General features: G+C 71.9%; 103 protein-coding genes and 3 pseudogenes (1 of these 106 only partly in view). 64 read left to right on the top strand and 42 right to left on the bottom strand.

What is annotated here, in order from left to right; all coding sequences use genetic code 11:
* From Pdca_RS33470 to Pdca_RS33440, 7 genes are all read left to right on the top strand, one after another.
* On the top strand, window positions 1-423 hold the 3' end of the coding sequence (locus tag Pdca_RS33470; protein WP_197719876.1) for a sodium:solute symporter family protein. It extends 993 nt beyond the left edge of the window; the window shows 423 of its 1,416 coding nt (coding positions 994-1,416); its start codon lies off the left edge, out of view; it ends in the stop codon at window positions 421-423.
* Window positions 420-2,081: a thiamine pyrophosphate-dependent enzyme gene (locus Pdca_RS33465; protein WP_085915021.1), complete on the top strand. Its 1,662-nt coding sequence runs from the start codon at window positions 420-422 to the stop codon at window positions 2,079-2,081. Before Pdca_RS33470 ends, Pdca_RS33465 begins: the two co-directional genes overlap by 4 nt.
* Window positions 2,078-3,349, top strand: coding sequence for an alpha-hydroxy acid oxidase (locus Pdca_RS33460; protein ID WP_197719875.1), 1,272 nt, complete (start codon window positions 2,078-2,080; stop codon window positions 3,347-3,349). The genes Pdca_RS33465 and Pdca_RS33460 overlap by 4 nt, the downstream gene beginning before the upstream one ends.
* Window positions 3,346-4,794: a UbiD family decarboxylase gene (locus tag Pdca_RS33455; protein WP_085915020.1), complete on the top strand. Its 1,449-nt coding sequence runs from the start codon at window positions 3,346-3,348 to the stop codon at window positions 4,792-4,794. Before Pdca_RS33460 ends, Pdca_RS33455 begins: the two co-directional genes overlap by 4 nt.
* A 6-nt stretch (window positions 4,795-4,800) precedes the next feature.
* Window positions 4,801-5,745: a LysR family transcriptional regulator gene (locus tag Pdca_RS33450; RefSeq protein ID WP_085915019.1), complete on the top strand. Its 945-nt coding sequence runs from the start codon at window positions 4,801-4,803 to the stop codon at window positions 5,743-5,745.
* Window positions 5,735-6,343: a UbiX family flavin prenyltransferase gene (locus Pdca_RS33445; RefSeq protein ID WP_085915018.1), complete on the top strand. Its 609-nt coding sequence runs from the start codon at window positions 5,735-5,737 to the stop codon at window positions 6,341-6,343. Before Pdca_RS33450 ends, Pdca_RS33445 begins: the two co-directional genes overlap by 11 nt.
* 100 nt (window positions 6,344-6,443) lie before the next feature.
* Entirely contained in the window at window positions 6,444-7,016 is a 573-nt protein-coding gene (locus Pdca_RS33440) for a PadR family transcriptional regulator (protein ID WP_085915017.1), read from the top strand.
* Window positions 7,017-7,080: 64 nt separating this feature from the next.
* On the opposite strand, the gene Pdca_RS33435 is transcribed toward Pdca_RS33440, so the two are convergent.
* From Pdca_RS33435 to Pdca_RS33420, 4 genes are all read right to left on the bottom strand, one after another.
* Window positions 7,081-8,235, bottom strand: coding sequence for a nitric oxide synthase oxygenase (locus Pdca_RS33435; RefSeq protein ID WP_085915074.1), 1,155 nt, complete (start codon window positions 8,233-8,235; stop codon window positions 7,081-7,083).
* A gap of 557 nt (window positions 8,236-8,792) precedes the next feature.
* Complete coding sequence (trmB, locus tag Pdca_RS33430) at window positions 8,793-9,566, bottom strand: tRNA (guanosine(46)-N7)-methyltransferase TrmB (RefSeq protein ID WP_085915537.1); 774 nt, start codon at window positions 9,564-9,566, stop codon at window positions 8,793-8,795.
* Window positions 9,559-10,563: a glycosyltransferase family 2 protein gene (locus Pdca_RS33425; protein ID WP_197719874.1), complete on the bottom strand. Its 1,005-nt coding sequence runs from the start codon at window positions 10,561-10,563 to the stop codon at window positions 9,559-9,561. The genes trmB and Pdca_RS33425 overlap by 8 nt, the downstream gene beginning before the upstream one ends.
* 54 nt (window positions 10,564-10,617) lie before the next feature.
* Window positions 10,618-11,364 carry a glycosyltransferase family 2 protein gene (locus Pdca_RS33420; RefSeq protein WP_085915535.1) on the bottom strand — a complete coding sequence of 249 codons (747 nt, stop codon included), beginning with the start codon at window positions 11,362-11,364 and terminating at the stop codon, window positions 10,618-10,620.
* A gap of 477 nt (window positions 11,365-11,841) precedes the next feature.
* Between Pdca_RS33420 and Pdca_RS33415 the strand changes: the two genes are divergently transcribed.
* Window positions 11,842-12,594 (top strand): hypothetical protein, encoded by a 753-nt coding sequence (locus tag Pdca_RS33415; protein WP_125911661.1) that lies wholly within the window; start codon window positions 11,842-11,844, stop codon window positions 12,592-12,594.
* A 244-nt stretch (window positions 12,595-12,838) separates the two neighbouring features.
* Window positions 12,839-13,114 (top strand): DUF6802 family protein, encoded by a 276-nt coding sequence (locus Pdca_RS33410; RefSeq protein WP_085915533.1) that lies wholly within the window; start codon window positions 12,839-12,841, stop codon window positions 13,112-13,114.
* Between the two features lie 6 nt (window positions 13,115-13,120).
* Here the strand turns inward: Pdca_RS33410 and Pdca_RS33405 are convergent, their stop codons facing one another.
* A complete protein-coding gene (locus Pdca_RS33405; RefSeq protein WP_085915532.1) occupies window positions 13,121-13,585 on the bottom strand; it encodes a hypothetical protein in 465 nt (154 codons plus the stop codon).
* An 87-nt stretch (window positions 13,586-13,672) separates the two neighbouring features.
* Window positions 13,673-14,236: a TetR/AcrR family transcriptional regulator gene (locus tag Pdca_RS37690; protein ID WP_085915531.1), complete on the bottom strand. Its 564-nt coding sequence runs from the start codon at window positions 14,234-14,236 to the stop codon at window positions 13,673-13,675.
* 139 nt (window positions 14,237-14,375) lie between these two features.
* On the opposite strand from Pdca_RS37690, the gene Pdca_RS33395 reads away from it, so the two are divergent.
* From Pdca_RS33395 to Pdca_RS33380, 4 genes are all read left to right on the top strand, one after another.
* The gene (locus Pdca_RS33395) at window positions 14,376-15,959 is read left to right on the top strand and encodes an MFS transporter (protein ID WP_085915530.1); all 1,584 of its coding nucleotides are present in this window, start codon (window positions 14,376-14,378) and stop codon (window positions 15,957-15,959) included.
* 263 nt (window positions 15,960-16,222) lie between these two features.
* Window positions 16,223-16,585: a hypothetical protein gene (locus Pdca_RS33390; protein WP_085915529.1), complete on the top strand. Its 363-nt coding sequence runs from the start codon at window positions 16,223-16,225 to the stop codon at window positions 16,583-16,585.
* A gap of 361 nt (window positions 16,586-16,946) precedes the next feature.
* Window positions 16,947-18,767 (top strand): phosphoenolpyruvate carboxykinase (GTP), encoded by a 1,821-nt coding sequence (locus Pdca_RS33385; RefSeq protein WP_085915528.1) that lies wholly within the window; start codon window positions 16,947-16,949, stop codon window positions 18,765-18,767.
* 403 nt (window positions 18,768-19,170) lie between these two features.
* Complete coding sequence (locus Pdca_RS33380) at window positions 19,171-21,210, top strand: hypothetical protein (protein WP_085915527.1); 2,040 nt, start codon at window positions 19,171-19,173, stop codon at window positions 21,208-21,210.
* 4 nt (window positions 21,211-21,214) lie between these two features.
* Here Pdca_RS33380 and Pdca_RS33375 read toward each other — a convergent pair whose 3' ends face one another.
* A complete protein-coding gene (locus Pdca_RS33375) occupies window positions 21,215-21,559 on the bottom strand; it encodes a DUF3024 domain-containing protein (RefSeq protein WP_085915526.1) in 345 nt (114 codons plus the stop codon).
* Window positions 21,560-21,883: 324 nt separating this feature from the next.
* Between Pdca_RS33375 and Pdca_RS33370 the strand changes: the two genes are divergently transcribed.
* The 14 genes from Pdca_RS33370 to Pdca_RS33310 all read left to right on the top strand — a co-directional run bounded on the left by Pdca_RS33370 (window position 21,884) and on the right by Pdca_RS33310 (window position 37,362).
* Window positions 21,884-23,569 (top strand): serine hydrolase domain-containing protein, encoded by a 1,686-nt coding sequence (locus Pdca_RS33370; protein ID WP_158092287.1) that lies wholly within the window; start codon window positions 21,884-21,886, stop codon window positions 23,567-23,569.
* 18 nt (window positions 23,570-23,587) lie between these two features.
* Complete coding sequence (locus Pdca_RS35910; RefSeq protein WP_158092286.1) at window positions 23,588-23,737, top strand: hypothetical protein; 150 nt, start codon at window positions 23,588-23,590, stop codon at window positions 23,735-23,737.
* A 60-nt stretch (window positions 23,738-23,797) separates the two neighbouring features.
* Window positions 23,798-25,093 (top strand): sensor histidine kinase, encoded by a 1,296-nt coding sequence (locus tag Pdca_RS33365; RefSeq protein ID WP_085915524.1) that lies wholly within the window; start codon window positions 23,798-23,800, stop codon window positions 25,091-25,093.
* A gap of 14 nt (window positions 25,094-25,107) precedes the next feature.
* The gene (locus tag Pdca_RS33360; RefSeq protein WP_085915543.1) at window positions 25,108-25,764 is read left to right on the top strand and encodes a response regulator transcription factor; all 657 of its coding nucleotides are present in this window, start codon (window positions 25,108-25,110) and stop codon (window positions 25,762-25,764) included.
* 29 nt (window positions 25,765-25,793) lie between these two features.
* On the top strand, window positions 25,794-26,387 hold the full coding sequence (locus tag Pdca_RS33355) for a peroxidase-related enzyme (RefSeq protein WP_085915523.1): 594 nt from the start codon (window positions 25,794-25,796) through the stop codon (window positions 26,385-26,387).
* A 100-nt stretch (window positions 26,388-26,487) separates the two neighbouring features.
* Window positions 26,488-26,823, top strand: a complete 336-nt coding sequence (locus Pdca_RS33350) for an antitoxin (RefSeq protein WP_085915522.1) — start codon at window positions 26,488-26,490, stop codon at window positions 26,821-26,823.
* Between the two features lie 221 nt (window positions 26,824-27,044).
* Window positions 27,045-28,238: a pyruvate dehydrogenase (acetyl-transferring) E1 component subunit alpha gene (pdhA, locus tag Pdca_RS33345; protein ID WP_085915521.1), complete on the top strand. Its 1,194-nt coding sequence runs from the start codon at window positions 27,045-27,047 to the stop codon at window positions 28,236-28,238.
* On the top strand, window positions 28,235-29,212 hold the full coding sequence (locus Pdca_RS33340; RefSeq protein ID WP_085915520.1) for an alpha-ketoacid dehydrogenase subunit beta: 978 nt from the start codon (window positions 28,235-28,237) through the stop codon (window positions 29,210-29,212). The genes pdhA and Pdca_RS33340 overlap by 4 nt, the downstream gene beginning before the upstream one ends.
* 9 nt (window positions 29,213-29,221) lie before the next feature.
* On the top strand, window positions 29,222-31,024 hold the full coding sequence (locus tag Pdca_RS33335; protein WP_085915519.1) for a dihydrolipoamide acetyltransferase family protein: 1,803 nt from the start codon (window positions 29,222-29,224) through the stop codon (window positions 31,022-31,024).
* Between the two features lie 68 nt (window positions 31,025-31,092).
* Window positions 31,093-31,623: an FxsA family protein gene (locus Pdca_RS33330; RefSeq protein ID WP_085915518.1), complete on the top strand. Its 531-nt coding sequence runs from the start codon at window positions 31,093-31,095 to the stop codon at window positions 31,621-31,623.
* Window positions 31,624-32,324: 701 nt separating this feature from the next.
* A complete protein-coding gene (locus Pdca_RS33325; protein WP_085915517.1) occupies window positions 32,325-33,515 on the top strand; it encodes an ATP-binding protein in 1,191 nt (396 codons plus the stop codon).
* 192 nt (window positions 33,516-33,707) lie between these two features.
* Window positions 33,708-34,028 (top strand): GroES family chaperonin, encoded by a 321-nt coding sequence (locus Pdca_RS33320; RefSeq protein WP_085915516.1) that lies wholly within the window; start codon window positions 33,708-33,710, stop codon window positions 34,026-34,028.
* 73 nt (window positions 34,029-34,101) lie between these two features.
* Window positions 34,102-36,840 carry a VanW family protein gene (locus Pdca_RS33315; protein ID WP_085915515.1) on the top strand — a complete coding sequence of 913 codons (2,739 nt, stop codon included), beginning with the start codon at window positions 34,102-34,104 and terminating at the stop codon, window positions 36,838-36,840.
* Window positions 36,841-36,936: 96 nt separating this feature from the next.
* On the top strand, window positions 36,937-37,362 hold the full coding sequence (locus Pdca_RS33310) for a CBS domain-containing protein (protein ID WP_085915514.1): 426 nt from the start codon (window positions 36,937-36,939) through the stop codon (window positions 37,360-37,362).
* A gap of 70 nt (window positions 37,363-37,432) precedes the next feature.
* Here Pdca_RS33310 and Pdca_RS33305 read toward each other — a convergent pair whose 3' ends face one another.
* The gene (locus tag Pdca_RS33305; protein ID WP_085915513.1) at window positions 37,433-39,271 is read right to left on the bottom strand and encodes an acyl-CoA dehydrogenase; all 1,839 of its coding nucleotides are present in this window, start codon (window positions 39,269-39,271) and stop codon (window positions 37,433-37,435) included.
* Between the two features lie 271 nt (window positions 39,272-39,542).
* Here Pdca_RS33305 and Pdca_RS33300 point away from each other — a divergent pair, with 271 nt between their 5' ends.
* The 3 genes from Pdca_RS33300 (at window position 39,543) to Pdca_RS33290 (ending at window position 42,492) form a co-directional block, all read left to right on the top strand.
* The gene (locus tag Pdca_RS33300) at window positions 39,543-40,745 is read left to right on the top strand and encodes a peptidoglycan recognition protein family protein (protein ID WP_085915512.1); all 1,203 of its coding nucleotides are present in this window, start codon (window positions 39,543-39,545) and stop codon (window positions 40,743-40,745) included.
* A gap of 112 nt (window positions 40,746-40,857) precedes the next feature.
* Window positions 40,858-41,271 carry a hypothetical protein gene (locus Pdca_RS33295; RefSeq protein ID WP_125911660.1) on the top strand — a complete coding sequence of 138 codons (414 nt, stop codon included), beginning with the start codon at window positions 40,858-40,860 and terminating at the stop codon, window positions 41,269-41,271.
* A 33-nt stretch (window positions 41,272-41,304) separates the two neighbouring features.
* Window positions 41,305-42,492: a class I SAM-dependent methyltransferase gene (locus Pdca_RS33290; RefSeq protein WP_085915510.1), complete on the top strand. Its 1,188-nt coding sequence runs from the start codon at window positions 41,305-41,307 to the stop codon at window positions 42,490-42,492.
* Here the strand turns inward: Pdca_RS33290 and Pdca_RS33285 are convergent.
* Window positions 42,423-44,195 carry a phytoene desaturase family protein gene (locus tag Pdca_RS33285; RefSeq protein ID WP_085915509.1) on the bottom strand — a complete coding sequence of 591 codons (1,773 nt, stop codon included), beginning with the start codon at window positions 44,193-44,195 and terminating at the stop codon, window positions 42,423-42,425. The genes Pdca_RS33290 and Pdca_RS33285 overlap by 70 nt on opposite strands.
* A gap of 130 nt (window positions 44,196-44,325) precedes the next feature.
* On the opposite strand from Pdca_RS33285, the gene Pdca_RS33280 reads away from it, so the two are divergent.
* The gene (locus Pdca_RS33280) at window positions 44,326-44,964 is read left to right on the top strand and encodes a TetR/AcrR family transcriptional regulator (protein WP_125911659.1); all 639 of its coding nucleotides are present in this window, start codon (window positions 44,326-44,328) and stop codon (window positions 44,962-44,964) included.
* Window positions 44,965-44,968: 4 nt separating this feature from the next.
* On the opposite strand, the gene Pdca_RS33275 is transcribed toward Pdca_RS33280, so the two are convergent.
* Window positions 44,969-45,598 (bottom strand): IspD/TarI family cytidylyltransferase, encoded by a 630-nt coding sequence (locus Pdca_RS33275; protein WP_197719873.1) that lies wholly within the window; start codon window positions 45,596-45,598, stop codon window positions 44,969-44,971.
* A gap of 102 nt (window positions 45,599-45,700) precedes the next feature.
* On the opposite strand from Pdca_RS33275, the gene Pdca_RS37310 reads away from it, so the two are divergent.
* Window positions 45,701-48,646, top strand: a complete 2,946-nt coding sequence (locus Pdca_RS37310; RefSeq protein WP_232021332.1) for a LuxR C-terminal-related transcriptional regulator — start codon at window positions 45,701-45,703, stop codon at window positions 48,644-48,646.
* A 398-nt stretch (window positions 48,647-49,044) separates the two neighbouring features.
* On the opposite strand, the gene Pdca_RS33265 is transcribed toward Pdca_RS37310, so the two are convergent.
* Entirely contained in the window at window positions 49,045-49,866 is an 822-nt protein-coding gene (locus tag Pdca_RS33265) for a MerR family transcriptional regulator (RefSeq protein WP_232021331.1), read from the bottom strand.
* Between the two features lie 68 nt (window positions 49,867-49,934).
* Between Pdca_RS33265 and Pdca_RS33260 the strand changes: the two genes are divergently transcribed.
* On the top strand, window positions 49,935-50,258 hold the full coding sequence (locus tag Pdca_RS33260) for a nuclear transport factor 2 family protein (protein WP_085915506.1): 324 nt from the start codon (window positions 49,935-49,937) through the stop codon (window positions 50,256-50,258).
* A gap of 93 nt (window positions 50,259-50,351) precedes the next feature.
* Here Pdca_RS33260 and Pdca_RS33255 read toward each other — a convergent pair whose 3' ends face one another.
* The 6 genes from Pdca_RS33255 to Pdca_RS33230 form a co-directional block, all read right to left on the bottom strand.
* Window positions 50,352-52,571 (bottom strand): heavy metal translocating P-type ATPase, encoded by a 2,220-nt coding sequence (locus Pdca_RS33255; RefSeq protein WP_166665883.1) that lies wholly within the window; start codon window positions 52,569-52,571, stop codon window positions 50,352-50,354.
* An 83-nt stretch (window positions 52,572-52,654) separates the two neighbouring features.
* Window positions 52,655-53,104 carry an acetyltransferase gene (locus Pdca_RS33250; RefSeq protein ID WP_232021330.1) on the bottom strand — a complete coding sequence of 150 codons (450 nt, stop codon included), beginning with the start codon at window positions 53,102-53,104 and terminating at the stop codon, window positions 52,655-52,657.
* A gap of 65 nt (window positions 53,105-53,169) precedes the next feature.
* Window positions 53,170-54,642, bottom strand: a complete 1,473-nt coding sequence (locus Pdca_RS33245; protein WP_085915505.1) for a dynamin family protein — start codon at window positions 54,640-54,642, stop codon at window positions 53,170-53,172.
* Window positions 54,639-56,441 (bottom strand): dynamin family protein, encoded by a 1,803-nt coding sequence (locus tag Pdca_RS33240; protein ID WP_085915504.1) that lies wholly within the window; start codon window positions 56,439-56,441, stop codon window positions 54,639-54,641. Before Pdca_RS33240 ends, Pdca_RS33245 begins: the two co-directional genes overlap by 4 nt.
* 168 nt (window positions 56,442-56,609) lie before the next feature.
* Window positions 56,610-57,413: an IniB N-terminal domain-containing protein gene (locus Pdca_RS33235; protein WP_085915503.1), complete on the bottom strand. Its 804-nt coding sequence runs from the start codon at window positions 57,411-57,413 to the stop codon at window positions 56,610-56,612.
* A gap of 125 nt (window positions 57,414-57,538) precedes the next feature.
* Complete coding sequence (locus Pdca_RS33230) at window positions 57,539-58,357, bottom strand: hypothetical protein (protein WP_085915502.1); 819 nt, start codon at window positions 58,355-58,357, stop codon at window positions 57,539-57,541.
* A 280-nt stretch (window positions 58,358-58,637) separates the two neighbouring features.
* Between Pdca_RS33230 and Pdca_RS33225 the strand changes: the two genes are divergently transcribed.
* From Pdca_RS33225 to Pdca_RS33195, 7 genes are all read left to right on the top strand, one after another.
* Window positions 58,638-60,665 carry an Hsp70 family protein gene (locus tag Pdca_RS33225; RefSeq protein WP_085915501.1) on the top strand — a complete coding sequence of 676 codons (2,028 nt, stop codon included), beginning with the start codon at window positions 58,638-58,640 and terminating at the stop codon, window positions 60,663-60,665.
* Between the two features lie 267 nt (window positions 60,666-60,932).
* Window positions 60,933-61,274 carry a hypothetical protein gene (locus tag Pdca_RS33220; RefSeq protein WP_085915500.1) on the top strand — a complete coding sequence of 114 codons (342 nt, stop codon included), beginning with the start codon at window positions 60,933-60,935 and terminating at the stop codon, window positions 61,272-61,274.
* Between the two features lie 73 nt (window positions 61,275-61,347).
* Window positions 61,348-62,160: a hypothetical protein gene (locus Pdca_RS33215; protein ID WP_125911658.1), complete on the top strand. Its 813-nt coding sequence runs from the start codon at window positions 61,348-61,350 to the stop codon at window positions 62,158-62,160.
* Between the two features lie 9 nt (window positions 62,161-62,169).
* Window positions 62,170-62,889, top strand: coding sequence for an alpha/beta fold hydrolase (locus tag Pdca_RS33210; RefSeq protein ID WP_085915498.1), 720 nt, complete (start codon window positions 62,170-62,172; stop codon window positions 62,887-62,889).
* 43 nt (window positions 62,890-62,932) lie between these two features.
* Entirely contained in the window at window positions 62,933-63,271 is a 339-nt protein-coding gene (locus Pdca_RS33205; RefSeq protein WP_085915497.1) for an MmcQ/YjbR family DNA-binding protein, read from the top strand.
* Window positions 63,268-64,239 (top strand): ketopantoate reductase family protein, encoded by a 972-nt coding sequence (locus Pdca_RS33200; RefSeq protein ID WP_085915496.1) that lies wholly within the window; start codon window positions 63,268-63,270, stop codon window positions 64,237-64,239. The genes Pdca_RS33205 and Pdca_RS33200 overlap by 4 nt, the downstream gene beginning before the upstream one ends.
* 52 nt (window positions 64,240-64,291) lie before the next feature.
* Entirely contained in the window at window positions 64,292-64,924 is a 633-nt protein-coding gene (locus tag Pdca_RS33195) for a pyridoxamine 5'-phosphate oxidase family protein (RefSeq protein ID WP_085915495.1), read from the top strand.
* Here the strand turns inward: Pdca_RS33195 and Pdca_RS33190 are convergent.
* Both Pdca_RS33190 and Pdca_RS33185 read right to left on the bottom strand, forming a co-directional pair.
* Window positions 64,918-65,958 carry a TroA family protein gene (locus tag Pdca_RS33190; RefSeq protein ID WP_085915494.1) on the bottom strand — a complete coding sequence of 347 codons (1,041 nt, stop codon included), beginning with the start codon at window positions 65,956-65,958 and terminating at the stop codon, window positions 64,918-64,920. The two genes, Pdca_RS33195 and Pdca_RS33190, sit on opposite strands and share 7 nt — an antisense overlap.
* Before the next feature lie 15 nt (window positions 65,959-65,973).
* Window positions 65,974-66,564: a TetR/AcrR family transcriptional regulator gene (locus Pdca_RS33185; RefSeq protein ID WP_085915538.1), complete on the bottom strand. Its 591-nt coding sequence runs from the start codon at window positions 66,562-66,564 to the stop codon at window positions 65,974-65,976.
* A gap of 155 nt (window positions 66,565-66,719) precedes the next feature.
* On the opposite strand from Pdca_RS33185, the gene Pdca_RS33180 reads away from it, so the two are divergent.
* The 5 genes from Pdca_RS33180 to Pdca_RS33160 all read left to right on the top strand — a co-directional run bounded on the left by Pdca_RS33180 (window position 66,720) and on the right by Pdca_RS33160 (window position 72,101).
* Window positions 66,720-67,172: a (2Fe-2S)-binding protein gene (locus Pdca_RS33180; protein ID WP_085915493.1), complete on the top strand. Its 453-nt coding sequence runs from the start codon at window positions 66,720-66,722 to the stop codon at window positions 67,170-67,172.
* Window positions 67,159-68,121, top strand: coding sequence for an FAD binding domain-containing protein (locus tag Pdca_RS33175; RefSeq protein WP_085915492.1), 963 nt, complete (start codon window positions 67,159-67,161; stop codon window positions 68,119-68,121). The genes Pdca_RS33180 and Pdca_RS33175 overlap by 14 nt, the downstream gene beginning before the upstream one ends.
* The gene (locus tag Pdca_RS33170) at window positions 68,118-70,295 is read left to right on the top strand and encodes a xanthine dehydrogenase family protein molybdopterin-binding subunit (protein ID WP_085915491.1); all 2,178 of its coding nucleotides are present in this window, start codon (window positions 68,118-68,120) and stop codon (window positions 70,293-70,295) included. The genes Pdca_RS33175 and Pdca_RS33170 overlap by 4 nt, the downstream gene beginning before the upstream one ends.
* A 169-nt stretch (window positions 70,296-70,464) precedes the next feature.
* Window positions 70,465-71,598: a lipase family alpha/beta hydrolase gene (locus Pdca_RS33165; protein ID WP_085915490.1), complete on the top strand. Its 1,134-nt coding sequence runs from the start codon at window positions 70,465-70,467 to the stop codon at window positions 71,596-71,598.
* Between the two features lie 161 nt (window positions 71,599-71,759).
* Window positions 71,760-72,101 (top strand): AraC-like ligand-binding domain-containing protein, encoded by a 342-nt coding sequence (locus Pdca_RS33160; protein WP_085915489.1) that lies wholly within the window; start codon window positions 71,760-71,762, stop codon window positions 72,099-72,101.
* A gap of 244 nt (window positions 72,102-72,345) precedes the next feature.
* Here the strand turns inward: Pdca_RS33160 and Pdca_RS33155 are convergent, their stop codons facing one another.
* Window positions 72,346-72,885 carry a pyridoxamine 5'-phosphate oxidase family protein gene (locus Pdca_RS33155; RefSeq protein ID WP_085915488.1) on the bottom strand — a complete coding sequence of 180 codons (540 nt, stop codon included), beginning with the start codon at window positions 72,883-72,885 and terminating at the stop codon, window positions 72,346-72,348.
* Entirely contained in the window at window positions 72,869-73,105 is a 237-nt protein-coding gene (locus tag Pdca_RS36185; RefSeq protein WP_085915487.1) for an AraC family transcriptional regulator, read from the bottom strand. The genes Pdca_RS33155 and Pdca_RS36185 overlap by 17 nt, the downstream gene beginning before the upstream one ends.
* A gap of 144 nt (window positions 73,106-73,249) precedes the next feature.
* Here Pdca_RS36185 and Pdca_RS33145 point away from each other — a divergent pair.
* Window positions 73,250-73,672, top strand: a pseudogene (locus tag Pdca_RS33145) (IS21 family transposase); the annotation flags it as partial.
* 30 nt (window positions 73,673-73,702) lie between these two features.
* On the opposite strand, the gene Pdca_RS33140 reads toward Pdca_RS33145, so the two are convergent.
* Window positions 73,703-74,599 carry an IS3 family transposase gene (locus tag Pdca_RS33140; RefSeq protein WP_125911654.1) on the bottom strand — a complete coding sequence of 299 codons (897 nt, stop codon included), beginning with the start codon at window positions 74,597-74,599 and terminating at the stop codon, window positions 73,703-73,705.
* Window positions 74,596-74,907 (bottom strand): transposase, encoded by a 312-nt coding sequence (locus Pdca_RS33135; RefSeq protein WP_166665882.1) that lies wholly within the window; start codon window positions 74,905-74,907, stop codon window positions 74,596-74,598. The genes Pdca_RS33140 and Pdca_RS33135 overlap by 4 nt, the downstream gene beginning before the upstream one ends.
* A gap of 306 nt (window positions 74,908-75,213) precedes the next feature.
* Here Pdca_RS33135 and Pdca_RS33130 point away from each other — a divergent pair, with 306 nt between their 5' ends.
* Window positions 75,214-76,356, top strand: coding sequence for an ISAs1 family transposase (locus Pdca_RS33130; RefSeq protein ID WP_085916858.1), 1,143 nt, complete (start codon window positions 75,214-75,216; stop codon window positions 76,354-76,356).
* A 336-nt stretch (window positions 76,357-76,692) separates the two neighbouring features.
* On the opposite strand, the gene ribB is transcribed toward Pdca_RS33130, so the two are convergent.
* The 7 genes from ribB to Pdca_RS33095 form a co-directional block, all read right to left on the bottom strand.
* Complete coding sequence (ribB, locus tag Pdca_RS33125) at window positions 76,693-77,871, bottom strand: 3,4-dihydroxy-2-butanone-4-phosphate synthase (RefSeq protein ID WP_232021327.1); 1,179 nt, start codon at window positions 77,869-77,871, stop codon at window positions 76,693-76,695.
* Between the two features lie 19 nt (window positions 77,872-77,890).
* The gene (locus tag Pdca_RS33120; protein ID WP_085916853.1) at window positions 77,891-78,388 is read right to left on the bottom strand and encodes a flavin reductase family protein; all 498 of its coding nucleotides are present in this window, start codon (window positions 78,386-78,388) and stop codon (window positions 77,891-77,893) included.
* 402 nt (window positions 78,389-78,790) lie between these two features.
* Entirely contained in the window at window positions 78,791-79,072 is a 282-nt protein-coding gene (locus Pdca_RS33115) for a YciI family protein (protein WP_085916854.1), read from the bottom strand.
* Window positions 79,072-79,932, bottom strand: coding sequence for an alpha/beta fold hydrolase (locus Pdca_RS33110; protein WP_085916855.1), 861 nt, complete (start codon window positions 79,930-79,932; stop codon window positions 79,072-79,074). The genes Pdca_RS33115 and Pdca_RS33110 overlap by 1 nt, the downstream gene beginning before the upstream one ends.
* Complete coding sequence (locus Pdca_RS33105; RefSeq protein ID WP_085916856.1) at window positions 79,929-80,540, bottom strand: cysteine hydrolase family protein; 612 nt, start codon at window positions 80,538-80,540, stop codon at window positions 79,929-79,931. The genes Pdca_RS33110 and Pdca_RS33105 overlap by 4 nt, the downstream gene beginning before the upstream one ends.
* Before the next feature lie 29 nt (window positions 80,541-80,569).
* Window positions 80,570-81,469 (bottom strand): 3-carboxyethylcatechol 2,3-dioxygenase, encoded by a 900-nt coding sequence (locus Pdca_RS33100; protein WP_232021756.1) that lies wholly within the window; start codon window positions 81,467-81,469, stop codon window positions 80,570-80,572.
* 129 nt (window positions 81,470-81,598) lie between these two features.
* Entirely contained in the window at window positions 81,599-82,987 is a 1,389-nt protein-coding gene (locus Pdca_RS33095) for an IS1380 family transposase (protein ID WP_125911460.1), read from the bottom strand.
* 291 nt (window positions 82,988-83,278) lie between these two features.
* On the opposite strand from Pdca_RS33095, the gene Pdca_RS33090 reads away from it, so the two are divergent.
* Window positions 83,279-84,034, top strand: a complete 756-nt coding sequence (locus tag Pdca_RS33090) for a GntR family transcriptional regulator (RefSeq protein ID WP_085916718.1) — start codon at window positions 83,279-83,281, stop codon at window positions 84,032-84,034.
* A gap of 64 nt (window positions 84,035-84,098) precedes the next feature.
* Here Pdca_RS33090 and Pdca_RS33085 read toward each other — a convergent pair whose 3' ends face one another.
* Together Pdca_RS33085 and Pdca_RS33080 are read right to left on the bottom strand one after the other, a co-directional pair.
* Window positions 84,099-84,962, bottom strand: coding sequence for an LLM class flavin-dependent oxidoreductase (locus Pdca_RS33085; protein ID WP_085916717.1), 864 nt, complete (start codon window positions 84,960-84,962; stop codon window positions 84,099-84,101).
* Window positions 84,963-85,085: 123 nt separating this feature from the next.
* On the bottom strand, window positions 85,086-86,357 hold the full coding sequence (locus tag Pdca_RS33080; protein WP_085916716.1) for an LLM class flavin-dependent oxidoreductase: 1,272 nt from the start codon (window positions 86,355-86,357) through the stop codon (window positions 85,086-85,088).
* Between the two features lie 208 nt (window positions 86,358-86,565).
* Between Pdca_RS33080 and hpaB the strand changes: the two genes are divergently transcribed.
* From hpaB to Pdca_RS33060, 4 genes are all read left to right on the top strand, one after another.
* Entirely contained in the window at window positions 86,566-88,032 is a 1,467-nt protein-coding gene (hpaB, locus tag Pdca_RS33075) for a 4-hydroxyphenylacetate 3-monooxygenase, oxygenase component (protein ID WP_085916715.1), read from the top strand.
* Entirely contained in the window at window positions 88,032-88,586 is a 555-nt protein-coding gene (locus tag Pdca_RS33070; protein WP_085916714.1) for a flavin reductase family protein, read from the top strand. The genes hpaB and Pdca_RS33070 overlap by 1 nt, the downstream gene beginning before the upstream one ends.
* A 79-nt stretch (window positions 88,587-88,665) precedes the next feature.
* Window positions 88,666-89,739 carry an LLM class flavin-dependent oxidoreductase gene (locus Pdca_RS33065; RefSeq protein WP_085916713.1) on the top strand — a complete coding sequence of 358 codons (1,074 nt, stop codon included), beginning with the start codon at window positions 88,666-88,668 and terminating at the stop codon, window positions 89,737-89,739.
* 431 nt (window positions 89,740-90,170) lie between these two features.
* On the top strand, window positions 90,171-91,154 hold the full coding sequence (locus Pdca_RS33060; protein WP_158092377.1) for an AraC family transcriptional regulator: 984 nt from the start codon (window positions 90,171-90,173) through the stop codon (window positions 91,152-91,154).
* A gap of 91 nt (window positions 91,155-91,245) precedes the next feature.
* Here Pdca_RS33060 and Pdca_RS33055 read toward each other — a convergent pair whose 3' ends face one another.
* The 6 genes from Pdca_RS33055 to Pdca_RS33030 form a co-directional block, all read right to left on the bottom strand.
* Window positions 91,246-91,605, bottom strand: coding sequence for a VOC family protein (locus tag Pdca_RS33055; RefSeq protein WP_085916711.1), 360 nt, complete (start codon window positions 91,603-91,605; stop codon window positions 91,246-91,248).
* Window positions 91,606-91,666: 61 nt separating this feature from the next.
* Window positions 91,667-92,515: an enoyl-CoA hydratase gene (locus Pdca_RS33050; protein ID WP_085916710.1), complete on the bottom strand. Its 849-nt coding sequence runs from the start codon at window positions 92,513-92,515 to the stop codon at window positions 91,667-91,669.
* 160 nt (window positions 92,516-92,675) lie between these two features.
* Window positions 92,676-93,227 carry a VOC family protein gene (locus tag Pdca_RS33045; RefSeq protein WP_158092376.1) on the bottom strand — a complete coding sequence of 184 codons (552 nt, stop codon included), beginning with the start codon at window positions 93,225-93,227 and terminating at the stop codon, window positions 92,676-92,678.
* A gap of 13 nt (window positions 93,228-93,240) precedes the next feature.
* Entirely contained in the window at window positions 93,241-94,992 is a 1,752-nt protein-coding gene (locus tag Pdca_RS33040; protein WP_085916708.1) for a thiamine pyrophosphate-requiring protein, read from the bottom strand.
* A gap of 88 nt (window positions 94,993-95,080) precedes the next feature.
* Window positions 95,081-96,727 carry an AMP-binding protein gene (locus Pdca_RS33035; protein WP_085916707.1) on the bottom strand — a complete coding sequence of 549 codons (1,647 nt, stop codon included), beginning with the start codon at window positions 96,725-96,727 and terminating at the stop codon, window positions 95,081-95,083.
* A gap of 102 nt (window positions 96,728-96,829) precedes the next feature.
* Window positions 96,830-97,945 (bottom strand): LLM class flavin-dependent oxidoreductase, encoded by a 1,116-nt coding sequence (locus tag Pdca_RS33030; protein ID WP_125911656.1) that lies wholly within the window; start codon window positions 97,943-97,945, stop codon window positions 96,830-96,832.
* A gap of 394 nt (window positions 97,946-98,339) precedes the next feature.
* Between Pdca_RS33030 and Pdca_RS33025 the strand changes: the two are divergent.
* The 4 genes and pseudogenes from Pdca_RS33025 (at window position 98,340) to Pdca_RS33010 (ending at window position 101,249) form a co-directional block, all read left to right on the top strand.
* Window positions 98,340-99,133: pseudogene (locus tag Pdca_RS33025) on the top strand (transposase family protein).
* A gap of 445 nt (window positions 99,134-99,578) precedes the next feature.
* Window positions 99,579-99,974, top strand: a pseudogene (locus tag Pdca_RS33020) (transposase); the annotation flags it as partial.
* 70 nt (window positions 99,975-100,044) lie between these two features.
* The gene (locus tag Pdca_RS33015) at window positions 100,045-100,356 is read left to right on the top strand and encodes a transposase (protein WP_166665882.1); all 312 of its coding nucleotides are present in this window, start codon (window positions 100,045-100,047) and stop codon (window positions 100,354-100,356) included.
* Window positions 100,353-101,249 carry an IS3 family transposase gene (locus tag Pdca_RS33010; RefSeq protein ID WP_125911654.1) on the top strand — a complete coding sequence of 299 codons (897 nt, stop codon included), beginning with the start codon at window positions 100,353-100,355 and terminating at the stop codon, window positions 101,247-101,249. The genes Pdca_RS33015 and Pdca_RS33010 overlap by 4 nt, the downstream gene beginning before the upstream one ends.
* A gap of 71 nt (window positions 101,250-101,320) precedes the next feature.
* On the opposite strand, the gene Pdca_RS33005 is transcribed toward Pdca_RS33010, so the two are convergent.
* From Pdca_RS33005 to wrbA, 4 genes are read right to left on the bottom strand one after another with little or no spacing between them, the layout of a single operon-like run.
* Window positions 101,321-102,367 carry an LLM class flavin-dependent oxidoreductase gene (locus tag Pdca_RS33005; RefSeq protein ID WP_085916896.1) on the bottom strand — a complete coding sequence of 349 codons (1,047 nt, stop codon included), beginning with the start codon at window positions 102,365-102,367 and terminating at the stop codon, window positions 101,321-101,323.
* 52 nt (window positions 102,368-102,419) lie between these two features.
* Complete coding sequence (locus Pdca_RS33000; RefSeq protein ID WP_085916897.1) at window positions 102,420-103,850, bottom strand: amidase; 1,431 nt, start codon at window positions 103,848-103,850, stop codon at window positions 102,420-102,422.
* A complete protein-coding gene (locus tag Pdca_RS32995; RefSeq protein WP_085916898.1) occupies window positions 103,847-104,071 on the bottom strand; it encodes a hypothetical protein in 225 nt (74 codons plus the stop codon). The genes Pdca_RS33000 and Pdca_RS32995 overlap by 4 nt, the downstream gene beginning before the upstream one ends.
* A 53-nt stretch (window positions 104,072-104,124) precedes the next feature.
* Window positions 104,125-104,748: an NAD(P)H:quinone oxidoreductase gene (gene wrbA / locus Pdca_RS32990; protein ID WP_085916899.1), complete on the bottom strand. Its 624-nt coding sequence runs from the start codon at window positions 104,746-104,748 to the stop codon at window positions 104,125-104,127.
* Window positions 104,749-105,166: 418 nt separating this feature from the next.
* Between wrbA and Pdca_RS36180 the strand changes: the two genes are divergently transcribed.
* From Pdca_RS36180 to Pdca_RS32950, 8 genes are all read left to right on the top strand, one after another.
* Window positions 105,167-105,643 carry a transposase gene (locus Pdca_RS36180; RefSeq protein ID WP_179956585.1) on the top strand — a complete coding sequence of 159 codons (477 nt, stop codon included), beginning with the start codon at window positions 105,167-105,169 and terminating at the stop codon, window positions 105,641-105,643.
* Window positions 105,640-106,650 carry an IS3 family transposase gene (locus Pdca_RS32980; RefSeq protein ID WP_125911267.1) on the top strand — a complete coding sequence of 337 codons (1,011 nt, stop codon included), beginning with the start codon at window positions 105,640-105,642 and terminating at the stop codon, window positions 106,648-106,650. The genes Pdca_RS36180 and Pdca_RS32980 overlap by 4 nt, the downstream gene beginning before the upstream one ends.
* Before the next feature lie 165 nt (window positions 106,651-106,815).
* Window positions 106,816-108,438 carry a GAF domain-containing sensor histidine kinase gene (locus Pdca_RS32975; RefSeq protein WP_158092389.1) on the top strand — a complete coding sequence of 541 codons (1,623 nt, stop codon included), beginning with the start codon at window positions 106,816-106,818 and terminating at the stop codon, window positions 108,436-108,438.
* Complete coding sequence (locus Pdca_RS32970) at window positions 108,408-109,073, top strand: response regulator transcription factor (RefSeq protein WP_269462826.1); 666 nt, start codon at window positions 108,408-108,410, stop codon at window positions 109,071-109,073. Before Pdca_RS32975 ends, Pdca_RS32970 begins: the two co-directional genes overlap by 31 nt.
* A 364-nt stretch (window positions 109,074-109,437) precedes the next feature.
* The gene (locus Pdca_RS32965) at window positions 109,438-110,634 is read left to right on the top strand and encodes a CaiB/BaiF CoA transferase family protein (RefSeq protein WP_085916873.1); all 1,197 of its coding nucleotides are present in this window, start codon (window positions 109,438-109,440) and stop codon (window positions 110,632-110,634) included.
* Window positions 110,635-110,670: 36 nt separating this feature from the next.
* Entirely contained in the window at window positions 110,671-111,843 is a 1,173-nt protein-coding gene (locus Pdca_RS32960) for an acyl-CoA dehydrogenase family protein (RefSeq protein ID WP_085916872.1), read from the top strand.
* Window positions 111,844-111,932: 89 nt separating this feature from the next.
* On the top strand, window positions 111,933-112,721 hold the full coding sequence (locus tag Pdca_RS32955; protein WP_166665881.1) for an electron transfer flavoprotein subunit beta/FixA family protein: 789 nt from the start codon (window positions 111,933-111,935) through the stop codon (window positions 112,719-112,721).
* A gap of 59 nt (window positions 112,722-112,780) precedes the next feature.
* Window positions 112,781-114,049, top strand: a complete 1,269-nt coding sequence (locus Pdca_RS32950) for an IS701 family transposase (protein ID WP_408635061.1) — start codon at window positions 112,781-112,783, stop codon at window positions 114,047-114,049.
* Window positions 114,050-114,140 lie beyond the last annotated feature (91 nt).

Genomic DNA, 114,140 nt, shown 5'->3' with positions numbered 1-114,140 from the left:
GACTTCCTGGATCCGGCGATGAACCGCACCGGCGACGACCGGCGCAGCGTGCTCCTGCTGCGCTCCGCGACACTCGCCGTCGGCCTGCTCCCGGTGCTGCTCGCGGTCACCGCCGAGGACGTCGTCGCGGTGACCTTCCTGGCCAAGGCGCTGCGGGCCGGCCTCGCCGTGCTGGTGCTGCTCATGTTCTTCCGGCCCGGTTTCGGGACCCGCACCGGTGCCCTGACCTCGATCTTCGCCGCGCTCGTCGCGACGATCGGCTGGTTCCTGCTCGGCAACCCGTTCGGCATCGACAACGCCTACGTCGCCGTCGCCGTCCCGATGCTGACAATGACCCTGTTCCACCTGTTCGCCCGGCGCGGCGGTCCCGGCGCGCCCGAGCAGCCGATGCCGGAGCCGACCACGACGGAGCGCACCGCATGACCCCCGACGCCCGGACGGTGTCGACCGTCCTCGCCGACACGCTGTCCGCCTGGGGGGTCCGCCACGTCTTCGGCGTGCCGTCGGAGAGCGCGACGCACTTCCTGGACGCCCTACTCGAACCGGGCCGGCCGGAGTTCGTCGCGACCCGGCACGAGGGCGGGGCCGCGTTCATGGCCGAGGCGCACGCCGCGGCGAGCGGCACCGTCGGTGTGGCACTCGGCGGGCGGGCCGTCGGGGCGGCGAACCTCTCGATCGGTGTGCACACCGCGACCGAGAACTCCACCCCCATGCTGGTGCTCGTCGGCCAGATGAGCCATCGCCACCAGGGCCGGGAGGGCTTCCAGGAGACCGACGTGCCCGCGTTCCTCGGACCGGTCGCCAAGGCGGCGTTCGAGGAGGCCGATCCGGTCCGGGTTCCCGGCGCGGTGCACCGGGCGCTGGTGCTGGCCACCACCGGGCGGCCCGGTCCGGTGGTGCTGTCGCTGCCGGAGGAGGTCTTCGGCGCGCCGAGCACGGCGCCGGTGCGGGCGCCGGTCGCGCCGCCCCGGCCACGCCCCTCGGCCGACGACGTGACCGATGTACTCGCCGAGCTGGCCGCGGCCGAGCGACCGGTGATCGTCGCCGGGGCCGGCGTGCTGCGCGGCGGCGCCGAGGACCGGCTGCGCGAGTTCGCCGAGCGGACCGGGGTTCCGGTGCTGGCGGCCTGGCGCCGGCACGACGTGTTCGACAACGACCACCCGCTCTACGCCGGTCACCTGCAGATGGGCACGAACCCGCAGATCGTGCGGACGTTGTCGGGCGCCGACCTGGTGCTCGCCGTCGGCTCCCGGCTCGGCGAGATCACCGTGCAGAACTACACCGCGATCACCGACGCGCGGGTCGTCGCGATCGACATCGACCCGCGGATGCTGGGGAAGAGCCATCCGCTGGTCCTTGGCGTCGTCGCCGACGCCGGAGCGGCCCTGGACGAGCTCACCACCGCCGCCCCGGCCGGGATCCCGGCCGGCCGCGCGGAGTGGGCGGCCGCGCGCCGCGCGGCCTACGAGGAGGCGACCGCGATCGCCGAGGCCGAGCACACCGACCGCGTCGACTCCCGGCAGGTGATCCGGCTGCTCAGGGCCGGGCTGCCGGACGACGCGGTGATCACCAACGACGCCGGGAACTTCGCCGGCTGGCTGCACACCTTCTTCCGCTTCCGTCGCCCGCACAGCTACGTCGGTGCGGCCTCCGGGGCGATGGGCTATGCGCTGCCGGCTGCGATCGGTGCCCGGCTCGCGCATCCGGACCGGCCGGTCGTCGCGGTGGCCGGCGACGGTGGCGCGATGATGACCGTGCAGGAGCTGGAGACCGCCGTCCGCCTGCGCACCCCGGTGGTGCTGGTCGTGATGAACAACAACATGTACGGCTCGATCCGGATGCACCAGGAGCGGGCGCACCCCGGCCGGGTCGTCGGCTCCGATCTCGGCAACCCGGACTTCGCGGCGCTGGCCCGGGCCTTCGGCGCCGCGGGCGAGACCGTGCGGTGCGACGCCGAGTTCGGACCGGCCCTGGCGACGGCGCTGCTGAGGGACGGCCCGACCGTGATCGAGGTCGTCACCGATCCCGAGCAGATCTCGGTTTCCTCGACGATCACCCAGTTGCGGGAGTGCGCCCGGTGAGTCGCCGCGCGGACCCGCTGCACGCGCTGACCTGGCGGACCACCCGGTCCGGCGCCGGCTGGGGTCCGGCGAGCGGGCGCACGCCGGAGGCGCTGCGGCGCCGCCGGTTCCCGACCATGACCGACCTGGAGCGGGCGGCCCGGCGTCGCTCGCCGCGGTTCGCGTTCGACTTCGTCGACGGCGGCACCGGCGACGACCGCGGCGGCGCACGCAACCGCGCGGCGCTGGACGGGATCGAGATCGTCCCGCGGTACGGGCGGATCGGGACGGTCGACACCGGCGTCGAGCTGTTCGGCCGGCGCTACGAGGTGCCGATCGGGATCGCCCCGACCGGCAACGACGGCGTCGCCTGGCCGGACGCGTCCCGGCGCCTCGCCGGGACCGCCGCGGCGGCCGGGCTGCCGTACGTCACCGGCACGCTGGCGTCGGCGTCGATCGAGGACCTGGCCGCGATCTGCGGTGAGCGATTGTGGTTCCAGCTCTACGGGATGCCCCGCGACGAGCACCGGGTCAGCATCGACCTCGTCCGGCGGGCCGAGGTCGCCGGCGCGCAGGTGCTGGTGCTGGCGCTCGATGCGCCGGTCCGGTCCAAGCGGCCGCGCGACCTGCGCAACGGGCTGTCGGTGCCGTTCCGTCCGTCGCCCCGGCTCGGCGTGCAGCTGGCGCTGCATCCGGCCTGGACCCGGGCGGCGCTGCGCAGCCGGGTTCCGCTGTTCGCCAACATCGCCCGCTACGTCGACGCCCCCGATGGCGAGCCCGATCTCGGCGCGGTTGCCGGGTTCGTCCAGCGCGAGCTGCGCGGTGGCCTGAGCTGGGACGAGGTACGCCGGTTCCGCGCGATCTGGCCGCGGTCACTGGTCGTCAAGGGGATCCTGCACCCCGACGACGCCCGCGCGGCCGTCGACGCCGGCGCCGACGGCGTCCTGGTGTCCAACCACGGTGGCCGCCAGTCCGACGCGGCCCCTGCCGCGATCGACGTGCTGCCGGCGGTCACCGAGGCCGTCGGCGACCGATGCACCGTCCTGTTCGACAGCGGGATCCGCAGCGGTCTCGACGTCGCCCGCGCGCTGGCACTCGGCGCCCGGGCCGTCTTCAGCGGTCGCGGTTTCCTCACCGGACTGGCCGGGGCCGGCGACGTCGGCGCGGCCCACGTCGCCGAGCTGCTGACCGAGGAGCTCCGCACGGCCATGGCACAGCACGGCGCACTCGACCTCGCCGCGCTCCGCCGACTCGCGATCCGCCATCCCACCTCCTGGAGCCCGAGATGAGCACGACCCACGACGCCCGCGCCGCCATCACCGGCCGGCCCGCGGGGCCGCCCCCCGGTGCCGACCTGCGCGGCTGGCTGGAGCACCTGAGGGCCGACGGGCGGCTGTCGGTGACCGTGCCGGACCTGGACCTGACCTTCGGCGTCGCCGGGCTGGCGAACCGGATGGACGGCCGGACCGCGACGGTGTTCCCGCGCCCCGGCGGCCATCCGGTCCCGGTCGTGTCCGGGCTGGTGTCCCGGCGCTCCTGGATGGCCGAGGCCTGCGCGGTGCCGCAGGACGAGCTCGTCGCCCGGTTCGACGACGCCTGCCGCAATCCGGTGCCGTGGCGGGAGACCACCGACGCCCCCTGCCAGGAGGTCGTGCACACCGATGTCGACCTGACCGCGCAGCTCCCGATCCCGACGCACAACGAGCACGACTCGGGTGCCTACATCACCGCCGGGCTGCTGATCGCCCGCCGCCCGGACACCGGCGTGCAGAACGTGTCGATCCACCGGCTGCAGGTCAGCGGCCCGGACCGGCTCGGCGCGCTGCTGCTGCCCCGGCACACGCTGGCGATGTTCGACGACGCCGAGCGCGAGGGCGGGGATCTGGAGCTCGCGGTGGCGATCGGCGTCGACCCGCTCACCCTGATGGCGTCGCAGGCGATCGTGCCGCTCGGCCAGGACGAGCTGGAGATCGCCGGGGCGCTGCACGGGCGTCCGCTCGACGTCGTGCGCTGCCGGACCAACTCGGTCCGGGTCCCGGCGTCGGCGGAGATCGTCCTGGAGGGCCGGCTGCTGGCCGACATCCGCGAGGAGGAGGGGCCGTTCGGCGAGTTCCCGCAGTACTACGGCGAGCGGGCCCGCCGGCACGTCATCGCCCTCGACGCGCTGACCCACCGCCGCGACCCGCTGTTCCACACGATCGTCGGCGGCGGCACCGAGCACCTGCTGCTCGGCGGCATCCCGCGGGAGGCGTCGTTCCTGTCCCACCTGCGCCGCAGCTTCCCCTGCGTGCGCGACGTGCACCTGTCCCGCGGCGGGGTCTGCCGCTACCACCTCTACGTCCAGGTCGACCGGCCCGCGCCCGGCGAGGCCCGCAACGTGGTGCTCGGTGCGCTCGCGACCCACTACGACATCAAGCACGTCACCGTCGTCGACACCGACGTCGACGTGCACGACCCGACCGAGGTCGAGTGGGCGGTCGCCACCAGGTTCCAGGCCGATCGTGACCTGGTGACGGTGCACGGCACCCAGGGATCCAAGCTGGACCCCTCGACCGACGAGGGGATCGGGTCGAAGCTGGGTTTCGACGCCACCGTCCCGCCGGGCGCGACCGGCATGCGCTACACCCGGATCCGGGTGCCCGGTGAGCAGGAGCTCGACGTCGCCGAGCTGGTCCGGCCCGCCCCCGAGGGATGGCACGAGCAGGCGGCGGAGGACCCGCCGCAGGGAGGGTGATGCGCGGTGGAGCTGCGGCAGCTGTCCTACTTCGAGTGCCTGTACCGGGAGCGCAACGTCACCCGCGCCGCCGCCCGGCTCAACATCGTCCAGTCGGCGCTGTCCATGCAGATCGCCAAGCTGGAGAACGAGCTCGGCCAGGCGCTGTTCGAACGCAACCGGCGCGGGGTGACCCCGACGGCGGCGGGTGAGCAGGCCTACCGGCTCTTCGCGCCGCTGCTGGAGCAGCTCACCACGGCCCGGGACGCGATCGCCGGGAACGGGACCCCGGTCACCGGGGCGATCAGGATCGGCCTGGTCGCCTCGGCGACCAACGAGGCGCTGGCCGACACGGTCGCCCGCTTCGCGGTGGCTCACCCGCAGGTGAGCATCCACGCCACCTACGGGTTCAGCGCCGAGCTCGTCGAACAGGTCCGCTCCGGCGCCCTGGACTGCGCGGTGATCAACCAGAACTTCGTGCAGGACGACCTGGACTGCCAGGACATCCTGGACGAGGAGCTGCTGGTCGCCACCGGTGCGCACGTCGAGCTCGACGTCCCGGTGCCGGTCCCGCTCCCGGCGCTGGCCGGGCTGGACCTGGTTCTCCCGTCGCGCCGGCACGGACTGCGGATGGTGCTCGACGACGCACTGCGGGCGCACGCCGTCGCGGTGCACCCGCGCCTCGAGGTCGACGACCTCTCGGTGATGACCTCGTTGGTGGCCCGCAGCGGGCGGGTGACCGTGCTGCCGGCGAGCATCGTCGAGCCCCGGCTGCGCGACGGCACCCTGCGCGCCTACCCGATCGCCCGCCCCGGGCTGTCCCGCCGGATGCTCTGCGTCCGGCTGCCGGATCGGCCCCGCTCCGATGCCGTGGCGCTGTTCGTCGACGGCCTGGCCACCCGGCTGGAAACGCTGGCCCGCTCGTCGGTCCGGCTCACCGACCCCGACCAGGAGAACGACCATGATTCCTGATCTCACCCCACGGCTGATCGTCGGCATGTCCGGCGCGTCGGGTGTCGCCTACGGCATCCGGATCCTCGAGCTGTTGCGGGACACCCCGATCGAGACCCACCTGGTGGTGAGCCGGGCCGCCCGGCTCACACTGAGCCAGGAGACCGACATGTCGCCCGCCGAGCTGGAGTCGCTGGCCGACGTCGTGCACCCGCACCAGAACGTCGGCGCGACCATCTCCAGCGGCTCCTTCCGGACGATGGGCATGGTCGTCGCGCCGTGCTCGGTCAAGACGATGTCGGAGATCGCGAGCGGCAACACCTCGAACCTGCTCTCCCGGGCCGCGGACGTGACCCTGAAGGAGCGTCGCCGGCTCGTCCTGATGGTCCGCGAGACCCCGCTGCACCGGAACCACCTGCGCACGATGACCGAGCTGAGCGAGCTCGGCGCCGTCATCGCCCCACCGGTGCCCGCCTTCTACACCCGGCCGGAGTCGCTGGCCGACATGGTCGACCACACCGTCGGCCGGGTGCTCGACCTGTTCGACGTGGAGAGCGGCACCAGCACCCGGTGGGACGGCCTGCGGGCCGGCCCGCACCGGGTGGACGTTCCGGAGTGACGATCACCGGCGTGACGGCCCTCCCGGGTCCGGGGCCGGGCCGTCGGGGGCCGGATAGAGTCGGCGATGTCATCAACCACGCCGGCCGGAGAGGCAGCGGATGCGACTGTCGACGACGTCGTACCTGGTCCTGGGCATGATCGCGTTGCGCGGACCGTCCACGCCGTACGACCTCAAGCGGTCGGTGAGCCGATCGGTCGGCTACTTCTGGCACTTCCCGCACGCGCAGCTGTACTCGGAGCCGGACCGGCTCGCCGAGGCCGGGCTGCTGGCCCTCGACACCGAGGACACCGGCCGTCGCCGCAAGACGTACTCGCTCACCGGGCCCGGGCGGACCGCGCTGCAGGAGTGGCTGGCCGCCCCGACGCCGCAGCACTTCGAGATGCGCGACGTGGCCGAGCTCAAGCTGTTCTTCAACGAGGCGGGCTCACCCGGCGACGTCGACAAGCTGGCCCGGGAGCAGATCCGCCAGCACGAGGAGCGGATCGCGGTCTACGAGGCGATGGTCGAGCGGCACGGCGGGGACGAATGGGCCGAGCCGCGCATGATCACCCTCGAACTGGGGCTGGAGATGGAGCACTCGGCGCTGCGGTTCTGGTCCGCGCTGGCCGACGGTGACCTGGACCGCCTGCGCCGCGAGCGGGCCGAGCGCGATCCCCGCCGCCGCCCCTGACCGGCCCTGACCAGCTCCTGACCGGCCCTGATCGGCACCGCGGCGACCGGCCCGCGGCCCGCGGTCAGATCCGGTGCGGTTCCAGGAACGCCGGCCGCAGGTCCGGATCCGGCTCGTCGTAGTAGCGGTGGAACACCGGCGTCTGGGATCCGGACATCGGCGGCACGATCCAGCTCCAGTCGGCCGGGCAGCTCCGCCCCGCGGCCTCCTCCTTCTCGAGGTGGCGCAGGAACCGCTCGGACTCGGTGTGGTGGTCGGCCATCGTGACGCCGTCGGCGTCGAACGAGTAGGTGACGGCGCGGACCAGCTCGACCATCGCCCGGTCCTTCCACATGGTGCGGACCGAGCGGGTGTCCAGCCCGAGCCGCTTCGCGATCTCCGGCAGCAGGTCGTAGCGGTCGGGATCGGCCAGGTTGCGGGCGCCGATCTCGGTGTCGAGGTACCAGCCGTTGAACGGCGCCGCCGGGTAGACGACGCCGCCGATCTCCAGCGGCATGTTGCTGATCGCGGGCACGGAGTGCCAGCGCAGCCCCAGCCGGGCGAACCACGGGTGCTCGGGATGGCGCAGCCGGACCTCGTGCACGGCGTCCGGCGGGACGTCGAACAGCCGGGACCGGCCGTCGGCGCCGGTGATCAGCAACGGCAGCACGTCGAACCGCCCCGGTGGCTGCGATCGCGGCCAGCCCATCCCGACGACCCGGTCGGTGAACTCGACCTGGCTCGGGTCGCCGACCACGGAGCCGTCCGGGTTGCGATGACCCGCGTAGCGCACCAGCTGGTCGTTGCGGATCCGCGGACCCGGCCGGGCCGGGGCATCCGGTGCGAACACGGTGATCGTGGAACGGATCCGGCCGCCGCGGGTGGCGGCCCGCAGGTGCCCCACGCTCTCCTGGGCGACGTCGGCCGGGTCGTGCAGGTGCCGCAGGTCGCGCACCTGCAGCGACTGCCAGTAGAGGCGGCCGATGCAGCGCGCCGAGTTCCGCCAGGCGATCCGGGTGCCGAACACGAGCTCGTGCGCGGTGTGGGTGTAGACGCCGCGCCGGTCGATTTCGCTCCGGACCTGCCGGAGCCGGTCGCGCAGCGGCAGCTCCGGCTCGGTCTCGGCGTAGACCTGGCGGAGGAACTCCTCGGCGGCGGCCGGGTCGACCGCCTTCGGACGTCGCTCGTCGGGGACGCCCGGCGCGACCGGGTGCCCACCGGACCTGCCGTGGCCGGTCACCGGGCAGCCCGCTGCGGCGGCCGGGGTGCGGACCGTGGCACCGCCCGCTGCGGGCTCGACGGAGGTCGTGGCGATGGTGGGGGCCGACACCGCGGTGACGGCTGCGCCCTGGCCGCGCAGCGGGACCACCACCGTGGCGTCCGCCGTCGCCGGTGCTGCGTTCGCGGGGCCGGGGCCGGGGGCGCTCGCGGGGGCAGGGGTCGCGGAGCGGTCGGGCGCCGCAGGCCCGATGACGGTGGTCGCCTCCGGGCCGCTGCCCGGGGTGGCTGCCGCGGTGGTCGCCTCCACCGCGCCGGCGAGGGGGACGATCGTGACCGCCCGGGTGGCCGGCTCCACCGCCGGGGTGACCGTCGTCTCCGCGGCCGCCGACGGGGCGGGATCCTCGGTGGACCGTGGGGTGGGGCTGGGACGGAACCCGGCCGGTCGGCGCACCGGCTGGGTCGGTTGCGCGGGCGCGGGCTGCTTGCTCGCGGCGTGCTCCACCGTCGTCACGGGCGTCCTTCGGGGGTCACTCGGGCGGGGACGTATCTCGGGGGGGGGGGGGGGGAGTGACAACCCTAGTCGGTGACTCTCCGTGTGTCACTGGGGGCGTTTCCGTGGTGAGCGACGTACAACAGGTCTCGTACCGGGCGTCCCTCGATGCGGGCACGTTCCTCGAACTTCGTGGTGGGACGCCATTCGGGCCGCTCCTGCCAGCCGTCCGGCCCTGGTGGGAAGGCGCCGTCCGGCCGAAGGGCAGGCTCCGCGGCGACCACTCTGCGCATCTGCTCGGCGTAGTGCGGCCAGTCGGTCGCCAGGTGCAGGAGGCCGCCGGGGATCAGCCGGGACACGGCCAGCCGGACGAAGTCCGGCTGTACCAGCCGCCGCTTGTGGTGCCGCCGCTTCGGCCACGGATCCGGGAAGTAGATCCGGATACCGTTCAGCGATCGGGGTGCGACGGCGCGCTCCAGCAGCTCGACGGCGTCGCCACGCAGCACCCGCTGGTTGGCCAGGCCGAGCTGGTCCACCCGCATCAGCAGCTGGGCGAGACCGGGTTCGTAGACCTCGACGGCCAGGTGGTCGATCCCCGGCTCGGCCACGGCGAGCGCGGCCGTCGTCTCCCCCATGCCGGACCCGATCTCGAGCACCAGCGGGGCCGTCCGGCCGAACGTGGCGTGCGGATCCCAGTACCGGTCCGGTTCGGGGAGCACGTCGGCCACCTCACCGCCGAGCACCGGCCACAGCCGCCGCCACGCGGACTCCTGGCCCTCGGAGAGCCGGACACGCTGGTGGACGTAGGAGCGGATCCGGGTGTCGTGCGGTGCGTCCGGGGCGAGGGCCGGCTCAGGCACCGGGGGTGTTCCGGCCGGCAGCGGGCAGCCGCACGTGTGCGGAGGCGCCGGGCAGTCTGCCCCGGATGTAGCCGGCCGCGGTGACGCCGAAGCAGGCCACGATGGCGGCGGCCGATGCGGGATTGCGGTCCCGTGCCTCGCGGAGCACACCGGCCGGGAGCACCTTCATCGTGTAGCTGCTCTCGGTGGACAGCGAGTCCCCGGTGCCGACGACCTTGGAGACGGCGGCCTTCGAGATGCCCTCGGCCCAGCCGCGCCGCAGCAGGTACCGCCAGGAGACGCGGTCGTCGGAGACCCGGTGGTCGACGGCGGCCTTCGGCTCGAACAGGATCCGCGGGGTGCGGCCGTCGGCGGTGTAGGCCTGCCGGGCCCGGATGCAGAGCTCGGTCTCCTCGCAGCCCAGCGGGTTCTTGCCGATCCGGCCCATGTCCTCGGCGAATCCGCCGACCCGCTTGAAGACCTCGGCCCGCAGCGACATGTTGCAGCCCATCAGGTTGCGCATCTCGGCGCGCTCGGTGGGCTGGCCGGTGTAGGTGCAGCCGACGACCCAGTCGAGCTCGCCGGTCGCGTCCGGATCGCCCGGCGTGGCGCCGGGGAGGGTGCGGGGGCGGCCGTCCGGCCACCTCGGGTGCGCGATCCCGCCGACCCCGATCACATCGGGATCGGCGTACGGCGCGAGCAGCGCGGCCAGCCAGCCGGGGCGGGCGCTGGCGTCGTCGTCGAGGAAGACGACGACCTCGCCGGATGCCAGGTCGAGCGCGGTGTTCCGGGCGCCGGACAGACCCTGCACCCGGTCGTTCGCGACGACCACGACGCCGAGCGGCCCGAACTCACGTTCGGCGCGCTCGTGCAGCCGCTCGTTGTGGTCGACGACGACGATCGTCTCCAGCGGTGTGACGTCCTGCGCCAGCACCGATTCGACGGCCGAGCGGATGTCGAACCAGCGCTTCTCGGTGTAGACACAGACGACCACGCTGGCGGTGGGCAGGGCGCTCACGATGTACTCGCTCCTCGTGCTGCTGGTTTCGCGGCGTACCGCGCCGGCAGCGCTCTAGCGGGCGTACCCGGACGCCTTGCGGCGCTGCTCCATGCGACGGTGCTCGGACATCAGGGTACGCAGCACCCGGGTGCCGTCCGCGAAGGTCCGCAGGTTGGTCTCGCCGAACATGCGCTCACGCTCGACCGACGGCACCTCGGTGATCTTCAGCTCGGCCGCGGCGACCCGGCAGTTCAGCACGGTCTCGATCTCGAAACCGTCGCCCCAGAGCATCGAGCCGTCCTCGGGCTGCGGCGCCGCCGGGTCCGGGAGCTCGAGCTGCGGGAGCAGGTCGGCCCAGAACGCGTTGTAGCCGTAGCAGAGGTCGGAGTACTTCGTGCCGAAGAGCCGGTTGGCGACCGTGTTGAGGCCGGCGTTGCCGGACTTGCGCAGCAGCGTGATGTCGTCCGAGCCGCCGCCCTTGCAGAACCGGCTGCCCTTGGCGAAGTCGGCGCCGTTGACCAGCGCGTCGACGAAGCCGGGGATCTCGTTCGGGTCGGCCGAGCCGTCGGCGTCGAACATCACCAGGACATCGCCGGTGGCCGCGGTGAAACCGCAGGCCATCGCGTTGCCCTTGCCCTTGCGGGTCTGGGTGATCACCCGGGCCCATGGCAGCGTGCGGCGGGCGACGGCGACCGTGTTGTCGGTCGAGTTGCCGTCGACGACGATCACCTCGTGCACCGCGGGGCGCACCGCGGCGATCGCCGGCAGCACGATCTCGAGGTTCCGCGCCTCGTTGCGGGTCGGGACGATGACCGACACCGCGGGGTTCGGGCTGCGCCGCGGGGCGGGCCGGGGCCGCGGACGGCGGAAGCCCTCCGGGCCCTCCGGCGGCGCCGGCTGGGCGGTGCGGGTGACAGCGTTCGTCGGTCGGGCAGGACTCGCCGGGAGGGGCGTCTGTCCCGTGCCGGGGCCGGGCTGCGGCCCGGGTCGCGCGGGTGCGCTCGACTCGGGCGTGACGGCCGGGCGGGCGGGCGTAACGGCGCTCACACTTCCTCCATACAGGTCCGCTCTACTCGTTCAACGACGGTGTCACGGTCTGGTTGCGGTTCTCGTGTCGGGCAGCTTCTCGGACCCGACTGTGCAGACGTCCGGACCACCCGCGGGGTTGCCCCGGTCGGTTGATTCGTCCGTATCCGGCGTCCGGTTCGATGTGCTGCCGGAACGCCCGGCGGCCCCCTGGAGCCGCTGCGCAGTCCTACGCATCCGGTGACCGCCGGTGCTCGTCAGGCTTCCATCATGTCGTCGAGCCGTCGCCGCGCGGACCCCCTCGGGGAGCTGCGCCCGCTACTCGCACTGGCCAGGATGGACTGCGTGGACGCACTGTCGTCGCAGGTCGACGGGTTGGTGGAGGCTGCGGTCCGGCGACCGGCCCGGGCCGGTGACGCCCGCTGGTGGAGGGCGGCACTGGACCGACCGGCCTGCGACCTCGACGACGGATGGTCGCGCCGGGCCGGTCCACCGGTGCGCCGCGCGGGGGCCGCGCGGGCACTGGGACGTCCGGGGCAACGGGTGACACAGATCACTCACTCTGGGTCACCGGTGTCGGGTTCGGTCCTGGTCCCGGCGGCCCTGGGCGCGCTGCCCGGATCCCGGGTGCCGCGCTCCCGCCGGGGTCGTCCCACTCACCGGCCTCCGGGCTCCGGGGTGGCCGGTCTCCTCGTCTCGGGGGCCGCGACCGGGGCGCTGCTGCCGGGCGCGTGGCTGTCCGGGTTGCTGGGCGCCGGGCGGGTGCTGCCCGCGGCCGGGCCCGGCGTGCTGCTGGTGCTCGCCGGGCTGGTGTTGCTCGGCGGGGCGGGCCTCGCCGTCCGGGTGCGGGCGGCCCGGGTCGCGCGTGCCCGGGAGATCGCGCACCGGGTGCGCGCGGCGGTGCTGGCCGCCGCGGACCGGGAGCTGATCCGGCGGACCCTGGACGCGGAGCTCGCCGTCGGCGCCCGGCCGGCGCCGTGGCGCCGGGTGCCGCGTGCCGCCGGGGTGCGCCGTGCGGCCTGACGACCCGGGGCTCCGGCGCGCGGACCCGGACCGGTTCGGTGATCCGCCACCGACGCCACCGACGCCACCGACGCCACCGACGCCACCGATGTCACCGACGCCACCGACGCGGCCGACTGCCCGGTCGGCCGGGCAGGGGCCCGGACCGGGTGCGGTCGGTGCGCGCGGCCGTCCACCGGCTGTCCCGGCGCGCGGGCCGTGGGGCGCGGTGGGAGTTGCGGCGGGTACGGCGTGGTGGAACTCGGTGCAGGTGCCGCGTGCACCGGTCCGGGGGCCGGACCCGGGCGCCGGTGCGGCGGTGCCGGTGATCGGCCCGGCCGCCCGGGACACCGATCACGACGGCCTGCCGGACACGCTGGTCGTCGAGGGCCCTGCCGGAACATCGTTCTGGATCGACACCGACCGCGACGGCCTGGCCGATCATGTCGTCGGGCCGGTGCCGGCCGATCCCGCGCCGGTGCCGGCCGATCCTTCGGCCGGGCTGCTCGACGCCGTCGCCGGGATCCCGGCCGGGCGGTGACCGGGGTCAGTCCCCCGGCTGCTCGGACGGTGACCGGGCCTCGTTCTCCGGGCCGGGGCCGCCGCCACCGCGCCGGAACCGGCCGGGGCCGCGGCGCTGCTCGGCGATCTTCTGGTCGATCTCCGCGGACACGGTCTGCTGCCTGCGGCGCTCCCGGATCCGCAGCAGCACCAGCATCGAGACGCCGTAGGCGATGCCGACGAGCAGCAGCACCACGCCGATCTTGAACACCACGGTCTGCGCGGTGCCCGCGTCGGCCGGGACGTCGATGACCGAGATCATCCCGAGCACGCCCAGCGTCAGCAGGTGGAACAGCACCACCAGCAGCCGGTTGATGGAGTGGGCGCTCTCCTTGTTCTGGAAGACGTCGTCCAGGAACGGTTGGCCGGAGCGCAACAGGATCTGGCCGACGCCGACCGTGATCAGAATGCCGATCACGACCAACGTCAGGTAGCTGGCGGTCCCCTCCACAGTGGGCCCCTCCCCGTTGCGTGAGCAGTGTCCGAGCCTACCCTGAGCGACCGCTCCGACGCGCTGTGCGCGCGGGTGGTTCACCGGTCAGGACCGGCGGAACACCAGCTCCCGGAGCCTGCCGTGCAGCTCGTCGGGCGAGACGCCGCCGGTGAGCGGTGCCCCGGTCAGGGTGCGCAGGTACAACCCGTCCCCCACCAGCTGCACCAGCCAGGCGAGCACCGGATCCTCGATCTCCTCGCGGAGCGCGGCGAGGCCGTCGGCGTCGACCGCGGCGAGTGCGTCCCGGGCGGGGGCGCCCGTCGTGCTGCCGTCGGCGATCCGCAGCGCGGCGAGGTAGGTGCGGGTCAGCCCGACCGGTGACTCGCCGCCGGGGACCGAGGTCCGCAGGTAGTAGGCGACGGCGCCGTCCGGATCGGTGCGCATCTGTTCGGCGTCGCGGGCACTGCGCTCGCGCAGCCGCTCGAGCAGCCCGCCGACCAGCGAATCCTTCGAGGAGAAGTGGTAGAGCAGGCCGCCCTTGGAGACCTCGGCGATCGCGGCGACGGCATCCAGGGTGGCCCCGCCGGGGCCCTGCTCGATGAGCAGCGTCTCGTACGCGTCGAGTACCCGGTCGCGGGCCGGTGGTCCTGCGTTCCGCCGCTCCGCCATCCGCGAAGGCTACCCACGTGCCCGGCGGTGCTTCCGCTCACAGGGCGCCACGGCCAGTGGACTGTACCGTCTGGACGGTATATGACTGTACCGTCTGGACGGTAAATTCATCGTGCGGCTGCCCCGAAGGAGAAGAGAGATGTCACGGCCCGAGGTCACCGCGAACCCGGACACCCGCCCCGGACCGCGTGCCTGGCTCGCGCTGGCCGTCCTGGTGATCCCGACCCTGCTGGTGTCGATCGACAACACGGTGCTCGGTGTGGCACTGCCCGAACTCAGCGCCGCGCTGAGTCCGGACGCGTCGACCCTGCTGTGGGTCGTCGACATCTACCCGCTGGTGCTGGCCGGGCTGCTGGTCACGATGGGCACCCTGGGCGACCGGATCGGCCGCCGCCGGCTGCTGATGATCGGTGTGGCCGGCTTCGGTGCCGTCTCGCTGGCCGCCGGGTTCGCGACGTCGGCCGGGCAGCTGGTCGCCGCCCGCGCGCTGCTCGGTGTCTTCGGCGCGATGCTGATGCCCTCGACGCTGGCGTTGCTGCGCACGGTGTTCGTCGACCGGGCGCAGCGCCGTCTGGCGCTGGCGGTGTGGGCGACCGGGTTCGCAGCGGGTGCCGCGCTCGGACCGATCGTCGGCGGCCTGCTGCTCGAGCACTTCTGGTGGGGATCGATCTTCGTGATGAGCGTGCCGCCGATGGCGCTGCTGCTCGTCGTCGCGCCGGTGCTGCTGCCGGAGTCGCGGGAGCCGGCACCGGGGCGGCTCGACCTGGTCGGCGTGCTGCTGTCGCTGCTGGCGATGGGCCCGCTGGTGCTGGCCGTGAAGCTGATCGGCTCCTCCGGGTTCGGCCCGGGCGCGGTGGCGTCGGTGCTGGTCGGCACCGGGGCGGCCGTCGCGTTCGTGCTGCACTACCGGCGGCGCGTCCGGGGCGGTCTCGATCCGCTGATCGACCTGGAGCTGTTCGCCCGCCCGGTGCTCCGCTACAGCGCGCTGGCCAACGCGACGACCATGTTCGGCCTGACCGGGCTGCTGTTCTTCGCCGCGCAGTACCTGCAGCTGGTGCTCGGCGCGTCGCCGTTGCAGGCCGGCCTGCTCCTGTTGCCCAGCTTCCTGGTGACGATCGTGGCCGGGCTCGCCGCGGCGCGGCTGGCCCGCCGGTTCGCGCTGCACCAGCTCGTGTCGGTGGGTCTGGCCCTGGTGCTCGCCGGGTTCGGGATCAGCCTGTTCCTGCAGGTCGACTCGGCGGTGCTGCTGCTGATGACCGCGGCGGTGCTGATCGGTGCCGGGATCGGCCTGTCCGAGACCGTCACCAACGACGCGATCCTCGCCGCCGCGCCGCCGGAGAAGGCGGGCGCCGCATCCGCGGTCTCGGAGACCGCCTACGAGGTCGGCGCCGTGTTCGGCACCGCGGTGGTCGGCGGCGTGCTGTCCGCGGTCTACCGGAGCACGGTGGTGCTGCCCGACGGGGCACCGGCGGCGGCGGGCGAGACGCTCGGCAGTGCCGTCGACGCCGCCCGCGGGCTGCCGGCCGGCCCGGCCGCCGAGCTGCTGGACTCGGGCCGGGACGCGTTCGTGGCCGGAGTCGATCTCGCGGCCGGGGTGGCGGCGGCGATCGTCGCGGTGGTGCTGGTGACGGCCGGGCTCGGCCTGCGCCGCGCCCACCGGGCGGTGCTGGCCGCCGGGGCCTCCGGGCTCCCGGAGCCTGCGCTGCAACGCTCCGGTCACTGATCGCTGCTCCCCCGGGGCCGCCGGTGCCACGGACCGGCGGCCCCGGGGACCGGGCCCGTGGGCCCGGCTCCGGGGCCCAGCTCGGGGGCCCAGCTGGGGGGGCCGGATCGTGGGTCCGGATCGTGGGCCCTGTTGGTGGACACGGATCGTGGGCCCTGCCTGTGGGCCCTGCTGGTGGACACGGATCGTGGACACCGGTCAACGCGCCGTAGCCCGGCTGGTTGACTACACCGGGACAGCCGCCGACGCCGTGGGAGACATCCGTGCCGTACGAGGTGGTCAGTGCCTACACGCTGGTACTGGGCGGGGGCCGCGAGGACCTCGAGCACGCCGGCCCGGACACCGGCGTGAGCCGGCAGGGGCCCGAGGTGTCGGTCCACACCACCGCCGAGGACGCCTGGCGGGCGCTCGACGCGGGCGTCCGGGAGCGTTGCGGGATGCGGCCCCGGCCCCGGCGGAGCATCGATCCGGACGCGGTCGTCCGACTCGCCGACGCGTGGCGGGCCGCGGACCCGGTGCGGCGCTACTGGAACGTCACCGCGCACCGGTTGCCGATCATGGTCCCGGAGTTCGCCCGGACACCGGCGGAGGTCGCCCGGACGACCTTCGGCACCCAGAATGCATAACTCTGTCGGATCAAAGCGTTGAATCGGACCGTTCCGACTGCGCGGATGTCGTTCGATGAAGACTGCTTGCACATTTCCGTCCAATCGTCACGGGGCGTCATCGAATCCGTCACCCGCATCGGGTTGCGTTCGTGTGACAAGCCCGTCACCAGGAAGGACGCCGGCCTCCACAACGGGCTTCTGGATCGATTTACATGATCGGTGTTGTGCCTGACCTCTCAAGAGACGGCATGGGTAGGGCTCCATTCCGCGGGTAACCTCGGATATCACCTTTTCCCGCAAGGCCCGTACCGATCATCGGTACGGGCTCGTAGTACTTCCCCGGGTAGCGGGCCGGGGCCGGCGAGGAGAACAGGACGACATGACTGCAGCCACCGTTCCGGGCACCGACAAGGCACCGACCACCAACCAGGCCGTTGTCGCCTGGGTGCAGGAGATCGCCGAGCTTGCGTCCCCGGACCGGGTCGTCTGGTGCGACGGGTCGGAGCAGGAGTGGACCCGGCTGACCGACCAGCTGGTCGAGGCGGGCACCCTGACCCGGCTGGAGAAGAAGCCGAACTCCTTCTACGCCGCCTCCGACCCGGACGACGTCGCCCGGGTCGAGGAGCGGACCTTCATCTGCAGCGAGACCGAGCAGGGCGCCGGGCCGACCAACAACTGGCAGCCCCCGGCCGAGATGAAGCAGACGATGACCGAGCTCTACCGGGGCTCGATGCGGGGCCGGACGCTCTACGTCGTCCCGTTCTGCATGGGGCCGATCGACTCCGACGACCCGAAGATCGGTGTCGAGATCACCGACTCCGAGTACGTCGTCATCTCGATGAAGATCATGACCCGGATGGGCGCGAGCGTCGTCCCGCTGCTCGACGTCGCCGGGGACCGCTGGGTGAAGGCTCTGCACTCGATCGGCGCCCCGCTCGAGGAGGGCCAGGCCGACGTCGCGTGGCCGTGCAACGAGACCAAGTACATCAGCCACTTCCCGGAGACCTGGGAGATCTGGAGCTACGGCTCCGGGTACGGCGGCAACGCGCTGCTGGGCAAGAAGTGCTACGCGCTGCGCATCGCCTCGTCGATGGCGCACGACGAGGGCTGGCTCGCCGAGCACATGCTGATCCTCAAGCTGATCAGCCCGGAGGACAAGGCGTACTACGTGGCCGCCGCCTTCCCGAGCGCCTGCGGCAAGACCAACCTCGCGATGCTGCAGCCGACCGTGCCGGGCTGGCGGGCCGAGACCGTCGGTGACGACATCGCCTGGATGCGGTTCGGCGAGGACGGCCGGCTCTACGCGATCAACCCGGAGTTCGGCTTCTTCGGCGTCGCGCCGGGCACCAACTGGAAGACCAACCCGAACGCGATGCGCACGATCGAGAAGGGCAACGCGCTGTTCACCAACGTCGCCCTGACCGACGACGGCGACGTCTGGTGGGAGGGGCTGGAGGGCGACCCGGCGCACCTGACCGACTGGAAGGGCAACGACTGGACGCCCGAGTCGGGCACCGATGCCGCGCACGCGAACTCCCGCTACACGGTGCCGATCGAGCAGTGCCCGGTCGTCGCCCCGGAGTGGGACGACCCGAAGGGCGTCCCGATCTCGGCGATCCTCTTCGGCGGCCGCCGCAAGACCACGATCCCGCTGGTCACCGAGGCGCGCAGCTGGCAGCACGGCACCTTCATGGGTGCCACCATGTCGTCGGAGAAGACCGCGGCCGCCGCCGGCGGGCTGGGCCAGGTCCGGCGCGACCCGATGGCGATGCTGCCGTTCCTCGGCTACAACGTCGGCGACTATTTCGCGCACTGGGTGAACATCGGCAAGGGCGCGGACGCCGACAAGCTCCCGAAGATCTTCTACGTCAACTGGTTCCGCCGCGGAGCCGACGGCCGCTTCCTGTGGCCCGGGTTCGGTGAGAACAGCCGTGTCCTCAAGTGGTGCATCGAGCGGCTGGAGGGCACCGCGGCCGCCGTCGAGACCCCCATCGGCTACGTGCCCACCACCGACCAGCTCGATCTCGAGGGCGTCGATGCCGACCAGGCCGACGTCGCGGACGCGCTGGCCGTCGACGTCGAGGAGTGGAAGGCCGAGATCCCGCTGATCGAGGAGTGGTTCGCCACGATCGGCGGCGACAACCTGCCGTCCTCCATCCGGGACGAGTTCGAGGCGCTCAAGCAGCGCCTGGGCGCCTGAGCGACCCGATCGGGTACCGAGCCCCCGGCGACCGGACGGCCGCCGGGGGCTCCGTCACTCCGGGCCCCCGTCCGGTGACGGAGAGAGATTTCACGCCGATGGAGCAGTGCTGGACGCCGCGTCGTCACCCAGTGTGGACGCCGGAGGTTGCGCGGTTCGCGTCGCCGGGGAGTTCCGCCAGGTCGGAGCGCCGTGGCCGCTCGCCGGGTAGCCTGCGACAGGACCGGCACGGGCGTGCCGCCGACTCGTCGTGTGCCCGATCGGGTTCCCGTCCGTCGCGGATCGTGATCGCGAACGGCGGTGGGCCGGACGGAGCAGGCGTGGAAGCGGAACGCCGGGCGCGCCACGGCGGTACACACCGTGAGCGCCGTCCCCGGTACGGCGTTGCTGGTACGGCGGAGGTGTGAGCGAGATGCTGGATGTCCGGGTGTCCGAGGGCACGGACACGGAGGCGCTCGTCGCGTTCGTCGAGCGGTTGGCGGGCAGCGGGCGCGGTGGGCCGGCGGTGCGGGCCGCGACGGCCCGGATCGTCGGGGACGTGCGGGCCGAGCGGGTGCCCGCGGGGCTGCGGATCCTGTCCGGCTCGTTGAACTCACCCGTCCCGCCCCGGCCCGCCGACGACACGGCCGAGACGCTGGCCGGGGTGCTCGCCGAGGAAGCGCTGGTCGTGCTGTCCGACACCGGCACCGACGAGCTGGCGCGGGCGCTCGCCGCGCTGACCGGTGAGGGCATGCGGATCCTGCTGACCGGTGGCGACGCCGAGCGGCTCGCCGCGCTGCGCGCCGCACTCGCGGGCTCCGTCGCCGACCGGATCGTGGACCGGTTGCCCGGTCTCTCCTCGGTCGACCTGCGCCGGCTGCGCCGGTTGCTGGCGACGGTGGGCCGCGACCGGACCGCCCGGACCGACCAGGAGCTGCCGCCGGAGGACGTCCTGCCGGCGTACACCGAGGTGTTCGCCTGCTGCCGGCGCGCCGACCGGATCGTCGACGGCACCGCGGGCGTCGACGGCGGTGAGGCCCAGGTGATCCCCGGCCTGCTGCGGGACCTCGACGCGGAGCGCCGCGCCGCCGTCACCCAGGTCGCCCGCTGCGTGGTCGGCTCGCTCGGTTCGCTGGCCGGCGAACCGGACGCCGAGCGGTTGCGTGACGTGGTCGGCAGGCTGGTGCACGGCGGGCTCCGCACCGAGTTCGAGTCGCTGCAGGGGCTCGCGGCCCGCCAGCGCGACGACCGGGTGCGCTTCGCCGCCGGACCGCCGGTGCAGGTGCAGTCGCCGCTGCCCGCGGGCGGCGACGACGTGATCCGGCAGTACCTCGACTTCCTCGACGGCGGGGGCCGCAGCCGGTCCTACTTCCGTGCGCAGCCGCAGCGCGACGCCGTGCCGATGCTGGACCGGTTCCGGGTCGCAGGCGAGGAGCCGTCCACCCACGACCACGTGGCCGCGATCGTCAACCACCTCGACCTGGCCCGCCGGGACGACGAGATCGCCCGGCTCTGCTCGATGCTCGGGCTGTCGATCCCGCGATCGGCCGACGAGCTGCCGCAGCTGACCGACACCCTGGACCGGATCGCGGCGACCGCCCGATCGGTCGGCGCTCTGCGGCACGACGTCCTGTTCCTGCAGCAGAACTCGCCGGTGTCGGTGCCCGACCTGCAGACCGCCGAGCGGGTCGGCCGGGCCATCGTCGACTACGACGACCACGGCGACCCGGCCGAGGCGTCCGACGAGCTGGAGCGGTTCGCGCAGACCTGCGAGGAATCGGTGCCGTTGGGCGCGATGGCGCCGGAGCACACCGCGGCGGTCGCCGCCGTGCGGGCACACGACCCGGACGCCTACGCCGAGGCACTCGACGAGCTCGGCCGGGCCCGCCGCGAGGTCGCCGACCGGCAGGAGCTGGAACGGCTGCTGGGCGAGCTCGCCGGGACCCACCGGGACCTGGCGCGGGCCTGGGCGGCGGATGCGACGCGCGGTGCCCGCGGGTTCGGGCTCGTCGCGATGACGGCCACCGACGACCTGCTCGCCGCGCTGCCGCCGGCCGACGCAACGGATCTCGTCGTGGTGCTGGGGACCGGATCGATGCAGGCCGACGGCCTGCTGCTGACCGCGGCCGCACCGCGGATGCTGGCCGTCGTCGGTGACGAGCCGCGGGCCGAGTCGTCCGGGACGACCCTGCTCGAGGTGCTGAACCAGGCGTCGGCGCGGTTCCTGCGGGGCACCGGGATGGAGCCGGCCGACCAGGAGCCGGCCGAGGCCACGGCGGTCCCGGCTGTTCCCCCGGCGTCCTCGGTGCCCGAGCAGCCCGGCCCGGTCGACGAGCGGACCGGGCCCGAGGTGCCCGCGCCCCGCTCGGCGTCGGCACCCGGTGGTCACGACCAGCGGCCGTCCGCCCCGTCGGCGATGGCCCCGGCGGCCCGCCCGGCCGGACCGGGCGGCGGCGAGCGGTAGGAGTTCAGCTCGACCCGACCGCGCGGATCCCGTCCGCCACCTGGTCGAGCAGCACGAACGGATCGTCGGCCGATGGCTGCACGCGCTCCCACCGCTCCCGCGAGTCGGGTGCGGCCGGGAGGTAGAGCGTCCACCGGCCCGGTTCCGGGTCGTCGGCCCGCAGCCGGGCGAGCGACGTCGACGACCACGCGGCCCCCAGCTCGGGGAACGCGGGTGGCCTGCGATCGAGGATCGTGACGGTGCCGCCGGCCGTGGTGTAGCCGATCCGGCGGCGTTCGCGCTGCGGCTCGGGGACGAGCCCCGCACACCACGCCGCGAGCTGCTCGCGCACCTGCTCCGGGACTCCCATGCGGGCACATGGTCCCCGATCCGGATCCGTCCGGAAAGTCCCTCTCCGGTCGCAGGCCTCCACCGGAGGTCGTAACCGTCGATGGGCACCCGCGCGCGATGTGCCGGGCCCGCGCGGTGACGACGCTGGAACCCGGGACGACCGGCGGCGCCCGAGCCGCCGGCGCCGCTACGGGAGGACAGCCGGATGCGCCGGAGCAGGTTCTGGTCACGTGGACGGGGGGCACCGGTCCGCCGGTCCTTCCCGGCACTGGTTGCGACGGGCGTCGCGCTCCTCGTGGCCGCGGGGTGTGCGGCGCCCCCACCGGCCGATCCGGCACCGCCGGTGTCGGCGCCCCCGGTCACCGCGGAGCTGACCGGCACCGACGTCGACGCCTGGCTGGACGGCCTGCTCCCGTCCGCGCTGGAACGGTCCGGCATCGCCGGGGCGACGGTCGCCGTGGTGCACGACGGTGAGCTGCTGACCGCGCGCGGCTTCGGTCATGCGGGCGGCGCACCGGTCGATCCGGACCGGACCCTGTTCCGGGTCGGCTCGGTCTCCAAGGTGGTCACCGCGACGGCCGTCCTGCAGCAGGTCGAGCAGGGCCGGATCGAGCTCGATGCCGACGTCCGGCAGTATCTCGACTTCCCGCTCCCGCTGCGGTTCGAGCCGCCGGTCACGATGCGCCACCTGCTGACCCACACCGCGGGCTTCGAAGAGCAGGTCCGTGGCCTGATCTCGCACGGCGAGAGCAGCCCCGACCTGCGGGAGGTGCTCGCGGCCGATCCGCCGGAGCAGGTCTTCAGCCCCGGTACGACGCCCGCCTACTCCAACTACGGCTACGCGCTGGCCGGGTACGTGGTGGAGCGCGTCACCGGCACCCCGTTCGAGGAGCAGGTCCGGCACGCGGTGCTGGAACCCGCCGGGATGACCTCCTCGACGTTCGCCCAGCCGCTCCCGGAGGGGCTGCGCGACCGGTTGTCGGCGGGATACCCGAACACCGATGAGCCGGCGATGCCGTTCGAGACGGTCGGGCCCGCCCCGGCGGGCTCGCTGAGCGCGTCGGCGACCGACATGGCGCGGTTCGTCCGGGCGCTGCTCGACGAGCCCGGCGCCGGATCGCTGCTCGCCCCGGAGACCGCCGAGCTGATGCGCACCCCCGGGCTCGGCCCGGACACCCTTGGCACGATCGCCGAGGGCCCGCGGATGACGCTGGGCATGTTCGACGAGAGCCGCAACGGCCGACTGGTGCTCGGGCACGGTGGCGACACCACGCTGTTCCACTCCCACCTGCAGGTCTACCCGGCCGAGCGGACCGGTGTGTTCGTCTCGATGAACAGCAACGGGCGCGGTGCGATCGACACCCTGGAGATCCGGCGGGCGCTGCTCGACGGGTTCGCCGACCGCTACTTCCCGGCGGCCGGTGACCCGCTGACCCCGGCGCCCGAAGCGGCCGGGTCGAGCGACCGCGCGGCGGCGGTCGCCGGGAGGTACGAGTCCACCCGGGCGGCGTACAGCACCTTCCTGTCCGCACTCGGCATGCTCGGGCAGACCGAGGTGACCGCCCGCCCGGACGGCACGCTGCTCGTCACCTCGGGGCCCGGGAGCGTCCGACCGGCCGGCTACCGGGAGATCCGGCCTGCGGTCTGGCAGGAGATCGGCGGGAACCGGTTGCTGACCACCCGCACGACCGGGGACCGGGTCACCGAGATCGGCTTCGAGTCGGCCTTCACCCTGCAGCGCACCGGCCCGTTCCGGGACTCCTCGACCGCCGGGCCGGTGCTCGCGGTGTCCGCCACTGCCCTGCTCGTGGGCCTGCTCGCCTGGCCGGTCGGGGCGTTGCTGCGCCGCCGCGGGATGCCCGCCCGGCCCTCGCCCGGCCGGGCCGACCGGATCCTGCACCTCCTGACCCGGTTCGCGGCCGGCTGCGCGCTGGTCGCACTGGCCGGCTGGGCGACCGTGCTGGGCATGGTCAGCGTCCTCGCCGAGGTGCCGGTGCCGCTGCTGCACGCGTTGCAGGCGGCGCAGTAGATCGCTCTGAACGGGACGTTGATCGCGGCGGCGGGCGTGGTCACCGCGGTGCGCGGTGGCGCGGACCGGTGGGCGGTCGCGGGCCGGGTCGGCCTGCTGCTCGGCCTGGCCGGGGTGGGCTGGATCGCGATCGCGTTCGGGCTGCTGTCCTCCAGCATCGGATACTGAGTGCCGGCCGCCGGGCGTCGATGCCGGGTGCCGGGCACCGGGTGTCCGATACTGGGCACCATGTCCCCGCCCGCTGCCGAGCCGGACCCGGTTCCCGGCCGGGGCCGGCTGCCCGAGCGGTTCGACGCGCTGCTCACCGCGGCCGGGCTGATCGGGCCGTTCCGCCGGGACTGCGCGCTCGGCGTGCTGGTGGCCGGGATGATGGCGCTCGTGGTCGGGCTGTTGGCGACCGGGGTCGATCCGGACGTCGCGTTCGACCCGCCCGGGCTCGCCGCCCTGCTGGTGCTCACCACCGCGCAGGGCCTGCTGCTGGCACTGCGCCGGACCACTCCGGTGCTCTGTCTGGGCCTCGTCGTGGGCATGCAGGTGGTGGTGTTCGCGGCGGTACCTCCCGACCTGACCCTGCGTGGCCCGGCTCCGCTGATCGCGGCGTACACCTGCGGGGTGCTGCTGGCGCCGCGCCGGGCTGCCCGGCTGGTACCGGCGGCCGCGCTGGTCGAGTCGATCGGATTCGTCGCGCTGCTGTTCCCGGTCCCGTCGGTCGGTGCGCTGATCGTGCCGGCGTCCGCCCAGCTGATCTCCGCGGCGCTGACCTATGGGGCGGCCACGCTGATCGGTGCCTACATCGCCGCCCGGCGCGGCTACGTCGCGCTGCTGCGGGCGCGCGCTGCGGAGGCGGAGCGGGCACAGCGCGCCCGGACCGACGACGCCGTCCGGCGGGAACGGTCCCGGATGGCCCGCGAGCTGCACGACGTCGCCGCCCACCACCTGTCCGGGATGGTCGTGCAGGCGGCCATGGTGGAACGGCTGGTCGACCGGGATCCCGAGCAGGCGCGGCGGATCGCCGGCCGGGTCCGGGAGCAGGGCCGGGAGACGCTGCGCGACCTGCGGATGGTGGTGGGCGCGCTGCGCGATCCCGGCAGCACCGGGCAGGCGCCGGAGGACGACGCACCGGTGCCCGGCCTGGCCGCCCTGGACCGGCTGGTCGCGACGACCCGGGAGCTGGGCACCCCGGTCACCGTGGAGCGCCGCGGCGAGATCCCGGAGCTGCCGCCGATCGCCGACGTCGCAGGTCACCGGGTGGTCCAGGAAGCGCTGGCGAACGCCCGCGAGCACGCGCCCGGCGCGGCCGTCCGGATCGTGCTGGAGCGCGTCTCCGACGAACTGCGGATCGAGATCGTCAACGACGCCCCGGACGTGCCGCCCACCGGCCCCGGCGAGGGCCGCGGCTTCGGCCTGGTCGGCATGCGGGAGCGGGCACAGCTGGTCGGGGCGCGGTTCGAGGCCGGACCGACCGGACCGGGAGGATGGCGGGTGTGCCTGGCACTGCGGGTGGAGCCCGAGGCGGCACCGTGACCGGAGGTGACCCCGTGATCAGGGTGCTGCTGGTCGACGACCAGGCGGTGGTGCGGGCCGGGTTCCGGATGTTCCTGGAGCTGGCCGGTGGCATCGAGGTCGTCGGCGAGGCCGCGGACGGCGCGGAGGCGGTGCGGCTGGCCCGCCGGCTCTCCCCCGACGTCGTGTGCATGGACGTCCGGATGCCCGGCGGCAACGGGCTGATCGCGACCCGGGAGATCGTCGCGGGCGACCCACCGGTGCCCGCGGTACTGGTGGTGACGACCTTCGATCTCGACGAGTACGTGTTCGGGGCGCTGGAGGCCGGAGCGAGCGGGTTCGTCCTCAAGGACACCGATCCGGACGACCTGGTGCACGCGGTCCGCCGGCTGGCCGCCGGGCACGGCCTGGTCGACCACACCGTGACCCGGCGGGTCATCTCCGAGTTCGCCCGGCGGCGTCCGGCCGCGGAGCCGGCCGCCGGACCGGCGGCGGATCTGACCCCGCGCGAGACCGAGATCGTCCGGCTGCTGGCCGGTGGGCTGTCGAACGCCGAGATCGCAGCCGAGCTCGTCGTCGAGACGAGCACGGTGAAGTCGCACCTCGGCCGGGCCATGACGAAGATCGGCGCCCGGGACCGGCTGCAGACCGTGGTGTGGGCCTACCGCACCGGCGTCGCGTCGCCCGGCTGAGCGTTCCGCGCCGGGTATCGTCGCCGTCCATGGCACAGCAGCACGAGGTCAGCCGGTTCGGGCACGTCGATCCCGAGGGTCTTCCGCCGGATCTGGCCGAGCGCATCGGCGCGATCGCCGAGAAGTCCGGGTTCGTCCCGAACGTGTTCCGGGCACTCGGGAAGCGGCCCGCCGAGCTGCGCGCGTTCCTGGACTACCACGACGCGCTGATGGAGCCGGCCGCCGACGCGGGCGGACTGTCGAAGGCCGAGCGCGAGCTCGTCGTCGTGGCCACCTCGGGGGCGAACAACTGCACGTACTGCGTGGTCGCGCACGGGGCGATCCTGCGGATCCGGTACCGCGACCCGGAGATCGCCGATCGGGTCGCGACCAACCCGTACGCGGTGGAGCTGTCGGTCCGCGAGCGGGCGATCGTCGACCTGGCACTGCTCGTCGCCCGGCAGTCCGAGTCGCTCGACGAGGCCGATCTCGACGCCGCCCGCGACGCCGGTCTGACCGACGACGAGATCTGGGACGTCGGCGCCATCACCGCGCTGTTCTCGATGTCGAACCGGCTCGCGCACCTCACCGCGCTGCGCCCGAACCCGGAGTTCTTCCTGATGGGACGCACTCCGCGGAGCTGACGAGCGGGAACTTCCTGCCCGCCGAGCCGCGTTCCCCTACCGTGGGCTCGACAGCCCGCGGCACGCCGAGCTGCCGCGTCCGTCACGGAGGTCCTTCACGATGTCCCTGTTCCGACGACTCGTCGTCCTGGCCGGTGCGGCCGAGGCCGCCCGCCGCTACGCCCGCTCCAACCCGGACAAGGCCGGGAAGGCCCTGGACTCGGCCGTCCAGTTCGTCGACAAGCAGACCGGCGGCAAGTACACCAACCAGATCGCCGGTGTCGCCCGCAAGGCGAAGGACGCAGCCGGTATCCCGCAGCCCGGTTACGGCTACGGGGCCCCCGGCACCACGCCGCCGGCACCGGGTCCGCGGCAGCCCGGGCCGGGTGACGGGCAGCAGCCGGGTGGCCCCGGGCAGCCGCCGGCCTTCCCGCCGCCGAACCCCGGCAACCAGTAGGCGGCCGAGATCGCCCGCGACCGGCCCCGACACCCGCACGGTGCCGGGGCCGTCGCATGTGGACTCCTGGTGGGTCGCACCGCACGAGCTGTCCCGGCGCCCGGTCCCGTGCCAGGATCGGGGACGACGCCCGAGCGTCCGTGATCCGCCCACCCGTGCGGGTCACGGTGCCGACACCGCCGGCCGGCCACCCCGGCCCGGCGAGACCGAGGAGGTACGCCGTGGAGGAACCGCAGGCGTGGGTACCGGGGGATCCGCGGTCGCGGCCCAGCCGCGACCAGGTCGTCGCCGGATTGAAGGGGGTCGACGAAGGCGGGGTCGAGCTCGTCCAGCTGCTGACGCCCGAGGGCGAGCGGGTGCACCACGAGCACTTCGACCGCTACACCGCCGACGTCACGCTCGACGACCTCAAGTCGCTGTACCGGGATCTCGTGCTGGTCCGGCGGGCCGACCGCGAGGGAAACTCGCTGCAGCGCCACGGCGAGCTCGGCATCTGGGTGCCGCTGCTCGGCCAGGAGGCCGCGCAGGTCGGCTCCGGCCGGGCGCTGCGCCCGTCCGACATGTGCTTCCCGAGCTACCGCGAGCACGGCGTCGCCTGGACCCGCGGGGTCGATCCGACCGAGCTGCTCGGGATCTTCCGCGGCACCGACCACGGCAGCTGGGACTTCGCGGCCCGCCGCTTCCACCCGTACACGATCGTGATCGGCAACCAGTGCCTCAACGCGGCCGGCTACGCGATGGGTCAGCGGTTCGAGTCGAAGGTCGGTGACCGGGAGACCGGTGAGGCCACGATCTGCTACTTCGGCGACGGCGCCACCAGCCAGGGCGACGTGCACGAGGGCTTCGTCTGGGCCGCCGCCTACGACGCCCCGCTGGTCTTCTTCTGCCAGAACAACCAGTGGGCGATCTCGGTCCCGCTGGAGCGCCAGACCCGGGTGCCGCTCTACCAGCGCGCCCGCGGCTACGGGTTCCCCGGTGTCCGGGTGGACGGCAACGACGTCCTCGCCTGCCTCGCCGTCACCCGCTGGGCGCTCGACGAGTGCCGGACCGGCAACGGGCCGGTGCTGATCGAGGCCTTCACCTACCGGATGGACTCGCACACCACCTCCGACGACGCGACCCGCTACCGGCTGGCCGACGAGGTCGAGTTGTGGAAGCTGAAGGACCCGATCGAGCGGGTCCGGGTGCACCTGGCCCGGCGGCACGGCGTCGAGCAGGAGTTCTTCGAGGCCGTCGACGCCGAGGCGAACGAGCTGGGCGAGCGGCTCCGCGCGTTCTGCCGGGCGATGCCCCAGCCGGGCCCGGAGCGGATGTTCTCCGAGGTCTACGCGGACGCGTCGCCGCAGGTCGACGCGCAGCGCGCGGAGTACCTCGCCTATCACGCCTCCTTCGCCGGTGAGGAGGAGCAGGCATGAGCACCACCACGATGGCCAAGGCCCTCAACGACGGGCTGCGCGCCGCGATGGAGCGCGACCCCAAGGTCCTGATCATGGGTGAGGACGTCGGCAGGCTCGGCGGCGTCTTCCGGATCACCGACGGACTGCAGAAGGACTTCGGCGAGCAGCGCGTGCTGGACACGCCGCTGTCCGAGTCCGGCATCATCGGCGCCGCGATCGGGCTCGCCGTGCGCGGCTTCCGGCCGGTCTGCGAGATCCAGTTCGACGGGTTCGTCTTCCCCGGCTTCGACCAGATCGTCTCCCAGCTGGCGAAGCTGCGGTACCGGACACAGGGGGCGGTGCCGGTGCCGGTCGTCGTCCGGATCCCGTTCGGCGGCGGGATCGGGGCGGTCGAGCACCACTCGGAGTCGCCGGAGTCGCTGTTCGCGCACGTCGCGGGTCTGAAGGTGGTCGCGTGCGCGACGCCGGCCGATGCGCACTGGATGATCCAGCAGGCGATCGCCTGCGACGACCCGGTGATCTTCTTCGAGCCGAAGCGCCGCTACTGGGAGAAGGGCACGGTCGATCCCGATCTCGGTGCCGCCCCGCCGCTGCACTCGGCGCGGGTCGTCCGCCCCGGTTCGACCCTCACCATCGCCACCTACGGCCCGATGGTGAAGACCTGCCTGGAGGCCGCGACCGCGGCCGCCGAGGACGGCCAGGATCTCGAGGTGATCGACCTGCGCACGCTCTCCCCGCTGGATCTGGGACCGGTGGCGGAGTCGGTGCGCCGTACCGGCCGGCTGGTCGTGGTGTCCGAGGCGCCGTCCGAGTCGTCGATCACCTCGGAGGTCGCGGCCCGGATCCAGCAGGAGTGCTTCTTCTCGCTCGAGGCACCGGTGCTGCGGGTGACGGGCTTCGACACCCCGTACCCACCGTCCCGGCTGGAGGACGACTACCTCCCCGACCTGGACCGGGTTCTGGATGCCGTCGACCGTTCGCTGGCCTGGTGAGGGACCCCGATGACGCGTGAGCTGTTCAACCTGCCCGACGTGGGCGAGGGACTGACCGAGGCCGAGATCGTCGCCTGGCGGGTCGCGCCGGGCGACACGATCGAGGTCAACGACGTGATCGTCGAGATCGAGACGGCGAAGGCGGCCGTGGAGCTGCCGTCGCCGTGGGCGGGCACGGTCGGCGAGCTGCTGGCCGAGCCGGGCGCGACGATCGAGGTCGGGAGCCCGATCATCGCCATCGACACCCCCGGCTCGGACCGGTCCTCGGCCGGGTCCCCGGCCGAGGAGGCCGGCGCGAAGATCGGCGAGGCGGGCAAGGACGGCCGGATCGCCACACTGGTCGGCTACGGCCCGCGGCAGGGTTCGGTGCGGCGGCGTCCGCGGCGCGGGGCCGGTGCGCCCGCCGGGGAGCCGGCGCAGCCGGTTCCGGCGGAGCCTGCTCCGCCGCAGTCCGTTCCGGCACAGCCCGCTTCGGCACAGCCCGTTCCGGCACAGCCGGTTCCGGCGGAGCCCGCCTCGGCACAGCAGGACGTCCCGGCCGGGGTGGCCGCCGCCGCGGTGGGGCCCGGCGAGGCCGCGGAGCACCGGGCGGAGGTGCCCGGTGCGGCACCGTCCGGGGATCCCGAGCCCGGTGCGGCTACCGGGGCGACCGGTCCGGCCGCGGCGCAGGTGCCGCTCGCACCCCCGCCGGTCCGGTTGGTCGCCCGGGAACTGGGGGTGGACCTGCGCACGGTGACCGGTACCGGGCCGCACGGCCGCATCACCCGCGACGACGTGCACGCGACCGCGAACGGATCGCCCGGATCGGTTTCCGGCGCTCCGGCGCAGGGTCCCGGTCCGGCGGCTGCGGATGCCGGGTCGGCTGCCGCGGCTGCTGCCGGTGCTGTGGGGACCGTCGGTGCGGCGGGTGGTGCCGGTGCGGCGCGCCCGGCGGGTGTTTCCGGTTCCACCGGTGCTGCCGCGGGTGTTCGGGCTGCCACCGCCGCTACCGCGGGTGCTTCCGCTGCCACCACGGGCGTTCCGGCTGCCACCGGCGGTGCCGCGGGTGCTCCGGCTGCCGCAGCGGGACCGGCGGCCGATGCCGGCCCGGGCACCACCCCGGCCCCGGCCGGCTCCGGCGACCGGCGCGAGCCGATCCGGGGCGTCCGCAAGGCCACCGCCGCCGCGATGGTGGCCAGCGCCTTCACCGCACCGCACGTCACCGAGTTCCTCAGCGTCGACGCCACCGAGATGATGGCGCTGCGCGAGCGGTTGCGCGCGTCGCGCGAGTTCGCCGGGGTGAAACTGACCCCGCTGGCGTTCGTCGCGAAGGCGGCCTGCCTGGCGGCCGCCCGCACGCCCGCGGTGAACGCCGCCTGGGACGAGCGGGCCGGCGAGATCGTCTACTACGAGCGGGTGCAGCTCGGGATCGCCGCCGCGACCCCGCGCGGCCTGCTGGTGCCGAAGATCCGCGACGCCGACCGGCTCGCGCTGCGGCCGATGGCGGAGGCGCTGAGCGAGCTCACCGAGACGGCTCGCGCCGGCCGGACGGCACCCGCCGACCTGGTCGGCGGCACGTTCACGATCACCAACGTCGGTGCGCTCGGCGTCGACACCGGCACCCCGATCCTGAACCCCGGCGAGTCCGCGATCCTGGCGGTCGGGTCGATCAAACAGGCGCCGTGGGTGGTCGACGGGGAGCTGGCCGTGCGCACGGTCTGCCGGCTCGCGCTGTCGTTCGACCATCGGGTGGTCGATGGTGCCGAGGGCTCCCGGTTCCTCGCCGACGTGGGCGCCCTACTGGCGGATCCGGGGATCGCCCTCACCTGGTAGCCCGCGGCCGATCGGGGCGAATTCGGACGGATCGGGAGCAGAACGGCGCCGTCGCGCGTTGTCGGGACATGCCGTTCGTGCTGCTCTACATCGTGCTCGAGGTGCTGGCGATCGTCGCGCTGGCGTCCTGGATCGGTGCGGGCTGGACCATCCTGGTGCTGCTCGCCGGCTCCGTGCTGGGCCTGTTGCTCGCCCGCCGCGAGGGGGTCCGCGCCGCGCGGGCGCTGGGTGCCGCGGTGCAGCGGGGGAAGCTCGCGCACGAGGAGGCCACCGACAGCCTGCTGATCGCGATCGGCGGCGTGCTGCTGTTCCTGCCCGGCCTGATCACCGACCTGCTCGGGCTGGCGCTGGTCTTCCCGCCGACCCGTGCGCTCGCGCGGCGGCGGATGGTCAGCGCGGCGGAGCGCGCGGCGCCGGGTCTGCGCACCGCGCGGATCCGCTACGGCGCCACCGTGGTCGACGGCGAGACGGTGACCGAGCCGGGGCCCGGGCCCGACCGGGCCACCGGCTATCCGTTGATCACCGGGCCCGCGGCCGGTGGTGGCGGGCCGGTGGTCGAGGGCGAGATCGTCGACGACGACCGGAGCCGGCGCGACTGACCGGCGCCGGCGCGACCGAGCGGGGCCGGTGCAATTGACTGAGGTCAGCACGACCGAGCGGGGTGGCGGGGGTGACGGCGCGCACCCCCGCCGGTCTCACCAGCCGGGTCGGGTGCCGACCAGGAGGATGCGCAGGCTCTCGAGCCGGCGACGACGCTGTGTGTTCGGGCGCATCCGCAGCGTCGAGTGATGCGTCTCGGCGGCGCGATGCCGTCCACGACGTGGGGTCACGGCGCTTCCTTCCAGGGGAGGGAACGGGTGCGACATGCTGTTCTGTAGTCATATTCGCTGGTCGAGGCCGGTTCCGGAAGGTCGACCGACGGAGGCCACCGGATCGTGACTACAACGGTGTTATTCGGGTCCTTGCGTCTCACTGACGGTCGGTGAGACGTCGACCGAGCGACGCCGGAACAGTGATGACGCGGAGGCGTTATCACTCTCCGTGATGTCTTGTCGGGGCGTGTTCGGCGGCGTCCGGGCCGTTTCCGGCCCATCGGTACGGAGCGGGGCCGCAGGTGGCGGGGAAATCGGCGTCGAAGCACGGCCCCCGGCGGGAGTCGTGGGGCGGGGTGGCGCACGGTGGCGGCGAGAAATCCGGTCACCGTGCTCCCGCTGGGCCGTGCGGGTGATGGCGACCGACACGCCGGGCGCTCGCTATCGCCGTATACGAAATCCGGAAGATCGGCGGATACCGTCGGATCATGGACCCGGTGCGCAACCCGTTCGCCCCCGGCGCCGGGCAGCGCCCGCCCGAACTGGCCGGCCGGGACCGTGAGGTCGACGCCTTCGAGATCGTCCTGGAGCGGGTGGCGCGCGGCCGGCCGGAGCGCAGCCTGGTGCTCACCGGTCTGCGCGGGGTCGGCAAGACGGTGCTGCTCGGCGAGTTGCGCTCGATGGCGATGCACGCCGGCTGGGGCGCCGGGAAGATCGAGGCACGGCCGGAGGCCGACCTGCGCCGTCCGCTGTCGGCGGCGCTGCACCGCGCCATCCGTGATCTCGCCGTCCGGCACCGGGCCCCGGAGCGGATCGACGAGGTACTCGGCGTACTGAAAGCGTTCGCGCTGCGGTCCTCGCCGGAGGGCACCAAGCTGCGCGACCGCTGGCAGCCGGGCATCGACGTCCCGGTCCGCAACGGCCGGGCCGACTCCGGTGACATCGAGATCGACCTCGTCGAGCTGTTCACCGAGGTCGCCGAGCTCGCGCAGGACGTCGGCTCGGGCATCGCCCTGCTCATCGACGAGATGCAGGACCTGCGGGCCGAGGACGTGTCCGCCCTCTGCGCGGCCTGCCACGAGCTGTCCCAGTCCCGGGTGCCACTGGTCGTCGTCGGGGCCGGGCTGCCGCACCTGCCCGCGGTGCTGTCGGCGTCGAAGTCCTACTCGGAGCGGTTGTTCAAGTACTCGCGGATCGACCGGCTGGACCGCGCCGACGCCGACTTCGCGTTGCTCGCACCCGCGGAGCGGGAGGACGCGATGTTCGACGGGGAGGCGCTCGACGACCTGTACCGGCGCTCCGGCGGCTACCCGTACTTCGTCCAGGCCTACGGCAAGGCGGCCTGGGACGCCGCGCCCACCAGTCCGATCGGGGTGCGCGACGTCGAGATGGCCGCCCCCGAGGCGGAGGCCGAGCTGGCGGTGGGCTTCTTCGGGTCCCGGTTCGAGCGTGCCACCCCCGCGGAGCGGGAATACCTGCGTGCGATGGCCGAGCTGACCGACGGCGAGGACCTGCCGGTCGAGACGGCGGGGGTGGCGAAGCACCTGGAGCGGCGGGCGTCGTCGCTGTCGCCGGCCAGGGACAGCCTGATGAAGAAGGGCCTGGTCTACTCGGCGCAGCGGGGCCAGATCGCCTTCACCGTCCCGCACTTCGGGCGATACCTGCTCGCGAACACATGAGCACTCGCCCGTTCGAGTGAAAAGAACTTGCGGTGTAACGCGTCGTCGACGTGCGACGACGTCCCTGGTGAGCCCCGCGGTGCAACCGGACCCCCGACTCGGTCGCACCGCGGGGCGTTCCACGTCCGAGGCCTCCCCCGCTCCTCCCGGGCGCTGCCGGGGGCGCCCCAGCGGGGCCGTAGCATCTTGCGGGTGGCCGAGCCCAAACTCGAGATCCAGATGCTTCATGACCGCGTCATGATCAAGGCGATCGAGGGTGCCGGTGAGCGACGGAGCTCGGCCGGAATCGTGATCCCGGCAACCGCGCAGGTCGCCAAGCGTCTGGTCTGGGGAGAGGTGGTCGGGGTGGGGCAGCACGTCCGCACGGTGAAAGCCGGCGATCGTGTCCTTCTCGCCACCGACGACCAGTACGAGGTCGAGATCGGTGGGGTCGCCCATCTGGTGATGCGCGAGCGGGACCTGCACGCGGTGGCCAGCGAGGCTGCCCAGTACGGGACCGGTCTCTACCTCTGACCCTGGTTCCGCCGGCCCTGCGCGGCGCGGAACCGGCAGGAACCACGGCAGTGCGGAAAGGAAGTCCGACGTCATGCCCGAGCGTCAGTCCCCGTCCGGCGAGGACACCGAGCAGCCGGTGACATCCGCACCGGATCCGGCGACGGGAGACGGTGACGAGGCCGGTGGGGGTCCTGAGACCACGGAGTCGTCCGGTCGGCCGGTGATGCCGGCCCGCCGCCCGTCCCCCCGCCCCGTCCCCGCACCGCAGGCCGACGGAGCCGCACCGACCGCGCCGCCCGCAGCCGGGCGTCCCTCGCCGGGGCCGCGCCCCGTCGATCCCGCCGAGGCCGTCGAGCAGGCGCCCGCGGATTCCCCGGCGGCCAGGGCGGTCGCCGGCCAGGCCGCCGCAGCCCACCCGCAGGCCGGTACCCCGGCCGCCGGGCCGGATCAGACGGGTACGGGCACCGACGGGGCGACCGCCCCGGGACCGGCCGCCACCCCGTCCGCTCCGCGCCCGGGTACCGCCCCGCCGCAGACCGGCGGCGCTCAGCCGGGCAACGGCCCCCAGCCGGGTAGCGGCGCTCAGCCGGGCAACGGCTCCCAGGGGGGCAACGGGCCCCAGGCGGGTTCCGCCGCCCAGCCGGTGACCGGCGCCCGGCCCGACGGCGCGCCGCGCCCCGGCCCGGCCGCCGGAGCTGCCGGAGCCGGAGCAGCAGCAGCCGGAGTCGGCGGAGCGGCCGCCCAGCAGGGCGCCGAGCCGGGTCCCGGCCCCGCCGAGCCCGCAGGTTCCGCACAGCCGGGCTCCCCGACCGTCCCCGCTCCCACCCCGAAGGCCGCGGATGCCCCGACCGTCCAGCACCCGGCGGCCCCGGCCGGCACCGACCAGGACACCGTCCGGGTCGCACCGGTGAGCGAGCAGCAGACCCACGTGATGCCCCGGGTGACCCCGGCGTCCGCGCAGGCCGACGCCGGCGGCTCGGGTGCGCAGACCGAACGGATCCGGACCGGCGGTGCGGCTGCACTCGGCGGCGGCACGGCTGCACTCGGCGGCGGCACCGCGGCGACCGGCCCGGGTGGGCCCGGCGGGCCCGGTGGCCCGGGCGGTCCCGGCTCCGGTTCCGGCGGTACCGGTGACGGCGACGATGCGGGCCGGTCCGGCCGCAAGCGTCCGAAAGCGCTGATCATCGCGGCCGCCGCACTCGGTGTGCTGGCACTCGGATACGTCGGTGATCTCGCGCTGTCCTCGGGCAGCGTCCCGCGCGGGGTCGTCGTCGCCGGCCAGGAGATCGGTGGCATGTCCCGCGCGGCCGCGACCGAGAAGCTGCAGGCTGCGATCGAGCCCCGCTCGACGGCCCCGGTGCCGGTGCAGGCCGGTGAGATCCAGAGCGAGATCGACCCGCGAGCCGCGGGGCTGCGGGTGGACTACGACCGCACCCTCGACGAGGCCGGCGAGCAGCCGCTCAACCCGATCACCCGCATCTCGTCGTTCTTCGGCAACCGGGACGTGCCGGTCGTCAACTCCACCGACGACCGGGCCGTCCGCACCGCGCTGGAGCAGATGGCGCCGCTGGTGATGAAGGAGCCGAAGGAAGGCTCGGTCACCTTCGAGGGCCTGGAGCCGCGGCCGGTGGAGCCCGAGCCCGGCCAGGAGCTGGACGTCGACGCGGCCGTCGGGGTCGTCGAGCAGCGCTGGGCGGACGGCCGGCCGGTGGAGCTGCCGCTGATCATCGAGCAGCCCGCCACCACCCAGGCCGACGTGCAGCAGGCGATCGACGAGGTCGCCCGCCCGGCGGTCTCCGGTCCGCTCACCGTCACCGGCGAGGGCGCGAACGCGACCATCCCGCCGGAGGAGATCGCCAAGTCGCTGAGCTTCACCGCGGACCCGGAGGGGACCGCGAAGCTGAAGCCGGAGATCGCGACCAAGACGCTGGAGGACACGGCCGCCCCGCAGCTGGCCGACACCGAGCGCCCGGGCGTCGACGCCGAGCTGGACTTCGCGGCCACCCCGCCGCGGGTGATCCCCTCGGAGGACGGCCGCGGGGTCGACTACGAGGCGACGTTCGCGAACGTCCTCCCGGTCCTCACCGGCGAGGGCCCGCGCGAGGTGCCCGCGGTGTACGCGGAGCAGCCCGCCGAGATCACCACCGCGGACCTGGAGTCCCTGGGCAACGCGGTCGAGATCAGCACCTTCACCACCGGTGGTTTCGCCGCCGACTCGGGACAGAACATCCGGCGTGCCGCCGAGGCGGTGGACGGCCAGATCGTCGCGCCCGGCGAGACGTTCAGCCTCAACTCGGTCACCCTGCCGCGCAACGAGGCCAACGGCTACGTCGAGGCGGGCGTCATCGAGGACGGTCACCCGGCGCGCGGTGTCGGCGGCGGTGTCTCCCAGCTCGCCACGACGCTGTACAACGCGTCGTACTTCGCCGGGATGACCGACGTCGAGCACAAGGAGCACAGCTACTACATCAGCCGTTACCCGGTGGCCCGTGAGGCGACGGTGTTCAACAACCTGATCGACGTCAAGTTCCGCAACGACGGGCCGACCGCCGTGTTGATCAGGGCGAACTGGACGCCCAGCAACGTCACGGTGACCTTCCTCGGCCAGAAGATGTGGGAGGTCGGGTCGGCGACCGGGCCGCGGACCAACCCGACGGAGCCGCAGGTCGTGGACATCCCGGCGGGCGAGGCGTGCAGCCCGAGCAACGGTGCGCCGGGCTTCACCGCCACCGACACCCGGACGATGCGCAACGTGCAGACGGGCGAGACGCAGACGGAGACGCGGACGGTGCGGTACAACCCTCAACCGATCGTGCGCTGCGGCGGCTGATCCGGTGATCCGTCCGCTCTGGAGCTGACGAGAGGTGCGTCACGTTCGTACCCTGGTCCCTCGGCCGACGTCGGAGCGAGGGATCGGGGTTACCGGATGCGAATCGGGGACATTCTCAAGGGCAAGGGCAGCGCGGTGACCACTGTGGCGCCGGACTCTCCGGTGACGGAGGTCGTGCGCTTCATCGCCGAGGTGAACCTCGGTGCCCTGCCCGTGGTGGACGCCGGACGGCTGGTGGGGATCGTGTCGGAGCGCGACATCGTCCGCCGGCTGCATCAGCAAGGCAACGAGTCGCTCGACGCCCGGGTGTCCGAGGTGATGACGGCGGACGTGGTGACCTGCTCACCGGACGACGGCGTCGGCGAACTCGGCCGGATCATGACCGATCGCCGGATCCGGCACCTCCCGGTGGTCGTCGACGGAGAGCTGATCGGCATCGTCTCGATCGGCGACCTGGTCAAGGCCCGGATCGACATGCTCGAACAGGAGCGTGAGCAGCTGGAGAGCTACATCGCCCAGTAGCGCAGGCCGAACGTGAGAGGGCCCCGGGCGGGGAGTCCGCGCCCGGGGCCCTCTCATCGGCGGGACCGGATCAGAACGCGGCCTCGTCCAGCTCCATCAGCGCGTTGTCCGCGTTGTCGATGATCGCCTTCTCCGAGGTCAGGCGGGGAAGCACGGTCTTGGCGAAGAACGATGCGACGCCGACCTTGCCCTCGTAGAACGCCCGGTCCTTGGCCGGGGCCCCGTCGCGGCCCAGCGCCTCCAGCGCAACCGTCGCCTGCCGGAGCAGCAGCCAGCCGACGAGCAGGTCGCCGACCGCCATCAGCAGCCGCACCGTGTGCTGGCCGACCTTGTACAGGTTCGTGACGTCCTCGGCGGAGGCGTACAGGTGCCCGGTCAGCGTGCCGAGCATCCCCTGGACGTCGGTGAGTGCGGTGCGCAGGAGCTCGCGCTCCTCCTTGAGCCGGCCGTTGCCCGCGTCGGAGTCGACGAACGCCGCCACCTCGCCGGCGACGTGCGCCAGCGCCTGGCCGTTGTCCCGCACGATCTTGCGGAACAGGAAGTCCAGGGACTGGATCGCGGTCGTGCCCTCGTACAGCGAGTCGATCTTGGCGTCCCGGATGTACTGCTCGATCGCGTAGTCCTGCAGGAAGCCCGAGCCGCCGAGGGTCTGCAGCGACTGGACGAGCTGCTCGGTGGCCCGCTCCGAGCCGACCCCCTTCACGATCGGCAGCAGCAGGTCGTTGACCTTCTCGGCCAGCTCGGTGCTGATCCCGCCGCCCTCGTCGCCGAGCCGGATCCGGTCCTGGAAGGTCGAGGTGTAGGTGTAGACGGCGCGCAGGCCCTCGGCGTAGGCCTTCTGCAGCATCAGGCTGCGCCGGACGTCGGGGTGGTGGGTGATCGTCACCCGCGGCGCGGTCTTGTCGGTCATCCGGGTCAGATCGGCGCCCTGCACCCGCTCCTTGGCGAACTCCAGCGCGGTCAGGTAACCGGCCGAGAGCGTGCCGATCGCCTTGGTGCCGACCATCATCCGGGCGTACTCGATGACCTGGAACATCTGGGCGATGCCGTCGTGGACATCGCCCAGCAGCCAGCCGACCGCGGGCGTGCCGTGCGCCCCGAAGGTCAGCTCGCAGGTGGTGGAGGCCTTGAGGCCCATCTTGTGCTCGACGTTCGTCACGAAGGCACCGTTGCGCTCACCGGGCTCGCCGGTCTCGGTGTCGAAGTGGAACTTCGGCACCAGGAACAGCGACAGGCCCTTGGTGCCCGGCTTCGCGCCCTCGGGGCGGGCCAGCACCAGGTGCATGATGTTCTCGGTGAAGTCCTGCTCGGCCGAGGTGATGAAGCGCTTCACACCCTCGATGTGCCAGGTGCCGTCGTCCTGCGCGATGGCCTTGGCGCGCCCCGCGCCGACATCCGACCCGGCGTCCGGCTCGGTCAGCACCATCGTGGCGCCCCAGGCCCGGTCGATCATGAGCTCGGCCCAGCGCTTCTGCTCGTCGGTGCCGTTGCGGTGCACGATCCCGGCGAAGTTCGGCCCGGCCATGTACATGAAGACGGCCGGGTTGGAGCCCAGCATCATCTCGGCGGCGGCCCACTGCACGGACGGCGGGATGCCGTAGCCGCCCAGCTCGGTCGGCAGGCCGAGGCGCCACCACTCGCCGTCCCAGAGGACCTTGTAGGCGTCCTTGAGTTCCTGCGGGGTGCTGACGGAGAAGGTCTTCGGGTCGTAGACCGGCGGGTTGCGGTCGATCGTGGCGTAGTGCTCGGCGAGCGGGCCGGTGCACACGGCGGACAGCTCGGACAGCACGCCCTTGGCGGTGTCGAGGTCGACCCCCTCGAACGGCCCGGTGCCGAGGTGGTCCTGCACCCGGAAGACCTCGAAGAGGTTGAACTCGAGGTCGCGCAGGTTGCTCTTGTAGTGGCCCATCAGTCCTTCACCGCCGTTCCTGCCAGGGCCGATTCCATTACCGGCCGGTAACTGCCGCCAGGGTATTACTGGTCGGTAACTACTGGCAAGGCCGACTGCCGCCCGGCGCAGCGACACGAGCGAGTGATGCATTCGTCCGGCGTGCCCGAGTCGCGGATCAACTGTGATAGCTGAGAATGACGCGACGCCAGAGGCTCAGGGGACGCTCGTGGCGCATGTGACTCAGGACGGCGCCAGGGGTAGCGGTGCTCGTCCGGAAGGGCGGACGACCATGGGCGATCCGGAGGGGCGACTGCGCTGGAGCCGGCGGGGAGCGCTGGCGGTCGGCGCGGCTGCGGGGGCCGGTCTGGTCGTGCCGGGCCTCGCCGGTCGGGCGCACGCGACGGAGCCACCGACCACCGAGCCCGCGCCGCGGCCGCGCCCGGCCAGGGTGCCGGGGCCGGAGTCGGTGCCCGGACCGGAGGGGATGCCCGGGCCGGCGGCCGGGGCCGGCGGTCTGTCCGAGGCGGTCCGCGCCCCGTACATCGCCCGGTGCTTCGAGTGGGGGGCGCGCAAGCCCAAGTTCCCGCCGAAGATCTGGGACCGGCGGCCGATCCGGATCCTGGTGCACCACACCGCCGGGGCGAACACCACCGACTACAGCGTCGGTGCGGCGCACCGGCTCGCCCGGGGCATCCAGGCGTATCACATGGACAGCAACGGGTGGCTGGACTCGGGTCAGCACTTCACGATCTCGCGCGGCGGGCACATCATGGAGGGCAGGCTCTACAGCCTCGGCGAGCTCAACGGCGGCCGCCGCGTGGTCGAGGGCGCGCACAGTCCCGGCCAGAACGTGATCGCGATCGGGATCGAGAACGAGGGCACCTACATCGGTGTCGAACCGACCCCTGCGCTGTGGAACTCGCTGCGCGCCACGTGCGCCTACATCTGCCTGAAGTACGGGATCGCGCCGACCGAGCTCTACGGGCACCGCGACTACCGCAACACGATCTGCCCCGGGGACCGGCTCTACGGCATGCTGCCGCGACTGCGCTCCGAGGTCGCGGGCCTGCTCGGGCGCCGGCTGTCCCGGACCGAGGCCGGGAAGGCGAGCTGGCCGCTGCTGCGCGAGGGCGCCTCCGGTGCCCTCGTCGAGGCCGCGCAGTACCTGCTGCGCGATGCCGGGACGCTGCGCGGGAAGCCGGACGGCCGCTACGACGACCGGACCGTCACCGCCGTCACCGAGTTCCAGACCGCGCACCGCGCCGACGACGTCAACGGCATCCTCGGTGGCGAGTCGTGGCCGGAGCTCGCCCGCACCGTGCGTGCCGGGACCGAGGGCGACGCCGCGCGGGCGGTCGAGGTGCTCGCGGCGTACCGGAAGGTGGAGAGCGTGCCGGACGTCGTCGACCATCCGGTCTGGCAGCGGCTGCTGGGGACCGGCGGCTCGCCGGTGCCGGTCGCCGAGGACCCGCCGGGAGTCCTGGACCGCTGACCCCGGACGGCGGCGCGGCCCCGGCCGCGGCGCGGGGCCGGTCCGTCCGCACGGGACCGTCCGTCCGATTCGGGCGAAACGAGGTGTTCTGTCGGGTATCGTGGTCGACGCCATGGACCAGCCCCCGCCGCAGTTGCGCCGCGCCGTCGCCTGGTGGGCAGCGGCCGTCGTCACGCAGGTCGCAGCGGTACTGGTCGCCGCGACCACTCCCCCGGTCAGCGGCGTGCTCACCACCACCGCACTCGTCCTGATCATGCTGGCCGTCCCGGCCGCGCTCGCCCACCGGATGCTGGCCGGGCGGGCCCGTGCCCGGACCGGTCTGCTCGTCGCCGGCGTGATCGGCGCGCTGCTGGCGCTGCTCCCGCCCGGGACACCGTGGCCGTTCTCCGCCCCGTCCGGGGCGCCCGCCGTGCTGGTCGCGCTCGGTGTCACGGCCGGAGTGCTGACCGTCGTCGCGGCGCTGGCCTCGTTCGCCCCGCGGGTCTCGGACCACCTGGCCGCCCCCCGGGCACGCACGAACGGCTGAACCGGCGACGGGACGAGGCACTAGTCTCGCCGGGTGCTCAACCGTTGCCCCGCGTGCGATGCCCCTGCCGCCGAGCCGTTCTTCTCGGTGACCGGGCTCCCGGTGCACGGGACCGCGGTGCTGCCCGATCCGGCGTCGGCCCGCGCCGTGTCGGTCGGCGACCAGGTGCTGGTGCTCTGTGAGCGCTGCGGGACCGTCTTCAACCGCGACTTCGCCCCGGACCTGCTCGACTACTCCGGCGACCACGAGGAGTCCCAGCACCACTCGCCGCGGTTCGCCGCCTACGCCGAGGAGATCGCCGCCGACTGGGTGGCCCGGTTCGAGTTGTCCGGCGCGCACGTCGTCGAGGTCGGTTGCGGGTCCGGGGACTTCGCGGCCGAGCTGCTCAGGGCCGGCGCCGGCCGGGTGACCGGGATCGATCCGCACTTCGTCCCGGAGCGGGTCCGCCCGGAGCTCGCCGGGCGGCTCACCGCGGTCCCGGCCGAGTTCGCCGGGGACCAGGTCGAGCCGGGCACCGCCGCGCTGGTCTGCCGGCACACCCTGGAGCACATCCCGGCGCTGGCCGGCTTCGGTGCGGAGCTGCACGCCGGGCTCCGCCGGGGAGGCGGCCGGGCGCTGCTGGCCGAGGTGCCCGATCTCGGCCGGATCCTGGCCGAGGGCGCGTTCTGGGACCTGCAGTACGAGCACTGCTCCTACTTCACCCCGTCGACCCTGCGCACCTTCCTGCTCGGCGCGGGCTTCGCCGATCCGCGCACCCGGCTCACCTACGCCGAGCAGTACGTCGTCGCCGAGGCCGGTCCGGACGGCACGCCCGGCCCGGCCGGACTCGAACAGCAGCTGCTCGACGGGCTCCGCACCACCTGCCACGACTTCGCGGCCCGGGTCGGGGACCAGATCGGACGCTGGCGGGACTGGCTGGGCGAGCGCGCCGCGGCGGGCGACGAGATCGTGGTGTGGGGCGGCGGGGCCAAGGGGCTGACCTTCCTCAACGTCGTCGAGGGCGGTGCCGGCGGCCCGGGTGCGGTGCACGGCGTCGTCGACATCAACCCCGGCCTGCAGGGCCGCTACATGGGCGGCCTCGGCCTGCCGATCCGCGCGCCGAAGGACCTGCTGGACTCGCCACCGCGGTCGGTGCTGCTGATGAACCCGGTCTACACCGGCGAGGTCCGGTCCACACTGGACGCGCTCGGGCTGGGATCCACCGAGTTGCTCGCGGTCTGACGGGTCGCCGGTCCGCGGCCTGCAGCGAGCGGATCGAAGTCGTCGGGCCATGCCGACATCAGGGACCGGTCGGCGAGGACGGCGCCGGCCCGCACCTCGGCCAGGAGGTCCCGGCCGGTGATCGCGGCGGCCGCCTGCAGCCCGCTGACCATCGAGCCCTCGGTCGCCGGGCCCCACGGGGTGCTCGTCCCGGCCAGGTAGAGGCCCCGGATCGGGGTCGCCGGGCCGGGCCGCATCGGGCCGGTCTGGGTCGGTGAGGGCGCCAGGCCGAACGGTGCCCCGGCGGTGTTGCCGACGAATCGCTCCTGGGTCGCCGGGGTGCCCAGCTCGGCGAGCCGGACCCGGCCGGAGGAGCCCGGGTAGGCCCGTTCCATGCGTTCGAGCATGCCGTCGAGCACGATCTTCTTGATCTCCCGGTAGCGCGGGTCGTTCCGGTACCCCCCGGACCGGACGTCCGCGCCGTCGAACCCCCAGAGCGCCGGGTCCGCCGGTGCGATGGTCTGGACCTCGATGGTGGCGTGTTGCGCCGGGGCGGCCCGCCGGTTCGACGGGTCGCGCCGCGACGAGGACTGCACGAACATCGGCTGGCTCCGGGCGAACTCGCGGGCCCACGCCGGCCCGTCGGTGTGTCCGCGGCCGCCGATCAGCCGGTCCCCCAGCCGCTTCAGGGCCGTCAGCGAGGTCAGGTCGTCCCACTCGGGGATCACGAAGTGGTTGGTGTTGGGGGCCGCGGACAGATCGAGATCGACGCCGAAGAAGCCGTTGATCAACGGCTGGGACATCGTCCAGCTCCGGACCCGCGCGCGGGTGGCGGCCGGCAGGTGCTCCGGGCCGATCAGCTCCCGGAACGTGCGCAGGACGTCCATGGCGGAGACGACGGTGCTCGCCCGCACGGTCTCCCCCGACTCCAGCCGGACGCCGGTGACCTGCCGGTTCTCGACCAGGATCCGGTCCACCCCGGTGCCGGTCCGGATCTCACCGCCGTGGCTGCGGATCACCTCGGCGAAGCCGGCCGCGAGCATCTGGCCGCCGCCGCGCGGGTAGTAGGCGCCCCGGCCGACGTAGTTCTCCAGGAATGCGGCGTGGCCCAGCGTGCTGAGCGTGGTCGGGGTGGCGGCCTGGGTGCCGTTCTGCACCGACATCGCCAGCATCGTCCTGGGGCGGAGCCCGGCGGCGACGAGCAGTGACACGTAGGGCGCGAGCGCGAACGGGGCGGCCCGCCCGGCCCGGGCCACCGCCCGGCCGAACGCGGTCACCGAGCCCGGGTCGCTGCCGCGGTCGAGCGACTCACCGAGCCGGCGCAGCACCGACACGACCCGGCGCAGCCCGCGGCGGTCCTCCGGGAAGGTGTCCAGCAGGTTGCGCTCGAAGGTGTCCCATCCGACGGGCACCCGGACCTCGGCGCCGGGGGCGACGATCGTGTCGAAGCCGGACCGCTCCAGCGGCAGCCACTCGATCCGGTCGTCGAGCCCGAGCCCGCGGAGCAGGGTGGGGACCTGGCCGCCGGGGCCGCAGTCGCCGACGTAGTGCACGCCGCAGTCGAACTCCCAGCGCCCCTGCCTGCGGAAGACGTGCGAGCTGCCGCCGATCGCGGTGTAGCGCTCGACGAGCAGGACCTGGTGCCCGAGGGCCGCCAGGTGCGCGGCGGCGCTGCAGCCGCCGAGGCCGGCGCCGACGACCACGGTGTCGTATCGGTTCGACATGGCTCCCCCGAGCTTCGGACCCGGCCGTACGCCGGTGTCGGAGCGTCCGACGGTAGGGTCGCCCCGAACAATATGCAAGCAGATTCAAAAATGAATTTGTCTACAAATACGGCGGCGGTAGGGTGCCGGCGTGACTACTGCGGACCGGTCGTCGCCCCGGGTACAGCGGCGCCGGGAGCGCAACCGTGCGGCGATGCTCGACGCCGCCGAGGCGATGTTCGCGGCCGGCCGGTACGGCTCGATGCGGATCGAGGAGGTCGCCGAGACCGCCGACGTCGCGGTCGGGACGGTGTACACGCATTTCGGCTCCAAGGACGGTCTGCTCCTCGCCGTCGCCGAGCGCGGGATCGCCCGGGCGGCGGAGTTCCTGGCCGAGGCCTACCGCGACGACCAGGACCCGCTGGAGCGGATGGTCGCGACCGGCGAGGCGTACCGCGAGCTCCTGCTGGAACACCCCTCGCTCGCCCGCTTCCTCACGATGGACCCGCCGGAGAGCGTCGAGCCGGAGATCCGCGAGCGGATCCGGGCCGACATCGAGCAGCTCTACGACGCGTTCACCGCCGTCGTGCAGGACGCCGTCGACACCGGTCACATCCGCGAACTCGACGCGCGGCTGTTCGCCCGCTTCCTGATCGGGTCCTGGGTGGGCGTCGTGACGCTCACCCGTCCCACCGTCGGTCCGCCGCTGAGCACCGACGACGCCCGGGCCGCGCTGGCACTCTCCTCGGCGGTGCTGGCCGACGGGTTGGTCGTGCTGCCGGACCGCTGACGCGTCAGCCCGCCAACCGCCGTACGACGGCCAGGTCCTCCTCCGTCGCGACGTGCAGGTTCGCCGGGTCCCCCGGCACCGTCACGATCCGGTGCCCGAGTGCGGCGAGCATCCCCGAGTTCTCCACCGGCCGCGGTGCGTCCGCGTGCGCCGCGCGCAACCGGTCCGCCCGGAACGCCTGCGGGGACTGGGTGAGCACCGCGTCCTGTTTGGGCAGGGTCTCGACGACCACGCCGTCCACCACCCGCTGCACCACCTCCAGCAGCGGGACGACCGGTACCGCGCCGTCCGCGCCGTCGCGGACCGCGGCGACGACGTCACGGAAGATCCGGTCCGCGGCGAGCGGGTGCGCCGGGTCGGCGAGCACCAGGATCCCGGCGTCGTCCGGTACGGCGGCCAGGCCGGCGCGCAGCGACTCGGACTGGTGGTCGCCGCCGGCGGCCAGCGCGTCCACCGGCGGGCCGTCCCACTCCAGGCCGGGCGGGAGCACCAGCGCGACCCGGTCGCAGGTCCGGCGTGCCGCGGCTACGGTGTGGTCGACCAGCCGGGCCCCGGCCAGCTGCTCCAGCTGCTTGAGCCGTCCGTAGCGGTTCCCGCGCCCACCGGCCAGCACGATCGCCCACACCTCGTTCACCACAGGGGTGATCCTGCCCGGACCCGGCCGGGGTCCGGGCGCCGCACCCGATAGCCTCGAACACCCCGTTCGGGGGACCCGTGAGGAGCGAGAAGGAGCGACGTGACGGCGACCGCCCCGACCACCTCCCCGCTCACCGGTGGACCGGTCTCGACCGCACTCGTCCGTGCGGTCGCCGAGGACCCGACGGCGCCGCGCACGCTCGCCGTCACCGGCCCGGCCGGGTCCGGGAAGTCGGTGGTGCTGCGGGAGCTGTCCCGGGTCTGGTCCGCCTCCGGTGCCGAGGTCGCCCGCACACCCGGCGCGGAACCCGGCCGGGTGGTGGTCGTCGACGACGCGCACGAGCTCACCGACGAGGCCCTCGACGAGCTCCGCGCGTTCGCGGGCGATCCGGGGGCGCGGCTGGTCGTCGCGTTCCGGCCGTGGCCGCGCGGGCGGGCGCTCGCCCGGCTCGGGGCGGCCCTCGCCTCCTCCGCGCCGCCGCTGGTACTGGGCTCGCTGGATGCGGCGGGCGTGGTGGCCCGCGCGGTGCTGATCACCGGTTCCCGGCCGTCCGACGAGACCGTCCGGGTCGTGCTGGAGCGCACCGCGGGCTCGCCGCTGCTGGTCGACCGGCTGCTCGCGGCGGCCGGGGGCGCCTCGGGCGTCCCGCCGGAGCTGGCCGAGCAGCTGGGCTACGCGATCGACGCCGAGGACCGCCGGGTCGTCGACCTGGTGACGGCGACGGCGCTGGGCGCACCGCAGGACAGCGAGGTACTGGTGCCGCTACTCGGTCTCGCCGACGCGGCGGGCAGCGGGATCGACGAGCTGGACGAGCTGGTGCAGCGCGCCGTCGCGGCCGGTCTCTGCACCCCGGACGGCCGGGTCGTCCCGCTGGTCGGCGACGCCGTCCGCGGCCGGGTGCCGCCGGCCCGCCGGACCGAGCTGCGTCGCTCGCTGGCCGAGATCGAGCTGGATCGCGGCGGCAGCGTGCTCGCCGTGGCCCGGACGCTGCGCGGTTCCGGGGCCACCGGCGACCGGGCCGCGGCGGTGTTCCGGGCCGCCGCGGTCGAGGCGGCCCGCTCCGAGCACCCGGACGCGGTCCGTTTCTACGCCGAGGCGGTCGCGGCCGGGACGGCCCCGCTGACCGTGGCCGCCCGGCGGGCCGAGGCGCACCTGGTCGCCGGGGACCTCGACGGCGCGCTCGGGCACGCCGACGCGGTGCTGTCCGCGACCGACGCCGTGGAACCCGAGGACGCGGTCCGGGCCGGATCGGTCGCGGCCGCGGTACTGGCCCGGCGCGGGCTGCTGGCCCGCAGCGCCGAGCTGTACCGGTGGACGGCTGCGGTCGCCGGGGAACGCCTGCCCGCCGCCGCCGTCCCGGTGCTGATCGGGACCGGCGCCTGGGAGGAGGCCCGCGAGATCGGCGGCGCAGGCGCGATCGTCCCCGGCCGGGCACCGACGCTGGTCGACGGCGCCGACGATCTCACCGCGCGCGGCATCCTGGACTCGGTGCAGGGCTCCCCGACCGCGGCGCTGTCCGGACTGGCCCGCGCCGCCGGGTTGCTGGAGAGCGCGCACGGCGCGGCGTTGCTGCCGGACACCCCGGCCGCGCTCGCCGCGCTGGTCGCGGTGCACACCGGCGAGTTCGACGTCGCGTCGTCGGTGCTGGACCGGGCGTTGCGGACCGGCCTGGGCGGGGTCCCGGCGCGGTCGCGGCACCGGCTGCTGCTGGGTTGGATCGCGCTGCTGCGCGGCGCCACCGGCCCGGCCGCCGAGCGGCTCGACGCGGTCGACGCCGATGCAGCGGGCCGCCCGCTGGAACCGCGTGACGAGTTCCTGGCCGCGGCCCTGCAGGTCGCGATCGCCCGCCGCAACTCCGACCTGGGTGCGCTGATGCGGGCCTGGACCAGGGCCCGGCAGGCGATCGTCCGGCATCCGGTGGATCTGTTCGTGCTGCAGCCGCTCGGCGAGCTGGTCACCGCGGCGACCCGGCTGCGCGAGGAGAGCTGGGTGCGCCCGCACCTGGACGAGGCGCAGACGCTGCTGGACCAGCTCGGCCGCCCCGCGCTCTGGGCCGCGCCGCTGCACTGGGCGCAGCTGCAGGCCGCGATCCTGGTGGACGACGCCGATGCGGCCCGCGAGCAGACCGCGGCCCTGGAACGGGCCGCCTGCGGGAGCCGGTTCGCGCAGGCGATGGCGACCGCCGCGCCGCACTGGGTCGGGGTGATCGAGGGCCGGGTCGACGCCGAGGCGGTCGAGGCGGCGGCGCGCGGGCTGCACGCGGTCGGCCTGTCGTTCGACGGCGGCCGGCTCGCCGGGCAGGCCGCGCTGCGCACCGACGACCGGCGTGCGGTGTCCGCGCTGCTGGCGTGTGCACGGGCCCTGCAGGTCGCCGGCGCCGAGGTCCGGACGGCGTCGCCGCAGGGCGGTGGAGCGGACGGGGCAGGCAGGGCCGGTGCACGGGGACCGGCCGCGACCGGCCCCGGTGGACCGGCCGCCGGCGGCCCCGGATCCGGGCCGCAGGGCAGCGGCCCGGGCGGTACCGCCCCGGGCCGCACCGCGTACGACGGCACCGCCTCGGGCGGCGCCGAGCCGGTCCGCGCCGCGCCGGGAGGCACCGGGCGGGACGGCAGGGGTTCGTCGGGCACGGCATCGGGTGCCGCCGGCGCGGACGGCACATCGTGGGACGGCACATCGTGGGACGGCGCGGGATCGGGCGGTCGGGCGGTGCCCGGCCGGGCCGCCGGCGCACCCGGCCCCGGCGGCGACACCGGTGCCGGACCGGACCGGGCCGGGACCGGGGCCGGGGCCCACGACCAGGGCCGGGCGGCCGCGGCGGGCGACGCCGCCCGGGTGGAGCCGCCACCCTCGCTGCTCTCCGACCGGGAGCTGGAGGTCGCCGAGCTGGTGGTGCAGGGCCGCACCCACAAGGAGATCGGCGAGGCCCTGTTCATCTCGGCCAAGACGGTAGAGCACCACGTCGCCCGGATCCGGCAGCGGCTCGGCGTCAGCGGCCGCAGCGAGCTTCTCGACGAGCTCCGCCGGATCCTCGAGGAACGCGGCTGAGAGCCGGCGAACCAGCGATACACAGCCGGATGGCGACCCGGTCACCCTTGCCGACACCCAGCTCGGCCAGCGCGTTTTCGTGGATCACTGGGCCGGATCTCACAACACGCTCTCACCGGGCCACCTGATCGCCGGCGCGGTCCCGTGGCCCCCAGGTCCCTCCCCAGCCGGAGTCCGCTCACCACGTGAGCGGATTCCGGAACCAGACACACCCCGGGGTCGCCCGCCCGCTCGACGCCCGGTCCAGCCGGGCACCGACGGACCCCGTCTGTCGGCGGAAACCGCTCACCTGATGAGCGATCTCCGGCTACCCCCCCCTCCTCACCGGCCAGACCTACGCCGCCGAACCGGCGGCGCCCGACCGACCCGGGCCCTCACGGGCCCCTCTCCGGGGCGCGTCAGCCCCGGGCCGATGTGCTGAACACGATCCGGCCGATCTCGGTGCGCCACGCCGCCGGATCGGCGGTGTCCCGCGGCCCGGCCAGGTAGGTCTCGACGACGCCGTCGCCCAGCACCAGCGCGTGCTCGGCCAGATGGCTGCCGAGCAGTCCGTAGGTGACGTCGATGTCGTCGTGCGGTCCGTGGTGCACGGTGACGGCCAGGTCCCGCGCCGGCAGCACGACGGTGTGCACCCGGCCGTCGTCGATCTCCCGGTCGGTCGGGACGTACACGGTCGCGACCCCGGAGCCCCCGGTGAACAGTGCGTTCGCGTACTCCCCGCCCGGCGGTCCGGCGGGGCGTGCCCCGGCCGCGACCAGGGCGGCGTCGATCTCCGCCGCGGCGCGGGCGTACCAGGCCGGTGCGCTGTCGTGGGTGGTCTCGCCGCGCACGGCCGCGACCCGGCGCGCCGGATCGGTCCGCCGGACGATCTCCACCGGTGAGCCCGCCGGGTCGAGCAGCCGGCGCAGCGCCGCGACGGCGTTGCGGGTCGTGGTCAGGCGGTCCTCCAGCCGGGCCAGGTGCCCGGCGACGAGGGCGGAGCGCGCGTCGAGATCGGCGGTCCGCAGGATCCGCGCGATCTCGGGCACCGGCATGTCGAGCTCACGGAACCGCCGGATCACCTGGGCGTCGGCGATCTGGTCGGTGCCGTACCAGCGGTAGCCGTTGCCCGGGTCGACGCGCGCGGGCTCCAGCAGGCCGTCCCGGTGGTAGCGGCGCAGCGTCCGGATGCTCAGGTGCGTGACGGCGGCGAAATCACCGATGCTCAGCAGTGCGGTCACCGCGCCAGCCTGCACCCTCCCCGGGAGAGACGGCACGGTCGTCCGGACCCACCTACGGAAGGATCCCGATGACCGCACCGCACGATCTCGTCGACCGCTACTTCGCACTCTCCGCCCCGGGACACGTCGACGAGCTGGTCGCCCTGTTCACCCCCGACGCCGTCGTCGCCGACGACGGGCACGAGCACCGCGGGTCGGAGGGGATCCGCCGCTGGCGTGCCCCGGTACCCGCGGTGCAGCACGACGTCCTGGAGACCGGGCCGGACGGCGACGGCCTGCTGTCCCGGGTCCGGATCAGCGGGGACTTCCCCGGGAGCCCGGTCGTCCTGCTGTTCCGGTTCGGCTTCGCCGGCCCGCTGATCGAGAGCCTGCACATCCGGCCGGCCGGATGAACCCGTGCCCCGCCGGCCCGGGGGCGGCTCGGCGCGCCGGACCCGAGCGTCGTCCGGTGTGCCCCGGTCGCGCGTTCTCCCGGTGCCGGGCACTCATGCTCGGGACCCGCGGCCCAGGATCCTGGCGGTGCTGGTCCGTGGCGAGAGATCGAGCCGGCGCAACAGCTGGGCGTTGAGCGCGACGACCACGGTGGAGGCGGACATCAGGATCGCCCCGACGCTCATCGGCAGCACGAACCCGATCGGGGCCAGCACCCCGGCGGCCAGCGGCACCGAGATCAGGTTGTAGCCGGCGGCCCACCACAGGTTCTGCGTCATCTTCCGATACGAGGTCCGGGAGAGGTCGATGACCGAGAGCACCGAACGCGGGTCGGAGGAGGCCAGGATCACCCCGGCGGAACCGATGGCGACATCGGTGCCGGCGCCGATGGCGATGCCGACGTCGGCCTGCGCCAGCGCGGGGGCGTCGTTGACGCCGTCGCCGACCATCGCGACCTTCCGGCCCCCGGCCTGGAGCCCGGCGACCTCGGAGGCCTTGTCCTCCGGGCGGACACCGGCGATGACCCGGTCGATCCCGAGCTCCGCGGCGACGTAGCCGGCCACGGCCGGAGCGTCCCCGGTGATCATGACGACCTGGGTGCCCGCGACGTGCAGCGCGTCCACCGCCTCCCGGGACTCGGGGCGGATCTCGTCGGCCAGGCGCAGCGCACCGATCAACTGCCCGTCGGCGACGACGTGCAGGATGATCGCGCCCTCGGCCCGCCACGCATCGGCGATCGGGAGCTCGTGCAGGCCGTTCCGGTCGAGCAGCCGGGGCCCGCCGACCTCGACGACGACGCCGACCGGTCCGTCGACGGCCGTGTCGACCGGTCCGTCCACGATGGGGTCGACCGGTCCGTCCACTGCTGTGCCGACCGGTCCGTCCACTGCTGTGCTGACCGGTCCGTCCACGACGGTGGCCCTGACCCCGACGGCCGGGGAGGACGAGAAGCCGACGGCCCGTGGCACGTCGAGTCCCCGCGCGCCGGCCGCGTCGACGATCGCCCTGGCCAGCGGGTGCTCACTGTCCGCCTCGGCCGCCGCGGCGAGTGCGAGCACGGCGTCGGCCTCGCGACCGCCGGCCGGCTCGACGCCGGTCACGGTCGGCTGCCCGGTGGTGAGGGTGCCGGTCTTGTCGAACAGAACGGTGTCGACGGTGCGCATCGACTCCAGCGCGAGACGGTCCGTGACGAGCACCCCGCCCCGGGCGGCCCGTTCGGTCGCGATCGAGACCACCAGCGGGATCGCGAGCCCCAGGGCGTGCGGGCAGGCGATGACCAGCACGGTGATCGTCCGGACCACCGCGGTGTCGGGCAGCCCGATGACCGACCACACCAGCGCGGTGATCGCGGCCGCGCCGAGAGCGAACCAGAACAGCCACCCGGCAGCGGTGTCCGCGATCCGCTGCGCGCGCGACGACGACGCCTGCGCATCGGCGACCAGCTTCCGGATACCGGCGAGGGTGGTGTCCTCGCCGGTGGCCGTGACCTCGACCCGCAGCCCGGAGTCGGTCGCCACGGTCCCGGCGACCACCGGATCGCCCGGGTCGCGACGGACCGTCCGCGATTCGCCGGTGACCATCGACTCGTCCATCGAGGCCGATCCGTCGACGATCCGCCCATCGGCGGGCACCGCCGACCCCGGGCGGACCAGCACGACGTCGCCGATCGCCAGCTCGGCCGGTGCCACCCGGGTGACGTCGTCGCCGTCGATCCGCTCCGCCTCGTCGGGCAGCAGCGCTGCCAGGGAGTCCAGCGCGGAGGTGGTCCGAGCCAGCGAGCGCATCTCGATCCAGTGACCCAGCAGCATGATCACGACCAGCAGCGCCAGCTCCCACCAGAAGTTCAGTTCGGCGTCGAGCAGGTACAGGGTGGCACCCCAGGACGCGACGAACGCGACCGTGATCGCCAGTCCGATCAGGAGCATCATTCCCGGTCTGCGGGAGCGGATCTCGGCGACGGCTCCGGTCAGGAACGGCCGGCCACCCCAGAGGTAGACGACGGTGCCCAGCACCGGCGAGATCCACCGGACCCACCCTCCGTCCGGCAGGTGATAACCGACGAGGTGGGCGAACATCTCGTTGAAGCCGACCACCGGCACCGCCAGCACGAGCATGATCCAGAACAGTCGCCGGAACTGCCCCACATGACCGTCGTGGTCCGTGTGATCGGCGTGCCGCTCGTGCCCCTGATGCTCGGCACCGGCACTCCGACCGGCACGGCTGTCGGCGTGGTCGGTGTGGCCGGCATGGTGCTCGGTATCGGCGTGGTTCATCGTGCGGCGCCCCGGGTGATCGGTGTGTTCCGAAGCCCGGACCATATACCCCCTGGGGGTATTCTTCAACCGAAGGTGCCTCATCAGCCCCTGCGCAGGTGCAGCAGCGGGAACGGGCGGCCCTTCCCGTCCCGCTCGGACCGCCCGACCTGCACGAAACCGTGGCGAAGGTAGAACCTGAGCGCCGACGGGTTCTGCTCGTTGACGTCGACGGTGACCTCCGGCACGGTGGCGATCGCGGAGATGAGCAGCGCCGTGCCGACGCCCCGGCGGTGCTCGGACGGGTCGACGAAGAGCGCCTCCACCCGGGTGCCGTCCACCCCGATCCAGCCGGCCGGGATCCCGGCGCCCCGCTCGGCGAGCGTGACGTCCAGCCCGGGGAGCGCCGCCGTCCGGACCTCGGTCTCGATCTCGTCGATGTCGCCGCGGGTCAGGAAGTCGTGTGTCGCCTCCACGGCACGCCGCCAGATGCCGACGAGGGCGGGCCGGTCCCGGACGGTGGCGGTGCGCAGGAGCAGGGAGTCGTCGTTCACCCGGGCATCGTGCCGGTGCTGTCGATCCGATTGCGGCAGCCGGGGCCGCGGCAGGGCCGGTCCGGTCAGTGCGAGACCGGTGCGGCGAGGAGCCCCTCGCAGCTGCGCACCACGATCCGTGCGGCCTCGGCCGAGGCCCGGCCGGTCAGCGGGCTCTCGGCTCGGCGGCGCCAGCGCCGCAGCGCATCGGTCGCGGCGTCGTGCACCTCGCGCGGACCCGAGCCGTCGTCGAGGCCGAGCCGGGCGAGCGCGGATCCGCCGTCGCCGCCGAGCAGCCGCTCGGCGTCGGTCAGCGCGTCCGGCGGGAACACGATCTTCCCGGCGCGCAGGTCGGACAGTGCCCGCAGCTCCACGAACTCGTGTGCTCCGGCCAGGATCCGTTCCACCTCGGTGCGCAGTGCGAGGGTCGCCGGCCGGGGTTCCCTGGTCAGCACGAGATCCACGGCGAGCAGCGCGGACCGCGACTTCAGCAGGTCCCGCCGTTCGGAGAACTGGGTGTCGAGCACTCGGCGCAGCTCGTCCAGACCGGAGCGCCGGACCAGGTCGTCGGCCAGCGCCGTCGGGTCGGTCATGCCCTGCCGGATCAGGGTGCTCGCCAGCCGCACCCCGAACAGCCCGAACCGCTCCAGCAGCCGGACCCGGGTCGCCGCGTCCGGCCGGTCGAGCTCGGTGCGGCCGAACCGGTCCGCCGAGAGCAGCAGCGCCTCGACGTCGGCGCGGGGCAGCGCAGCAAGCTCGGAGAGCGCCACGAACTCGTCCTGGCGCATCGTGCGCGCCGACTCGGCGAGCAGGCCGGCCACGGCGACGACGGTCTGGCACAGGCCGCGCAGCTTGTCGTCGCCCCGGTAGCGGCGGGCGATCCGGCGGGCCGAGGTGAGCGCGTCGAGCCGGCCGACGCCGATCTCGTCGGCCCGCGACAGCACCGCGATCGTGTTCACCGGCGTCGCGCGCGCGACGCCTCGGTCGTGGAAGGACTCCAGGAACCGCACGTCACCGGAGTGCAGGTGGCGCATCAGGTAGACGACGGCGTCGGCGGGCGACGGCGCGTCCTCCGGGGTGAGGAACTCCCCGGCCCGGGCCGAGGTGTCGGCGGACAGCGACGCGATGCCCGGGGTGTCGATCAGGTTGGTGCGCCGCAGGTGCTGCGACGGCCAGTCCACGAGCAGCCGGTCCACGGTCTCCACCGGGGCGCCCTGCAGGTCGATCCGCAGCGCGCCGTCCCGCCGGGAGAGGGTCAGCGGGCGCTCCGGCTGCCCGGCGTCGCGCAGCCGCATCCGGACCCCGGGGGCCGGTGCGTCGGCGTACCAGGTGACGATCCGGGTGCACTCGCCGGCATCGGTGGGCGCGATCCGCTCCCCGACGAGCGCGTTGAGCAGTGTCGACTTGCCGGCCTTGACCTTCCCGGCGATCGCGACGCGCAGCGGCTCGTCGAACCGTTCCAGGTGGTGCAGCAGCCAGCCCGCGGCCTGCGGTGAGTCGCCGTAGGCGTCGAGCGTGCGCCGCAGCAGCCCGCGGACCTGGTCGGTGAGTGGGCTCACGACTCCACCGCCGCCGCCAGCTTGCGGGCCCGGTCGGCCAGCCCGCCGACCCGTTCCAGCTCGGCCTCCAGGTCGGAGACCCGTTTCTGCCGGGTCGCGTCGTCCTTCAGGGCGGTCTGGGCCGCCGACATCGACTCCTTCAGCGACTCGGACAGGTCCTCGGCGAGCACCGTGAAGTGGTCGCGCAACTCCCGCTGGATCTGGCGCAGGTTGTCCCGGGAGTCCTTGCCGACCTGGAAGGTGGCCTCGTCGACGTGCCTGCGGACGGCGTTCTTGGCGTCGGCCTGGCGGCGCTGCACGAGCCGCTTCTTCTCGTCCTTGACGGTCTTGGCACCGAACAGCAGACCGGCGCCGATCGACAGCGGATTGAGCAGGCCGATCCCGACGACGGTGGAGGCGAGGCCGACCATCAGCAGACCGCCGTAGCCACCGCGCAGCCCGACGAACAGCTTCTGGCCGACGCCGAACTGCTCACCGACGGGCATCTCCAGCGCGTCGACCTTGCCGGCCACCGCGCCACCGGAGATCCGCAGCTCCGGCAGCTGGACGTCGACGTCCTCGGCGAAGTGCTCGGCGACCTGCTCGGCCAGCCAGCGGGCCCGCTCGGTGGTCCACACGAAGTTCTGCGCGACGGCGTGTGAGACCTGCTTGTGGAACCACTCCGCGAACTGTTCCCAGATGTCCTTCGGGTCGGCGTCGTCGAGGAGCTGTTCGGCGTCCCGGGAGACCGCGCGCAGCCGGTCCCGCAGGTCGTAGTCGATGTCGGCGATCAGATCGGCGACGCCGTCGTTCAGCGTGGTCTGCCAGCGCGCCGAACGCTGCCGCAGCGCCTCCACCCGGGACCGGGCGGACTCCAGCTCCTTCGCCAGCGCACCGGCCCGCTCCGGGTCGTTCTGCGACATCAGCTCGGCGCGCATCTTCGACTCGAGGGCCTGGCAGGTGACGAGCACGTCCTGGCTGGTGGACTTCCGGTCCAGGTCGTCGGCGCGCGAGACGACCTTGCGCAGCAGGAACCCGACCAGTGCCTGGAACCCGGACTCGGTGATCAGGTCCAGGTCCTGGGTGCGGGCGGCGTGCAGTCGCAGTGCGGACGACACCGGCAGCAGATCGGCCGTGATCCGGGCGTTCCGGAGATGGCCCTCGTCGAGCTCCACGATCCGCCGCCAGTGCGGGTAGAGATCGGTCTTGGTGACGACGCAGCCGACGTTCGGGCACAGCTTGCGGGCGGCCTGCAGGAAGTCGATCTCCGGGGCGGTGTACTCCTGGCTGGCGTCGGAGACGAGCAGCACCGCGTCGGCGGTCGGCAGCGCCGACATCGTCGCGGCACCGTGCGCCGATCCGAGACCGCCCACGCCCGGGGTGTCCACCAGCACCAGGCCACTCTGCAGCAGTTTGCGAGGAAGAGTCACCTCGGCGCGCGTGAGGCCGGCCCGGTTGCCCGGATTTCCCCCCTCCGAGACGTACTCGGCGAGCTGCTCGAGCGGGACGGGGGTGCGCTCGGAGCGCTCGCCGCCGTCCTCCTCGCGGACGAGGGTCACCGTCGTCTCGTCGCCGTAGCGGACCAGCGTCGGCACGGCGGTGGCGATGTCGTCGTCGACCGGGCAGACGGTGGCGTTGACCAGGGCGTTCACCAGCTGGCTCTTGCCCTGCTTGAACTCGCCGACGACGAGTACCCGCACGTTCGGGTCGCTCAGCCGCGCCTTGGTCTGCTTGAGCCGCGGGGCCAGGTCCGGGCGGTCGTAGGCGTCGACAGCCTTGAGAGCCAGGTCGACCAGTCCCACCGCTTCCGGTACCGCCACCTGCCGACGCCCCCATCGCCCCGGAACGGTTCCGGCCGCCCCTCGTCACGTTCCCGTCATGGATACACGAACGTCATCGGCCCCGGTCACCCACGGGTGGGTGACCGGGGCCGATGGGCCGTGCGGTCCAGCGTGCTGCCGCCGACAGCAGCAGCGAGATGCTGTCCCTCAGCCGACCGCGATGTCGGCGTCGACGCCGTTGTGCGACAGCAGGTGGTTCTCGGTGGTGCTGTTGTCGGTGATGGTGGTGTCGTTGTCCTGGCTCGAGTCCTGGTTGTACGAGTCCGAGATGTCGGTCGTGACCTCGGTCGTCGTGTTGGTCTCGTTGAACGAGCCGTCGGTGTCGTTCGAGCCGGTGGCGTTGCCGCCGACCGCAACGGCGGAGCCGTCGTCGGCGGAGATGTTGCCGACCTTGGTGGCGTCGCCGGAGCCGAAGGCGATGGTGTTGTCGTCGCCCTTCACCACGTTGTTGCCGTCGCCGACGATGTTGTCGTTGCCGGTGGTGATGACCGAGTCCTCGATGTCCCGGCCGGCCGCGACCGCGCCGTCGCCGGACGCGACGACCGAGTTGGTCTCGATGCTCTGGTTGAAGTTGCCGCCGCCGGTGTCGATGTTCTGGTTGATCGAGTTGTCGACGATTGTGTCGCGGTCGTCGATGTTGTACGTGTAGTGGTTGTTCGTCACGTACTTGTCGAGGTACTTGATCGGGTCCTCGCCCGGCTTCGGGTGCTCGACCGGCGGCGGGGTCGAGTGGCCGCCACCGCCGTGGCTCCCGGTGCTGTAGTTCCGGTCGAACGACACCTCGTCGTTGTCCTGGGCCAGGACGATCGCGTCACGGACGTCCTCGGCGCTGACCTCGGAGAGGCCGCACGAGGCCAGCAGGCCCTGCGGGTCGTCCTTGAACTCGGCCAGCAGCTTCGGGTCCCGCAGCAGGTCCAGGATGAACTGGATCAGCGACTTCTCGGCGGACATGGCGATCTCCTCTTGGGGGGTGCCGTCGCGCTCGGCCGGGCGACGGAAGACGTGTGGTGCTGGGAGGGGGGTGGTCACCGGGCCGGGGTCGGGGTCCGGCCCGGTGACCGGTCAGCGGCGGACGATCAGAGGATGTCGGCGGAGAGGTCGACGGTGTTGTGCGAGGCGATGTGGTTCTCGGTGGTGCTGTTGTCCGTGAACGACGTGTCGTTGTCCTGGCTGGAGTCCACGTTGTACGAGCCGTCGATGGTCGTCTCGACGGTGTTCGTGGTGGTGGTCTCGTTGTACGAGCCGGTGGTGTCGCTCGAGCCGGTCGCGTTGCCGCCGATGGAGACCGCGGAGCCGTTGTCGGCCTTGATGTCGCCGACGCTGGTGGCGTCGCCGGAGCCGAAGGCGATGGTGTTGCCGTCGCCCTTCACCACGCTGTTGCCGTCACCGACGATGTTGCCGTTGCCGGTGGTGATCGTCGAGCCGTCGATGTCCCGGCCGGCCGCCACGGCGCCGTCGCCGGACGCGGTGACCGAGTTGGTCTCGATGTCCTGGCGGAAGTTGCCGCCGCCGGTGTCGATGTTCTGGTTCACCGAGTTGTCGACGATGGTGTCGCGGTCGTCGATGTTGTACTCGTAGAAGTTGTCCTTGACGTGCACTTTCTCGTGCACGGCGGCCGAGTGGCCACCCTCCTTGCCGCCGCCGTCCCAGCCGCCGCGGCCGGCACCGGCCCAGTCGACGCCGGTGTCGTAGTTGCGGTCGAAGGAGACGGTGTCGTTGTCCTGGGCGATGACGATCGCGTCGCGGACGTCCTCGACGGTCAGGTGCCCGAGGCCGTGCTCCTCGAGGGCGGCGACCGGGTTGTCGTTGAAGTAGTCGCGCATCTGGATGCTCTCGGAGCCGTTCCCGAGCAGGATCTTGATGAACTCGATGAGGGTCAGCTTCTCGCTCGCCATCGGAAACTCCTGTGTGTCTGTGTGGGGTGACCGGCTCGGGGTTGTCGGCCGGTGCTTGAGGAGAAAGTTAGGGGCGGCGGCCGTCCCGGCCATCGGGGATCGCTCCGGGTCCCGATAGGGGGCGTTAGGGGATCGGACCCGCATCGCGATTCACTGCGCCGCACGGGCTAACGCCCGGCCACTCCGGACCGATGGCTCTTGGGAGGGGCTCGGTCACCGGTGGTGGCCGGCCCACGAGCGCGGTGAGTCGGGGGACCTGCCGCCGACGAGGGGACGGGACATGTCCTACCTGCTCGGGATCGACCTGGGCGCGACCGCGGTGACCGCTGCGGCGCTGCGTGGCGCGACGGGCGAGCCGATGCGGCCCGCCGGGATCTCGCTGCCCGCCCTGCTCGTCGCCACCCCTGCCGGTGACCTGCTCTGCGGTTCCGCCGCCCGTCGGCGCGCGCCGGCCGAGCCGGACCGCGTCGCGCGCGGCTTCCTGAACCGGGTCGGCGACCCGACCCCGCTGTCGCTGGGCGGGATCCCCTACCTCGCCGAGGACCTCTGTGCCCGGCTGGTCCGCGTCGTCGTCGACGAGATGGGCGCCCGGCACGGCGGCCCGCCCTCCCGGATCGGCATCACCCACCCGGTCTCCTGGGGCCGGCACAAGCGTGACCTGCTGGCCGCCGCGCTCGGCCGCCGCGGGCTGACCGTCTCGCTGGTCGCCGCGCCGCAGGCGGTCGGGCTCGCCCGGCGTACCGACGTCCCGGCCGCGGGGCCGCTCGCCGTCGTCGATCTCGGCGGGAACGGGAGCACCGCCACCGTGCTGGCCCCGGCCGGTCCCGGCGTGCTGCCGGAGATCCTGGGCCGCACGGTCGCGTGCGCCGCGGGCGGCGCCGACGTCGACGACGCGGTGTTCGGCTTCGTCCGCGGGGCCACCCCCGCGCTCGCCGCCGCGTTCGACGAGCTGGATGTCGACGATCCCCGGGTGCTGGCCGCGCTGCGGGTCCTGCGCGACGACTGCCGGGCCGCCAAGGAGCTGCTGTCCCGCGACACCGTCGCCGGCGTCCCGGTCGATCTGCCCGGGATCCGCACCACGGTCCGCATCCACCGCTCGGACCTCGACGAGCTCGCCGGTCCGGTCCTCGAGCCGGTGGCCGATCTGCTCGCCGACGTCGCGGCGGCGGCGCCGGATGCCGAGGTGCTGCTCGCCGGCGGTGCCGCGCGGACGCCGGTGGCGGTGCAGCTGCTCTCCGCCCGGCTGGGCAGGCCGGTGGCGGTCACCGCCGATCCGGTGCACGACGCCGCCCGGGGAGCCGCGCTGGCCGTCGCTCCCGGCGCCGGGACGTCCTGGCCGGGTACCCGGATCGCCCCGGTGCCGGCGGCCGTCCCGGCCCCGCGCTCCGGCGCACCGGGGGCCGTGCTCCCCGCGCGGCGGGCGGGCGCGGCACATCGGCCGCGGGGCGGGCGGGTCCGGCCCGAGCGCATCGGCTCCGCGGTGGCGCTGCTCGCCCCGAACGGCCCGGCGAACGGCACGGCGCCCGCGGTCCCCGGGCAGCGCGACATGACGCCCGCGCAGCGCGAAGCAGTGCCCACGCAGCGCGACATGACGCCCGCGCAGCACGACATCGAGGCCGCACTCGTCCGGACCGCCCCGCAGCGGTCCGCCGCCACACCGGTCGCTCCGGCGGTTGCCCCGGCGGCCGCCACGCGGGCCGATCCGGCGGTCCTGCCCGGGCAACCGGACACCCTCGTCACCCGGGACCCGGTCGGCCGTCCGGCGACCCGCGTACTGACCCGGCAGCGGGTGCTGATCGGTGCCGGCGGCCTCGCGGGCGCTCTGGCGGTCGCCGGGGCGCTGCTGTTCTGGCCGTCGTCGTCCCCGACGCTCGGCGAGCTCAGCGCCGCCCCGACGCTGCCGAGCACCTCGGCTCCCGCACCGTCGCCGGTGCCGCCCCCTGAGGCCGCGGCACCGGTTCCCGGAGCCGCGGGCCCCGCCGCGGCGGACGCCGCCGTCGCCGCACGGACCGGATCGGGAGCCCCGGCGGCGTCGACCGGTGCCCCGGCGCGGGCTGCGGGCACCGCGGCCCCCGCGCGGCCCGGGACCGCCGCTCCGGTGGCGCCCGCCCCGGCGGCGCCGGTGACACCCGCGCCGGTCGCCCCGCCGCCTGCCCCCGTGCCCTCCGCCCCGGTCCCGCCCGCTCCGAATCCGAGCTCCCCGGTGGAGACGCCCGCGTCCGGGGAGGCTGAGCCCAGCGCGTCCGTCCCGCCCGCCCCGGACGTCACGACGCCGCCGCCGACGACGACCGTGAGCCCCACCGCGTGACCCCTCGATCACGGTCTGCGCTGCGACGACAGCGGCGAGTGACCCCCACCCCGTTCGGAGCCCGAGTGCACGCGGGATGATTCGGACCGCCGGGCCGGCGTGGAACCGGGAGCCCCCACGCCGGCTCGGCCCCATCGCAGCGTCCTCGGATCACCCGATCGTTCGAAGGTGTGACCGCAAGCGCGTCGCGTCTCGTGCTGCGCACCCCGTCCGAGGTGGTAAAACCACAGGTGGTAACGGGGTGGGGACGATTCGGGGGAGTTCGTGATGACGCGGTACGCGGGGGCGGTCATCGGTATGGCGGCGGTGGCACTGGTGGTCGCATACCTGGCGTTCGGATGGCCGGTCCTGTTGGTCGGTGGGCCGCTGCTGGTCGGTGTCGCGATCACGCTGCTGGCGCTGGTGCTCACCGAACGGCCCCGGCAGGTGCTCCGCGAGCGCCGCGCCGCACTGGCCGGTGACTCGCCGTGGCGGCAGGCCGCCGAGCGCGGCGAGCCGTCGGCCGGGGGGCTGATGAGCGGTTTCTTCGAGGTCAGCCCGCAGGCCACGATGCTGCCGGAGCAGCGCCTCGCGCCCTCGCAGGACGCCCGCCGAACAGGTGCCCGCTGACCGTAGGTGAGAATCAGGTCGTGCTGATCTCCCACGCCTCCCGGATCATGGTCCGGTATCCGTGCTGATCGGGATGACGTTCGCCGTTCTGGCGATGTTCTGCAGCACTGTCGCGGCGATCCTCCAGGCCGACGCGGCCCGCAAGGGCGGCCGGACCAGTTCGGTCATGGCCCGCCCGCGATTCCTCGCCGGTCTGGTGATGGACGTCGTCACCTGGTTGTGCATGGTCGTTGCCCTGCAGTACATCCCGATCTTCGCGGTGCAGGCGACGCTGGCGGGTGCGATCGCGATGACGGCCCTCTACGCCCGGTACTTCCGCGACGAGTGGCTGCGCCCGGTGCACCGGCTCGCGATCGGCGCGAGCATCATCGGTCTCGCCCTGGTGGCGGGCAGTGCGGGCATCGAGCGCAAACAGGCACTCACCGGATACGGCACCACCGTCGCGGTCCTGGTCGCGGCGCTGGTCGTGATCATGGTGGCGACGCTGGCGGTGAACCCGTCGACCAGGCCGTGGCCCTCCGCGGTGCTCGCCGGGCTCGGGCTCGGCGGCGGCGCGGTCTGCATCCGGGCGCTGCACGTCTCCGACGGCGTCGATCTGGCGGCGCTGGTCGCCGAGCCGCTCGTGTACGTGCTGATCGGGATGGCGGCCATCGGGCTCTACAACTACGCGCGGGCGCTGCAGCTCGGCGACATCTCGACCGTGACCGCGTTGTACATGGCGGTGCAGGTCGTGGTGCCAGGGCTGGTCGGCATCACCCTGCTCGACGACACCGTGCGCAAGGGCTTCACCTGGATGCTGCTGCTCGGGCTCGGCTTCATCATCTATGGCACGTCGATCCTCGCCCGGCGCCGGCCGGAGCGGCGCTCCCCTCCGAGAGTGGCTTAGCGTGACGCCATGCCGACCTTCGAACGCCCCGGCGTCAGCCTGCACTACGAGGAGCGCGGGTCGGGCTTCCCGATCCTGCTGATCGCCCCCGGCGGCATGCGCTCGACCGTCGCGGTGTGGGACAACGCGCCCTGGAACCCGCTCGAGCACCTCTCCGACCGCTACCGGCTGATCGCGCTGGACCAGCGCAACGCCGGCTCCTCGGTCGCGCAGGTGGACGGCACCCACGGCTGGTCCACCTACACCGCCGACCAGCTCGCGCTGCTCGACCATCTCGGCGTCGACGAGTTCGGGGTGCTCGGCATGTGCATCGGCGGCGCCTACACCGCGAGCCTGCTCGCGACCGCCCCGGAGCGGATCCGGGCGGCGGTGACGCTGCAGCCGATCGGGCGCGACGGCAACCAGCACATGTTCGAGAAGATCTTCGACGGCTGGCGGGCCGAGATCGGGGCGGACCACCCGGAGGCCACCGACGACGACTGGACGTCGTTCAAGGCGAACATGTACGGCGGCGGCGGGATCCTGTTCTCGGTGCCCGACGAGGCGCTCGCCCGGTTCACCACGCCCTGGCTGGTGCTGATGGGCGGCGACGACTACCACCCCGAGTCGGTGTCCCGGCGGGTCGTCGAGCTCGCCCCCGGCGCCGAGCTGGTGGAACGCTGGAAGGCCGACGAGTACGTCGCCGACGGCCGGGCCGCCGTCGAGACCTTCCTGGCCGAGCACCTCTGATTCCTCCACGACCGGGCGGGCCCGGCGGGTGCAGGATGGCGGCATGCCGGACTGGGACGACGTCGTGCAGATCGGGTGTGCGCTGCCGGAGGTCGAGGAGTCGACCTGGTACCGCACACCGGCGCTGAAGGTGCGCGGGAAGGGCTTCGTCCGGCTGCGGGCCGAGTCCGACGGGCTGGCGGTGCTGATGTGCTCCCTGGCGGAGAAGGAGGCGCTGCTCGGCTCCGGCGACCCGGCCTACAGCACCACGGCGCACTACGACGGCCACGGCTCGATCCTCGTCGACCTGGCCCGGGTCGATCCCGGGCAGCTCGCCGAGCTGATCGAGGAGGCGTGGCGCCGGAAGGCGCCGGCCACCCTGGTCCGGGTGCACGACGCGTGAACACCCGCTACGTGGTGGTCGGCGCCGGAGCGGTGGGCGGCACGATCGGCGCCCGGCTGCACGCCGCCGGGCGGGACGTCGTGCTGGTCGCCCGGGGCGCGCACCTGGCCACGATCCGGGAGCACGGGCTGCGGCTCGACTCCCCCGACGGCCGGTCCGTGCACCGGATCCCGGCCGTCGGCTCGGTGACCGAGGTGTCGTTCCGGCCCGGTGACATCGCCCTGCTCGCGGTGAAGTCCCAGGACACGGTGCCGGTGCTGGACGCGCTCGTCGGCATCGCACCGGAGGTCATCGTCGCCTGCGCGCAGAACGGCGTCGCCAACGAGCGGGAGGCGGCGCGGCGGTTCGACCGGGTGCAGGCGGTGCTGGTGATCCTCCCGGTCGAGCACTACGAGCCGGGCGTGGTGATCGCGTCGTCGGCGCCGGTGCCCGGGGTGCTCGAGATCGGCCGATTCCCGTCCGGGGCGGACGCGACGAGCCGCGTGATCGCCGCCGACCTGGCTGCCGCCGGGTTCGCGGCGCGGGCCGATCCGGCCGTCCTGGACGGCAAGTACGGCAAGCTGCTCACCAACCTCGGCAACGCCGCGGACGCGATCTGCGGTCCGGACGACCCGGATCTCGCAGAGCTCGTCGGGATCGCCGGAGCGGAGGGCGCGGCCTGCCTGGCCGCCGCCGGGATCCGCGCCCGCACCGGTGACGACGACCGGGTCCGCCGGGAGGGACTCATCACCGAACGCCCGGTCGGCGGGCTGGCCCGGCGCGGGTCGTCGTCCTGGCAGAGTCTGCACCGGGGCAGCGGAACCATCGAGGCCCGGTTCCTCAACGGTGAGATCGTCGCGCTGGGTGCCGCGCACGGCGTCCCGACCCCGGTCAACGCCGAGCTGCTGCGGGTCGCCGAGGAGATGGCCGCCGCGGGCGAGCCTGCCGGATCGCGGTCGGGTGCGGACCTGCTCGCGGTGCTCCGATGAGGTGTCCCGAAAAGGCGGCGCCCCGAGGCGCGGCGGCACCTACCGTGGACCGATGACCGACGCGCCAGGGGGCACCGAGATCCGGACCGTCGTCGAGCTCGAGGAGATCACCGGGCCGGCGGGGGCGCCGTCGCTGGCGAAGGAGCGCGATCACCTCGTCGACGTGCACCGGGAGTGGCTGGCGGTGTCGCGGTTCCTGCTGCTCGCGACCTCCGGGGCCGACGGCACCTGCGACGTGTCCCCGAAGGGCGATCCCGCGGGTTTCGTGCACGTCGTCGACGACCGCACGATCGCGATCCCCGAGCGCCCGGGCAACGGCCGGGTCGACGGCTGGCGCAACGTCCTGGAGAACCCGCACGTCGGGCTGATCTTCCTGATCCCGGGGCGCGACGACACACTGCGGATCAACGGCCGCGCCCGCTTGCTCCGCGACGCGCCGTGGTTCGACGACATGGCGGTCCGCGGGCGGCGTCCGCTGCTGGCCTGCGAGGTGGCCGTCGAGCAGGTGTTCTTCCACTGCCCGAAGGCGTTCCTGCGGTCCGAGCTGTGGGGCGCCGAGCGCCCGGACGGCGCGGACCGGCTGCCGTCGGTCGCGGCGATCGCGAAGCAGCTCGCCCGCCCGGACGAGCCGCTGGAGCAGATCGAGGAGTACTACGGCCCGTCCTACGCGCAGCGGCTCTACTGAGGGTCGAGCCGCCGGGAGGCTGTCAGCAACTCGGTGATGCGGTCCAGCAGCCGCGCGTAGTTGTCGTAGGAGTAGAGCACCGGCGGCTGGTCCGGCCAGGCGAACTGCCCGGCCCGGACGGCCGGCAGCGACTGCCACACCGGGCTGTCGTAGGAGGCTGCGGGATCGACATTGGAGTTGATCAGCAGGATCGCGTCGGCGCGCTGCTCGGTGAGCAGCTCCTCCGAGACGAACGACGGCTCGGCGAACCCGGCGTTCACGAGTTCGACTCCCAACTCGGTGAGCAGTGCGTACAGCGGCCAGTCCGGGGTGTTCACCCACAGACCGGTGCCCTGCACCAGATCGAGGTCCCCGGCCAGTAACCGCAGGCCGGGCCGCTGGGCCGCCGCGACCCGCAGCCGCTCGCAGGCCGCATCGAACCCGGCCCGCGCGGTGCCGATGGCCTCGGCCGACGGCTCACCGCCGAGTGCCTCGGCGATCCGGGCGAAGCCGGCGAAGATGTCCCGGACCGGCCGGTTGCCGATGTCGACCGAAGCGACCGGCGCGATCCCGCGGATCAGGTCGAACTGGGACTCGGCGGTCCAACCGGGTGAACCGTCGTAGGCGAAGGTCACGATGATCTCGGGCGCCACCGCGGCGAGCCGTTCCAGATTCACCTCGGTGATCGCCTCGCCGGTGAGGTCGTCCATCGTGGAGAGGTCGGCGTCGCCGAGGTCCCGGTGCACCGTGCCGCCGGGCGCTGTCGTGCGGCCCCAGACGGCGATCGGCCGGATCCCGTAGTCCCACAGGGCGCCGCAGACGAACGAGTCCACCGTGATCCGGCGCGGGTGGGCGGGGAGCGCGATCCGTGTCCCGGCGTCGTCGGTGAACTCCCAGGGGTCCCCCGCCCCGGGCCGGCCGGACGTGGTCACCGGTGCACCGCATCCGGCGAGCAGGACGGTGAGCAGGCCCGCCCCGACGAAGTGCCTGCGGTTCAGGTCGTCGTGGATCTCGTGCGAGAGCGGAACGCGGGAGGAGACGGAGGGCGCGGACATGAGGGCAGGCTAACCTCAGTGCGTCGACCGGTTCAACGGTCCATCCGGTGTGGCCATCCCGCGCCAGATCAGGTCGACGAGATCCTCGGCGTGCTGCTGCCAGTCGTCGTTCGGGTCGAGGTAGAGCAGTCCGCCGAGACCACGCAGGACCGTCTCCGGTTCCACGTCCGCCCGGACGGTCCCGGCGCGCACGTTGGCCTCCACCAGCGCAGTCGTCGCCTCGACCATCCCCCGGAAGGCGTTCGCCGCGACGCCGTCGGCCGAGGCGCCGGCGCTCTGCAGTGCGCCGGCGAGGCCGCGCTTGGTCATCATGTAGCGCGCCAGGTGCCCGGTCGCCCACGTGCGGAACGCCTGCTCGGGCGGGTGCGCCGCGAGCAGATCGGGGACCACCTCGAGCAGGTGGCGCACCTCGCGCTCGTAGACGGCGAGCACGAGCGCCTCCCGGGTCGGGAAGTGCCGGTACACGGTGCCGACGCCGACCCCCGCGCGCTTCGCGATGGCGTTGAACGACAGCTCGCCCGAGACGACGGCCTCGGCGGCAACGGTCAGGATCCGGTCGTGGTTGCGCCGGGTATCGGTGCGGCGGTGGCTGACCGAGCGCGTCATCGGCACCCCCTTCATCGCTCTGCGAGTACGCCGCTTTGCGTAGCGGATAACTATCCGCTAGCGTGGGTGACGGCGCCACTCAGTCCAACGAACACCGCCCACCACGGCCCCCCGCCGGGTACCAGCCGGCGGAGCGGTCTGCGGAAAGAGAGCCTGTGGACATCTCACTCGAGGTCAATGGTATTCCCGAACAGCTGAGCGTCGAGCCGGGTGTGACCCTTCTCGACGCACTGCGCGAACGGCTCGACGTCACCGGCCCAAAGAAGGGCTGCGACCGGGGGCAGTGTGGTGCGTGCACCGTGCACGTCGACGGCCGCCCGGTTCTCGCCTGCCTCACGCTCGCCGCCACCGTGCGCGGACAGGTCACCACGGTCGAGGGGCTCGCCCCCGGCGACGGGCTGCACCCGGTCCAGCAGGCGTTCGTCGACCAGGACGCGATGCAGTGTGGTTTCTGCACGTCCGGTCAGGTCATGTCTGCGGTGGCCGCCGTCGAGCAGGACGTGCCGGACGTCCGCGAGTTCATGTCCGGCAACCTGTGCCGCTGCGCGGCCTACCCGAACATCGTCGCGGCGATCGAGCAGGCGAGGCGATCCGATGCGACCGTTTGAGCTGACCGCGCCACAGACCCTCGACGACGCGCTCGCCGCCCCCGGGATGTTCCTCGCCGGTGGGACGACGCTGATCGATCTGATGAAACTCGACGTCCTCACCCCACCGCAGGTACAGGACATCGACGCGCTCCCGCTGCGCGGCATCGACACCACCGACGGTCTGCGGATCGGTGCGCTGGAGCGGATGAGCGATCTCGCCGCACACCCCGGGGTCCCTGCGGTGATCACCCGGGCGCTGCTGCAGAGCGCATCCCAGCAGCTGCGGAACATGGCCACCATCGGCGGCAACCTGCTGCAGCGCACCCGCTGCGGCTATTTCCGCGACGTCACCTCGCCGTGCAACCGGCGGGAACCCGGTTCCGGCTGCCCGGCGATCACCGGATCCAACCGGATGCACGCGGTGCTCGGCACCAGCGACTCCTGCGTGGCCACCCACGCCAGTGACCTTGCGGTCGCGCTGGTCGCACTCGATACGCGGGTGCGGTTGACCGGCCGCGACGGGGAGCGCACCGTCGCGCTCGCCGACCTCTACCGGACGCCCGGTGTCACCCCGGAGGTGGAGCACGACCTGCGCCCCGGCGAGCTGATCACCGAGGTCCTGGTGCCACCGCTCGGCGACGGCGTCCGGTCCACCTACGTCAAGGTGCGGGACCGGCAGTCCTACGAGTTCGCGCTCTGCTCGGCGGCGGTCACGGTGCGGGTCCGGGACGGCCGGGTGAGCGACGCCCGGATCGCGGTCGGCGGGGTCGCCACCGTGCCGTGGCGGCTGCCGTCGGTGGAGGCGGCGCTGCGCGGGGCACCGGCGACCCCGGAGTCCTTCGAGGCCGCGGCGGCGACGGCGGCCGACGGTGCCCGGCCACTGTCCGGGAACGGGTTCAAGGTGCCGCTGGTGCGGCGGACGGTCGTCCGTGCACTGCTCGAGGCCACGCAGGGGGATCGGACATGACCGGACGACTGGACGCCGCGCCGAAGGTCACCGGTGCCGCCGGATACGGGTCGGACCGCACGCTGCCCGGCATGCTGTACGGCCACGTCGTGCTCAGTACCGTCGCACACGGCGAGATCACGGCCATGGACGTGGCGGCGGCGCGGGCGTCGTCCGGCGTGGTCGCGGTCTACACGCCGTTCGAGCCGCTGGAGCTGACCACGCCGCAGCACCCGCTCCTCGGGGGCACCTGGGTGCCGTTGCAGGACACCGACGTCGCCTATCACGGCCAGCCGATCGGCTTCGTCGTCGCGGAGACCTACGAGCAGGCCAGGGACGCCGCGATGCTCGTCGGGGTCGGTTACCGGACCCGGCCCGCGTCGACCTCCCTGGATGACGGCCTGGCCGCCGCCGAGGACGGGCCGCCCGCGATGGACGGCTCCCCGCCGTCGCTCGCGGTACTCGCGCCCGGCGTCGAGTCCATCGACGACGCGCTGGCCGACAGCGCCGTCGTCGTCGACGCGACCTACCGCACCACGATGCAGAACCACGCCGCGATGGAGCCGCACTCCGCCGTCGCGATCTGGGAGTCCGGCCGGCTCACCGTGCACAGCGGTACCCAGGGCGCCGACCTGCAGGCGGACTCCCTGGCGCAGGCGCTGGGCCTGGACCCGTCGATGGTGCACGCGGTGAACCCCTATGTCGGTGGCGCGTTCGGCGGCAAGGGACAGACCGCGGTGCCCACCTTCCTGGCCGCCGCGGCGGCCCGCGAGCTGGGCCGGCCGGTCAAGGCCGCGCTGACCAGGGAGCAGGTCTTCACCGCCACGGCGAACCGTCCGTCGACCGTCCAGCGGCTGCGGCTGGGGGCGGAGAAGGACGGCACGCTGGTCGCGGTGCAGCACGAATCCTGGTCGGCGACGACGATCGACCGGGGGTTCGTCGAGCCGACCTCGCACGGCACCTCGCGGCAGCTCTACGCCACCCGGAACCTGGCGATCAGCCAGAAGATGGTTCCGCTGAACATTCCGCGGACCACCTTCATGCGTGCCCCCGGCGAGGCACCCGGCTCGTTCGCGCTGGAGAGCGCGATCGACGAGCTCGCCGTCGCGCTGGGCATGGACCCGATCGAGCTGCGCCGCCGCAACAGCTCGGTCGCGCCCCCCGGCCGGGACCTGCAGTGGTCGAGCAAGCATCTCGACGAGTGCTTCACCGTCGGGGCCGCCCGGTTCGGCTGGTCCGCGCGCACCCCGGGCGGGCGGGTCGACGGCGACTGGCTGGTCGGCCTCGGCACGGCCACCGCGATGTTCCCCGCGCTGCGCTTCCCGGCGTCGGTGCGGATCACGCTGCGCGACGACGACACGGCCGAGATCGCGACCAGCGGGGCCGACCCGGGGACCGGGTTGCTGACCGTCCTGGCGGTGCTCGGTGCCGAGTCGCTCGACGTGGCCCCCGACCGGGTCGTGCCCCGGCTCGGTGACTCGGCGCTGCCGGCCGGCGGCATGTCCGGTGGTTCGACCGCCACCGCGAGTGCCGGCTCGGCGATCATGGTGGCCGCGCCGCTGGTGATCGACGAGCTGGTGGCGCTGGCGACCGCACCGGATGGTCCGTTCGCGGGCCGCGAGGTCTCGTACGCCGACGGGCGGCTGCTCGCCGCCGACGGTCGCAGCCTCACCTTCGGGGAGGTGCTCCGGGCGGCCGGGCGGACATCGGTCGCCGCCATCGGGTCGTCCGCCGCCGGTGAGGAGATGACCAAGCACTCGTTCAGCTCGTTCGGGGCGCAGTTCTGCGAGGTGCGGGTGCACCGGTGGACCCGGGAGATCCGGGTGTCGCGGATGCTCGGGGTGTTCGACGCCGGCCGGATCGTCAACGAGCAGGCGAGCCGCAGCCAGATCATCGGCGGCATGATCTGGGGGGTGTCGGCCGCCCTGCACGAGGGCCTGGAGATCGACGCGGACGGCCGCCTCGCCAACGCCGATCTCGCGAGCTACCTGATCCCGGTCAACGCCGACATCCCCGAGGTGGACGTCGAGTTCGTGCGTCGTCCGGACACGCTGCACAACCCGGTCGGGGCGCGCGGCATCGGGGAGATCGGCATCGTCGGCATGGCGGCCGCGGTCGCGAACGCCGTGCACGACGCGACCGGGATCCGGGTGCGGCACCTGCCGATCGGGATCGAGGACCTGCTCGAGGGATGAGCGCAGGCGGGACCCGTCGCGCGGCCGGACCCCGGTCGTCGGCGGGTCCCCCGGTCGTGGGGCGGGCTGCGGTGCCCGTCACCAACGGCGGAGTCGGTCGTTTCTGTTACAGACGCTGCCAAGTGATGCGTAAAGAGGCGCAGAGCAGCGTGTGTAATGGAGGCTCCCCATGCCACGACCCCATCGCCGCCGGACGCTGCTCGCCGTGACCGGCGCCGCTCTGCTCACGTCGGTGATCGTGGCCGGTCAGGCCGTCGCGGCCGCACCGGTCCCGATCCCTCCCCTGACGCCGTCGCCGTTCCCGGTCGCCGCGCCGTCCGATCTGCCGTTGCCGCCTCCGACGCTGCCCGACGAGATGTTCGCGCCGGTGGACCGGCCCGGGCCGGAGCTGAGCGTGCCGGAGGCGGAGCTCGACGCCGCGGTCCGCTGTACCGCCGACGCGGCCGGTGCCGACCGCAACGTCGTGCTCTTCGTGCCGGGCACCACGCAGACGCCGGAGGTGAACTTCGGCTTCAACTGGTTCCCCGCGCTCGACGCGCTCGACCGCCCGTACTGCTCGGTCACGCTGCCGAACAATGCGATGACCGACACCCAGACGGCGTCGGAGTACGTGGTGCACGCGATCCGGCACGTCCACGAGATCAGCGGCCACCGGGTCGACGTGGTCGGGCACAGCCAGGGTGGGACCGAGCCCCGCTTCGCCCTGCGGTTCTGGCCCGATCTGCGCGAGATGGTCGACGACTACATCGCGCTGGGATCGACCAATCACGGCAGCATCGTGATCAACGCCGCGCTCTGCACGCCGGCCACCGGCTGCGCCGAGGCCCTGTGGCAGCAGACGCTGAACTCGCACTACACGCAGGCGATCAACTCCTACCAGGAGACCTTCGCCGGTATCTCCTACACCCAGATCTACACCAGGACCGACGAGTTCGTTCAGCCCAACCTCGACGACAGCGGCACCACCTCGCTGCGCGGCGGTGACGGCGAGATCACCAACGTGGCGCTGCAGGACGTCTGCCCCGCCGACGTGGCCTCCGAGCACCTGGCCGTCGGCACGTACTCGCCGGTCGCCTACGCGCTGGCAATGGACGCGATCGACCACGACGGCCCGGCCGATCCCGGCCGGGTGGATCGCAGCGTGTGCACGGAGCTGTTCATGCCGGGGGTCGATCCGCTGACCTTCCCGGCCGACTACGCCGCGGTCGCCACGTTGATCGCCGAGCAGCTCGCGCTCGCCCCGAAGGTCGGTAGCGAGCCGGCCCTGCGCCCGTACACCCTCGCCGAGCCCGCGGACGGCTGACGGGGTCCGGGCTCTGGACGGCCGCAGAATCGGCGCCGGAGGCGCTGGTGAGCCCGTGACCGGCGCCTTCGGCGACGCCGGGTCCCTATACTCGGCGGCGCCGGGCTCCCCGGGGCACCACCTCCGGGGAGCAGCGACGGCGCCGACGGAGGTGACGCTCGATGGCGAGTGGCGTGAACTTCGGCCACCGTGCCGGGGACCCGTCGGGCTCCATCCGTGTCGCCAGCTCCGACGTCGAGGAGGCGACGGAACGGGTGGGGCAGGTGTTCCACCCGCACCAGCTGACGCGGGTGGGGCCGGTGAGCCACTTCCACGCCGACCTGAACGCGGTGTCGGTCGGGGCGATGGTCAGCGGGCGGTTGCGCTACAACAGCAACAGCGACCTCTACTGCCCCAATATCGACGGCTACCACGTCAACGTCCCGCTCACCGGCCGGCTGTTGTCGATCTCCCGTGGCCGGCGGACGACGGCACCTCGCCGCCGGGCACGGCGGCTTCAGTGACGACGTCAACGGTGCCGCCAGTCCGCTCCTGCGCGTCCAGCTCGTCGATCACTGCTTCGGGCAGTCGGAGCCCGGTGGCCGTCTTGCCTTTTGCTCGATCGTGGTTCTCAAACCGACCATGGGCCCTCCCACGCCGCCTACCTGAAGAACCGCTCACGACGTGAGCGGTCCCAGGAAACCTCACATCGCCGGGTGTGACGTCCGATGGCCGGCCGGTGGCGAGGCGGATCCACGCGAACTGGCGTCAGACCGATGGTTGTCGGGCGAGCAGGCCGGCGGGGTCGTTGCTGTAGGCGACCATCCAGCTGGGCTCGATGCGATACCACACGCTCTCGTCCCAGAACAGGTTGTCGGTGTCGTCGTCGTAGTGGTCGACGAGGTGGTCGCGGACTGCCGGCCAGGCGGGATCGCTGCTCGTCCCCTCGGGGTTCAGCGGAACGGCGTGCCCATGCGTGAAGATGCCGAGCTGCTCGCCGCGCATGAAGGTCGCGCTGATGCCGGGCCGCGCCGCAAGATGCCGGGCTTTCGCGGCCTGACGGTGGGTGCCGATGATCCAGCGGCCGTGCAGGAGGTGCCCGTCGGCGCCGCTGATGCGTGGCTCACCCCGGCGGGTGACCGTGGCGATGGCCAGGGTGCACATGCCTTGGCAGATTCGGACGACCTGTTCGGCGTCCAGGGTCCGTTCACCTGCTCGGATGATCGATGTGAGGTGGCTGCTGGAGCCGGCCAAGGACGTGTCGAGGAGAACTTGGAGAGCGTGCAGCTCATCAGGTGCTTCGAACACCCGGCCAGGAGATCAGAAGCCACCGACAATGACGGCTCGGTGCGCGGTCGCCGATGAGAATCCGGCGCCGGTGTGGTGTCCCGGCTGACCCGGCCAGCATCGAGAACACGCGCCGGAGTTGGTACTCCGAGGTGAGGGCGACCGCGGCGAGCTCCCGGACGGGGACGTCGTGGTCGAGATGTTCTTCGATGGCGTCCATCGCGCGGTTCCACAGCTCCATGTCCGATCCCTTCTGTCAGCGGCCAGTCCAGACTCCCCGTAGGCGGCCAGTTATCTCCCCGGTGATGGCCAGCGTTCTCCCCCGCTGGCGGCCAGATATCTCCCCGCTGAGTCCCTGATCGACACCGCAGGCAAGGGTCTGTGGGTGAAGCGGAACGAGGAGATCGTGGAGATCTTGGAGGCATACGACCTCACCGGCAGTTACCGCGCTGCCGCCGAGTTGGCAGGCTGCGACCACCACACGGTTCGGCGTTATGTGCTGCTGCGCGAGTCCGGGCAGCCGCCGGTAGCTCGCGAGCACCGGGCCCGACCGATCGACGACTACCTGGACAAGGTCGAGGAGTTGGTGGCCCGCTCGAACGGTCGGGTCCGCGCCGATGTCGTGCACGAGCGGATCACGGCGATGGGCTTCACTGGCGGTGAGCGCACCACTCGGCGCACTGTCGCCGAGACCAAGGCCCGGCTGCGGGCCGGGCAGCGGCGGGTGTTCCGGCCGTGGGTGACCGAGCCTGGACTGTGGCTGCAGTGGGACTGGGCGGAGGGACCGCGGGTCGATGGCCGACGCACGTGAGCTTCCCCCGGTTTCCCGGAGTGCGGGTTACCTGTCGGCGTCGCGCTGAGCGCGACGATAGTCGTCCTCGTACTCGTCGGGTGAGAGCCCGCCGAGGCGGGCCTGGATCCGGCGCGGGTTGTACCAGCCGTCGAGGTAGCGGATCAGGGCGTGCTCGGCCTCGCGGCGGGTCGCGAACGTCGTACCCGGCCAGTACAACAGCTCGATCTTGATCGTGGACCACAGGTTCTCCGCGAGCGCGTTGTCGTAGCTGTCCCCTGTGGACCCCGTCGACGGGGCGACACCTGCGTCGACCAGGCGCTGGGTGAACCGCAGCGCCGTGTACTGGGCGCCCTTGTCGCTGTGGAAGATCCACTTTCCGGGTCGGAGGTCCCGCGACCGCAGGGCGTGGTTGAGCGCGGTCAGCACCAGCGCGGTGGTGGCGCGCGGGTCGGTGGCCCAGCCGACCACCCGGTTGGAGAACGCATCCCGCACGCTGGCGAGCCACAGCACACCCTCGCCGGTGACGATCCTGGTCAGATCGGCCACCCACACCCGGTTCGGCGCGGCGGCGGTGAAGTCGCGTTCGAGCAGGTCCGGAGCCGGGCGGTGGGCCGGGTTCTGCCGGGTCGAGCCGTGCTTCCATCCGCGGCGCAGATGCGCGCCCTGCAGGCCGTGCTCGCGCATGATCCGCTCGACTCGCTTGCGCCCGACGTGCACGCCCTGGCGGCGCAGCTCCAGCCACACCCGCGGTGATCCGTAGGCGGCGGCGAACTCGCTGACCGATCGGATCTTCACGATCTGCTCGAGCAGCACCGCGTCGTCGAGGTCGCGTCGCGAAGGGTTCGCTCGGCGGGCGCGCCAGTCGTAGTAGGTCGAGACGGGGATGCCCAGGACCCGTAGTACGAGACCGGCGGGGAAGTCATGGGTGTCGACGAAGCTCATGACCACCTCCGGGTCGGGCCGATCTCGCTGGCGAAATAGGCGCTCGCCGCGCGCAGGACCTCGTTGACCCGCCGCAGCTCGGCGTTCTCCTTCGCCAACCGGCGGTTCTCCGAGACCATGTCGGTCGTCGGCCGATCATGCCGCTCTCCGTCGTCGGCCTCCGCCTGTCGGACCCAGTGCCGCAGGGCCTCGTGATGGACGCCCAGCTGCTCGGCGAGCCTGCGGAACGAGGGCCGCGGGTCGGACTCCCGATAGAGTCGGACTGCGCGTTCCCGCAGCTCATCGGGGTACTTCTTCGGTGCGGGCACCAGTGCCTTCCTTCCTGGTTCTCAAGATCGAACCAGTCTTCAGACACTCCGGCAAAGCGGGGGAATCTCAGACCAGGGCCCCGGCAAAGTCAGGATGAGCGACTGCTGACCTGCGGCGACACGCGGGCGTAGGTACGAAGGCGGGCACGGGGCCCGACGTGATCATGAGGGTGTCGAAGTCCTTGATCACGTCAGGAAGCCCGTGCCCGCGTTGTCAGTGTCCCCGATCGTTGCTGCCTGGATCAGGTGGAGGTCGACCTCGATGAGGTGATCGCCACCGCTGCGACCGAGCCGGCGCCAGCTGTGATGTTGTCGCTGGTAGAGGCGTTGTCGCAGGTTCCCGACCCGCGCAAAGCGCGAGGAGTACGCCACGACGTGCTCGCGGTGCTGCTACTCGGGGCGTGTGCGGTGCTCTCGGGCGCACGGTCGTTCGTAGCAGTGGCCGAGTACGCCCACGACGCCGGCCGAGCGGTGCTGGCCGCGCTCGGCGTGGGCGCAGTGGTACCGCACGAGTCGACCCTGCGCCGTGTCCTGCAGCAGGTTGACCCCTCTGCGCTGGAGGCTGCGTTGCGGTCCTGGGTGCTGGCCCAGCTGCGCACCCGAGCCGTGCCGGTGGGCACACCGCGGCGTGAGCAGCGTCGGGTGCTCGCACTGGACGGCAAGACCCTGCGCGGCGCCCACGTCCGCGCCCTCGACGCTGGTGTCTACCTGCCGCATCTGGTGTCGGTGCTCGACCAGCACAGCGGCGCCGTACTGGGCCAGGTCGGCGTGTCCGACAAGGGCAGCGAGGTCACCGCGTTCACCACCCTGCTCGACGAGTTCGACCTGGCCGGCGTGCTGGTCACCGCCGACGCACTGCACACCCACCGTGGCCATGCCGAGTATCTGCACGCCCGCGGCGGGCACTACCTGATGACGATCAAGGCGAACCAGCCGCGGCTGCTGGCGCGGGTCCGGGCGCTGCCCTGGACCGACATCGGGGTCGCCGCCCGGGAGCGCGCCCGCGGCCACGGCCGGGTCGAGACCCGTACGGTCAGCGCGGTCAGTCTGCACCCCTGCCCCGATCGGGGCGGCGAGTTCTTCCCGCACGCCGCCCAGGCGATCAAGCTGGTGCGCCGGCGTCGCCCGCTGCGACCGGGCGGACGGTGGAAGACCGTGACTGTGTACGCGATCACCAGCCTGACCGGTTTCGACGCCGACCCGGGCCTGCTCGCGCGCTGGATCCGCGGCCACTGGGGCATCGAGAACCGGTTGCACTGGGTCCGCGACGTCACCTACGACGAGGACCGCTCCGCGGTCCGCACCGGGAGCGGTCCTCAGGTCATGGCCGCCTTCCGCAACCTTGCGATCACCGCCCTGCGGCTATCGGGTGCGACCAACATCGCCGCCGCGCTGCGTCACCACGCCCGCGACACGCTCCGACCGCTGGCCACCTACAAGATCACCTGACGACTTTGCCGGGACCCTGGGTCGTGCGCCGGCGGTGAAGCTTACGGGTCCAAGAGCGCGGCGAAGCAGGGGTGCGAGTCCGTGCTCCACGCCGCCACCGGCGCCTCGATCGTCGAGGTCGACAAGGAGGCCGATACGCGGGAGCCGTCAGCCCGACCTACACGATGGAGATGCACTCCGGCGCGGGGCGCGTCCGGATCACCGTCGAGCCAGACCTTCGCCGCCGGGGAGCGTCCGAACTACTTCGAGCCCGACGACCGCGGCTGGCGACAGACGTACCCGGGGCGCCGCTACCTGCGAAGTACCTCGCCGAGTTCGGCAACCAGGCGAGGAGGCTCAGCCGCCTCCCCGAACAGCGCCTTGAGCCATCGCGCTATGGAATGGCTCGGGAGGTGGCGATTCTCGGTGCGGCCGAGTGTTTGGCGGTGTGTACCCGTAGCTGTGCAGGATCGCCAGCTCGCGGGGGGCGCCGTCCAGGAGCTGGACCGAGCGGATGCCGAGGTCGCGCAGAACCTGCGCGGCGACCTCGGCGGGCTCCTGCTCGGTGGGCCCGCGCCGACACTCGAAGAGCCCACAACCGCGAGCTCGACCTACCGAGCGGGTGTAAACGACGAGGCCGCGTCCGGCAGCTGCGATCGTGGACAGCGCGTTCTGCAGCCGCCGGCGGCAGCCGCAGGACAGTGAGCCCAGCACGTCTCCGGTCAGACACTCGGCGTGCACGTACACCGGGAGCTGCTCACCCTCGCTCACGGTCCCGGTGAGCAGCGCGATGTGCTCGGCGCCGTCCACCAGACCCCGGTACCCGATCGCCCGGAAGCCACCGTGCGCGGTGGGGAGCGTGGTCACCGCGACCCGAGCGACCTGCGGCTCGTGGCGGCGCCGGTAGGCGATCAGGTCAGCGATGGAGATCAGGACCAGATCGTGCTCGGTGGCGAACCGCTGCAGTTCGGGCCCGCGGGCCATCTCTCCCGGCAGGTCCCGGCTCACGATCTCGCATAGCGCGCCAGCAGGTCGCATCCCCGCCAGCCGTGCCAGGTCAACGGCGGCCTCGGTGTGCCCTGGTCTGCTGAGCACCCCCCCGGCCCGCGCCAGCAGCGGGACGACGTGGCCCGGGCGGGTGAAGTCCGAGCCATCCGAAGCCCGGTCGGCAAGGGCCGCGACCGTGCGGGCGCGATCCCGCGCCGAGATGCCCGTGCCTACACCGGTGGCGAGGTCGACGGTTACCCGGTACGCGGTGCCCATGCGGTCTCTGTTCGTGGAGTGCATGGGAGGCAGGCCGAGCCGGTCGCACTCCGCGGCGGGCAGGGCGACGCAGACGTAGCCGGACGTGTGCTGGACGGTGAACGCCACCAGCTCGGGCGTTGCGCACTCTGCCGCGAAGACGAGGTCGCCCTCGTTCTCCCGATGCTCGTCGTCGACGACGATCACTGGTCGTCCCGCCGCGATGGCGTCCAGCGCGCGGCCGACCCGGGCGAGGGCCGCGCCCGCGCCCGCGGTCTCGATGGCGATGTTCACGGCCACTCCTTCCCGGTCCCTAGAGAGCGGCAAGTCGGCGGAACCGGCTGCCGTGGAACACCAAGGGCGGTGCCGCGGGCTCGGCCCGCAGGCCGTGGATCGTCAGCAATACGATCGCGTGGTCCCCGGCTGGTACCTCGGAGTGCACCGAGCAGTCCAACCACGCCGTCGACCCGCGCACGAACACCGCGCCGCCGCTGCTGGCCTCCCAGTCCACGCCGGCGAACCGGTCACCCTCCTTCAGCGACAATGTCCGGCACGCCAGGTCGTGGGACTCGGCGAGCACGCTCACTCCCAGCCGCGGCTGCCCGCGCAGTCGCGGCCAGGTGGTGGATGTGTCCTGGATGCACACTGACACCAGTGGCGGGTGCACCGACACCGAGGTGAACGAACTTGCCGCCAACCCCACCGGTAGGCCGTCGAGGAGGGCGCACACCGCGGTCACTCCGGATGGGAAGCACCCGTACGCCTGTCGTAACCGGGCCGGATCCACGGCCGTCGGATCAATCTCGATCATCCTGTCAGCACTCCACGTCGGCGGCCGGTCACTGGCCGGTGAGGTTGTTCGATGCGGCGCGGCGATGAGCAGCGCCGCTCCGTAGATCTCCGTGGTTGATCACCCGCCCCACCGACGTCTGCAACGGGGTGAGAAAGCCCGGAGTCGTCAGTACGTGCCGGGCCATAAGCGCTGCCCGCCAGCGGCTGACTCGACTTCGTCAGGATGGTGACCGCGTGGTTGGCGCCGTCGACCTCGATCTCGTCACTGTCGGCGGTCACGAGTGCGCCGGCGCCACCGCCATAACCGTCGGCTCGCCGTACTCCCGGGCGGTGGTGCGTGCGACCGCATGCACCACCTCACTCGTGCAGCAAGGAGGCGACCTGCGCGTACCCCGCCGCAAGCTGAGCACAGCTGGTCGCATCAATCGGCCAGAGGGCCGACCACCGGCGTCCACGGCCAGGAGTGGGACTCGACGATCACGCCGTTGACGCTGAACGGGTCCTCCCCGATCCGCTTGGCCAGTTCGGTCTCGTCGGCTACGTCGTAGACGAGCAGACCGCCCGAGCCGTCGCGGAACGGGCCCGCCTGCCGCACGACGCCCTGCTTCACCATGTCCTGCAGGTACTCCCGATGCAGCGGACGGATCTCGTCGAGCAGGCGGGTGTCGTCGGTGTAGCGCCAGACCACCGCGAACAGCGCCATCAGGGCTTCCCTCCGGTCAGGAACTCCAGCGCGAGGGCGTTGAAGGTCTCGGATTGCTCCCACTGCGGCCAGTGACCGGCGTCCTTGATCACCTCGAACCGCGCGTCGGGCATCTTGGCCGCCATGTTCATCCCGGCTGCGGCGGGACCGGACGGGTCGTCGCTGGTCCAGACCACGAGCGCCGGGCCGGTCACCGCGGCGAGCTCGGCGTCGGTGACCAGGTTGCGCTCACGGATCTCCGGGTCCTGCAGGCACAGGATGTGGCGCATCGACTCGGCGAAGCCGGGACGGGCGTAGATGGCGCGCCGGATGTCGACGAGCTCGTCGGTGACCGTCGACGGGTCCGCCATCAGCCACTCCAGCCGGGCCCGGATCCGCTCCTCGGTCGGGTCGTCCGCGGCGGCCTGGGACAGGCTGCGGATCCGCTCCATCACCTCGGGGGTGGCCATGGTGCCTCCCGGGGTGTTGAGCACGATCCTTCTCACCCGGTCGGGGTGCGCGGCCGCGTACTTGAGCGCCACCCAGCCGCCGAGCGACTCGCCGGACAGATTCGCGCGGTCGACCCCGAGTGCGTCGAGCAGTCCGTCGAGGTGCGCGACGTAGTCGGGCAGCTCGAGGTCTCGGGTGGTGTGGGTGGTGTAGCCGTGGCCCGGGTACTCGTAGGCGATCACGCGGAAGCGCTCCGCGAGCGGCACGATGTTGTGTGCGTACGCCTCGAGGTGCCCGCCGGTGCCGTGCATGAGCACCAGCGGTTCACCTTCCCCTGCCTCCAGCACTCGGGTCCGCCACTGCCCGACCTGCACATACCTGATGCTGAGCTCGAGGCCCGCGAGCGCGGACCACACCGAGGGGCGGCTCACGCCGTCACCGGGGTCTTCAGCGCCGCCAGGACATCGGCGCTGCTGCCAACCTCGCCGAGCATCCGCAGGCTGTCCAGTGACGCTTGGTGGACCTCGGGCGTAGCAGCGCTGCTGGCATCGGAGACGACGATCGTGCGGTAACCGAGATCGCCGGCGCTGCGCGCGGTGCTCTCGACCGACATGTTGGTGGCCACGCCGGTGATCACGACGGTGTCGATGCCACGGCCGCGCAGCACGGGGTCCAGCTCGCTGCCGACGAACCCGCTGACCCGCTGGTGCGTCACGACGAGGTCGCCGTCGAGCGGGGTGAGATCGTCGACGATGGCGGCAGCCGAGGTGCCGTCGACCAGGCAGCCCTGCTGGCCGACCATCGCGAGCAGCGGGAAGTTGCCCACGAGGTCGCCGTAGCCGGGCTGGAACGCCACCCGGGTGTAGACGACCTGGGCGCCTGCGTCGCGGGCGGCGGTATGCAGGGTCTTCGTGGTCGGCACGATGCCGACCGCGGTGGCCTGCTCGGCGAAGATGGCGCCGAACGCGCCCTCCGGAGTGATCACGTCGTTCTGGTAGTGCACCGCGATGAATGCGGTCCGGGGTGGGTCGAGTTCCATGGCAATGCCTTTCGGGGGGTGGTGGGGTCTCAGGTGAGGGAACGGGCGGTGGTCAGCCCGAAGCCGGCGATCCACTCGGGGATCGCCTCGTAGAAGGATGTCTCGACCTCGTAGCGGCCCGCCGCGCCGAGCGCGGCGTAGGCCGCGATCCACGTGCGCACCTCGTGCGAGGAGTGCCCCGCCTGCTCGACGAACCAGTCGTTGGGCCAGGCGTCGATCCGCTCCAGGTCTCCGGAGGCGAGCACGTCAAGCAGGGCGGTGTCCCACTCCGGGTTGAGAGGCATCAGGTCCGACATGCCGGCGGCGAACGCGCCGACCGCGTCGACGACCCTGGCCTCGCGGACAGCGCGCTCCTCGGCCGTCGGGTTGCGGCCGGCGATGAGCCGCTCGGCCACGGCAGGCGGGGCGCCCGCGAACTGCGGTACCGGTGGGTCGTGCGACAGCCCGCCGGACCCCATCAGCAGCACCCGCTTGTCCAAGGCAGCCGCACCGCGTCCGATCGCTTCACCGAGCAGGCGGATGCGAGCGACCGGGCTGAGCGGCTCGGCGACGCAGTTGATGAAGACCGGGACCACCGGCAGCCTGTCGATGGCGCCGAGGAGCAGCTCCAGAGGCTGGGTGAAGCCGTGGTCGACCTGCATGCGTTCAGAGATCGCGATGTCGACGCCCGCAGCGAGGACCTCGCGCGCGAGGCTGCGTGCGGCGTCGGCGTCGACCGGCAGGGGGCCCTTCGGCATGCCGTAGTCACCGACTGATTCGGCTGCGGCGCCGATGCAGAACGGCGGCATCATGTCGTAGAAGAAGCCGTTGTAGTGGTCCGGTCCGAACAGGATCACGAGTTCGGGGTCGTAGTCCCGGACGAATGCGCGGGCTCGGTCGAACGCGGCCTCGACCCGGGCGGTGACACCGGTTGCGGGCTCAGCCTGAATCCACCGGTTCTGCTTCGGATTGATCTTCGCCTAGTTGTTGATCTTCGATTCCGGGTGTGGGCATGAGGGTGCCTGGAGTGGGGGTTTCCGGGTCCTCGGGTCGTGGCTGGTCAGGGTCGGTGACGGAGGTCAGCCGGCTGGTCCTGGCAGGGCGCGAAGTCGGTGTAGGCCTGCGATGAAGGCGTGGACCCAGGGCCAGTGGGCGGGTAGTCGTAGCTGGTGGCGGCGGGCGTGAGAGCTCAGCCGGGCGGCGACGCGCAGGTAGCGCCGGCGCAGGGTCTTGATCGTCTGGCGGGGTGTGGCGGCGAGCCCGGCCAGACGGGCGCTCCAGCGGCCCAGGTTGTGGGCCAGGGTCTGCAGGACCAGCCAGGCCTGGTTCGCGCCGAACCGTTTCGAGGGCAGGTGACTCAGCGCGAGGCCGTGTTTGAGGTCGCGGATGGCCAGTTCGACCTCGGCGTGGGCGCGGTGGAACCGGTCGAGCTCGACGGGGTCGCCGGACTGGTCGGTGATGAACGGGTGGTAGTCGTAGCCGGGAAACAGCTCCAGCTGTCCGGCGGCGGCGCGGCGGTCCCGGATCGCCGGTGGGGTCGGGGTGCGGCGCACGATCAGCCGGACCCAGACCCCGGCGCCGCGGTGTCGCCCGGGGAGCCCGTCGCGGCGGCGGTGGTCGCGGTCGAACACGCGCCAGCCGAGTTCGGTGACCGCGGCGCCGGGCTCGAAGTAGGGCACCGGGGTCCACTGCGACTCGTCGATCGCGGCGATCGTGGCGCGCATGCGGCCGATCATGCGGGCGCCGACGGAGAACCCCGCCCGGTGACGACGACATGCGGTGAGCACGTCGGCGAGGTAAAACCCGGTGTCGGCGCGCACCACCACCGGCCCGCCTGCGCCCGCGGCCCGGACCCGGGACAGCGTTTCGGCCAGGAACGACCCGGCCCCGCTGGAGTCGTTGGTGCGGCCCCGACGCAGCCGGGCGTGCAGCACGTCACCGGTCCCGGCCATCACCGCGAGCAGCGGGTGGTAGCCGCGGCGACCGGTGCGCATCACCTGCCGGGCCCCGGACTTGTCCAAGCCGTAGGTCTCGACCAGGGTCGCGTCGATATCGACCACCACCGCAGCGTCGTCGGGTGGGGTCGTCTCGACCGCCCCGAGCCCGGCGGCACGGGCCAGGACAGCTCGGGCGACGGCGTCGAGTTGGCGGGCGTGTCCCCAGCTCATCGACCGCAGGAACGTACCCACCGTCGACGCCGCGACCGCTCGATGGCCGAGCACTGTCTCGGTGGCGCCGGCACGCAGCGCGTTCACGTCGTCGATGCAGTCCCCACCGGCCAACGCCGAGTGGATCACGCTCAGGCACTTGTCCCCCGCGTTCGCGCCGGCGGTGACCCGGCTGTCGAGCAGGCCTGGCAGGCCGAGTCGCTGCCCCAACGTGGCCGGCAGCAGCAGCCCGGCATCGTTGATCAACGACTCGTCGTCGGCGCTGACCTGGATCCGGTCGAGCGCGTGGGATGCTTGCACCAAGAGGGTGCTCCCTTGTCCAGAACGTTGCTTGGTGTGAGAACCGCAATCGTCCTGCTCAGGAGCACCCTCTTCCCGTCACCACGCCGAACCACCCCGAACTATCGGTGGATTCAGGCTCAGACCGCCCCATCAGCGGAGTGTGCGAGGTCGTGCAGAGGGCCAACGTCATTGTGCGCTCCCTAGCATTCTAGCGTTCCAGGATCGTAGAGGTCGCTGCGAAGAGCGGGCAAGACCTTGTCCGTCCGCGCGGCGGGCGGAGCGGAACCGTCTCTCCGTTACGCTCGATGGATGGCGATGACCGGTGACTTCGAGCTCCGGCCCGGACTGGGCGACGCACGTTCGTCGTCCGTGCGACTCGGCTCGATGATCTATGTGCAGATCAAGGAACAGCTACTCGAGGGCGCCTACGCCGCAGGCGAGCGATTGCAGGTCGAGGCGCTCAAGAGTCAGTTCCAGGTGAGCAAGCAGCCCGTGATGGAGGCTCTGCGTCGGCTGTCCGGCGAGGGCCTGGTCGACATCATTCCGCAGGTCGGTTGCGAGGTCTGCCGCTACTCGCCCCAGGAGGTCGTGGACTTCTTTCGGTTCTTCGCCGGCATGGAGGGCATCCTCGCCGAGGTAGCGGCCGACCGGCGCACCGAGGCCCAGTTGCAGCAGCTCGAGCAGGTCGAGTCCCTGATTGCCGACCTGCGCGCCGACGCCGACGCCGACCGTCGCAGCCACGGCTACCGGGTGCACAACCGGCAGTTCCACGCAATCGTGCACGAGATGTCCCGGTCCACGATCATGGCGGCTACCTGCGAGCGGATGTTTGACCTCAGCGACTTTCTGATCAACACGACCGGCACCCACACTCCGCTGTCCGACGCCCTCGACGGCCGCCACGCCGATCACGAGCGGATCATCGCGGCGCTGCGGAGCCACGACGGCGCAGCGGCGCGGCGCGAGATCGAGCGCCACATCTCAGGCACCGTCGACATCATCCGCCTGGAGGCCGGGCCGAGCGCTGTAGACAAGAAGCCCCCCAACGGCGCCCGTCCCGCCTGACCGAAGTCCTGCCCTGGGAGCCCCCTTGGCGGGGCTCTCAAGCCAGGCCTCACGCCGGGGGCGCTCACATCAGGGCCGCCGCCAGGAGATCCACCTGCTCGGGCTCGGGCCGGCACGGGAACAGCAGTAGCTCGTCGCACCCCGCACGCCCCATCTCCTCGGCAACCCCGCGTACCGCGGCGGGAGTGGTCAACGCGGAGTCGGCGACCGCGGCGGCCCCGGCGCCGACGAACCCGTAGTAGCTCGTCAGGTACTCGCGGGCGTGCCGGGCCGCATCCGTCCCGAGGGAGAAGTACGCCACCGCCTGCAGCCGCGGCGCACCCTCGCGCCCGTGCCGCTGCCAGGCCGCCCGCACCGCGGCCGCACCCTCGGCGAAGAACGCGGTGCTGCCGGAGACCCAGCCGTCGCCTGCACGGGCGGCCCGCTCCAGCGCGGCAGCCGACCGCCCGCCCAGCACGATCCGTGGACGGCCACTCAACGGCGTGGGGCCGACCCGCTCCGGCCCGGGCGCCGCCCAGATCGCCTGCAGCTCGTCGAGCATCGTGTCCAGCCGTCGCCCCCGGGTGCGGAACTCCGTATTGGTGGCCCGGTAGTCGTCCTGCCGGGCGCCGACGCCGAGACCGAGGGTGAACCGGCCACCGGAGAGCCGATCGAGCGTCGCGGTCTGCCGGGCCAGCAGCGCCGACGGGCCCCTGGTCGGCGCCAGCAGCACGTAGCTGCCCAGCCCGATCCGCTCGGTGACCGCCGCGGCGGCCCCGAGCGTGACGAGCGGCTCGAGCCCGTCATGGACCAGCCGGTCGAGGGTCGCCAGCGAGGAGAACCCGGCGGCGTCGGACCGCCGGGCCCACTCCACGAGCTGGTCGAGCCTGACCCCCGGGACCGCGGCGGGCAGCCCGATCCCGATCCGCGCCGCCGCGGCGCCGGTCAAGATCGAGCCCCTTTGCAGGTCGACACGACCTCTCCGTCGTGGACGTCCGCGCGGGTGGTGAAGATGTCAACGCTCCTCTGCACTTGTTGATTCGACGACAGGTCCGGGCTCGGAGAAACCTGATCAGCGGGTCGGGGCGTTCCAGGCGGGCGTGTTGAACTCCGGGCGCAGGGTCGGCTCGAACCGGTCAAGCTTGATGCCGATCTTCGGCAGGACCTTCTCGACCAGCAGCTCGTTGCTGCGCAGCATCTTGTCGATCGGCGCGGGGCCGAGGCCCATCCACAGCACGAGCAGCTCGATGCCGAACTTCTCGATTTCCTTCTCGAGCTTGCGGGCCACGGTGTCGACAGTGCCTGCGATGGAGTACCCGCGGTCGACCATGCTCTGGTAGTTGTTCGGGATCGGCCCCTCCTCGCCCGGGTAGCGCAGGGCCTCGTTGAACCCGAAGTGGTCGTGCCAGGCCGGCCAGATGAAGCCGAGCGCGTCAGATCCGATCGCGAAGGCCTCCTCGTCGGTGTCGGCCACGACGATCTCCCGGAAGTGTCCGACGTTGCGGCCCCACCCGATCGACGGGTCCCGGTGCTTCGCCTCGTCGTGGTAGGCGTCGAGGCAGGCCTTCACCGTCTCCTCGATCGGGGAGAAGATGATCGGCCAGCCGCCCTCGCGCGCCGCCCAGCGGATCGTGTTGGGGCTGAGCGTGAAGGGCACCATCAGTTCGATCGTGGACGGGTCCTGCAGGGTGTTCGGGGCGATGCCGATCTTCTCCACGGCGCCGTCGGCGCTCACGGTGGACGGCGCCATCTCCCGCGTCCCGGGGTGGTCCCAGGTGATCCCGGGCGGCGGGACCTGCCAGTGCTTGCCCTGGTAGGCGAACTCGCGGTTCGCCCAGAGGCCGCGCACCACCTGGTAGGCCTCCTCGAACAGCTCGCGGTTGATCGCGTCGTGCTCGGCGTACTGCGGGTCGGTCGCGTAGGTGGCGACGGCGCCGTTCTTCTGGCCGATCGTGGTGACGTGGCGGCTCTGGTAGCCGCGGGCGAACCCGGCGATCATCCGGCCACCGCTGAAGTGGTCGAGCATGGCCAGGTCCTCGGCCACCAGGATCGGGTTGCGGGCCGGCAGGACGGTCGCCATCTGCCCGATGCGCAGCTTCTTCGTGATCCCCGCGGCCCAGGAGCCGAGCAGGATCGGGTTGTTCGAGATCTCGAGGCCCTCGAGGTGGAAGTGGTGTTCGGAGAAGGCCGCGAAGTCGAAGCCGAGGTCGTCGATCTGACGCAGCACGGCACCGTTCTCGAAGAGGGCCTGCTGATAGAAGTTCGGATTCACGCCCGCGTAACCCTGTCGGTACTGCTCCGGTGTCGCGCCCGCACTGGGCAGCAGGAACGTTCCCAATCTCATCGTTGAGAATCCTCCGTAGATCGCAGAGACCCTGCTGGCCTCCTAGCATGCAAGCATGCAACACGTGTCCTTGATCACTGTCAAGGGATCGACTCGGTCGCGTGACGGCCGGGCCGACGTCGAGACCGGGGGACGCTTGCTGTGACCTGCGCCTCCGGTTAGCGTGCACAGGCACGCTAGCATTCCAGTTGTTGAGAAGGGACCGTCGATGCCCGTCCGTACCGGTGCGCAGTACGTCGAGAACCTGCAGAAACACCCCCGCGAGGTGTGGTTGCGGGGCGAGCGCGTCGACGACGTCACCACGCATCCCGCCCTGCGTCGGCCGATCGAGCAGATCGCCCGGCTCTACGACCTGCAGCACGATCCCGAGCTCGCCCCGGTGCTCACCGCGCCGGGTCCGGACGGGGCCCGGGTCGGACGCGCGTTCCTGCCGTGCCGCACCCCGGAGGACCTGGCCGCGAGGCGGGCCGCGTACCGGGCGTGGGCCGAACCGACGCTGGGCCTGATGGGTCGCTCGCCGGACTTCCTGAACACCACGTTGATGGCGTTCACCGAGTCCCCCGGGGTGTTCGCCAGGCTCGGGCAGCGGTACGCGGACAACATCGCGCGCTACTACTCCTACGTCCGCGACAACGACCTGTTCCTCACCCACGCGCTGATCACCCCGCAGACCGACCGGTCGAAGGGTGCGTCGGAGCAGCAGGAGCAGTTCCTGCACATGGGCGTGGTGTCCGAGACCGCCGAGGGGCTGGTCGTCCGCGGTGCCCGGATGCTGGCCACGCTCGCCCCGATGGCCGACGAGCTGATCATCTACAGCCTGCCCGGCCTGCGCCCCGGCGACGAGCGCCACGCCGCCTGCTTCGCGATCCCGATCGACACCCCGGGCCTGCGGCTGATCTCCCGCGCCCCCTTCGACGACGGCACCCGGCACCCGTTCGACCACCCGCTGTCCTCGCACTTCGAGGAGGCGGACTGCCTCGTCGTGTTCGACGACGTGCTGGTGCCGTGGGACCGGGTGTTCCTGCACGGCGACGTGGAACTGGCCAACGCCCTCTACGCCGAGACCGACCTGCGCCAGCACACCGCGCACCAGACCGGCGTCCGCGGCCTGGTCAAGCTGCAGTTCGTCACCGGGCTGGCGATGAAGCTCAGCCAGTCGGTGAAGATCGACGGCTTCCTGCACGTGCAGCAGAAGCTCGGCGAGTGCATCGCCGCCGTCGAGCAGGCGCACGCGCTGCTCGTCGCGGCCGAGGCCGAGTACGAGACCACCGCGACCGGCACGGTCCGACCCCGGTTCAACGCCCTGCAGACGCTGCGGGTGGTGCTGGCCACGCAGTACCCCAAGCTGGTCGAGGTGCTGCAGACCCTCGGCGCGGGCGGACTGCTGATGATGCCCTCGGCCGAGGACTTCGGCTCGCCGATCGCCGAGGACATCGCGCGCTACTACCGCGGCGCCGAGATGTCCGCCGTGGACCGGATCCGGCTCTACAAGCTGGCCTGGGACCTGTGCGGCGACGCGTTCGGACAGCGCGCCGTGCAGTACGAGCGCTACTACGCCGGCGACCCGGTGCGCATCCTCGCCATGAACTACCTGGCCTACGACAAGTCCGAGTGCTTCCGTCTGGTCGACCGCGCGCTCGCCCTCGCCGGCGACCCCGACACCCCGGCACCCTGATGGCCGCGCCCGCCCCGCTCGACCGGGACCCGATCAGCCCACCCCGGTTCCGCCACGCCCTGGGCCAGTTCGCCAGCGGCGTCACCGTGGTCACGACCACCACGACCGCCGGGCCGGTCGGCGCCACGGTCAGCGCCTTCTGCTCGCTGTCGCTCGACCCGCCGCTGGTGCTCGCCTGCCTCGGCCGGGACCGGTCGATGCACCGCGCGCTGACCTCGGCGCCGGGGTTCGGGGTCAGCATCCTCGCCTCGGACCAGGGAGTGCTCGCCCGGGACTTCGCGCGGCCTGCGGACCGGTTCGCAGGCGTCGCCCACTCCCCCGGCCGCTACGGCCCGCACCTCGACGGCGCGATCGCCCACCTCGACTGCGCGGTGCACGAGATCCGCGACGGCGGGGACCACGTGATCGTCCTCGGCCTGGTCGACGCGGTGGCGGTGCACGCGGGCGAGCCACTGCTCTACGCCCAGGGCGCGTTCCTCGACCTCCCCGGCCCCGACTGGGAACGCGCCGCCGCGTCCGCCCCACAGGAATGGCTGCTCTCCGCCCCCTGGTGAGCCGCCCGCACACCTGCCCACCACACCCGCACGCCTGTCCACCACACCCGCACGCCTCTCTACTGCAAAGGAGCAGTTGATGGAGTTCTTCATCGGCGCATGCGCCAAGATCGACCAGGTCGGCATCGTCAAGCAGGCCGAGGACACCGGGGTCACCCACTTCGGCGTCGGCGAGGGGCCGCTGCTGTTCAGCGACCCCTACCAGTACCTGGCCCTCGCCGCCCGCGAGACGTCCACGATCAACCTCGGCACCTGGGTCACCAACCCGCTGACCCGCATCCCCGCCGTCACCGCCAACTCCCACGCCACGCTCAACGCCCTCGCCCCCGGCCGCACCTTCCTCGGCATCGGCACCGCGAACAACGCGCTGCGCTCCATGGGCCACAGCCCGGCGAGCATCGCCCAGCTCGACGACGCGCTCCGGGTCACCACCGGCCTGCTCGCGGGCCGGCGGGTCACCGAGAAGTGGCGGGGCAAGGAGCGCGAGCTGGAGTTCCTCGACAAGGACGGCAGCTGGTACAACCTCGACGACCCGGTCCCGGTGTGGATGGCCGCCGGTGGCCCGCGCGGCATCGAGGTCGCCGCCCGCTACGCGGACTACGTGGCCTACTGCCTCGGGCCGGACCCCGAGATGATCAAACTGGTGCGCCGGGAGCTGGACAAGGCGGTCGCCGACGCCGGCCGGCCGCCCGGTTCGGTCAAGCTCGTCGCGGTGAGCTGGTTCTACCAGCTGCGCAACGGCGAGACCTGGGAGGACGGCGTCGACCACGGCTTCGCCTCCGGCCCGATCAGCTCCTGCGTGACCAACATCGGGTTCATGCGCGCGCACGCCGCCGAGCTCGACCCTTCGATCGTCGAGGCCAGCGCGGCCGCGGCCACCGCCTACCTGGGCGACCCGAACGCCACCGAGCAGCCGCACTACCTCGACACCTGGTCGAAGTACCAGAAGGGGCTCGACGACTCGCACCGGCCGCTGATCACCAAGCAGCTGTGCGACTACTGGTGCCTCTACGGCTCCCCCGACGAGATCTGGGAGAAGACCCAGGGCATGATCGAGGCGGGAGTGGACATGGTGAGCACGTTCCTGTCCAACCCGTTCACCGCCGAACGGGACATCGCCGACATCGGAACGTCGATCCTCGCCCGCGCGTAACTCCTCCCGGCAATCGGCCGGGGCTCCGGAAACCCGGCTGCCTCCTGCGCGGCGGTGGAAGGGGTTGCGGGCCCGTCGTGGGCCCGCGGTCCCCGCGCCTGATCCGGCGCTCCTGCCGGCGAGGATGTCGACAGGAGCGCCACCCCGCGAGGCCCTGCCGGGCTACGCCGAGGTTCTCGGGGCCCTGAAGCTCACCCCCACGTAGGGGGCGAGCCGTACAACGCCAGCAACCCGACGACGCGATGCGCCAGTTCGTCTTCGACCCCAGGGCTTCGGGATGGTGGACTACGGACCCGCCGGTCACACCGCCTGACCTCGCACCGTGCAACGAGAGGCGTCTCACGCTGATGTGGACGATCCAGGACTCCCGCGTCCGCCCTGCGGGGCGCCCGCGCTCAGCCTTCTCGGCGAAGTCCTTCGCGACGAGCGACGTGGACGAGGCGCGTGAGGTGTTGACACAGTCGTATGCCGACCACTCCATCCGGACCGCCGGACGAGTCGGTCGGGGCTTCGACTTCCTGCACCGGGTGGCGAGCTCGTCGCAGATCAACATCGGCTACACGACGTTCGGGACCGACGTCGACATCTCGGCGCCGCCACCGCGGACGTCCTACATCGTGTGCTTCTCCATGCGGGGACACCTGACGATGTCGTGCGGTGCGGAATCGGTCGTCCTCACCTCCGATCGCGTCGCAGTCGTCCCTCCCACCAAGCCCTTCGGCTTCCGCGATTGGAGCCCCGATTCCTGCGTGGTGGGCATCCGCATCAGCCGGGGCGATCTGGAGGGCGACCTGTCGACGCTGCTCGGACGGCCGATCGCCCGCCCGGTCGACTTCGAGTTCGGCAAGGTCAGCACCCAGGGGCGGGGTTCGACATTTCTGCGGACCGTGGATCTCATCGAGTCGGAACTCGAGCGACCCGACGGAATGTCACACGAGAGCAGCCTCGCCGCCAGGCTCTCGCAGTTGTTGATCACGTCGTTGCTCACCACTCAGTCACATGAATACTCCGAGCAGCTCCACGAGCCGGCCCCGGCCGTCCCCTCCTCCGCGGTCAGGCGCGCACTCGACTACGTGGAGACCGACCCTTCGTGCGTGAGCACGGTGTCGGACATCGCCCGAGCTGCGTCCGTGAGCGTGCGCGCGATCGAGCACGGCTTCCGGAAGCATCTCGGCGTCTCTCCGATGGCGTATCTGAAGGAGGTCCGGCTCGCCAGGGTGCACGACGACCTGATCAACGGGGATCCGGCGGAGACGACGATCACCAGCACGGCGCGCCGGTGGGGTTTCACGCATCTGAGCCGCTTCAGTGAGTCCTACCGGCAGAAGTACGGCGTCCTGCCGTCCGAGACTCTCCGTCAGCGGCGAGGGCCGGGCTCCTTCGCCGGCCTGCGACCCGGATTCCGGCCCGAGTAACCGAAGTCCTGTCTTCACCGACGACCGGCACGGGCCTCCACGTGGACCCGCCTCGCCGGCGCCGTGTTCCGGCGGCAACTTCTCGGCCGGTTCACCGTGACCCGTAGACCACGACGGTGTTCCCCCATGGATCCTTCGCCACCGCGCGCACCTCGTGCGGGCCCTGCTCGGGATCGCGGACCACGGTTCCACCGGCCGCGGTGATCGCGGACAGTGCCGCGGACACGTCAGGGACCTTGAACGACGCCGCCGGCATCCCGCAGGTGACGTCCTCGGTGGGGCCGGCGAGCGCCAGCGTGATGCCGCCGGCGTTGAGGGCGGCGTACCGGTTGCCGTCGACGAACCGGGTGTCGAGCCCGAACGCCTCGGTGTAGAAGGTGACTGCGGCGGCGATATCCGCCACCGGGTGCAGTACGTTGCCGATCTTCGTGGGGGCAGGGTCGTCGGACACGAGTTGTTCCTCGCAGTGGTGGGATGGGTTCGACCGTAGATCCGCGGACGTGGCGGCAGTGCTACCAGCGGCTCGCGATCTCCTTCTGCCGCGCGAGGAAGGAGGGGTCGAGCAGGCGCCCGTGCAGCTGCTGGTTGTGGCTGTGGCAAAGCTGGTGGAGCGCGAAGGATGTCTGCATCGCGTTGGAACGTCCCTGGTTGTCCTGGGCGGTGTTGACGGCTTCCTTGACGAGCTTGAGGGCGAACAGCGGCTGCTCGGCGATTCGGCGGGCGAGGTCGAGGGTGAACTTGGTGAGTTCGGCACGGGGCACGATGTGGTTGACCATCCCGAGTCGGTGCGCGTCGGCAGCGCTGACGGAGTCGGAGGTGAACAGCATCTCCTTGGCCTTGCGCACGCCCAGCTCGTAGGGGTGGTTGAAGAACTCCGCGCCGCTGATGCCCATGGCGACGGTGTTGTCGGCGAAGACGGCATCCTCCGAGGCGACAACGAGGTCGCACGGCCACACCAGCATGAGGCCGCCGGAGACGACCTTTCCTTGCACCTCGGCGATGGTGGGCTTGGGCATGTTCCGCCAGCGCTCGGAGAAGCCGAGGTAGATCTCCTTCTCGCGGGCCATCTGTGCCTCGGCGCCACCGCAGGTGAAGCCGCACCAGGTGCCGACGGTGCGGTGCTCGGCCATCACCTCGTACTTCTCGGGCTCGCGCAGGTCGTGCCCGGAGGAGAAGTGCGGGCCCTCGGCGGCCAGGATCACGACGCTGATGCCGTCGTCCTGCGCAGCGCGGTCGAACGCGTCGTTGAGCTCGTAGAGCAGTCTCGTGTCCTGGGCGTTGCGGGTCTCGGGCCTGGCCAGGACGATCCGGGCGATGCGGGCCTCGGGCTCCTCGTAGCGGATCGTCTTGTACGTGGTCATGGGGCTTCTTCCTCCGGGTCGGCGCGTCTCAGCGGGACGGGGTGGTCCGGCCGGCGGGAGGCGGACCGGTCGACCGGCGCGGCGCCGGTCTGGGCGGGCCCGGGTGCCCGTGCCCTGAAGCGGCCCGACAACGGGCCGCCGAGCCGAGCCGGGGCAGCCGTCATAGCGGGATCGGCACCCGCGGTTGGTCCGAGCGCAGCACCAGGTCCTCGATCGGCTCCTCCGCGTCGAGCCGTCGGCACAGCTCCTCGGGATCGAACGGCTCCCCGAGCGGGTTGGCGGCGAACGCGTCCGTCGCCATGAACTCGTTGGACTGCTCGGGGTCCAGCAGGTCCACCTGGAACTCCAACCGGTTCCGGTCCGGGTCCTCGTAGTACATCGACAGCGTCGGACCGTGCTTGGTGGAGATCACCGGGCGGACGCCGAGCTTGTCGCGGACGTTGCGGTAGACGCCCATCAGGTCCTCGATCGAGTCCCAGGTGTAGGCCAGGTGCCGCAACCCCGTCCCGTGCTTGCGCTCGCCCTCGTCCTCTGGTGCGGGACCGAGGTTGACGATCGCGTGCCGGTGGTGCTCCTCGTCGTAGGTCATGAAGGTGTAGGTCTCGCTCTGGCTCTGGATCTTCGCCTCGAACACCGTCCGGTAGAAGCGCACCATCTCCGTATACCGATGGGTGCCGAACACCGCGTGGGCGAACTTCGTAGGTGGTGTCATGACTTCTCCTCCTTCAGCGAGCGCAGCGCACGTCGAGCAGCGCCTGGCGGCCCTCGACGTCCACCGCATGGAGCGCACGGCGCAGGGCCGGGCGTAGCTGGTCGATGTCGGTGACCTCCTCACCGAATCCGCCGGACGCTTCGGCGTAGCGGGCGAAGGCGGGCTGCGGGGCCAGATTCGACAGCCGCGATTCGTCCATGCGGACGGCGATGCCGCCTGGGTACACCGAGCGGGTCGAGGCGTCCACCGCGTCCCACCGCTCGTTGTTGGCGATGATGGTCAGGACGGGCAGTCCGTGCTTCGCCGAGGCGTGATGGCACGCTGCGGGATTGGCGAAGAGGTAGGCGCCGTCGCCGACGGCCGCGACGACCGTCCGGTCCGGTGCCGCGTGCTTGGCCCCCAGCGCGGCCGGAAGCGCCCACCCGAGTCCGCCGGCTGCCGGGAGGTAGAAGTACGTGCCCGGTCGGCGGCGGCGGAGGATCCGAGGGTCGGCCCAGTACTCGTTGAACACCACCGCGTCGTCGTCGAGGACCTCGGAGAGGGCCTGGGTGAGGGCCGCCTTCGTGATCGGTCCGCGGCCTTGGCGGGGCAGCGTGGCCTGCAGTCGCCGCCGGTGTTCTTCCGCCCGCCCGGCCAGCATGTCCGCCCGTGTCGGCGGGATCTGCTCGGTCCGATCCGCGAGTGCACCTTCCAATGCCGTGAGCAGGCTCGCCGCGCTGGTCGTGATCCCGAGGTCGAGACGATGGGTGCGCATCGGATAGTCGGACGTCAGCGGATCGAGTCCTGCCTGGGCGACGAACGCGTCGGTTCGGGGCTCACCTCGTCGGGCGATCCATGGAACGTCGCACTCCAGGAACAGCAACACATCCGCGTCGGGGAACGCCTCGGTCGCAAGCCCGAGGTGGAACGGGTGATCCGCGGAGACGTTGAGATAGCGCGGGCCGGCCTCGGCGACCCCGACCGCATAGCGCTCGCACAGCTCCGACAACATCGCCACGGTCTGGTGGTCCGCGCCCGCACTGGTGGTCACGATCACCGGATATCGCGCCTGCGCGAGCCGGTCCGCGAGGATCTGCACGGCCGCCGGATCGGCTGCGGGACCGGTCGGCACGACCAGCGGCGGCGCGGGATCGGCGGCGTCCGTCTCGGGGGCGGTCTCGGCGAGGACCTCGCGTGGAAGGGTCAGGTACACCGGTCCGCGCGGGTGTGCCGACGCTATCGACACGGCCCGGCGCAGGACCGCCTCGACCTGGGCCGCGTTGCGCAGCTCGTAGTCCCACTTGACGACTTCACGGACCATGCCCGCCTGGTCGTACATCTCCTGCGCCCAGTGGATGGCGGTGTCGCGGGCACCGAGCGCGCCGTCCTCGAGGATCGGGGTGCGGCCCGCGGTCACGATCATCGGGACGCGTTCGCGCGCGGCGTTGATCACCGCGGACACCGCGTTCGCCGTGCCGACGCTCACGTGGAACATGACAGCCTGCGGCTGTCCCGTCATCAGGTAGGCACCGTGGGCCATGCCGGCGGCGACGTTCTCGTGGCCCGCGAGGACCGGGACCGGGTACCGCCCGATGGCCGACCCGCCCTGCGCGTACGCCTCCACGAGAGGCGCGAAGTCCGTCCCCGCGTTGACGAACAGCGTCTGCACTCCCAGCGCCCGGAGCTCGGCCAGGTACCGCTGGGCGGCCGACGAGCCGCGCACGTCGTCGTCCTGGTCCAGGCGAGGCTCCTGGGCGATCCCCGGGCCGGTCGTCCTGCCCGTCATCGCGCTGCCGCGACTGTGACGGCGTCAGCCGCCGCCACGGCGGCCAGTGGGACCTGAAGGGCCGCTGTCGGTATGTCCACGGTCATTCTCACCTCGTTGTCCTGCTGTCGGGAGCGGCGCGATGCTCTGGTTCCCGTGCGTCGTCGGGTGTCGTCGGGCGCGGGCCGATGCCCTGCGCGGCCGCCAAGAACTCCGCGCTGGTGCGGATGCCGTTGCGGTCCAGCTTCCCGGCCTCGCTGCGTGGAAGGGCGTCGCGGAACAGGAGCTCTTTCGGCACCTTGTAGGACGCGAGGTCGCGCGCGCACAGCGCGCGCAGGTCCTCGGCCACGGTCTCGTCGTTGGTGGCGTCAGCTCCCGGCGCCCGCTCGATGACCGCGACCACCCGTTGGCCCCACTGCTCGTCCGGCACTCCGACGACCGCCGCGTCCCTGACGTGCGCGTGCCGAACGAGGCAGGCCTCGATCTCCGCGGGATAGATGTTCACTCCTCCGGAGATGATGAGGTCGCTGCGTCTGTCGTGGAGGAACAGGTACCCGTCGTCGTCGAGGGAACCGAGGTCACCGGCCGTGACCAGGTCACCGGACCGGCTGCGTTCGGTCTTCTCCGGGTCCCCGAGGTACTCGAACGGCGCGGGCACGCTGAAGTAGATGGAGCCCACCTGCCCTATGGGTGTGGTCGCGGACGCGTCGTCGAGGATGCGCACGGTCACCCCGGGAGCCGGCCTGCCCACGCTGCCTCGCTTAACCGGCCACTCCTCGGGCGGCAGGACCGAGACCATTCCTTCAGTCGCGCCGTAGTACTCCCACACCACCGGGCCGACCCAGTCCAGCATCGCTGCCTTGACATCCACCGGGCAGCGGGCGCCCGCGTGCAGGACGGTGCGGAGACTCGAGACGTCGAACGAGGCGCGCTGGTCGGCGGGCAGGTCGAGCATCCGACGGAAATGCGTCGGCACCATGTGGGTCCAGGTCACCCGGTGCCGCTCGATCGCCTGCAGGACGACGACGGGATCGAACTTCCGGAGGCCCACGACGGTGTGCCCCAGGTGCAGCGCGATCTGCGAGTACACCCCTGGCGCGTTGTGGTAGAGGGGGGAACAGGCCAGGTGCACGCCGTCGGCGGGGCTGTCGGGGTCGTCTGAGCACAGCCGGAACAGCGTTGCGCGCGCCGCCGTCAGCTCCGCCGCGACGTCGTCCGGATTCTGGCCGGTCAACTTCCGCCGAACGCCCTTGGGCCGCCCGGTGGTCCCGGACGTGTACGGCATGAGCGCACCGGCGACCCGGCGCGCCGGCCGCTCCGAGGACCGCCCGGCGCTCAACTCGGCATAGTCGCTCCAGCCGATCACCGCACCGCCCACGGCGAACCTGCGCACCGGCAGATCCACCGCTGCGGACGCCAGGCGCTCGCCGAGAGCGGCGTCGGCGACGAGCACTGCTGCCCTGCTGTCGGCGCAGATGTACCGGACCTCGCGCGGGCTCGAGTGCGTGTCGACCGGGACCAGGTACAACCCCGACTGAGCAGTAGCGAGGACCAGCTCGAAGTAGGCAACGCCGTTGCCCACCATCGCCACTACCGCGTCGCCCTCCGCGAGGCCCAGTGCGCGTAGTCCGTTGCTCACCCGGTTGACCTGCTCCGCGAGCACGGCGAACGAGACGGCCGTGCTGTCCGCGATGAGCGCGATGCGATCGGGGTGGGCGTCGGCGACTCGGTGAAAACCGAGTTTCGAGCGGTCCATATCTTGTTCCCTCGTGCGGCCCGGCGCGGTCGGTTCCGAGCGTGGTCGGGGAGTTCGGTCGCCGGAGGTCGCCCGGCCGGGCCGCGGCGCGGTGCCGTCGGGCTAAGCAGAGAAGTGCCTCAGGTGCGGCATCACCTCGGTGGCGAACAGGTGCTGGGTCTGCCGGGACACGTCCTTCGGCATGGACCGCAGCCGCATCACGAGGTTCAGCCGCCGCGCGCCGGTCAGTTGGAGGCCGGCAGCGAGCTGGTCGAGCACGGTCTGCGGGGATCCGACGATGGCACCACCGAACAGCGGCATGAACAGCTTCGCCTCTTCCGCGGGCAGCCCACGGCCGATCATCGTTTCCCACGCGGAGGCCTGCGCCCGCTCCTGGAGCTGCTTGGCCTCCTTGTCGGTCGGCGCGACGATGATCGACGTCGTCGTCAGGTAGTTGGCGCCGCTCACCTCGTGGCCCGCCTCGTGGGCCGCGTTCACGTAGCGCTCGAGGTTGCCGGCCGCGTCCGGGGACATGAAGCCGTAGAGGTTGTCCCCGGCCCGGCCGATCCGTTCGACCGACTCCGGCTTGAGTGCGGCGACCCACGGCCGTAGCGGTGGACCGAAGGGCTTCGGGTAGACCGTCGACGGCACGGCGATCCGGTTGTACTTACCGTCGAAGGTGATCGAGTCCTCGCGCAACGCCTTCGTCAGCAGCTCGAAGTTCTCGTGGAAGCGGGCCTCGATGTCGTCCAGGCTGAAGCCGTAACGGTCCCGCTCGATCGAGAAGTTGCCCTTGCCGACCCCCAGCTCCGCCCGGCCGTTGCTGAGGATGTCGAGCATGCCCGCCTCCTCCGCCAGCCGCCAGGGGTTGTGGAAGGTCAGGATCTGTACCGACTGGCCGATCCGCAGCCGGGTCGTCCGCATCGCGACCGCCGCCAGGTACAGGTTGGGCGACGGGATGAGCGTCCAACCGTCGAAATGGTGCTCGGTGCACATGACGCCGTCGAAGCCGAGTCGCTCGGCCTCTACAGCATCCTCGATGTTGTTCTCGACGATATCTCGGGCGAGGTCGGCGTCGTACTTCTCGGGCGCCCAGTCACCTTCGTATTGAACGGCGTCAAGCCGGATGAATTTGATGATCTCCGGCTCTTCGTGGAGGCGCGGAACTCTGCCGGAATCGCTATCCGTAGACATGGACATCAGCAACGTCTCCCTCTTGATCCTGCTCGTGTCGGTCAAGCTGATCGTGATCCCGTCGCCGACCGATCCACTGAGACGGGCAGGGGTGTATGCCCATCGGCATTGGTTTCAGGAGGTACGCGCCGCCCGCGTTGCTGTGGTCGCCGTTCGGGAATGTCCTGTGGCGACCCCGCTGCTCCCGCTCCCGGGCTCAGGGGGTCGATCGTCGATCGCTTCGCCAGCGAGACTAGGAGGCGTAGATCACGAAACATATCCGCTCGGCGAAGGCGTGTATCCACGATTCGCCATGTTCCGAGTCGTGGACGCACTGAACGTTTTCCAACCTGGTGATCATGAGGTCGGTCGGCCTGCGGCGTGGTGTCACTGAAGTAGGTGAAGCTCCTGGTAGATGGGTGATTGCCTAGATCAACCCGTCCCAAACAGGAGCTTCAGGGTGCTTGTCTACCCCTCGTCGATGCCCGTGTCCAACCGCGCCCTGCACACCCTCTCCGACGCACTACGCCGACACCGCAAGAACCTCGGCAGTAGGTGGCGCCGACTCCCGCCCGGGCAACAGGCCCTGCTGGTGCTCGCGTACCTGAACAAGGGCGAGACCTACACCGCTCTGGCCTGCGGCTTCGGGATCGGCACCACGACGGTGTTCCGCTACGTCCGCGAAGGCGTCGACGTCCTCGCCGCGGCGGCACCATCGCTGGACGAGGCGCTCGGCGTGGCCCGACGTAAGGCGTTCGTGATCCTCGACGGCACGCTGCTGGCGATCGACCGGGTCGGCATGGGATCGGGCTACGACCGGGCGTTCTACTCCGGGAAACACAAGCGCCACGGCGTGAACGTGCAGGTCCTCGCCGACCCGGCCGGTCGACTGGTGTGGGCATCACCCGCGCTGCCCGGTGCCCGCCACGACATGGGCGCAGCCCGCGAAAACGGTCTGATCGACGCCCTGTCCGAGCACGCGATCCAGGTCGTCGCCGACACCGCCTACCAAGGCGGCGGTCCGGCGATCCGGGTCCCACAGCGTCGTCGCCGCCTCGACCCAGACACCGGCCGCTACCGACCGCTGTCGCAGGCGCAGAAGCAGGTCAACGTCGCGCACGCACGCCAGCGCGGTCCCGGAGAACGAGCCAACGCCCAGCTCAAGTCGTGGCAGGTGCTCCGCAAGATCCGCAGCTGCCGAAGCGAGCAACCGCACTGGTCCAGGCCGTGATGGTCCTGATCCAGGCTCGCTGAGATCAAGTTGGAAAGCGTTCACTCGTCCCAAGTCGACGGGCACCGCGGGCGGTACGGGCGGTACGGGCGGTACGGGCGAGCCGACATCGGGAGAGGACGCGGTCCGCGCAGCGCGCAACCCGGGGATCGGGCGCCGTGATGGCGGCGTCGCCCGAGGTCACGTAGGGAGCGGTACCAGGACCGAGTGCTCAGGCAGAGAGAACGATCAGGCCAGCCGCCGCGCGCAACATGGTCGGGATCGCGGCCCGGTGCCAGCACGGTGTCAGCGGTGAGTCCGATCGCGGCGGCTGTGGAAGGTCCGCAACTCCCCGCACAGAACGTCGTCGACGAAGCCTTCGACGAGCAGCATGCGCGTCCCGGCCGACCTGGATCCGCTCGAAGGCAACCTGCAGACAACGTGACGAGCACGCGCTCCGCCCGCTTAGTACTCCAGCCGCAGTTCGTGATGTTGGTTGCGCTAGGCTTCGATCTTGTGAAGGAAGAGGAGGATCTCGAGGCGTGGGCCGGTGGCCTGGACGGGCTGTTCGGGTTGGTGGCGGGCCGGTTCTTCCGGCCCGAGCCGCGGCGGCGGGCACGGGCGTATGTGCGTGGGTTGCTCGCACCGTTGGCCGGGAAGAACGGGTGGACGCTGGCCGAGGTCGCCGGCGACACGACCCCGGACGGCATGCAGCGGCTGCTCAACTCCGCGACCTGGGACACCGACGGGGTGCGCGATGACCTGCGCGACTACGTCGCAGAGCGTCTCGGTGAGCCCGGCGGGGTACTGATCGTCGATGAGACCGGGTTCCTGAAGAAGGGGACGAAGTCTGCAGGGGTGCAGCGCCAGTACTCGGGCACTGCCTGAGATTCCCCCGCTTTGCCGGAGTGTCTGAAGACTGGTTCGATCTTGAGAACCAGGAAGGAAGGCACTGGTGCCCGCACCGAAGAAGTACCCCGATGAGCTGCGGGAACGCGCAGTCCGACTCTATCGGGAGTCCGACCCGCGGCCCTCGTTCCGCAGGCTCGCCGAGCAGCTGGGCGTCCATCACGAGGCCCTGCGGCACTGGGTCCGACAGGCGGAGGCCGACGACGGAGAGCGGCATGATCGGCCGACGACCGACATGGTCTCGGAGAACCGCCGGTTGGCGAAGGAGAACGCCGAGCTGCGGCGGGTCAACGAGGTCCTGCGCGCGGCGAGCGCCTATTTCGCCAGCGAGATCGGCCCGACCCGGAGGTGGTCATGAGCTTCGTCGACACCCATGACTTCCCCGCCGGTCTCGTACTACGGGTCCTGGGCATCCCCGTCTCGACCTACTACGACTGGCGCGCCCGCCGAGCGAACCCTTCGCGACGCGACCTCGACGACGCGGTGCTGCTCGAGCAGATCGTGAAGATCCGATCGGTCAGCGAGTTCGCCGCCGCCTACGGATCACCGCGGGTGTGGCTGGAGCTGCGCCGCCAGGGCGTGCACGTCGGGCGCAAGCGAGTCGAGCGGATCATGCGCGAGCACGGCCTGCAGGGCGCGCATCTGCGCCGCGGATGGAAGCACGGCTCGACCCGGCAGAACCCGGCCCACCGCCCGGCTCCGGACCTGCTCGAACGCGACTTCACCGCCGCCGCGCCGAACCGGGTGTGGGTGGCCGATCTGACCAGGATCGTCACCGGCGAGGGTGTGCTGTGGCTCGCCAGCGTGCGGGATGCGTTCTCCAACCGGGTGGTCGGCTGGGCCACCGACCCGCGCGCCACCACCGCGCTGGTGCTGACCGCGCTCAACCACGCCCTGCGGTCGCGGGACCTCCGACCCGGAAAGTGGATCTTCCACAGCGACAAGGGCGCCCAGTACACGGCGCTGCGGTTCACCCAGCGCCTGGTCGACGCAGGTGTCGCCCCGTCGACGGGGTCCACAGGGGACAGCTACGACAACGCGCTCGCGGAGAACCTGTGGTCCACGATCAAGATCGAGCTGTTGTACTGGCCGGGTACGACGTTCGCGACCCGCCGCGAGGCCGAGCACGCCCTGATCCGCTACCTCGACGGCTGGTACAACCCGCGCCGGATCCAGGCCCGCCTCGGCGGGCTCTCACCCGACGAGTACGAGGACGACTATCGTCGCGCTCAGCGCGACGCCGACAGGTAACCCGCACTCCGGGAAACCGGGGGAAGCTCAGTCCGCGGTGCGGCGGACCGCCGCCGGTGACAGACTGATGGTCACCGCTTCAGCAGGGGCATGACTTCCTTGCCGAACTTGTCCATGTCGACCAGGTAGTCCTGGAAAGTGAACATGATCCCCGAGGTGCCCTCCACCTCGGCCAGTGCGTTGATCTTGTCTGCCACCGTCTGCGGCGAGCCGCCGATCACGTCCCAACCGATCATGAACGCGTCGGAGCCGAGCAGCTGGTTGCGGATCGACTTCTGATCCTCTGCCGAGTCCGTGCTCGCGTGACCGCCCAGGGTCTGCACCGCGTCGAGGTCCTGGTTCGCTCGCCAGTCATCGACCGCGGCCTTGGCCTCTTCGTCAGTGTCGCGGAGCACGACCGCGAACAATGGGTACGAGCCGATCTTGCGCCCCGTCTTGTCCGAGGCCGCCTTCAGTCGCCCGTTCAGTTGCCGAAGTTCCTCCGGGTCTGCCTTGCAGCTCAGGAACTGGTAGTCCGCCCATTCCGCGGTGAACTGCATGCCGCGGTCGGATTGGCCCGCGCAGACGACTTCGATGGGACTCGTCGGCGTCGGCCCGAGCCGGCAGTCGTCCATCCGGTAGAAGTCGCCCTTGAAGTCCGATCGGCCCGTCACCCACAGTTCGCGCATCACCTGCAGATATTCGCTCGCACGGTCGTATCGGTTCTTGAAGTGCTCGTCCCCTGGCCAGATCCCCATCTGCGTGTACTCCTCCTTTTCCCAGCCGGAGACGAGGTTCACGCCGAAGCGACCACCGGACATTTCGTTGATTGTCACCGCCATCTTTGCGGCGACGGGCGGAGGAAGCATCAGCTGCGGAATAGATGCGTACAGCTTGATCCGGCTCGTGCTCACTGCCAGCCCGGCCATGACCGAGAAGGAATCCAGGGTGTAGTTCCAGAACTCGGTCTCGCCGTCGAATCCTCGGAACTTGACCGGCGCGAGCATGAAATCGAAGCCATAGTGCTCCGCCTTCGCACCGCACTGCTCCATCAGGAACCAGTCGGGCTTGAACTGCGGCGACGTCTTCGAGATCACCCAACCATTGTTCATGGTCGGGGTAAAGATTCCGTACTCCATGTTGTCTCCTCGGCGTGGTGTCGATCGTTATTTCTGAGTTGCTCGTGCCGTCTCAGGCGGCGATGTCGGGAGCTCGGAGGTGGTGCTCTGTCCCGGATTGGTAGACTGCCACTGCGGTGAGCGCGTCCAGTTCCTTGTGTGGAGGTGCGATCAGCTGGATCGAGGTCGGACAACCTGCGCGGTCGAGCCCCGATGGAAATGCTACGGCCGGCACGCCGGCGAGGTTACAGACCATTCCGGCTCGGGACTGGACGTCGTGCATCGGCTTCGGGACGCCATCGATTTGGATGGTCAGGTCGTCGAGGTTCGGTGCCGTTCCCGGGGTGGTGGGAACGGCAATGAGATCTACCTTCGAGAATGCCTCGGCGAAATTTTGTTGCAGCTGGAATCGATACTGCAGTGCTCGGATATAGTCCGTGGCCGACGTGAGAACTCCCTCGCTGAGTCGACGGACCATGACCGGGTCGCACCGGCCCAGTCGGTCCGCGTTGACGCGGTGGACTGCGGCGGCCTCGGTGAACAAGAGGAGGTAGCCGATCTGCATTGCATCGGGCGCCAGCGGCAACATCACGTCGGAGACGAGGGCGCCGGCGGAGCGCAGCGCATTGACGGCGGACTCGAAGTTCTGCCGGACGTCGCTGTCACAGTCCTCGAGGAAGTAGTCGCGTGCGATGCCGATCCGTACCCCTTCGAGGTCGTTGGGAACGTGCCCGGATGCGAGAGTGTCCAGGCCGTCGGCCGGGGTGGGCACCGAGCGTGGATCCGCGGTGTCCAGCCCGCGCAGCACCGCGAAGAAGCGGGCCACATCCGTGGCGCTGCGTCCGATGGGGCCCACCGTCTCGGTGGTCCACGACAGGGGGAGCACCCCGGTCCGGGGCACAGCTCCGGTCGTGGTCTTGAGCCCGGTCAGACCGCACCAGGAGGCGGGCATGCGGATCGAGCCGGCTGCGTCCGACCCGATGGCGAGCGGGTACATCCGCGCGGCCACTGACGCCGCGGCGCCTGTCGAGGATCCTCCGCTCCAGCGAGTCAGATCCCAGGGGTTGCGCACGGCACCGAACGTCGGGTTGTGGGGGCCGCCGATGGCGAACTCGGTCGTGGCGTCCTTCGCGATCACCACGCCGCCCGCGTTCTCGGTCCGGCGGATCACCTCGGCATCGCGGTCGGCGATGTGGTCGAGATACAGAGCCGAGCCGCCAGTGGTCGGGACACCTGCGATGTCGGCGACGTCCTTGACCCCTATCGGCACACCCTCGAGGGGACGCGGTGCCCCTTCGCGCCATCGGCGTTCGGATTCCGCGGCCGCGGCGCGGGCGCGCTCGACGAGAACGACGAGCACAGAGTTGATCTCCGGGTTTATCCTCTCGATCCGGCTGATGCAGTCCTCGACCACGTCGCGCGGTGAGAGGTCGCCGCGCCGATAGAGTTCCTGGAGCTGGAGGGCATCGCATTCGTGCGTCTGCGTGGGCCGCACCGCGCTCATCGGTTGTTGTCCTCTCCCGGGCGAAGCCACTGGTCACCGACCGCAGGATCCACCGCCTCACGGGTGGGATCGAGGGACGCACGTCGGTAGCGCTTGAGCAGGGGCTCGACCCTGAGCATCCGCTCGCGCATCTCGGTCTGCTGGGCTGTGCTCAGGACGAAGCCAAGGCGTGTGGCCTCGCGTCTCAGCACGTTCTCGTTCTCGAGTTCGTCGGAAGTCACCGATCTCCGTCCGTTCGTTGTCGGCGAGCCAGCGTGTCCGTTCCCGGAGCGGGTCACGCTGCACTCTCCGCGGACAGACCTGCGGCGATGAACGCGGCGACCTGGGCGATACGCCGCCCCTGGATGCGGCACGCCTCGAGCGTCGATTCGTCGGGCGCGGCCGAGCGACGCGAGACGAATGAACTCCCGTACGGGTTCCCCGAGTCGAGAAGATGCTTGTCAGCGGCGTAACCGAGCGGGAGGACGATGGACCCCCAGTGGTAGAAGATGTTGTTCATCGCCAGGACGGTGGACTCCAGGCCACCGTGTGCCGTGGACGCGGTTGTGAACGCGGTGGTGACCTTGTTCGCCAACGCGCCCCTCGCCCACAGGCCACCCGAAGAGTCGAGGAACGACTTCAGCTGCGCAGCCGGGCCCCCGAAGCGGGTCGGGCTACCCAGCGCGATGCCGTCGGCCCACTCGAGGTCGGCGAGCGCAGGCGCCGGTGCCCGATCGCTGGAGTCGACATACGCCCGCCAGCGAGGGTTGGAATTGATGGCCTCCTGCGGTGCCGTCTCGACTGCCTGTCGGAGCCGGATCTCGGCGCCCGTCTCCGAAGCACCGTCAGCCAAAGCTGACGCCATCGCAGCCGTGTTACCGGTTGCGCTGTAGTAGAGGGCGAGGACCTTGACGCTCACGAAGTTCCTTTCGGCAGAAGCAGTGACAGCGATCGCCAGAGCGAGCCGGATGTCGTGACGAGGTGACCGTTGTCGGGGTTCGGCCGTAACAAGCCGGGATGCGCCGGGTCCGTGGGGAGGGTCGGCGACGAGAAGCGGCAGCTCGAACACATCAGGAACCGGACGCCTCTGTGGGAAGGCACGACTGATCGGTCCGTCACAAGAGGGCGCCGAGCGGCGCGAGTCGGGCGGCGTTCTCCTGGGGGCAACGCGTATGCGGCGGGCTCCCCGCGCCGGCTGGCGGCACTGCTCCTCCTCGAGTCTTCGTCGACATCAGGCTGGTTGCGAGGCAGTGAATCAGTCGTGCCCTCTCTGCCAAGATCACCTGAGACAGGTTGAAGTCAGCGGTTCACAGTAGAGGGCGTGATCGGAGATCCTGGTGCTCGTGTCATCGGAGGAGCGTCGCGGTGCGGGGGCCGGCAGCAGCGGGTCGACGGCGTCGTCGTCGGGTCCGCGGTCGGCTGGTGGTCCGTCGCCGCGTCCGTCGCGTAGGTCGTTCAGCGCGGAATACAAGCTGGCGATCGTCGCGGAGTATGAGAACGCGCCGAACGGTGAGAAGGGCGCGGTCCTGCGCCGGGAGGGCCTGTATTCGTCGCACGTGATCGAGTGGACCCGGGCCCGGGACGTCGGCGCGCTGGAGGGCGTAGCCGATTCGAGGCGGTCGGCGAAACGTCCGAAGCGGTCGGCGGAGGCGGCCGAGTTGGAACGGCTCCGGGCCCGGAACGCGAAACTCGAATCCGACCTGACGAAGACGCGGACCGCGTTGGACATCATGGGAAAAGCGCACGCGCTCTTGGAGCAGCTGTCCGAGAGCGCGGACGACCAGGAACCACCGGCGCCGCGGAAGCGGCGTTGAACGGCGCGTTCACCGAGTTGCGCGCCGCTGAGGTGTCGATCAAGGCGGCGTGCGCGTTGACCGGTCGGTCGCGGGCCACGCACTACCGCCGCGCCGACCCGGCGGGGGTGACGCTCGGGCCGCTGCACGGCCCGCACCGTGCGCGCCGGCTCCCGCCCTCGACGATCACCGACGACGAGCGTGCCGCCGTGCTCGCGCTGCTGAACTCCGAGGACTACCGGGATCTGGCCATTCCGCAGGTGTGGGCCCGGGAGCTCGACGAGGGCCGGTGGTGGTGCTCGCAGTCGAGCATGTACCGGATCGCCCGCGCAGCGGGTCAGAACCGGGAACGGCGCGCCCAGGCCACGCATCCGCCGCGGGTGCGCCCGGAGCTGGTCGCTCATGGCCCGAGCGAGGTGTGGTCGTGGGACATCACCGCGCTGAAGGGCCCGCGGAAGGGCGAGTGGTACAAGCTGTATGTGGTGCTCGACATCTTCTCCCGCTACGTAGTCGGATGGCTCGCCGCGAACGCTGAGGATGCCGTCGTGGCGAAGGATTTCCTCGCCGACGCAGTCGCCCGCAACCACGTCATCCCGCAGACGATTCATGCCGACCGGGGCGGGTCGATGACCTCGAAACCGGTATCGGAGCTGATGGTCGATCTCGGTATCTGCCGGTCACATTCCCGGCCGCAGTGCTCGAATGACAACCCGTTCTCCGAGGCGCAGTTCAAGACGCTGAAGTACGTGCCGGACTTCCCGGACCGGTTCGGCTCGCTCGCTGATGCCCGCGCGTTCTGCGAGCGGTTCTTCGAGCACTACAACCACGAGCATCGGCACTCCGGCATCGGCATGCACACCCCGGCGTCGATCCACTTCGACACCGCGACCGAGGTCCGGGCTCAGCGTCAGACCGTCCTCGACCGCGCACACGCCCAGTATCCCGAGCGATTCAGTCGCCGGCCCAGCCCGCCGCGCCTGCCCGAGCAGGCGTGGATCAATCAACCCGTCCTACAGCCAACTCAGTAAGATCAACTGTCTCAGTTGACTTGACAGCTACCGGTGCGCCTAGTCTCGTCGGCAAGATGTCCGGGTCGTTCAGCTATGGCTCGACTAGCCAGACGGGCAGTCGCGGAGGCCGGAGCTCGTCGTTGCTCGCGGGATCGGCGATCCTGCCCGTGGGAGGTGGCGTGGATGGAGTACGTGGTCGACGGCGGCGGGTCGCGGGCGATCCACGATGCTCTTGGTCCCGTCCTCGAGGAGGTCCGAGTCCTGCTGGCCGCCGACATGGGCCTGGTTCTGTACCGGCCGAGGCGCCGCAGCGACGAGTTGATGGCGCTCGCCTCGGCCGCCGTCGATCCGGCCGCCGCGTTCCTGGCCAACGAGCCGGTGACGACGAGTCGCCCTCTCCCCGGGCGCAAGCCTCGTGTCGTGGTGGAGCTCGAGGTCCGCTCGGCCATGCGCGAGCTCAGGGCACGGTTCGCCACCGCCCTGGTGATTCCCTGGCGTGACGCATCGGGGATCGGCACCGTCCTGGTCGGCCAGACGGGGGGGCGCGCGCCGACGCCTTGGGGCGAGGACCCGACGGCCCGCAGCGAGCTGGGGCGGTTGGTGGCGGCGACCGTGCGTAGCGGTCGAGAGACCGGGTCGCGGCAGGTCGACCGGGAGCTACGCGAAGCCGCCCGTAGGGTCGCCGAAGCCGCCGTCGAAGCAACCGACGTCCGCGCCGCGATCGCAGCTGTCCTCGACGCCGCTCACCTCCTCGTCGGGTCCGAGGTCGCCTACCTGTCGCTTCCCGACGGCGGACCGGACACCTTCGCTTTCGATCAGATGCTGGGGATCAGGACCCCGGACTTCCGGCACGTACGGGTGCACCACGGACAGGGCCTCGGTGGACTCGCCCGCGCAGTGCAACGACCGGTGCGCTCCGCCAACTACGCAGAGGACGAGCGCCTCCACGCTGCTCCCGTCACGATCACCCGAGGCGAGGGCATCGTCTCGGCTATGGCGGCACCCATCACAGTCGACGATCATGTGGCCGGCGTGCTGTACGTCGGTGACCGGCAGATGCGGGCGTTCACCCAGGTCGACGAGGATCTTCTGGCGGAGTTCACCGATCATGCCGCGCTCGGCCTGCGCAGGCGGCTCGCAGAGAACCAGCGGGCCGACGCTCTGGAACGACGGATCCGAGAGGACGTGGCCTACAACTTGCACGACACTGTGGTCCGCGGACTGATCACCATCGGCTTCCGTGCCGAGCAAGCTCGCTACGCCGTGGGTACGAGCGAGGTCGCTGCCGATCTTGCAACGATCGCTGAAGCTGCGGAGTCCTGCCTCGGACAACTGCGCGGAGAAGTCGGCAGCCTCCTCAGCCGCGGCGATATCGGCGGCGTCCGGGCATCCGAAGTGCTCGAGCAGATCTTGACGGCGCCGCAGGGACGGCTTTCACGTTCTCCTGAGCTCGATGGTGAAGACATCGAGCTCGCTCGTGCTTCAGCGGAGGCCCTGGTACGTGTCGGGCTGGAAGCCGTCACCAACGCAGAAAGACACTCCGGCGGGCATCATGTGATCATTCGTCTGGTACCCGGATCTCTCACCAGCCGCCTGCTGGTCGTCGATGACGGTGCCGGCCGAGTCGAAACAGGAGAAGGGCCCGGAGGACCCACCACCGATCACCCTCATCTGGGGTTGCAGGCTATGAGGGCCGCGGTCGAACGGGTGGACGGGCGTCTGGCCGTGCACAAGGCCGACCCGCTTGGGATCGAGGTCCACGCGGCCGTCCCGACATGGCCGGGACCGGGAAGGATCTCCTCGTGATCGGATTCTGCGTCGTCGACGACCACGAGATCGTGCACGACGGTCTCCAGGCGATGGCCGAGCGCGAACCAGACCTCGAGTTCCTCGGGGCGGCGACCACAAGGAACGACGGTGCGTCCCTGATCGCTCGCGTGCAGCCAGACGTCGCCATCGTCGACCTGCGGATCGGCGAGCACTCCACCGGCAGCGGGATCGACCTGTGCCGGGAGATCACCGCGTGTGACACCGCCCCCGCGGTGATCCTATTCAGCGCGTACGGCAACACGGAACTGCTCTCCCAGGCCATCGACGCCGGAGCCTCCGGTTACGTGGTCAAGGAAACCTCGGTCCGGCGGCTGCCGGAGATCTTACGCACGGTCCAGCAGACCGGAAGCTACTTCGACTCCGAGCTCGCCGCTCCCCTGCTGCGGCGCTCCGCCCGGGGCCGCTCCCCTGCTGCAGAGTTCGGGGAACGAGAGCTGAGCATCGTGCGTGCCATCGGTCGCGGCGCAGACAACCACGAGATCGGGGCACTTCTCCACATCAGCCCACATACCGTGAAGTACCACGTGGCATCGATGATGCGTCGCCATCACGTGCGCCGGCGCGCCGAGCTGGTCCGCGTCGCCGCCGATCTGCACCTTCTCGATCCGTAGACCTGCGTTGGGCCGAGCCGACGGCAGTGCCTGACCACGCCGCGCGTCCACTCAAAGCAGTGTCCGCCCCGCATCGACGTTGCTCCGTGTGACTGTACTTACCACCCGGCATCCGGTCTCAGAGGCCGACGCTCCTGGGACAAGCCATGATGCGGTCGACGCATTGATATGCCTCCGAAGAGTCATTTCACACATCGACAGTCACGGCCCAGACTCACAGGCGAGCGTGCATCCCGTTCGGCTCCCGCTCTGGCCACGACGGGCACCGCCTTGCCATGACTCCCGTACGTCACGACCGTCGAGAACTGCCGGACCCGGACCCGCCACTCGTCCACCGTCCGGTCTTCGTTGAGAGGCCATCTGCATGACCCGCACCCTTGCCGCGGAGACACCGCCGCTGGACGGCATAACCGTCGTCAGTCTGGAACAGGCAGTCGCTGCGCCGTTCGCGACCCGCCAGCTCGCTGACCTCGGTGCCCGCGTCATCAAGATCGAGCGACCGGACGGGGGTGACTTCGCCCGCGGATACGACGAAGCCGTCCATGGCAACGCCAGCTACTTCGTATGGCTCAACCGCGGTAAGGAATCGCTCACCCTTGACGTCAAGTCCGAGCAGGGTCGGCAGATCCTCACCGAACTGCTCGACACCGCGGACGTCCTGGTCCAGAACCTCGGCCCCGGAGCCGCAGGTCGGCTCGGGCTCGACCCGGCAACGCTGGCCGAGCACCACCCACGGGTCATCCCGTGCTCGGTCACCGGGTGGGGGTCGACGGGCCCCTGGGCGAACCGCAAGGCCTACGACCTGCTGGTCCAATGCGAGACTGGGCTGCTTTCGGTCACCGGCACCGCCGAACACATGGCCAAGGTCGGAATCTCCGTCGCCGACATCGCCGCCGGCATGTACGCCCATTCCGGGATCCTTACCGCGCTGCTGCGCCGGGCCACCACGGGGGCAGTATCGGCGGTCGAAGTGTCGCTGTTCGAAGCGCTCGCCGAATGGATGAGCAATCCCGTCTACTACGCCCACTACTCGGGCCGGACCCCGCCGCGGTCGGGTGCCCGGCACGCCACGATCGCGCCGTACGGTCCGTTCGGTACCGCCGACGGCACGATCCTGCTGGTCGTCCAGAACGACCGCGAATGGCGTCGGCTGTGTGCCGAAGTTCTCGGTGGCCCGGCGATCGCCGACGACACACGCTTTGCCACGAACTCGGCCCGGCTCGCCCATCGCGATGAGCTGGACACGTTGATCGCCATCCGGCTGTCCGCGCTACCGACGTCGCAGGCCAAGCAGCTGCTCGACGATGCCGGCATCGCCAACGCCGGCATCAACGACGTCGCCGACCTCGCGACTCACCCAGTCCTCGCAGGCCGTCACCGCTGGCATGAAGTCGGCATACCCGGCGCGACGATGCAGGCACTGCAGCCACCGGTTGATCTGGCCGGTGTCGCGCCGGTCATGGGAGATGTGCCCGCGCTGGGCGCGCATACCGACACCATCCTGGCCGAGCTCGGCCACGGCGACCGGATCGCCCTGCTCCGTGCCGCCCACGTCGTCTGATCGGCCCGACCAGCACGAGAGTAGGAGATTCGTCTGATGAGTGTGTTGAGCATCGAGGAGCAGGCCGTCGTCGACACCGTGCGCGACTTCGTCGACCGGGAGGTGAAGCCCGCGGTCAACGAGGTCGAGCAGCGCGACGAGTACCCCGAGAAGTGGATCGAGCAGATGAAGGAGCTCGGCATCTACGGGCTCGCGATCCCCGAGCCCTGGGGCGAGGCCCCGGTGTCGATGCCCTGCTACGCCCTGGTCACCGCCGAGCTCGCCCGCGGCTGGATGAGCCTGGCCGGCGCCATGGGCGGGCACACCGTGGTCGCCAAGCTGCTCGTCGAGTTCGGGACCCGGGAGCAGCAGGACCGCTACCTGCCCCGGATGGCGACCGGCGAGCTGCGCGCCACGATGGCGCTGACCGAGCCCGGCGGTGGCTCGGACCTGCAGAACATGGCCACCCACGCCCGCCTCGAGTCGTCCCCCGACGGCGACCACTACGTGGTCAACGGGTCCAAGACCTGGATCTCCAACGCGCGCCGCTCCGGGCTGATCGCCCTGCTGTGCAAGACCGACCCGGCCGCCGAGCCCAAGCACCGCGGGATCTCGGTCCTGCTCGTCGAGCACGGTCCCGGGCTGACCGTCTCCAAGGACCTGCACAAGCTCGGTTACAAGGGCGTCGAGACCTGTGAGCTGGTCTTCGAGGACATGCGGGTGCCCGCCGAGGCCGTCCTCGGCACCACGCCCGGCAAGGGCTTCGGCCAGATGATGAAGGGCCTCGAGACCGGCCGGATCCAGGTCGCCTCGCGTGCGCTGGGCGTCGCCGACGCCGCACTGACCGACGCACTGCGCTACTCCCAGGAACGCGAGAGCTTCGGCAAGCCGATCTGGCAGCACCAGTCGGTCGGCAACTACCTCGCCGACATGGCCACCAAGATCACCGCCGCCCGCCAGCTCCTCCTCTACGCCGCGGGCAGGTACGACGCCGGTGAGCGCTGCGACATGGAGGCGGGCATGGCCAAGCTGTTCACCTCCGAGATCGCGATGGAGGTCGCGCTCAACGCCGTGCGGATCCACGGCGGCTACGGCTACTCGACCGAGTTCGACGTCGAACGCTACTTCCGCGACGCCCCGCTGATGATCGTCGGCGAGGGCACCAACGAGATCCAGCGCAACGTGATCGCCGCCCAGATGGTCAAGCGCGGCGGGCTGGACCGGACGTGACCCCGTACCCGCCGTCTGCAGTCGAGCGACCGCACGAAGGGTCACGCATCGCCGCCACACCCCACGAGATCGAAGAGGCACAGAGGCCCTTGATGAAGATTGTGACCCTGGTGAAGCAGGTGGCCGATACCTACTCGGAGCGGAAGCTGTCCGACTCCGACCACACCCTCGACCGTGAGGGTACCGAGGCGGTCATCGACGAGATCAACGAGCGCGCCGTGGAGCAGGCTCTCCTGTTGAAGGAGGCTGCCGGTGACGGCGAGGTCGTCGTGGTGTGCATGGGCCCGGACCGGGCCTCGGACGCGATCCGCAAGGCGCTGTCGATGGGCGCGGTCTCGGCGGTGCACCTGTCGGACGAGGCGATCCACGGCTCGTGCGCGGTGCAGACCGCGCGGGCGCTGACCACGCTGATCGGCACCGTCGAGGGCTGGGACCTGGTCATCGCCGGTAACTCGGCGTCGGACGGTCAGGTCGCCGCGGTGCCGGCGATGGTGGCGGACCTGCTGGGTGTGCCGGCGTTGACGTGGGCGAACGAGCTGTCGGTGTCGGGTTCGACGGTGACGGCGAAGCGGGAGACCGACGACGGTGTGACGCACCTGTCGGCGGAGCTGCCGGCGGTGGTGTCGGTGGGTGAGAAGTCCAACGAGCCGCGCTACCCCTCCTTCAAGGGGATCATGGCGGCGAAGAAGAAGCCGGTGAACAACCTGGATCTGGCCGGGGCCGGGATCGACGCCTCCGAGGTGGGTCTGGCCAACGCGCTGGTGAGCGTGACGAGCTCGGCGCCGAAGCCGCCGAAGCAGGCCGGCGAGAAGGTCACCGACGAGGGCGACGGCGGCGCGAAGATCGCCGAGTACCTGGTCGGCCAGAAGCTGATCTGACCCGTTTCCACGGTTCGACGACCACCACTTCTTCCCTAGTACTCTAGCCGCAGTTCGTGATGTTGGTTGCGCTAGGCTTCGATCTTGTGAAGGAAGAGGAGGATCTCGAGGCGTGGGCCGGTGGCCTGGACGGGCTGTTCGGGTTGGTGGCGGGCCGGTTCTTCCGGCCCGAGCCGCGGCGGCGGGCACGGGCGTATGTGCGTGGGTTGCTCGCACCGTTGGCCGGGAAGAACGGGTGGACGCTGGCCGAGGTCGCCGGCGACACGACCCCGGACGGCATGCAGCGGCTGCTCAACTCCGCGACCTGGGACACCGACGGGGTGCGCGATGACCTGCGCGACTACGTCGCAGAGCGTCTCGGTGAGCCCGGCGGGGTACTGATCGTCGATGAGACCGGGTTCCTGAAGAAGGGGACGAAGTCTGCAGGGGTGCAGCGCCAGTACTCGGGCACTGCCGGGCGGGTGGAGAATTGCCAGCTCGGGGTGTTCTGTGCCTATGCCACGAGCAAAGGCCGCACGTTGATCGACCGGGAGCTGTATCTGCCGAAGTCCTGGGTCGGTGACCGCGAGCGCTGCCGGGAAGCGGCGGTACCCGACGAGGTCGAGTTCGCCACCAAGGCGACGCTGGCCAAGAGCATGCTCGCCCGAGCCCTCGACGCCGGTGTCCCCGCGTCCTGGGTGGCCGCCGACGAGGCCTACGGACAGGACTGCAAGTTCCGTTCCTGGTGTGAGCAGCGCCGGATCGGCTATGTCGTTGCCGTACCGCGTAGCCAGTCCATCCCGCTCTCGCCCGGTGCCGACCTCACAGCTGACATCGCTGGGTTGGTCGGGTCACGACGTGCTGATGACCTGGTCGCACGGGCCCCAGAGCAGGCGTGGAAGCGCCGCTCTGCCGGGCCCGGAGCCAAGGGCGAGCGGCTCTATGACTGGGCGGTGGCCGGCCTGCACCCGCCCCCGGATGCGCCCGCTGGGTGGGGACGCTGGCTCTTGGTCCGGCGCCAGATCCTCACCGACACCCAACTCGAGTCCGGTATGGAGCCGGAGTTGGCCTACTACCTGTGCGCCGGCCCGCCCGGCACCACCGACGACGACCTCATCCGGGTCGCCGGCGCCCGCTGGGCGATCGAGGAGTGCTTCCAGACCGCGAAGAACGAGGTCGGGCTCGACCAGTACCAGGTCCGCCGCTACGACGCCTGGTACCGCCACATCACCCTGGTCATGCTCGCCCACGCCTACCTCTCGGTCACCGCGGCGATCGCCCCAAAAGACCTGGTAACGGGCTCATCCCGCTCACCCTCGCCGAACTCCGACGTCTCCTGGCGCCCCTGATCCACACCCCCGCCCGGGCCGTGGGCTGGGCCTGGTCGATCTGGCGCCGCCGTCACCAACACCGAGCCCGCGAAAGCCACTACCGACGAAG

Origin of the sequence: Pseudonocardia autotrophica (genome assembly GCF_003945385.1) — a bacterium.
Classification (GTDB): domain Bacteria; phylum Actinomycetota; class Actinomycetes; order Mycobacteriales; family Pseudonocardiaceae; genus Pseudonocardia; species Pseudonocardia autotrophica.
Note: the sequence above shows the minus strand (reverse complement) of the source record. Positions and strands in the feature narration are given on the sequence as shown.

What these genes read in the sequence shown, in the direction of transcription:
- Pdca_RS33465 (WP_085915021.1), top strand. Translation starts at nt 420, where the DNA reads ATGACCCCCGACGCCCGGACGGTGTCGACCGTCCTCGCCGACACGCTG.
- Pdca_RS33455 (WP_085915020.1), top strand. Translation starts at nt 3,346, where the DNA reads ATGAGCACGACCCACGACGCCCGCGCCGCCATCACCGGCCGGCCCGCG.
- Pdca_RS33445 (WP_085915018.1), top strand. Translation starts at nt 5,735, where the DNA reads ATGATTCCTGATCTCACCCCACGGCTGATCGTCGGCATGTCCGGCGCG.
- Pdca_RS33440 (WP_085915017.1), top strand. Translation starts at nt 6,444, where the DNA reads ATGCGACTGTCGACGACGTCGTACCTGGTCCTGGGCATGATCGCGTTG.
- Pdca_RS33415 (WP_125911661.1), top strand. Translation starts at nt 11,842, where the DNA reads ATGTCGTCGAGCCGTCGCCGCGCGGACCCCCTCGGGGAGCTGCGCCCG.
- Pdca_RS37690 (WP_085915531.1), bottom strand. Translation starts at nt 14,236, where the DNA reads ATGGCGGAGCGGCGGAACGCAGGACCACCGGCCCGCGACCGGGTACTC.
- Pdca_RS33395 (WP_085915530.1), top strand. Translation starts at nt 14,376, where the DNA reads ATGTCACGGCCCGAGGTCACCGCGAACCCGGACACCCGCCCCGGACCG.
- Pdca_RS33385 (WP_085915528.1), top strand. Translation starts at nt 16,947, where the DNA reads ATGACTGCAGCCACCGTTCCGGGCACCGACAAGGCACCGACCACCAAC.
- Pdca_RS33375 (WP_085915526.1), bottom strand. Translation starts at nt 21,559, where the DNA reads ATGGGAGTCCCGGAGCAGGTGCGCGAGCAGCTCGCGGCGTGGTGTGCG.
- Pdca_RS33365 (WP_085915524.1), top strand. Translation starts at nt 23,798, where the DNA reads ATGTCCCCGCCCGCTGCCGAGCCGGACCCGGTTCCCGGCCGGGGCCGG.
- Pdca_RS33355 (WP_085915523.1), top strand. Translation starts at nt 25,794, where the DNA reads ATGGCACAGCAGCACGAGGTCAGCCGGTTCGGGCACGTCGATCCCGAG.
- Pdca_RS33350 (WP_085915522.1), top strand. Translation starts at nt 26,488, where the DNA reads ATGTCCCTGTTCCGACGACTCGTCGTCCTGGCCGGTGCGGCCGAGGCC.
- Pdca_RS33340 (WP_085915520.1), top strand. Translation starts at nt 28,235, where the DNA reads ATGAGCACCACCACGATGGCCAAGGCCCTCAACGACGGGCTGCGCGCC.
- Pdca_RS33335 (WP_085915519.1), top strand. Translation starts at nt 29,222, where the DNA reads ATGACGCGTGAGCTGTTCAACCTGCCCGACGTGGGCGAGGGACTGACC.
- Pdca_RS33330 (WP_085915518.1), top strand. Translation starts at nt 31,093, where the DNA reads ATGCCGTTCGTGCTGCTCTACATCGTGCTCGAGGTGCTGGCGATCGTC.
- Pdca_RS33325 (WP_085915517.1), top strand. Translation starts at nt 32,325, where the DNA reads ATGGACCCGGTGCGCAACCCGTTCGCCCCCGGCGCCGGGCAGCGCCCG.
- Pdca_RS33315 (WP_085915515.1), top strand. Translation starts at nt 34,102, where the DNA reads ATGCCCGAGCGTCAGTCCCCGTCCGGCGAGGACACCGAGCAGCCGGTG.
- Pdca_RS33310 (WP_085915514.1), top strand. Translation starts at nt 36,937, where the DNA reads ATGCGAATCGGGGACATTCTCAAGGGCAAGGGCAGCGCGGTGACCACT.
- Pdca_RS33305 (WP_085915513.1), bottom strand. Translation starts at nt 39,271, where the DNA reads ATGGGCCACTACAAGAGCAACCTGCGCGACCTCGAGTTCAACCTCTTC.
- Pdca_RS33300 (WP_085915512.1), top strand. Translation starts at nt 39,543, where the DNA reads ATGGGCGATCCGGAGGGGCGACTGCGCTGGAGCCGGCGGGGAGCGCTG.
- Pdca_RS33295 (WP_125911660.1), top strand. Translation starts at nt 40,858, where the DNA reads ATGGACCAGCCCCCGCCGCAGTTGCGCCGCGCCGTCGCCTGGTGGGCA.
- Pdca_RS33285 (WP_085915509.1), bottom strand. Translation starts at nt 44,195, where the DNA reads ATGTCGAACCGATACGACACCGTGGTCGTCGGCGCCGGCCTCGGCGGC.
- Pdca_RS33260 (WP_085915506.1), top strand. Translation starts at nt 49,935, where the DNA reads ATGACCGCACCGCACGATCTCGTCGACCGCTACTTCGCACTCTCCGCC.
- Pdca_RS33255 (WP_166665883.1), bottom strand. Translation starts at nt 52,571, where the DNA reads ATGAACCACGCCGATACCGAGCACCATGCCGGCCACACCGACCACGCC.
- Pdca_RS33235 (WP_085915503.1), bottom strand. Translation starts at nt 57,413, where the DNA reads ATGTCCGCCGAGAAGTCGCTGATCCAGTTCATCCTGGACCTGCTGCGG.
- Pdca_RS33230 (WP_085915502.1), bottom strand. Translation starts at nt 58,357, where the DNA reads ATGGCGAGCGAGAAGCTGACCCTCATCGAGTTCATCAAGATCCTGCTC.
- Pdca_RS33225 (WP_085915501.1), top strand. Translation starts at nt 58,638, where the DNA reads ATGTCCTACCTGCTCGGGATCGACCTGGGCGCGACCGCGGTGACCGCT.
- Pdca_RS33220 (WP_085915500.1), top strand. Translation starts at nt 60,933, where the DNA reads ATGACGCGGTACGCGGGGGCGGTCATCGGTATGGCGGCGGTGGCACTG.
- Pdca_RS33215 (WP_125911658.1), top strand. Translation starts at nt 61,348, where the DNA reads ATGACGTTCGCCGTTCTGGCGATGTTCTGCAGCACTGTCGCGGCGATC.
- Pdca_RS33210 (WP_085915498.1), top strand. Translation starts at nt 62,170, where the DNA reads ATGCCGACCTTCGAACGCCCCGGCGTCAGCCTGCACTACGAGGAGCGC.
- Pdca_RS33205 (WP_085915497.1), top strand. Translation starts at nt 62,933, where the DNA reads ATGCCGGACTGGGACGACGTCGTGCAGATCGGGTGTGCGCTGCCGGAG.
- Pdca_RS33195 (WP_085915495.1), top strand. Translation starts at nt 64,292, where the DNA reads ATGACCGACGCGCCAGGGGGCACCGAGATCCGGACCGTCGTCGAGCTC.
- Pdca_RS33190 (WP_085915494.1), bottom strand. Translation starts at nt 65,958, where the DNA reads ATGTCCGCGCCCTCCGTCTCCTCCCGCGTTCCGCTCTCGCACGAGATC.
- Pdca_RS33185 (WP_085915538.1), bottom strand. Translation starts at nt 66,564, where the DNA reads ATGACGCGCTCGGTCAGCCACCGCCGCACCGATACCCGGCGCAACCAC.
- Pdca_RS33175 (WP_085915492.1), top strand. Translation starts at nt 67,159, where the DNA reads ATGCGACCGTTTGAGCTGACCGCGCCACAGACCCTCGACGACGCGCTC.
- Pdca_RS33170 (WP_085915491.1), top strand. Translation starts at nt 68,118, where the DNA reads ATGACCGGACGACTGGACGCCGCGCCGAAGGTCACCGGTGCCGCCGGA.
- Pdca_RS33165 (WP_085915490.1), top strand. Translation starts at nt 70,465, where the DNA reads ATGCCACGACCCCATCGCCGCCGGACGCTGCTCGCCGTGACCGGCGCC.
- Pdca_RS33160 (WP_085915489.1), top strand. Translation starts at nt 71,760, where the DNA reads ATGGCGAGTGGCGTGAACTTCGGCCACCGTGCCGGGGACCCGTCGGGC.
- Pdca_RS36185 (WP_085915487.1), bottom strand. Translation starts at nt 73,105, where the DNA reads ATGGAGCTGTGGAACCGCGCGATGGACGCCATCGAAGAACATCTCGAC.
- Pdca_RS33140 (WP_125911654.1), bottom strand. Translation starts at nt 74,599, where the DNA reads ATGAGCTTCGTCGACACCCATGACTTCCCCGCCGGTCTCGTACTACGG.
- Pdca_RS33130 (WP_085916858.1), top strand. Translation starts at nt 75,214, where the DNA reads ATGTTGTCGCTGGTAGAGGCGTTGTCGCAGGTTCCCGACCCGCGCAAA.
- Pdca_RS33120 (WP_085916853.1), bottom strand. Translation starts at nt 78,388, where the DNA reads ATGATCGAGATTGATCCGACGGCCGTGGATCCGGCCCGGTTACGACAG.
- Pdca_RS33115 (WP_085916854.1), bottom strand. Translation starts at nt 79,072, where the DNA reads ATGGCGCTGTTCGCGGTGGTCTGGCGCTACACCGACGACACCCGCCTG.
- Pdca_RS33105 (WP_085916856.1), bottom strand. Translation starts at nt 80,540, where the DNA reads ATGGAACTCGACCCACCCCGGACCGCATTCATCGCGGTGCACTACCAG.
- Pdca_RS33090 (WP_085916718.1), top strand. Translation starts at nt 83,279, where the DNA reads ATGGCGATGACCGGTGACTTCGAGCTCCGGCCCGGACTGGGCGACGCA.
- Pdca_RS33080 (WP_085916716.1), bottom strand. Translation starts at nt 86,357, where the DNA reads ATGAGATTGGGAACGTTCCTGCTGCCCAGTGCGGGCGCGACACCGGAG.
- hpaB (WP_085916715.1), top strand. Translation starts at nt 86,566, where the DNA reads ATGCCCGTCCGTACCGGTGCGCAGTACGTCGAGAACCTGCAGAAACAC.
- Pdca_RS33070 (WP_085916714.1), top strand. Translation starts at nt 88,032, where the DNA reads ATGGCCGCGCCCGCCCCGCTCGACCGGGACCCGATCAGCCCACCCCGG.
- Pdca_RS33065 (WP_085916713.1), top strand. Translation starts at nt 88,666, where the DNA reads ATGGAGTTCTTCATCGGCGCATGCGCCAAGATCGACCAGGTCGGCATC.
- Pdca_RS33050 (WP_085916710.1), bottom strand. Translation starts at nt 92,515, where the DNA reads ATGACCACGTACAAGACGATCCGCTACGAGGAGCCCGAGGCCCGCATC.
- Pdca_RS33045 (WP_158092376.1), bottom strand. Translation starts at nt 93,227, where the DNA reads ATGACACCACCTACGAAGTTCGCCCACGCGGTGTTCGGCACCCATCGG.
- Pdca_RS33040 (WP_085916708.1), bottom strand. Translation starts at nt 94,992, where the DNA reads ATGACGGGCAGGACGACCGGCCCGGGGATCGCCCAGGAGCCTCGCCTG.
- Pdca_RS33035 (WP_085916707.1), bottom strand. Translation starts at nt 96,727, where the DNA reads ATGGACCGCTCGAAACTCGGTTTTCACCGAGTCGCCGACGCCCACCCC.
- Pdca_RS33010 (WP_125911654.1), top strand. Translation starts at nt 100,353, where the DNA reads ATGAGCTTCGTCGACACCCATGACTTCCCCGCCGGTCTCGTACTACGG.
- Pdca_RS33005 (WP_085916896.1), bottom strand. Translation starts at nt 102,367, where the DNA reads ATGGAGTACGGAATCTTTACCCCGACCATGAACAATGGTTGGGTGATC.
- Pdca_RS33000 (WP_085916897.1), bottom strand. Translation starts at nt 103,850, where the DNA reads ATGAGCGCGGTGCGGCCCACGCAGACGCACGAATGCGATGCCCTCCAG.
- Pdca_RS32975 (WP_158092389.1), top strand. Translation starts at nt 106,816, where the DNA reads ATGGAGTACGTGGTCGACGGCGGCGGGTCGCGGGCGATCCACGATGCT.
- Pdca_RS32970 (WP_269462826.1), top strand. Translation starts at nt 108,408, where the DNA reads ATGGCCGGGACCGGGAAGGATCTCCTCGTGATCGGATTCTGCGTCGTC.
- Pdca_RS32965 (WP_085916873.1), top strand. Translation starts at nt 109,438, where the DNA reads ATGACCCGCACCCTTGCCGCGGAGACACCGCCGCTGGACGGCATAACC.
- Pdca_RS32960 (WP_085916872.1), top strand. Translation starts at nt 110,671, where the DNA reads ATGAGTGTGTTGAGCATCGAGGAGCAGGCCGTCGTCGACACCGTGCGC.
- Pdca_RS32950 (WP_408635061.1), top strand. Translation starts at nt 112,781, where the DNA reads ATGTTGGTTGCGCTAGGCTTCGATCTTGTGAAGGAAGAGGAGGATCTC.